The sequence below is a fragment of the Antrihabitans auranticaus genome, from assembly GCF_016481275.1.
Lineage (GTDB): Bacteria > Actinomycetota > Actinomycetes > Mycobacteriales > Mycobacteriaceae > Antrihabitans.
Genome location: NZ_JAEMNW010000004.1, coordinates 1 through 115343, shown reverse-complemented (window position 1 = coordinate 115343; position 115343 = coordinate 1). Strand labels below are relative to the sequence as shown.

Genomic DNA, 115343 nt, shown 5'->3' with positions numbered 1-115343 from the left:
CCAGGGCGACGACCAGCACGACAGCACCCAGCGTCCACCCGAGACGCGACATCGACGACGTACGCATAGTTTGCCCCCTGCTCAGGCGCGCGCTCTACGACCAGCGCATCCCGACCCGACAGCCACAATAGCCGTCGATAGCAAACTCGCCGCAAACTCACACCCTCCGTGCACGAGCAAAGCCACTTGTTAACCCAAAGTTCAGCTCGACGTCAGCGAATACGTATGCGCCCACGGCACAGTGGGTCCCGGAGGAACGCAATTGGCCTCGACACGTTGGGATGTGACATGAACAACGTTCTCGCCCTATGGGCCGCAAGTGCCGCAACGATTCTCGCGGAACCGACTATCTGGGCATCGCTGTCACCGGGCGGCAGAACCTTGCTGGTAGCGCCATCGATGTGGCACGTCGGCCTGGCGTTCATCGGATTACCGCTGCTCTACGGGGTCGCGCTGCTTGCACTGGGAATCGCCTCGACACCAGCAACCAACCGCGGCGGATCGCATCGGCGCGCGGCACACCCGCGCGCGAACCCGCAGCGGAACCGGCACATCGGTCCGAGCCGCGTTGCGCAGCTGAGTCACCGGATCGAGTGATCGCGGACCAGCGCGCCCATCGGACTGTCGACAGAACACGGTCAGGCCTGATGCGCCGAACACTGCCCAGGTAGCCGACAATCGAGCGATGGCCCTATCGCCACTCGCGCGCGCGACTCGATTTCTGACGGTCTCCGATCCCGGGAGACTGCGTTTACGCAGTGCGACATCGGTGACTCTGTCGGTGATCCTCGCAACGGTTGCGCTCCTGACGTTCGTTCACGTTGCGGATCAACCCCTGACCGTTGCGATGCTCGGCACGATCGTCGCAATGCAGTCGGCGACGGCCGTGAAAGACCGCCAGCAGAGCAGCAGAGTGATCACGACGCTTCTGTTGTTCCTGCCCGCCATGGGCGCGGTGACGCTTGCAGCAATCCTTTCCGGTTTCGGAAACGTGGGCGACGTCGGATTCGTCGCGGTACTTTTCGCTGCCGTGTGGGTGCGCCGGTACGGGCCGCGTGGCAATGCGCTCGGCATGATTGCGTTCATCTCGTACTTTTTCGCACTGTTCATTCATGCGAAGCCGCACCAGTTGCCGATTCTCGCCCTGGCCGTGGCGATCGGGCTGGCGGCGACGCTGTTCGTGCGCGCTCTCGTTCTTCCCGACCGGCCGCGGGTCGAGGTGCGCCGGCTCGTCCGGGCACTGCGCGCGGCTTCGCTGTCGGTCTTGGAGACGGCCTCCAACAGGAAAGACCGCGACGTGGAATTGCTGCGACGCAGGCTCGGCCGGCTCGGCCAAACCGGCATGATGATCGACGACTGGCTCGACCGGCACAACGCGGCCCAGTTGCTCAACGTCACCAACGAGGACCTCTCGTTCCGCGTGTTCGATGCCCAGATCGCGACCGAACAGCTCGTCAGCGCATTGTGGGCACTCGATCCGCAGAAGCCGTGGCCGCCGGGACTCGGTCGGGCGACGACCGCGCTCGGGTCGTGCCTTCAGGACCACCCGTCGGAGGAGCAACTCCGGGCAGCGCGCAAGGTCGCTGCCGCTGCGGCGGACAAAGCCGACGCGACGACGCCGACGGGCATCGCGACCATCGCCGCACAGCGCGCCGCGCAGGCGCACATAGCGATTCACCACATCACAACCCACGCCATACGTACCGAAGCGCCACCTCCCGCACCGGTGCAGCCGGGTCCCGAGAAGGAACCGCAGCCTGGCCTCGACCCGAGTACGAAGGCCGCCATTCAGGTCGCTGTTGCGACGAGCGCCGCAACGATTCTGGGCGAACTCATTTCACCGGATCGCTGGTACTGGGCGGTGCTCACGGCATTCATCGTCTTCACCGGCGCGTCGTCTCGCGGCGAGATTCTCACCAGAGCCGGGCACCGGATCGTAGGCACCATCGCAGGTGTGGTGGCGGGCGTCGGTCTCGCGGCGTTGGTCGGCGACAACAGGCCGGTGCAGATCGCGCTGCTCCTGATCTGCGTATTCTGCGCCGCCTACCTTGTCACGGTTGCGTATGCGTTGTTGACGTTCTTCGTCACCGTCTTGCTCGCGATGTTGTACGGCCTGCTCGGCGAATTCAGCATCGATGTGCTCCAGCTCCGTATCGCCGAGACCGTCGCGGGTGGCGCTGTCGGTATGGCTGCGGCGTTCTTCATCTTTTCGACCGGCACTCGTTCGACGCTGATCGACAAGGTCGACGACTACCTCGACCGAATGCTCGCTGTCATCGATGAGGGTGTCGGCTCGGTCCTGGCTCCGGGCGGCCACACCGAACTCGTTGCGCACACCCGCGAACTGGACAAGGCTCTCAGCGCCGTCCTCGTCGCAGGAAAGCCGCTCGAGCTGAGACCCACCAGTCGCGGCAGGCGAGGCGCCAAGCGACTACTGCGAGTCCTCCAGATCAGCAACCGATCTGCTCACGCTCTTGCGAGGGCGGGGGTGAACGCTTCGCGTGCAGATGGCGACGATCCTCCGTCCGCTGAGACCGCCAAGGCTCTGCAGCAAGCGGCGGACACTGCACGCCTGACGGTCGGTGCTGTGCGCAGCGTCGTCCACGGGGACCAGGTCGAGCCACCCGAAAAGATAAGTCAGACAATGATTCTGGACGTCATGCGCACCTCGAGCGGCACACGCGGCCCGGTCCGTGGCGCAGTCCGCTCGCTGAACAACCTCCAGCGTGCGCTCGGTGAAGCGACGACCCGACTATGACCGGCGACCTGATCCTGCGTCCCGCAGCCTCGTCGAGGGCAGTGACGATCGCCTACGGCGTGCTGGTCGCCGCGCCGTGCGGCATAGGCATGATTGCCGGTGTCTTCTTCCTCATGTCATTCGACGTGGACGTCGTGTTCGTCGTCGGCGCCGTTGTCTGCGCACTGGTCGGTCCGCTCCTCGTCGTCCTTCTCCCACTGGGTTTGCAGGGTGCACGCAACATCGAAGTTGTTCTCACACAGTACGAATTACGTCTGCTGGACGAAAGCGGCCAGCCTGTACGCAGCATCCCGCTGCAGTCGATCACCGGCGTCTGGCACGGCTACTTACCACCGGGCGCCGCCGCAAGCAGCGTCCCCAAACTACCGCGGACGGTGTTCGTGGTGGCGGGGACCAAGGAGCGCCCGATCGTGCTGCACGGCGAATGGCGGAAGAAGGATCTCCAGGCGCTGTGGCAACGCCTCGGCCGATTTCCGGTCGAGATCGGCAGCGTCACCGAACGCGAACTCGACGAGCGCTTTCCCGGCGTCACCGAATCGCTCGCCGAATTGCTTGGCAACAGCGGTCTTTGGTGGCGGGTCTACCGCGCATCCGCGGCTTTGCTGCTCGGCTTCATTGCGGTCGCAACGATCTTTCACATCGTCCGATAGCTCAGCTGTCGACGCTCGTCCGGACGAGTTCGCGGAACGTGAGCACCAGCGGCTCCCGCGCGCGGCCACGCCGATAGATCAACGAGAACGGCGCCTGATAGCCGAACGACGCGGGCAGTAATGGCCGCAAGCGACCCTGGTCCACCCAGTGTTGCGCATAGTGCTCGGGTAGATACCCGATGTAGCCGCCGGACAGGACGAGCATGAGCTGCGCCTCCATGTTCTCCACCGTTGCCGACCGCTGGGTGAACCCCTGCCGGGCCAATTCGGCTTCGCTCCAGTATCCGCGTGTGACCATGCGCTGCTGCGTGATGACGTCAGGCGGAATGCGGTTGCTCACGAAGAGCGGATGCTTGTCGCTGCAGTAGAGCCAGTGCTGTTCGCGGTGCAACGCATGAGACAGCAGACCGTTCATCGGCGATGCGAATGCACCGATAGCGAGGTCGATGCGGTCGTCGAGCACGCCGACCTGCAGCTCGTGCGGTGTTTGAATGGTGAGGTCGAGATAGACGCCGGGATGCTCTTTGACGAACTGCCCGATTACACCTGCGAGAGGCAACGTGGTGTCCGTGACCGTGGAATCGAGTACACCGATCGTGAGCGTCCCGCGCAACTCCCCCTGCAGCGCGGCGCCGTAGCGCTCGAATCCTTCGAGTTCACCCAGGATTCGCAGGCATTCCTTGTGGTAGAGCTCGCCTTTCGCGGTAAGACTGAAACCACTGCGGCCGCGATGGCATAACACGATCCCGAGATGACGTTCGAGTTGGCTCATGTATGTACTGATTGCCGATGCCGACAAACCCAACTCCTGCTGCGCGGGCGCGAAGCCTTGATGACGCACGACGCAGGCGAATATCTGCAGAAGCTTGAGGTCGGGCAGGGAAGTGCGCATATATGACCCTTCGCCACGATCACGTGGATACTTCACGAATTTCTGATGTGATTATTTGTATCAAGTGATTTAAAACAAGTCAATGGCCCTCTATGGTCGAAGTCACAGCACACTTACTCGAAGGACTTCCCCGATGGACATTTCGATAATCCTCATTTACCTAGGCGCGATGCTGGCCTTCGGTTGGTGGGGCAAACGCCGCGCCAAGAACTCCAGCGAGTACCTCGTCGCGGGCCGTCGCCTCGGCGGAGTTCTCTACACGAGCACGATGGCAGCTGTGGTCATCGGCGGAGCGTCCACCGTCGGCGGCGTGGGCCTCGGATACAAGTACGGCATCTCCGGCATGTGGCTCGTTGTCGCGATCGCGACCGGCGTACTGCTCTTGAGCGCCCTCTTCGCGTCGCGCATTCAGCGCCTCAAGGTGTACACCGTTTCGGGAATGTTGAAGCTGCGCTACGGAATCGACGCAACGGGCGCGTCCGGCATCGTCATGATGGCGTACACGCTCATGCTCACCGTTACCTCCACCATCGCGTACGCGACGATCTTCAACGTGCTCTTCGGCTTCGACCGCACGCTGTCCGTGGTGCTCGGCGGACTGATCGTCGTCGCCTACTCGGCGATGGGCGGCATGTGGTCGATCACGCTCACCGACGTGGTGCAGTTCGTCATCAAGACCATCGGCATCTTCTTCCTCCTCCTGCCGTTCACCTGGGTCAAGGCCGGCGGCTACGACGGCATCAAGGAACGCGTCGGCGACGCCGCATTCAGCTTCGGCACCATCGGCACCGGCACGATCATCACCTTCTTCGTCGTCTACACGCTCGGACTGCTTATCGGCCAAGACATCTGGCAGCGCGTCTTCACCGCGAAGTCACCCGAGGTTGCACGCTGGGGCGGCATCGCTGCCGGCGTCTACTGCCTGCTCTACGGCGTCGCGGGCGCGCTGATCGGGCTCGCCGCGTCCGCTTTGATCCCTGACATCACCGCCAAGGACGACGTCTACGCCGACGTCGCACTCCACGTGCTGCCCATCGGGTTGAGCGGCGTCGTGCTCGCCGCCGCCGTCGCGGCCATGATGTCGACCGCATCCGGTGCCCTCATCGCGACGGCAACCGTTGCGCGCCAGGACGTTCTGCCCCTGCTTGCACAGCTGTTCGGTCGCACGCGGCCCGAGCTGGACACCGGCGACCCGGAGCACGACGTTCGCGGCAACCGCATCTTCGTCATCGCGATCGGACTGGTCAGCATCGTGATCGCCGCGCTGATCAACGACATCGTTTCCGCACTCACGATTGCCTACGACATCCTCGTCGGCGGGTTGCTGGTCCCCATCATCGGCGGGCTCTTCTGGAAGCGCGCAACCGGCGCGGGTGCGATGGTAGCTATGGCGGTCGGAACCGTCGCAACCCTTGCCACGATGTGGGTCCTCGGCGACGTCCTCGCCAACGAACCCGTGTACGTCGGATTGATCACCGCGCTTGCCGCATTCGTCGCGGTCAGCCTGCTGACGAAGCCGACGCCGGCGAACGTGATGGCCATCTGGACGGCACGCTCATCCGGAAAGCCCGAGCCAGTCGCTGCCCCGGAACCTGCACGGATAGCCTGACAACGTGCCCAAGATCGTCGATCACGAGGAGCGCCGACGCGTGCTGGCAGACGCCGCGTTGGCGCTTCTCGCGCGCGACGGCGTCTCCGCCGTCACCACCAGAGCGGTTGCCGACGAGAGCGGTTGGTCGACTGGAGTCCTGAACCACTACTTCGACTCTCGGCACGATCTCCTCCTCGCGGCTCTGCGGCGAGCGGGCGATATCCAGGGCGAGCAGTACCGCTCAATCCTCGACGCCGCCGATGTACCAGCGCTCGACAAACTGCACAACATCACCGCCAGCGTCCTGCCGCTCGACAAGCGGCGCCTGGCGATGACGCGTATCTACCTGTTCTTCTACGCCGAAGGTGCCGCCGAAGAGGCAGCCCGCACCGAGATCGCGGGCTTCCTCGCCCGGTGGCGAAGCGTCGTGCGTGACACCGTCGTCGCGGCGCAAGAGCAAGGCTCGATCCCCGCCGACCTCGACCCAGATTCCGTCACAATGCAATTGGTCGCACTCACCGACGGACTGGCAATGCAGTCGATCCTGGACCAGGCTGCGATGAAGGCGATCCGCGCGAAGGGCGCGATCCCCCGCTTCGTCGACATCGCCGTGCAGCGGGCGGTTGTCCGAACTGGCTGAGCCCTCCTGAACACGCGGCCCCCCTACCGAAACGACAATCGACCCCGGCCTTCGCGGCCAGGGTCGATTGTTGTTGCGCTGTCAGCTACCGGTGATCGTTCGAATCATCTTCTTGTTCACGAACTCTTCGATTCCGTACTTGCCCAGTTCGCGCCCGAACCCGGACCGCTTGATGCCGCCGAATGGCAGCTCAGCGCCCTCGGCGCCGACTCCGTTGACGAACACCATGCCTGCTTCGATGCGGTCCGCCACGCGGGCAGCCTGATCGGCATCGGTGGTGAACACGTAGGACCCCAGCCCGAAGGGCGTGTCGTTTGCAACGGCGACTGCCTCGTCTTCCGAGCCGACGCGGTAGACAGTCGCGACCGGGCCGAAGAACTCCTGCTGATACGCCGGGTTGTCGGACGTGACTCCGGTCAAGACGGCGGGCGGGTAGTAGGCGCCGCGGCGCTCACCGGCGGACTGGATCGTCGCCCCGTTCGATACCGCGGTGGCCACCTGCTCCTCCAGAGTCTCGGCAGCGCGGACCGACGACAACGGGGCGATGCCGTCGCCCTTCGCGAGCAGCTTTGCCGTGAACTTCTCCACGAAAGAGTCGTAGAGGTCGTCTGCGACGATGAAACGCTTGGCGGCATTGCAGGCCTGACCGGTGTTGTCCAGGCGCGCAGCCGTTGCGGCGTCGACGGTCGCGTCGAGGTCGTCGGAGGAAAGCACGATGAACGGATCCGATCCACCCAGTTCGAGCACGCATTTCTTGAGGTTGCGACCGGCAATCTCGGCGACTGCGGCACCCGCCCGCTCCGAGCCGGTCAGTGAGACCGCCGCGACACGTGGATCGGCGATGATCGTCGCCACCTGATCGTTGGTTGCACGAATATCGACGTAGGCACCCTGTGGGAACCCGGCCTCGAGGAACAGCAACGCGAGCAGCTCCGCCGACTCCGGGCACTGCGGTGCGTGCTTGAGAAGAATCGTGTTGCCTACCACCAGATTCGGTCCCGCAAAGCGCGCGACCTGGTAGTAGGGGAAGTTCCACGGCATGATGCCGAGCAAAACGCCGATCGGACCCCGCTTCACCACGGCGCTGCCGTGGCCGTCGAGCAGCGTGATCGTCTCGTCGGCGAGGAAGGTTTCGGCGTTATCGGCGTAGTACTCGTAGATCGCGACGCAGAAGTCGACCTCGCCGAGGGCCTCGTCGCGCGGCTTACCCATCTCCCGGACGATCACGTCCGCAAGCTGCTCGCGTCGTTCGGCGTGGAGTTCACCGACGCGTCGAATCAGCGCGGCGCGGTCGGCCACCGACGTTTCCCGCGGCCAACGACGTCCCGTTTCCGCGACCGCGGCGATCGCGGCGGAAATCTCCGCATCCGTTGCGGTCGGGTACTCGGCGACGACCTCACCGGTCGCAGGATCGGTGACGGCGTATTCGGTCATTTCTCTCTCCTCGGGTCAGGCGATTGCGGCGTTGAGCGAGTTGGGGGTAACTGCAAGTGCATCTATTTCGACGAGAGCGCCGGGCGCGAGCCCTGACGAGACCGTCACTCGCGCGGGGAACGGCGGGGGAACGATCGCTGCGTATGCCGCGTCGAAGTCGTCGAACAGATCATCGGACGCCAGGTGCACGCGCACCGTCAGCACGTCCGACCAGCTCAGCCCCGCGGAAGTGAGGATGGCTTCGACCTTTTCGAGTGCTTCGGCGGTCTGGCCCGCGATGGTGGTGGCGCCCGCGCTGAGGCCGAGCTGACCGGAAACCTGTGTGAACGGGCCGATTCGGCGCGCGTAACTGAAATTGCCGACCGGAGATGTCGCGTTCAAGTAAGGGTGGTTCAGGTCTGTCATGCGGGCAACTCCAGGTGAGTGGGCGCGAACATCGACAAATGTTCTTGCAGGACAACAACATTAGGCCCGTCCGCGCGCCAGCAGTCCGCAAGCACCGCAGCCAGATCCGCGGGTGTGGCTGTCTGCGCCGGCACGCCGAATGAGTTGGCGAGCGCGACGAAGTCCGGTCGCGAGAGTTCGGTCGCGGTTGCCTTGCCGAATGTTGCGTTCATGTACTCCCGGAGGATTCCGTAACCGCCGTCGTCGACGATGAGCCACGTGACGGGCAGGTTGTGCTGACGCGCCACCGCGAGTTCCGCGATCGAATACATGGCACCACCATCACCGCTGACGGCCAGAACGCGGCCGTTGTTCGCCGCAGCGCCGCCCAGCGCGGCGCCGTAACCCCAACCTATCCCTCCCGCACCTTGCGCGGAATGGAATTGACCGGCACGCACGTCCCAGCACGACCATGCCCAGTACCCGGCAATCGTCATGTCCCAGAAAGTTTCTGCATCGTCGGGAACGCCGTCTCTGATTGCGGCGAGAATTCCGAGCTCTTTCGCGAGGTCCTGGCCCTGCAGTCGCGCTGCGACCTTGGAGAGAAGTTCACGGGTCACCTTCTCGGCGACACCGTCGGATGCTCGCGTCCGCACCCGTGCGACGAGGCCCGCGAGCGCCTCCCGCGCATCGGCGTGGATGGCCATGGCGGGCACATGCGATTCCAGGACCCGATGTTCGGCGTCGATGTGGATCAAGGTTCCCTTCGGCCGCATCGTGAAGTAGTTGCTCGTGACCTCACCCAGGGCTGTGCCGATCGCGACGACAACGTCGGCGTTCTCCAGGATCTCGGTCGTATAGCGGTCCTCGATCCACGACTGCATCGACAACGGATGCGTCCAGGGAAAGGCGCCTTTGCCACCCGGGCTGGTAACGACCGGCGCACGCAGAGTTTCAGCGAGCGCCAACAGTTCCGCTTCGGCGCCGGAGCGCCGTACTCCACCGCCGGCGATGATGACGGGTCGCGTCGCTGAGTCGAGTGCGGCCGCCGCCGCATCGAGTAGTTCTGCACGCGCAGTGACGGGGACGATGTGCGTGTGCACGTCCACCACCGGCGGCACAGTCGTTTCCGCGAGCAGGATGTCTTGCGGGATCTCGATCCACACCGGACCCTGCGGATGCGAGACGGCTTCACCGTGGGCGCGAGCGATCGCCGACGGGATCTCCGCGCTCTGCTGGATGAGCGTGGTGGACTTGACGACGTTACGCGCGGCGAGCCTCTGATCGTCGAGTTGGTGCAGGTGGCCGGTTCGCTTCCCGCCCAAACCGGCGCACGGAACCTGGCTGGAGACGACAACCATCGGCACCGACGTGGCGTACGCCTCCTGCAGACCCGATAGCGCAGTGAGCGCGCCCGGACCCGTCGACACGAAGAGTGCCGCAGGTTGGCCGCTGGTCCGCGCATAACCATCTGCCGCGAACGCGGCGTTGTTCTCGATTCGCGAGCTGACGAATTCCAGCTTACTCCGAGTCAGTGCATCGAACAGGCCGAGCGCGTGCTGGCCCGGGATGCCGAAAACCATTTCGTACCCGAGTCTTTCGAGCGTTTCGACGACGAGGTCGCCACCGTTGCGAGTCATGGGTTCTCCTGCTCAGTTCTTGTAGTCGGGCTGGCTGCGGTCGAGCATGCGCAGCAACGCGGCCCAGGCGAGGTCGTATGCGTCGTCGTCGGCGAAGTCGTCCTTCACTTCGCCTGCGAACTGGCGGGCCGTGTATTCGGCGAGTTCTTCGCTCGGCAGCCGAAGCAGACCCGCCTGCGCGGTCACCTGAATCTCACATGCCTTCTCCAGGTAGAACATTCGCAGGAACGCCTGTGCCGGTGTCTCGCCGACGGTCAGCAGCCCGTGATTGCGCAGGATCAGCGCGGGGTTGGCACCGAGGTCGGCGACCAGGCGTGCACGCTCGGAGTTGTTGAGCGCGATGCCCTCGTAATCGTGGTAGCCGACGCGATTGTGAAACTCCATCGAAATCTGGTTCACCGGAAGGAGTCCGTGCTCCTGCGCAGCAACCGCGCAGCCGGCCTTCGTGTGCGTGTGCAGCACGCAATGCGCATCAGCACGGGACGCGTGGATCGCACCGTGAATCACGAATCCCGCTGGGTTGACGCAGTATTCGGAAGGTTCCACCAGTTCGCCGTCGGGCCCGATCTTGATGAGGTTCGACGCGGTGATCTCCTCGAACAGGAGCCCGTACGGGTTGATCAGGAAGTGCTGTTCCGGGCCGGGAATCCGAACGGAAACGTGCGTGAAGATGAGGTCGGTCATTTTGAAGTGCGCAAGGAGACGGTAAACGGCCGCGAGCTCGCGGCGCAGTTGCGCCTCGGCGGCAGTGGTGCCGATCGCAGTGGAGTCGATAAGAGTTGCGGTCACCCGTGCTCCTTGTTCGGAAAGCGTCGGAAAGGTTTTCGCTGTTAAATATACCACTTGATATAAAACAATGCTAGACTCGTCACATGCAGAAAAGCCTCGCAGCCCTCCAGGTTCCACGCATCACCGAAGGCGGTCGGGTAGGCCCGATCGACTCGTCACTGATGCCCCGCTTCGCCGGTCCGGCGACATTCGCGCGCCTTCCAATGCTCGGTGAAGTCCCCGCCGCCGACGTCGCGGTGCTCGGCGTTCCGTTCGACAGCGGCGTCTCCTACCGCCCCGGCGCCCGGTTCGGTCCGGCGGCGATCCGCGAGGCGAGTCGCCTTCTGCGACCGTACAACCCGGCGGTCGATATCTCCCCCTTCGCAGAACTGCAGGTTGCCGACGCCGGTGATGTCGCACTGAATCCGTTCAACATTCACGAGGCTATCGAGACCCTGGAGGGCGCTTCCACGGCGTTCGCGCAGGACAACACGAAGCTCGTCACGATCGGCGGCGACCACACGATCGCGCTACCGCTGCTGCGCTCCGTGGCGTCGGTCCACGGCCCGGTTGCGTTGCTGCACTTCGATGCTCACCTCGACACCTGGGACACCTACTTCGGTGCCGAATACACCCACGGCACCCCGTTCCGGCGTGCAGTCGAAGAGGGCATCGTCGATACCGAGGCGCTCGCGCACGTCGGCACCCGCGGTCCGCTGTACGGCAAGAAGGATCTCGAGGACGACCGCCGCTTCGGCTTCGGCATCTACACATCCGCCGACGTATTCCGTCGTGGCGTCGACGAAATCGTCGACGCACTGCGTGACCGCATCGGCAACCGTCCGCTGTACGTGTCCATCGACATCGACGTCCTCGATCCGGCCCACGCTCCCGGCACCGGCACCCCCGAGGCCGGCGGCATGACCAGCCGCGAACTGCTCGAAATCCTGCGCGGACTGCGGAAATTGAACCTCGTCGGCGCCGACGTCGTCGAGGTCGCCCCCGCCTTCGACCATGCCGAGATCACCAGTGTCGCAGCCTCCCACCTGGCCTACGAATTCGTGTCCTGGTACGCGGGGTTGGCGGCGAACTGATTCACCCCGCGCCGTCGGCGGTTGGGTCGGCGGCGCGGGTTGCACTCCCCCTCAGCTCCGCCTGTCGCCACGGGACGCGCCGAGTGACTCCGCCGACCAGGCGGATACCTGAACATCACCCCACAACCCCGCCCCGCAACAGCCTGTTCGACATACGAACCCGCCACACCCCTCAGCCGCACCCCTTTTCCGGGGAACCCCGGCGTGTCACCCGGCAAGTCGGAGTGCGGATCCCGAAAAGAGGTGCGGCCGACCGGAGCTCCGGCGTGTCGCCACGGGACACGCCGAGTGACTCCGCCGACCAGGCGGATACCTGAACATCACCCGACAACCTCGCGCCGTCGGCGGCTGGGTCGGCGGCGCGGGTTGCACTCCCCCTCAGCCGCACCCCTTTTCCGGGGAACCCCGGCGTGTCACCCGGCAAGTCGGAGTGCGGATCCCGAAAAGGGGTGCGGCTGACCGGAGCTCCGCGTGTCGCCACGGGACGCGCCGAGCGACTCCGCCGACCAGGCAGATACCTGAACATCACCCGACAACCCCGACCCGCAACAGCCTCTTCGACATACGAACCCGCCACTCCCCCTCAGCCGCACCCCATTTCCGGGGAACCCCGGCGTGTCACCCGGCAAGTCGGAGTGCGGATCCCGAAAAGGGGTGCGGCTGACCGAGCTCCGGCGTGTCGCCACACGACGCACCGGGCGACTCCGCCGACCAGGCGGATACCTGAACATCACCCCACAACCCCGACCCGCACCAGCCTCGTCGACATACGAACCCGCCACTCCCCCTCCGCCGCACCCCTTTTCCGGGGAACCCCGGCGTGTCACCCGGCAAGTCGGAGTGCGGATCCCGAAAAGGGGTGCGGCTGACGGGACAAACTCAGCGCGCACCCGACCCGCTCAGCCAGCGACCGCGTCGTCGACGATCCGCTCAGCCGCCGACCGCGGCACTACGACAACCGGCACCGGCGAATGCCGCACGATCTTTGCGGCTCGCGAGCCCAGGAACACCCGCGCCACCGGACCCGACGAACTCGACCCGATCGTGAGAACGTCGCCCGGTAACCACTCCACGTCGTCGAGCGATTCGGCCCAGTTCCGGCCGTAGCCGATGACGGACTCGGTGGTGTCCGGCACCTCGGGTAACGCGGCAACCCGCTTCAACGCCGCCGCCGTTTCCCGCTCGACCGCCTCGGTCCACTCGGCCTCGACGGGCGAATCGCCCTCTGTCCCGAGCCGCGTCGGATACGGCGCAGGCACGCGAACCGCGAACGCTGCCAGTCGAAGCTGCGCGCCGACCCGTGCGGCGACTGCTGCGGCGGCGAGGACGAGTTCGTCCTGATCGGGTGAGCCGTCGTAGGCCGCGGTCACCCGAGCGACGACCTCGCCACTGCGAGCACGAAAACCTCTTGGCGCCAGAGCGATTGGAATCGGCGAACTATACAACAGCCGTGACGTGACACTGCCGAGGGCGATGTGCCCGAAGACTCCCGCAGACGACGAGCCAAGGACGATCAGACCCGCGTCACACGAATCGGCGACTGCCAGTATCCCTGACGACGTCGAACGTGCTTCGTGCACAACATAAGTCGCGTTCACATCAGCCGGCATCAAACTTCGCGCCGTCGCAAGGGCCTGCTCGGCCTCGTCGCGTGTGAACTCACGGAACTCGTCGTCCACGCGCGCCATACTCGGCAGCGGGGCTGCAGGTACTACCGCGCAGACCACCAAGGGCTCACCCGCCGACCTCGCCAGCAACGCCGCGAGATGAATTGTCGCCTTGCTCTTTCCGTCCGCGGCATAGCCGACGACGTACGTCATGATTCGTCTTTCGCGAGCAGGCCGGCCTTCTCGCCCCTGCCGAGGACGGAGTGCCGGATGCCGTAGGCGAGGTACCACACGATCGCTACACCCACCCAGATGAAGAACACGTAGATCGTCGCCGGGCGCAGGTCTTTGATGATCCAGATGCAGCCCGCGACCGACAGGATAGGTGTCAGCGGGTACAGCGGAACCTTGAAGCTACGCGGCAGGTTCGGCTCGGTACGACGCAGAATCACCACTGCGATCGAGACGACAAGGAACGCGACAAGCGTGCCAATGCTCGTCATGGCAGCGAGGAAATTGATCGGAATGAAACCGGCAAGCACACCGATGACGAGGCAGACGATGATCGTGTTCGGAATCGGCGTCAACGTTCGCGAATTCACCTTGTGGAACACGGGCGGAACCATGCCGTCACGCGACATCGCGAACAGGATTCGAGTCTGGCCATAGATGACCACGAGTGTGACGCTGAAGATCGAGATGACAGCTCCCGCAGCAATCACGGTTCCTGGCCAGGTCGAACCGACGATGTTCTCGAGAATTGCTGCAAGACCTGCCTTTTGGTCCTCGAACTCTTCCGCAGGCTGTGCACCGATGGCGACCGCAACGACCGCGACGTACACACCGGTGACGGTGACCAAGGCGATGAGGATCGCGAGCGGCATGTTTCGGTGCGGATCTTTGACCTCCTCGCCTGCGGTCGATACCGCATCGAGGCCGATGTAGGAGAAGAAGACGATGCCCGCCGCCGACGTGATTCCGGTGAGGCCGAAGGGCGCGAAGTTCTCGAAATGATCGCTGTTCCAACCGAAGACACCGATCACAATGAACATTGCAAGGATGCCGAGCTTGATGGCGACCATTATCGCGTTGGTCTTCGCGGACTCACTGGCGCCACGGATCAGCAGGACGCCACACAGCAAGATGAGGATGATGGCCGGCAGATTCACCACGCCGCCCTCCTCGGGTGCAAGTGAAATCGCATCCGGCAGCTGGAATCCGAACACGTTGTTCAGCAACTGGTTCAGGTACTGCGACCAGCCGACCGACACCGCTGCTGCCGACACACCGTACTCGAGTAGCAGACAGGCACCGACGACGACGGCGGCGAGTTCGCCCAGCGTCGAATATGCGTACGAGTAGGACGATCCTGACACCGGGACCGCGCCCGCCAACTCCGCGTAGCAAAGAGCAGTCAGGCCCGCGACCACACCGGCAATGACAAACGAGATGATGGCGGCGGGTCCGGCGATCGGTACGGCTTCTGACAGGACGAAGAAGATGCCCGTACCGATGGTGGCACCGATGCCGAAGCTCGCCAGCTGAGTCAGCCCGATTGTGCGCTTCAACTCGCTCTTGCCCGTGTCGGCACCGGTCTCGTCTTCCATTTGCCGAACGGGTTTGCGGCGCAGTAATTGCTGGGCGAACGTCATGTCGCGCTCCTCGAGAAGTTGCTGTTATGAGAGATCTGAATAGGAGTGCCGTCCACGAGTCGGACAACATCACGCGCCGCGCCCCACGAAGTGGTGACGCCCGCACCGCCGTGCCCGTAGCAGTGCACGACCAGACGACCGCTGTGCTCGGTCGCGTCCAACCGAACCGATTCTCGACCTGGCCGGAATCCGACCACGTCGGCGAGCACCTCGGCGTCGGCCAAACGCGGCTCCAAACGCCGAGCCCGAGCCAGAATGGCTTCGGCCACAGCCGGATCCGGCACGCTGTCGGCGACGCCCGGTTCGTTCGTTCCCCCACAGATCACGTCGTCGACGCGCGGAATGATGTAGGTGCACCCACCCGCGTTGTCTTCGTCGATGTACCACCGCGTCAAGCCCGGGTTGGCCAACCGAACGATCTGCCCCCGGACCGGAACCAACTGCTCACCGGCGACAAGTTCACCTGCCCGCAGACCTGCGGCCACGACTATCGGAGACGATCCGTGCCCGACCTCCTCGAGCGTCGCGAGCGTGCGCCACTCGAACAACACACCGTTCGCTTCACACGAACGCATGAGCCACTCCAGATACACCGGCATCACGATCACCGGCACGGTGCAGACTTCGCCGGAAACGGCGCCGTCCGGCAACTCCTCGGGACGGGCAGGCCGGGCCTCGACCACACCGCCCGCCCACCACGCCTTCTTGCCGGGCTCGCGTTGCACGGAGACACCTTCACGCAGATGCACTCCGGTGGCCGGATCGGCGGCCAGCTCGGTGAAGGTGGCCAGAGCATCGAGCGACCACTGCAGCACAGCATCGCGCGGAAACGCGTCGTAGGGCTCCCAGATTGCTGCCGCGACGGCCGAAACCGTCTCTGCAGGTTTACGATCGGCAATCACAGTGACCCGTTTGCCCGACCGGGCAAGCTCTAGCGCCGACGACAATCCGATGACGCCCGATCCGACGACGACAACATGTGGTGTGGTCATCAGTCGAGCTCGATCGGTGCAATGTCATCGAACACGTCGCCGGGGCCGGGATTGCCCTCGGCTGTGCTGCCGCCGAAGTGGTTCATGACGCCCCAGACCGCGTTCAGCGCAGTCTGCACAGCACCCTCGGCCCAGCCCGCGGTCCAGGAGACGTCGTCGCCGGCCATGAAGAACCCCCGATATTCGGGCGCGAGATTGTCTTGCTTGAAGTGCGTGAAGAGCCGGCGCTGGTAGCGGTAGTGGCCGGGCAGGTTCGCTTTGAACGCACCCATGAAGTCGCGTTCGGTCTCCCACGACAGCGTCACCGGCGAGGCGATGATGTGACTGCGGATGTCGACGTCGGGATAGATCTCGTGCAACGACTTCAGCATCAGGTCCATCCGCTCGGTTGGGCTGAGCGGCAACAACTTCAGCGAATCGTCGGCCCACGTGTACGAGAGGCAGATGAGGCCGGGACGATCGTCACCGAAATCGAGCAGGTAGGTTCCGCGACTCATCCTGTCGGTCAACGTCATGCTCATGACTTCGCGTCCGGTGGCAGGATCGATGTCCTTCCAGAACGGCCGGTCGACGAGAACGAACACTTTCGACGAACCCATGTAGTGGGTCCGCTCGATGGCCGTCCAGTGATCGATCGGGATCAACCGCTCGTCGGAACGAACCGTGTTGAGCAGCATCCAGCCCTGGCCGGTGAATACGGCAGCCGGGAAGGTGTCGATGCGGCCCGACTGATCGGTGATGGTGAAGTTGCCCGGATGTGTTCGACGCAACTCGGTCACGCGCGGCCGCGGCACTCCACCCTCGTGCAGCGATTGCACCGAACTTCCCGCGGGCCAATGCTTTGCATCATCGACAGGCGTGTTCCACAGTCGTTGCGGGAGCTGCTGCGATCCACCGACGATGCCGCGGTGATGGTCGTCCGCGGCTGTACAGACCACGCGGAGGATCTCGAGAATCGAGTTCGGGAAGTCGGTATCCCAGCCACCGGTGCCGAAGCCGACCTGGCCGAAGATCTCCCGTAACGAGAATCGCGCGAATGCCTCGGACTTGCACAGGAAGCCGTAGAAGGTCTCGTCGTCGTAGCGCCGGACGAGGTCGCCCCAGACTTCCCTGATCTGTGCGACGTCACGTTTGCGGATGGCATCGCCGAGTGCCTGGGCCTCGGCATGATCGTCGAGGGTGCGCGCCCAGGCCTGCGCGACCTCCGCGTAGATGTCGGGGAGGTCGGCGAGCGCGCGGGCAAAGTGCTTTTCGCCCTTGAGGTCTACAACGGTGCTCGCCGTGGCGTCTGCCAAGGGGTTCGGGAACGGACTGGTCTGCAAACCCATCTCGTCGAGGTAGTGGAAGAGCGTCGTCGACGAGGGTGGAAACCGCATCGATCCCATCTCGGCCGTGATGCCGGGATAGCCGTCGAAAGACACCGAACGCATCCGGCCGCCGATCTCGTCGGCTTCGTAAAGAACCGGCTCGAGGCCCATCCGCAGCAGTTCGCGCGCGACGAGCGTTCCGGAGAGTCCGCCGCCGATGACGGCGACGCGCTGCCCATAGGCCTGCGCGGGTACCGAACCGATTCCGCGGGAATCACGGACGTAATCGTCGTACGCGAAGGGGAAGTCCGGACCGAACATGGTCAGGGGCGGCGCGCCCGCTGCGTCGTGAATCCCCTCGGGTCCGATGGGGACGGTCATCTGCTGCTCCTCGAATTCTCTTGTGACACAGTGCTGTACAGGTCGTTTCGACGGTCTGGTAGGTGGGTGTTGATTGCTCGCCCGGTTGCGAGAGCGGCGGGATCGAAGTCGACGACGAGCAGTTCCTCGGCGCCACCCGCCCGAGCGACGTCGGCGCCGTCGGGGCTGATCGCGCAGGTGAGGCCGCAGTACTGCAGCTCGGCTTCGACGTCGCAACGGTTCACATACGCGACGTAGAGCTGGTTCTCGTAAGCGCGTGCCGGTACGAGTATTTTGCTGACGACCTCGAACGGCGCCATGAGCCCGGTCGGCACCAGCAGCACATCGGTGCCGGCGAGGGCGTGCGCGCGGGCGACTTCGGGAAACTCGATGTCGTAACAGATCGCGAGACCGACGGTCAGCCCGCACAACTCGAACTGCGACACGAGCGTGTGCCCTTCGATGAAGAGTCCCCGATCGAGGTCACCGTACAGATGCGTCTTTCGGTGGCTACCGAGGTCTTCACCGCGCGGACCGACCACTTGGACGGTGTTGTAGTTGCCGGCGGCGACGGCTTCCGGATATCCGTAAACGACGGCAATGCCATGGCTTACGGCAATACGGGCGACCGCGTCGAACAGGGCGCCGTGGGCAGGCTCTGCCCGCTGCGCGGACAGCTCGCCGATGTTGTAGCCGGTGGCAGACATCTCAGGCGTGATGAGAATGTCCGCTCCGGCTGCGGCTGCCCGGGCTGCTGCGGCCGCGATTGCGGCGACATTCGCGGAGACATCGCCCGGAGTACCGGGCCCTTGATAGAGAGCCGCGCGCATCACGGCTGTGCCCGTCGTCGGCGGGCGTGTGCTGAACGCACTTCATCCTCGGATTTCGACCCCCGCGAGATCGGAGATCAGTCTGGTTTCGGCGTGTGACCCAGACCATACTGGGAGATAAGAGCCGCGTTGTCAACTCTTGTGTCCTCAGAGGCCACAATGCGGGATACAGACGTGGTCTAAATTGGCAAACTTGCCGTAATGCATTGCTTTCTTCAGGACACACGAGTTGACTAGAGGACAACTTCAGGCTGCGCGCGACCGGCGCGGTGCCGCGGAAGAGAGGTCGCGTCGTGTCGGAAGAGCAGCGAGCAATTGTCGGACCGGTGGATGCCACGCGAATCCCGCGCTACTGCGGACCCGACACTTTCGCCCGACTTCCGCGAGCTGACGAAGTCTCGCGACCGGATGTACTCGTTGTCGGTGTGCCCTTCGACTCTGGCGTCAGCTACCGACCTGGTGCGCGGTTCGGTCCGGGCCACATTCGTGGGTCGTCGAAGTTGTTGCGGCCCTACAACCCCGCCCAGGACGTCCACCCGTTCGGCGTGCAGCAGGTCGCCGACGCCGGCGACATCGCGGTGAATCCCTTCGATCTTTCGGACGCGATCGCGACGATTCAGGCCGAGTCCGAGAAGCTGTGCGAAGACGGCGCCTCCCTGGTGACGTTGGGCGGCGACCACACCATCGCGTTGCCCCTGTTGCGCACGCTGAGCCGGTTGCACGGCCCGATCTCCGTGCTGCACTTCGACGCTCACCTCGACACCTGGGATACCTATTTCGGCGCGCCCTACACCCACGGCACTCCGTTCCGCCGCGCAAGCGAGGAGGGTCTCCTGGACTTGGAGCACTGCCAGCACATGGGGATCCGCGGACCGCTCTATGCCGCCGCCGACCTCGAGGACGACAGAACGCTCGGATTTCAGATCGTCCGCGCCGACGACTACGAGGTCGACGGCGTTCGCGGTGCGGTCGATCGGATGCGCGCGCGACTGGGCGACGGACCCGTCTACGTCTCGATCGACATCGACGTGCTCGACCCCGCCCACGCCCCCGGCACCGGCACGCCGGAAGCGGGTGGTCTCACGAGTCGTGAACTGCTCAACACGTTGCGCGGATTGCAGGGCCTGAACGTCGTCGGTGCAGACATCGTCGAGGTTGCGCCCGTGTACGACCACGCAGAGATCACCGGCGTCGCAGCAGCTCACGTTGCGTACGAATTGATTTCGATCCTCGCGGCCAACCGCACTTAGTCGAGGAGCTCGCACAGCGACCATCGAGTCGAGATCCGAGTGACACTGCCACTACGCTGAAAAGCCATGACGGACCCCGAACGAGCGCTGCCCGACTTCCCGGTGATCGATCCCCATATTCACCAATGGGATCCGTTCACGTCACCGCGTACCGCAACACGCCCCGCACAAATTTTGCGTGTCGTTCCGTTCCTGAAGTGGGCTCTTCTGAAGGCGGTTCCGGCGAGCGACCGGGAATTCATCGGTAACCCCGATATCGCCATCAAGCCATACCTACCTGACGACTACACGAATGACGCAAAGCCTCTGCAGGTGTCGGCGATCGTTCATATCGAAGCCGGTTGGCACGGCAAGAATCACGCCGCGAGTGTGGACGAAACACGGTGGGTCGCAGCTCTACCCTTCGGTGGGAATACGCCGAAACTGGGAGCGATTGTCGTGCACGCGGACCCGACGGAGCCGGACATCGGTCCGGTGCTGGACGCGCACCTCGCGGCGAGCAACTTGGTTCGGGGCGTGCGTTGCACCGCGTCCCACCATCCCGATCCGGGCGTGAAGAGCTGGGCAGCAGACGGCCATCTGCTCACGAGCAAGGCATTCCTGACCGGGTTCGCCGCGCTCGCCGAGCGTCGCCTCAGCTTCGAACTCTGGCTGTATTCGCATCAACTACCCGATGCCGTCATCCTCGCCAGGGAGTACCCCGAGACGACGTTCGTTCTCGATCACTACGCCACTCCGGTCGGCCTGTTCGGACCCCGCGGAAAGCAGACGGGCCATACCGCCGCTGACCGTGCGGACATCTTGAAACAGTGGCGTGACGAGATCGGCGCGTTAGCCGAATTGCCGAACGTGGTCGCCAAGCACTCGGGTTTGGGCATGCCGATCCTCGGCGGTGGTCCGGCGCAGTCAAGATCCGAGCTCACCGACGCATTCGGCCCGCTCGTGACCTACACACAGGAACTCTTCGGCCCGGACCGCACGCTGTGGGCGTCGAACTTCCCGATGGACAAGCCGACCTTACGACTGTCCGACAGTGTCGCGGTACTCCAGAACCTTTTGGCGGACCAGCTCGATCCGCGAAAGATGTTCCGCGACAATGCGGCACGCGTATACGCAATTTCCGTCTGAAAAGGTGACCTATCGCTTGGCGGCTGTGTGCGGAAGTGCGGGGCAGATCATCCAGAGGACAGTGGTTTTCGGTGCGGAGTGAGGCACGAGGAACGCGCGCGGCGACGCCGGATCGAATGTAAGTGCGTCACCTGATTCGAGCGACACGATGCCGTCCGCGAAGTGCACCTCCAGCAGACCGTCGACGACGAAAACGAACTCGACTTCGCCAGGCAGCGGATACGGTTCCGAACCGCTGCCGCCGCCCGGTGCAATCTTGGAGAGCAGCACCTGAATCCGCCGCTCGGATTGCGGAGTCAGCAGATACTCCGAAATAGCGTGGCCGCCGAACGAGATTGCCGGGTACTCCCCCGCGCGAATCACGCTGCGCGTCGCCGTCGTCTCGAACAGATTCGACAGCGGAATGCCGAGCGCTTCACTGACCCGCAGCAGTGCGGCCACAGACGCCGTCGAACGTCCGCGTTCCACTTTCGAGAGAAAGCTCTTCGTGAGACCGCTTGCCTCAGCGAGGGATTCGATCGTCATCCGCTGCGCTTTACGCACCGCACGGATCCGGAGACCGACGGCAGCAGCGGGCTCCGACTCGCCCATATGCGCCGACACAGCCACCTGACCTCCAACGAGACAGTCGATCCGAAACACAGCCGAACTCAGCTGCGCGAAACTTCGATCGTACCTACTTTGCGGACCCGACCGGGCCGTTGTGCCCTGATCGGAACATCAGGGCTGGCGCGCAATGATCGCAAGCAACAACTCCGCGCGCACGCGGGCAATATCGAGATTACAGCCAAGTAGCGACTCCGCCAACGTAATTCGCTTCCGAAGCGTGTGCCGGTGCACGCCGGTTGCCGCCGCGGCGGATTCCCAATGCCCGTTCGCCTCGAGAAAAGCGCGCAGCGATTCGACGAGTTCGGTTCCGTGGGCGCGGTCGTAGTCCATCACCGGCGTAAGCATGGTGTCAGCAACGGCATTGAGAATTTCGCGGCTCGCATCGAACGACAGCAGTGCGCGTCCGGTCAGCGCGGCGAACTCGAGCGGCAGCCCACCACGTTCTGCGGCCGACGACGCCAGCTTCGCGTGGTCGACAGCTTGCAAAAGCTGGTCGACCTGCTGGGCGCCACTCAACCCGACCCGAATGAGCTTGCGGATCGGGCTGCTGATGCCGGTGGCGATCCGGCGCGCGAAGTCAGGCCCCTCGGTGCCGGGCAGCACAACGGTGAGTTGCCGGTCCTGCGTCCGCATGAACAGCGACCGGCCCAACTGGCCGACCGCAGCGGCAACCACATTCTGTGCCTCCTTCGCGGCCGTCGCGGATTCGCACGTAATCACGAGCACGCGGATCCGGCCGCTATTGTCGGCGGCCTGCGAAAGTTGGGTCCATGCCGGCCCGAGGTCGACGTCGGCGCTCATCAGCAAGCCGAGAGCATGACTGTTCAACTCGTTCTGCGCAGCCTCGAGGCGGGCGGGCTTCTCGAAATCCAGAGCGAGAAGCGACGTCGCGTGGCCGAGCAGTATCTGGTCGATCGGGCTCAGCGGTGCTTTGCTGATGACGACGAGATCGCCATGGACCGCGCTGCCCACGCTGATGCGCTGAAAGGTCAGCGCCGCACCCGACCGGTCCATCGAGACGCTCGACGACAGCGCCGACGCACCGTCGGCAACCGCCTCTCGCACTGCTTCGAGCAGCGGCGCGTCCAACGCCTCAGGGTGGCACTCGACGACCTTGCCCGCCGGATTCAGCACGAGCACTTTCGACGTCAACGACCTGGCCAGTTCGCGAACGATCGCGCGCGCACCGCCGTATACGACGGCTCGCGTCATTCTCGGTTGCGCTCGCGATGCGCGAAGGACCGCGTCGTACTCGAGTTCTGCCAAGCGGGCGGTAACTCGCTTCACGACCGCGGCGAACGGCGTTCGCAGCGGGACCTCGAAGAGCGGCAGACCGATGTCGTCGGCACCCGAGACGAGGTCGGCCGGGATCTGCGGATGGGTCAGCCCAGTGCCGAAACCCAGTGCGGCAACGTTGCACTCGGCCAGCCCGCGCAAGTAAGCGACACGCTCGGCCGTATCCGTCGGCAATCGGATACCGGTGGTGAGAACGAGTTCGCCGCCCGACAGCCAGCGGAAGGGCTCGGGCAGTTCGGTCGCGAGCGCGAGCGTGATCTCCCTGTTGGTTCCGGATTTTCCACCGCGAAGTTGCAGGCCCAAGTCGGTCTGCGCCAACACCCAGTTAACAGGGACGCTCACCGCTTGGAGTGTACAAGATGTTGAAGACTGGTTGAAGATTTGTCCAACTTGTCAGGGGTCTCGATTCTGTGGTGCAGCGCACACTAACTCTAGAAAGATTCCAGACAACGAAAAGACGGTTGACCGTGCCTGCACCCTCCTTGCTCGAGAACTACATAGACGGGAAGTTCGTAGCCTCGTCCGCGACCGAGACTCTCGAGCTGATCAATCCCGTCGACGAATCGGTTGTCGGTCGAGCACCGATCTCCAACGAAGCAGATGTGAACGCCGCGGTTGCGGCCGCCGAGCGCGCGTTCCGGACCTGGGGAAAGACCACTCCCAGCGCGCGGCAGTCCGCGCTGCTGAAGCTGGCTGACGCGATCGAAGCGAACATCGACGAACTCGTCGAAGCGCAGTGCCGCAATACCGGCCAGCCGAAGGCGATCATCGCGGCCGAAGAGATCTCCGTCAGCGCAGATCAGCTCCGCTTCTTCGCCGGCGCCGCCCGCATTATGGAGGGCAAGTCGGCCGGCGAGTACATGGAGGGCTTCACCTCCTATGTCCGCCGGGAACCGATCGGCGTTGTGGGGCAGGTGACCCCATGGAACTACCCGTTCATGATGGCGATCTGGAAGATCGGCCCCGCTCTCGCTGCCGGCAACACGATCGTGCTCAAGCCCAGCGACACGACTCCCGAGAGCACCCTCGTTCTCGCCCGCCTGACCAAGGGCATCTTGCCCGACGGCGTGTTCAACGTCGTTCTCGGTAACGGCGAAACGGGCGCAGCCCTGGTCGGACACCCCACGTTGGGCCTGGTGTCGATCACGGGTTCAGTGCGTGCGGGTATCGCGGTGGCAGTCTCGGCGGCCCAGCAACTCAAGCGGGCCCACCTCGAACTGGGCGGTAAGGCACCGGCAGTGGTCTTCGAGGGCGTCGATATCGAGAAGACCGCCAGCGGCATCGCCGAAGCTGCGTTCTTCAACGCGGGTCAGGACTGCACCGCCGCGACGCGCGTACTCGTCCACGAGTCGATCCACGACGACCTGGTCGAGGCCCTCGTCAAGAAAGCCGCAACAATCAAGCCAGGACTGCCCGACGATCCCGACACGTTCTACGGCCCGCTGAACAACGTCAACCACTTCACGACGGTCGCGAAGAAAGTCGCCGATCTGCCCGCGCACGCGACGATAGTCACCGGCGGAAACCGTGTGGGCGACAAGGGTTTCTTCTTCGAACCGACGGTGATCACCGGCGTCGAGCAGCACGACGACATCGTCCCGGAAGAGACGTTCGGACCGATCCTCACGGTCCAGCCGTTCACCGACGAAGCCCAAGCCGTCGAATACGCCAACGACGTTCGATTCGCCCTGGCGTCCAGCGTCTGGACCAAGGACCACAGCACTGTCGAGCGACTCAGCCGCGCACTCGATTTCGGCGCAGTGTGGATCAACTGCCACATACCGCTCGTCGCAGAAATGCCGCACGGCGGATTCAAGTATTCCGGATACGGGAAGGACCTATCGGCCTACGGTGTCGAGGACTACACCCGTATCAAACATGTCATGAGCTCGCACGACTGATCCGATCCGCAAACCGTTCGCTATCCGACGATCCACTCCTGGCAGGAAAGAAACCGTGGCCGACACCTTCCACCCACTCGATCCCCTAGTTGCAGACGAATTCACCAAGGCTGCCGCAATCCTCGGCAGTGCCCACGGCGTCGGCCCCGGCTGGCGTTTCGCGTCGATCGAGCTCGCCGAACCGTCGAAGGCCGAGATTGCTGCCTTCGACGCCGACGGCAGCGCTCCGGACCGGCGCGCACACGTCGTGTGCTTCGAGCGTGCCGAGAACAAGACGTACAAGGCGCTGGTATCGCTGACGTCGGAGTCCGTTGTCTCCTGGGACCACATTCCCGGCGAACAGGCGAACTTCACAGTCGACGAGTGGGTCGAATGCGATGAGGCCCTGCGCAATCACCCGGACGTGATTGCGGCACTGGCCGAACGCGGGATCACCGACATGAGCATGGTGTTCATGGACACCTGGACCTACGGCGACGTCGTGATGCCCGAGAAGTACAAGAATCGCCGAATCGGCTGGTCGGACACGTGGGTCAAGGCCGCGGACGGCGCAAACCCGTATGCCGGTCCGGTCAACGGCTTCCACTGCGTCATCGACGTGAACACCATGGAACTCCTCGAGATCGAGGACACGTTCCGCGTCGACAAGCCCGAGATCATGGGCGAGTATGTGCCGCGGCACGTTCCCGAGCGCATCCGGAACGCGAGCACCCGGGAACCTCTGAAGCCGCTGGACATCACCCAATCGGACGGACCCTCGTTCACCATCGAGGGCAACAAGCTCGAGTGGCAGAACTGGTCGCTGCGAGTGGGCTTCAACTACCGCGAGGGCATGACCCTGCACGCGGTGAAGTACAACGACAACGGCAACGTCCGCTCGATCGCGAACCGCCTGTCCTTCGCCGAAATGATGGTTCCGTACCGGGATCATTGCGACGACCACTATCGCCGCACCGCATTCGATATCGGCGAATGGGGCATAGGTTTCATGACGACGTCGCTCGAACTGGGCTGCGACTGTCTCGGCGAGATCCGCTACCTCGATGCCGTGCTGCACAACAGCAAAGGCGAGCCGTACACGATCAAGAATGCGATCTGCATTCACGAGGAAGACGCTGCTGTCCTGTGGAAGCACGTCGACCACCATGCGGGCGCCGAAACTCGCCGCATGCGCCGGCTGACGGTCTCGTTCCACGTCACCGTCGCGAATTACGAATACCTCACCTACTGGCGCTTCTACCAGGATGGAAACATCGAATGTGAGGTTCGCGCAACGGGAATCATGGTTGTGAGCCACTTTCCCGAGGGCGGTTCGCACCCGCACGGCACTTTGGTCGACAACCGCACCTACGCGCCGTATCACCAGCACTTCCTCGTCGCGCGAATGGACCTCGACGTCGACGGCACGGACAACACCGTCTACCAGACGGAAACCGAGATCGAGCCCATGGGCCCGGACAATCCGTACGGACTTTCGTTGCGGCAGAAGAACACTCCGTTGCGGACCGAGGAAGAAGGCAAGCAGGACTTCAACTGGCAAACGCAGCGGGCGTGGAAGGTCGTCAACGACAACACCAAGAACGGGATCGGCACCTCGCCTGCGTACAAGCTCGTTCCCGGCGCGGCTATTCCTGCGATGTTCGATCCGCAGTCCCCAGTCCTCGCGCGGTGCAAAGCAATCGAGCACACCGTCTGGGTGACGCCGAACTCACCCGACGAACGTTGGCCCGCAGGCGAATTCGTCAACCAGAGCAAGGTCGACCACGGCCTGCCCGAATGGACCGCCGCCAACAGGTCGATCGAGAACACCGACGTCGTCGTCTGGTACGTCTTCGGCATTCACCACATCACGCGACCCGAAGACTGGCCGATCATGCCGGTCGACACGGTCAACTTCTGGCTGAAACCGGTCGGCTTCTTCGACCGCAACCCATCCATCGACGTCGCGCCCAGCCCGCCCAAGGCGTGCCATGCCGACGCCGGCGACCACGACCACCATCACTGACCCGATCGGACCCAACATGAGGCTAGTAGTCGGCTATCTCGCCACCGATGGTGGCGCAGACGCACTCGCGCTCGGAGTTCGGCTCGCCCGAACTCTCGGCGCGGCACTCGACGTTTGTATGATCCTCCCGCCCGACCGAGTGCTGCCCGCACTCGTGCCGACCGGTGGATACGAAGATGTGCTCGCCGAGCAGGCGGGCAAGTGGCTGGCCGAGGCCGCCGCGACCGTGCCCGACGACGTCGAGGTTGCAACCCATGTGGTCTTCGACGAGTCCTTCGCGGAGGGCCTGATCGGCGAGGCACTGCGACTCGAGTCCGAGGCAATCGTCGTCGGCGGTGCCGGCGGCGGGTTGATCGGTAGCCACTCACTCGGGTCCGTAGTGAACGAACTGCTGCACTCGGCGCCGGTTCCGGTCGCATTGGCACCACGGGGAATTCGCCACTCGGCTGTCGAGCGAGTCCGCGAAGTCACCTGCGCAATCGGAGTCCGGCCGGGGGCCGAAGTGCTGTTGCGGACGGCCGTGCGCGCCAGCGAGGCCGCCGGTACCCCGTTGCGTCTGGTGTCCCTGATCGCGCTCGATCCACTGCACACGACACGGCGTCCGGACGACACGCCCGATACCATTCGGGAACGTTCGCTGGCACACGCGGCCGAGACTCTCGAAGTCGCCAAATCCATTCTCCCGGAGAATTTTCCGGTGTCTTCGGAGATCACCCACGGTCCGACGGTCGAGGCTGCCGTCAACAAGTTGGACTGGCATGACGGCGACTTGATCATGGTCGGCTCCAGCCGACTCGCCCAACCCCGCCGACTGTTCCTTGGTTCGACCGCCGCGAAGATGCTTCGCGTCCTTCAGGTCCCCATGGTCGTGGTTCCGAAAGAGGAGATGACCGATCATGACTGATAAGTCTGCGATCGAGGCACTGAAGTCGGTCGAAGAAGCGGAGGGCCTGGTTTCGAAAGGGCTCGCCGCCGGCAAGATCGGCACCATAACCGGTGCCGTACTGGGTATTTCGACGGTCGCACCGGGCTACACGCTCACCGCGAGCATCGGGCTTATCGTCGCGGCGGTCGGGCTCAAGATGCCCGCCATCCTGATCGCCGGATTCGTACCCATGTTCCTCACCGCCTACGCCTACCGCGAGCTCAACTCGCGCGCGCCTGACGCCGGGGCGTCGTTCACGTGGTCCACCAAGGCATTCGGTCCGTATGTCGGCTGGATGTGCGGCTGGGGCATGGTGATGGCGACGATCATCGTGCTGTCGAACCTCGCAGCGATCGCCGTCGAGTTCTTCTACCTGTTCATCTCGGAGATTTTCGATAACCCCGATATCGCAGACTGGGCGACCAACGACGTCATCAATATCGTCTCGACGTTGGCGTTCATCGGTATTGCAACATGGATCTCCATGCGCGGCATCACGACCAGCGAAAAGGTTCAGTACGTCCTCGTCGCGTTCCAGATGGTCGTGCTCATCGGCTTTGCGATCGTTGCGCTGACCAAGGTCGCTTCCGGCGATGCGCCGGCCGACATCGGTTTCGACAGCGACTGGTTCAACCCGTTCACAGGACTGGCGATCAGCGCGTTCGCAATCGGCGTCACCGGATCGATCTTTGCGTTCTGGGGCTGGGACACCTGTCTGACCCTCGGTGAGGAATGCAAGGACCCGACGCGGGTTCCGGGCCGCGCAGGTCTGCTCTGCGTCGTCTCGATCCTGGCCACCTACCTCCTCGTTGCCGTTGCGGTGATGATGTATTCGGGCATCGGCGAGGAGGGCCTGGGACTCGGCAACGAGGACAACTCGTCGAACGTCTTCGGTGCACTTGCCGATCCGGTGCTCGGCAGCTGGTGGGGTCCGGTTCTGTTGCTCGCCGTTTTCGCATCGGCAGTGGCGAGTCTGCAGACCACGTTCCTTCCCGCCGCGAGGACGATGCTCGCGATGGGCGCCTACGGTGCATTCCCGAAGAAGCTCGCCTCTGTGAGTCCGCGATTCCTCGCACCGTCCTACGCCACGGTCGTGGCAGGCGTCATCACGGCGATCTTCTACACGGTCGTCAGCCTGCTGTCGGAGCGCACACTGCTCGACACCATTGCTGCCCTCGGCATCATGATCTGCTGGTACTACGGCATCACGGCCTTCGCCTGCATCTGGTACTTCCGCAAAGAGCTGTTCTCGAGTGTCCGCAACTTCGTGTTCAAGGGCCTCTTCCCGCTGCTCGGCGGTCTCATGCTGGCAACCGTCTTCGTGATCTCGGTCCACGAGAGCATGGACCCGGAGAACGCCAGCGGTGCAGCTATCGGTGGTATCGGGCTCGTGTTCTACATGGGCTTCGGAATCCTGCTGCTCGGCGCAGTCCTGATGGTCGTGATGCGTTTCCGCAATCCGGACTTCTTCCTCGGTCGGACGCTCACGCAGCACGCCGCCCCGGCCGACGCACAGGACGTCCGCATCGAGAAGCCGTCGACGCCGGTCTAGCGACGGGCTCGTGGTCGCCGCTGTCCTTGCCCCGGCCGCGGCGATCACGAGCAAAGGGTTCGGCGAGCGAGGCCGGGCGGCGCGAGACCGAACAATGGGTCAGCGACACACCGACCCCGCGAGCCTTTTACTCGTGATCACCGCCGAACGAGGTGAATTCCACTCTGGTCGATCGTTGTCATCGCGCTCGACGTCGTCGTCATCTGGGCAGTGACGACGTGGGAGACCCCGCGCCGGGCGTAATCACTGCGCCTGCGTCAACCACCCTGCGACGAGGGTTTGCAACCCGAATTCGAAGGCGGTGTCGGCGCGGGCCGGGTTGGGGACCGACGTTGCCAGTGCGGCCCGCATCGCGTCGTTCGCCTCGTCGACCTGCGCCCAGACTTCCTCGGGCGCAGCAAGATCCAGGGCCGAGCCGAGCACGAAGCTGTCCAGTGTCGTGATCGCTGCCAGAACGTCCGCCGGCGTGAATCCGCCGTCCGAAAAGGCTTGCGCGAGCGCGTTGTACATCGCGAAAGCGACCCCGGTGCGAACGGTTTGCGACGTGAGCAACGGGATCAAGCGCGGATGTTTCGCATAACTGCGCCGGTACTCCCGAGCGAGCCTCGTCACGGTCTCGCTCCACCGCTCGTCGCGCTCCCCCGGCACCGAGACTTCGGCCATGACGTGACCACGCATCAGCTCGATGATCTCCGCCCGGCCGCTGACGTGGTTGTACAGCGACGACGGCCGAACGCCCAGCTTTTCCGCGATGCCTGGCATCGTGAAATCACCGGCAGCATCGACTGCCCGCAGCGCGGCAGTCGTGATGATCGCCGTCGACAGGATCGGCTGCGAAGGACGCGGCATCGATTTTTCCTTACCTCTTGATTTGTGAGCTCTCGCACACCATACTTAACGAATCAGATTCGTTTTAGCCCATCGGATCCCCACAAGGAAGCACAATGCAGACCATCACCGCACTCACTCCGCCCGTATCTCTCACCCGCGTGACCGATACCGATCGAGTGCCGTTGCGCGTAGGCGTCGTTCAGCATCTCTGGCATGACGACGCCGCACTCCTGCAGAAGGAGTTGACGGACGCGATCGGCCAGGCCGCCGCGCTCGGCGCACAGGTCGTGTTCCTTTCGGAGATCACGCTGATGCGCTATCCCGCCGACGTCCGCGCGGGCGAGAACCCCGGCGCACTCGCCGAAGACCTCCTGACCGGCCCCACCTTCACCTTCGCCGCCGACGCGGCCGAGCAGCACAACGTGCTCGTCCACGCGTCGCTGTACGAGAAGGCCGAGGCGGAGGACGGCCTCGGCTACAACACGGCAATCCTCGTGTCACCGGAGCGAGAACTGTTGGCGCGCACCCGCAAACTGCACATTCCAGTCACGGCCGGCTACCACGAGGACACCTACTTCCGGCCCGGGCCCGCAGAGGACTCCTACCCCGTGCACACACCCGAAGCTCTGGACGGTGCCCGGATCGCGATGCCGACGTGTTGGGACGAGTGGTTTCCCGAGGTCGCCCGGATGTACTCGCTGGGAGGCGCCGAAATCATCGTGTACCCGACAGCGATCGGTTCCGAGCCCGACCATCCGGAGTTCGACAGCCAGCCGCTGTGGCAGAGCGTCATCGTCGGCAACGGAATTGCCAACGGCACGTTCATGATCGCGCCCAACAGGCACGGCAGCGAAGGTCTCATCACGTTCTACGGATCGTCGTTCATCTCGGATCCGTACGGGCGCATCCTGGTTCAGGCTCCGCGTGACGAGTCTGCCGTTCTGGTCGCCGATCTCGACCTCGCGCAGCGCGAAGACTGGCTCACCCTCTTCCCGTTCCTGATGACGCGACGTCCCGATACGTACGGCGATCTGACCGCACCCGTCGCCACCTCGAAGCCGATCGGACGGCAGTCATGACCTGGCGCATGCCCGCCGAGGGCGAACCGCAGGTCCGGACGTGGATGGCATTTCCCTCTGCCGGTTACTCCCTCGGCGACACCGCCGAAGAGCATCACGAAGCTCGCAGCACCTGGGCCGCCGTCGCACACGCGATTGCCGAGTTCGAGCCGGTGACCGTCGTCGTCGATCCGGAGGAAACCGCGGCGGCGAAGAAGTACCTGTCGAGCATCATCGAGACTGTCGAAGCTCCGCTGAACGACGCCTGGATGCGTGACATCGGGCCGACCTTCGTCCTCGATGAGAACGGTAAGCTGGGCGCCGTCGACTGGGTCTTCAACGGCTGGGGAGCGCAGGAGTGGGCACAGTGGGACCGGGATTCGAAGATCGGCGCACTCGTTGCCGAACTTGCCGGGGCCGAACTGATTTCGTCGCCGATGGTCAACGAGGGCGGCGGCATTCAGGTCGACGGTCAGGGCACCGTGCTGGTGACAGAAACGGTGCAGCTGGATGCCGGACGCAATCCCAACCTCACCAAGGCCGACGTCGAAGCTGAGCTTGCGCGCACGATCGGCGCAACGAACGCAATCTGGTTGTCCTACGGCCTGCATCGCGACGAGGACGAGTTCGGCACCCGTGGCCACGTCGATATCGTCGCGGGATTCGCAGCGCCCGGCGTCGTCCTCGTACACGACCAGCAGGATCCGGAACATCCGGACTTCGCTCGCTGCAAAGTCTTCGCCGATCTGCTCGGCGAGCACTTCGACGTCGTGAAAGTGCCCGCGCCCAAGACAATTCGCGACGACGAAGGTTACGTCGACTACAGCTACATCAATCACCTCGTCGTCAACAACGGCGTGATCGCGTGCAGTTACGACGACCCCAACGACTCCGTTGCCGCCGGCATCCTTGCCGACGCCTATGCCGGTCGCACGGTCGTCACAGTGGACGCGCGACCATTGTTTGCCCGCGGCGGTGGGATCCACTGCATCACGCAGCACCAGCCGTGTTAGGCGCCCCCGGTGCCCGTGCGCGGTTAGCGAGTCCCTGGACTCTCCAACCGCGCACAGGCGCAGCCTTTCTGATGATGCTCGGAGCCGGATCACATCTCGTCCTCGCCGTCCTGCACCTCGGAACATCCACCGCCACAGCGGTTCTGCTCGGCGCAATGTCCGCGTGGTGTCTGCACTGCGCGGTTCACCTGTGGAAATTCGGAACCCCACGGACGTGGTCGCTCGCCGCGGCGGGCGGTTTCGGCATGATCGCGCTCCACGCAGGACTGATGGCCCTTCCCCGTCCCACCGAGTCCCGCGGCCACCACCACGCCGCGGGACCGTCGCAACCGGCCATCGACCTCGACGGGTTGATGTCCGTGTCGATGGCGGTAGGAATCGTCGCCGAAATCGTCGTGATCGGCGGTGCGGCGACAACGCTGATCCGTCGGCGGGCGTTCGCCTGACTCACCTCGACCCCGCCGACTGTGCACCTGCTGTCGCCCGATCTCGGGCGATGCAGCAGCAGGTGCACAGTCGGCGGGAACAGCTTGACTGAATTTTCAGTTAGGTCTACATTTCAACCAACGGATGTGACGGCAGTCACCTCCACGGAAAGCAAATGAGGTTCACTGTGATCACCGACCCCCAACCACCGGAAGTGCGGATGCCCGATCCGGCGGCCGACCGCTTCGGCCAGATCGAAGCCATCGGCGTGGAGTACATCCCCGAGTCCGAGCGCGACTCGCGGCCGCTGAACATGCTTGCGGTGTTCTTCGGCGGCAACCTCGCGTTCTCCGTGATCGTGTTCGGCTGGTTGCCGATCACATTCGGGCTCAGCTGGACGAGCGTGGTGGCCGCCAGCGCGGTCGGCATCGGGCTCGGCACGATTCTCATCGCGCCGATGTCGCTTCTCGGACCGCGGACCGGAACCAACAACACCGTCTCCAGCGGCGCACACTTCGGCGTCACGGGCCGAATGGTCGGGTCCGGGCTCACGCTCCTGTTTGCCCTGGCCTACGCGGCAATTGCGGTGTGGACCTCCGGTGACGCGCTCATCGCGGCATCACATCGCCTGCTGGGCACGCCCGTCAACGACGCGATGCTGGCGATCGGTTACGGCATCATCGCAGCCGAAATCGTCGCGGTCGCTCTGTTCGGCCACGGCACTGTCGTCACGCTGCAGAAGTTCGTGCTGCCGGTTGTCGGCGTCCTTCTGCTGCTGGGCGTCGTCGCCTTCGGCGGCAAGTTCGATCCTGGTGCAGCAGGCGGCGATTACCTCCTCGGCGGGTTCTGGCAGACCTGGATACTCGCGGTCGTCCTCGCTGTCGGCGGACCACTCTCCTACGCTCCGACGCTCGGCGACTACAGCCGGCGCATCTCACGCAACAAGTTCAGCGATCGGTCGGTCGTAGCCGCAACAATGGCCGGCATCTTCTTCGGGCTGTTCTTGACGGCGGCATTCGGTTCTTTCACCGCGTCGACCTTCACCAACCTCAGCGATTCCTACGTCGCCGACCTCGTTGCCGAGGCACCATCCTGGTACGTGCTGCCGATCGTGCTGATCGCGCTGGCTGGCGGCTTGGGACAGGGCGTCCTGAACGTCTACGCCAGCGGTCTCGACCTCGAAGCGCTCATCCCCAAGTTGCGCCGGGTCCATACGACGCTCATCACCTCGGCACTCGCAGTCGCCCTCCTGTACATCGGGGTCTTCTTGGTCGACGCCGTCGATTCGATCACCGCAATGACGCTGGTGCTCAACGGACTTGCCGCACCATGGGTCGCGATCAACGTGGCAGGCTTCCTCGTCGCACGACGGGGCAAATACGACCCCGCCGACCTCCAGGTCTTCAACCAGGGGCGCCGCGGCGGCAAGTACTGGTTCACCGGCGGCTGGAACCTGCGCGCCGTCATCCCCTGGATCGCCGGATCGCTGTTCGGCATTCTCTCGGTCGACACGTCGCTCTATTCGGGTCCGTTTGCCGACCTCGCCGGCGGCATCGATGTGAGTCTTGTGGGATCGGCCGCCATCGCGGTGGTCGGCTACCTGATCGCGTTGCGAGTGCGGCCCGAGCATGTAACCGAAACCGACTGACGAAAGAGGAGTGCACTCCGATGAGCGAGAAGCGTGACGCGATTCTACGAGCAAGTGCGAAAGCCATTGCCGAGCGGGGAATTCGCGGACTTCGGGTCAACGACGTCGCCGAGGTCGCAAGCGTCTCGCCCGGACTGTTGTACTACCACTTCAAAGATCGCGAAGGTCTTCTCGACGCGGCACTGAAATACATCAACGACCGCGCGCGTGCCTATCGAACCGAAGGTGACGAGTCGGCCGATTCGGCCCGCGCCAGGCTGGCGCACGCACTGCTCGGCGAGATCCAGGAGCGTCCCGACGTCGTCGAGAACTCATTGGCCTGGAACGAATTACGAGCATCGGCCGTGTACGAAGTCGCCCTCCGCGAACCCCTTGCCCGCACGACCGCCGCATGGGTTGCCGATATCGCCGAGGCGATCTCACAGGCCCAACTCGAAGGATCGATCGCGACGGGGATCGATCCCCACAGCACAGCGGTCATCATGACTGCTCTCGTCGAAGGCCTCTCCGGCCGCTGGCTCTGTCACGAAGTATCCACCGCGGAAGCGCGATCGTTCGTCCTTGCGGCGATCGACGCGCTGTTCCCCGGCACCGAGACCTAACCACCCCAAAGGATCCGACATGAACATCACCACCGCACTCACACCTCCCCCGTCACCTGCCCGAGCCGCAGCAACTACCCGCGAACCCCTCCGCGTCGGACTCGTCCAGCACGCGTGGACATCCGACCCGGATGCGTTGCGCACCAAACTGACCGACGCGATCGGGACGGCCGCTGAACTCGGCGCGAAGGTCGTGTTCCTGCCCGAGCTCACGTTGTCCCGGTACCCCGGAGACACGCGCGCAACTGGCACTCCCGGCGACAACGCGGAGGACCTCACCACCGGACCGACGTTCACCTTCGCCGCTAATGCCGCACGCGCACACGATATCTGCGTGCACGCATCCCTCTACGAGCGCGCCGACGGACCCGACGGCCTTGGCTTCAACACCGCCATTCTGGTGTCACCGGAAGGTGAGCTCATCGCGCGGACCCGGAAACTGCACATCCCCGTCAGCGTGGGCTACTACGAGGACACCTACTTCCGCGGCGGACCCGCCGAGGACGCGTATCCCGTCTACGCTCCCGCCGAATTGAACGGCGCCGCAATCGGATTGCCGACCTGCTGGGACGAGTGGTTCCCCGAGGCCGCGCGTGCGTACTCACTCGGTGGTGCCGAGATCTTGGTCTACCCCACAGCAATCGGCTCGGAGCCGAGCTTCCCCGACTTCGACACGCAGCCCATCTGGCAGCACGTGATCGTCGGCAACGGCATCACCAACGCGACGTTCATGATCGTGCCGAACCGCTGTGGCGACGAGGGCAGCGTGCACTTCTACGGATCCTCGTTCATCTCCGATCCGTATGGTCGCGTGCTGGTCTCGGCGTCTCGTGACGAAGAAGCCGTCTTGGTTGCCGACCTCGATCTCGACCAGCGAAAAGACTGGCTCGCGCTGTTCCCGTTCCTGACGACGCGCCGCCCGGACACCTACGGCCGGCTCACGGAACCCGTCGATCACGAACATCCGTTCGGCCGCCCCGCACCGGTGATGGTGTCGTCGTGAACTGGCGGATGCCCAGCGAGACCGAGCCGCAGGACCGGGTCTGGATGGCCTTCCCTCCGGCCGGTGCGTCGATGACGGCCGACGACGCGAGCGCGCACGAGGCCCGCACTGCGTGGAGTGGGGTCGCGCATGCGGTCGCCGACTTCGAACCGGTCACGATGGTCGTCGATCCTGCCGATCGCGAGGCCGCCCGGAAGTATCTCGGAGTACACATCGACCTCGTCGAGGCGCGCCTCGACGACGCCTGGATGCGCGACATCGGGCCGACCTTCGTGCTCGGCGAGGACGGCCGACTCGGCGCCGTCGACTGGGTTTTCAACGGTTGGGGCCAGCAAGAGTGGGCGCAGTGGGGCAACGACCAAGAGATCGGCAGGGCGGTATCGACGCGGTCCGGCGCGGACCACGTTCCGTCAGCCCTCGTCAACGAGGGCGGCGGCATCCAGGTCGACGGTCGCGGAACCGTATTGGTCACCGAGACTGTGCAACTCGATCCGCTGCGTAACCCCACGTTCGGCAAGGCCGAGGTCGAAGCCGAACTGGAGCGCACGATCGGCGCAACGCACGCCGTCTGGTTACCGCGTGGGCTGACCAGGGACTCGGCGAAGTTCGGGACGAAGGGCCACGTCGATATCGTCGCCGCGATTCCGTCCCCCGGTGTCGTTCTGGTGCACAGCCAACAGGACTCGTCGCATCCGGACTACGAGGTCAGTGCCGAAATCATCGACGTCCTGCGCAACAGTCGCGATGCGGACGGGCGGCTCTTCCAAATCGTGGAAGTGCCGGCACCCAAGGCCCTGGAGGACGAGGAGGGCTGGGTCGACTACAGCTACATCAATCATCTCGTCGTCAACGGCGGCGTGATCGCGTGCAGCTTCGACGATCCGAACGACTCTGTGGCACAGCAGATTCTGGCGGAAGCGTATCCCGGAAGGACGGTCGTCACCGTCCCTGCCCGGGACATCTTCGCCAGAGGTGGTGGCATTCACTGCATTACGCAACACCAACCGACCCTCACACGAACGCGCCCCGACCGGTCAGGGATCGACCGACGATGAGGGTGTTCACTTCCCGCGTGCCCTCGTAGGAGTAGATCGCCTCGGCATCGGCGACGAAGCGGCCGACGTTGTGTTCCAGGAGAATTCCGTTGCCGCCCATCAATTCCCTTGCCCAGCCGACAGTCTCGCGCATGCGAACCGTGCAGAAGGCCTTGGCGAGCGACGAATGCCGATCCTCGGCATGTCCCTCGTCCTGCAGCGCGGACAGGCGGGCGCACAACGCCAACGAGGAGGTGATGTTGCCCAGCATGCGAACGAGCAGGTCTTGCACGAGTTGGAAACTCCCGATCGGCCGCCCGAATTGTTCACGCTCGCAGGCATACCGCAGCGCGTTTTCATAGGCACCCCGCGCACAGCCGATCGCCATCCACGCCACACCGGCGCGCGTCACACGCAGCACCTCCGCAGTGTCCTTGAACGAGTTTGCGTTCTGCAGCCTGTCCTCTTCCGGCACCTCCACGTTCTCGAGCGTGATGAGGGCGTTCTGGACGATCCGCAGTGCGATCTTGTGGGACTGCTTCTCTGCGGTGAACCCTGGCGAACTGTTCTCCACGACAAAGCCTTTGACTTGACCATCCGCGACATCCTTCGCCCAGATGATCGTCAGGTCGCTGAAGGTCGCATTTCCGATCCACTTCTTCTGACCGTTCAGAATCCACGTGTCGCCGCGACGCTCGGCGGTCGTCGTCAGCCCACCTGAAACACCCGATCCGACATCCGGTTCGGTGAGCCCGAAGGCGCCGATCTTCTCGTAGCGCGCCATCTCGGGCAGAAACCGTTCGCGCTGCTCGTCGGACCCGCACAGGTAGATCGAACCCATCGCCAGACCGCCGTGCACGCCGTTGAAGGTTGCGATCGACGAGTCGGTTCGGGCGAGCTCCATCGCGATCATGCCGTCGAGCAGAAAACTGCTACCGCGGCAGCCGTAGCCCTTGTACGGCACCCCACCCAGGCCGAGTTCGGCGAAACCGGGGATCACCTCGAACGGGAACGTCGCGGCTTCCCAGTGCGAGTTGACGATGGGTGCGACGTCGGCCGTCATCCAGTCGCGTACCGAATGCAGGTACGTCCGGTCGTCCTCGGAAAGAAGGTGTTCGAACGAATAGAAGTCCGACGTGTCGATATCGGGTGCGGTACTCATGGACTTACTCCTGGATTTCGAAGAAACGAGACGATTACCGGGGCTAGTTCGGGGGCATTCGTCACAAGATCGATATGCCCGCCCGAGTGCAGGTGCAAACGCGAATGCGGCAACAGCCGGTTCATGATGCGCGCGTTGACAACTGGAATGATCGGATCATCGGTGCCGGCGACGATGAGGGTCTGCTGCCGGATCATTGGCAGCGCGGGGAGACTGGTCCAGACCGAGCCCGCGAGTAATTGGTGGATATAGCCGACCTTAGACCCGGCGTGGAGCTGAGCGAGGAAGATTCGAGCCACGTCGTCGCCGTGCTCACGGACCTTTCCGCCGTACAGTTCGCCGGCGATCGACGCCGCATAATTCGGATCGCGAAAGCGCCGTGGCGTCAGCATCTTTCCCAGCACCCGCGGATGCCCGGGGACCATCACGGCGCCGGTCCCGGTCGCAACGAGAACCAGACGGCGGCAGCGGCGGGGGTTCTGGAACGCGAACTGCTGGGCCAGCGCACCGCCCCACGACAGCCCGAGCACATCGACCACGCCATAACCGAGCTGCGACAGCGCTCGACCGAGCATCCACGCAAGGTAGGGAAACCCGTACGGCAGAACCGAGGTAGGCGAACCGCCGGTACCCGGGACGTCGAAGCGAATGACCGTGGTCTCCGGATCGACCGCTGCGACCAGCGGCTCGAGGACCTCGAGGCTCGCACCGATGCCGTTGCACAGGACGAGCGGGATACCGGTCCCGCGGCGGACGCTGACCCGGATGCGCTGCCCGGCGACCGCGAGGTAGCGCTCGTCGTAGTCGCTCACCGGTACAGCACCACGACATCGGCAATGCATGCCGGACGTGAGCCGCCGTCGACCTCGTACGTCATGCCGAACACGACCTCGATACCTGCGGGTTTCTGCTGCGCCGACGTGACGTTCACCGTGGCACGCAGCTTGGAGCCCACGGGCACCGGTGCCGGGAAGCGGACCCTGTCGAGGCCGTAGTTCAATGCGGCGGTCACGTTGTCCACCGTCAAGACCTCTTCCAGTATCTGCGGCGCGAGGGACAGCGTCAGGTAGCCGTGGGCAATCGTTCCGCCGAACGGTCCGGCGGCCGCGCGCTCGGGGTCGGTGTGGATCCACTGGTGATCGCCGGTTGCATCGGCGAATCGATTCACCTGGTCTTGGGTGACCTCGTGCCACTCGGTGGTGCCAACGGTCTTTCCGGTGAGTTCGAGCAGACCGGTCGGATGAGCGAGGTGGGTTGTCATGTCGTTTCCTCGAATCACTTGTGATGGACGTAGGTGCCGGGTGCCGGTGCCAGCGGGGGAAGACCGGAGCCGCCGAGGGTCTGGGGCGCGTCGACCTCGGGGCCACTGCGCTCACCGAGCCATTCGACGTAGTTGGGCCACCACGAGTCCTTGGCCCTCTCGGCGGATTCGAGCCACTCCTCCGGAGTGTCCTTGTCGACCGGAGCGATCCGGAACGAGGCCCGCGGGTTGCCAGGCGGATTGACCAGGGACGCGATATGTCCGCTGGACGAGAGCACGAAGCGGTTGTCCTTGCGGCCGAGCAAACGTGCACTGCGGTAGGTGGACTGCCACGGGCAGATGTGGTCAGCGATGCCGCCGATGACGTAGGAATCCGCGGTGACCTTCGAAAGGTCGACCGGAGTACCGAGCATGCTCACTGCGCCAGGCGTGGTGAGGGCGTTTTCCATACCCATCAGCACGAGGTCCTTGTGCAAGGCCGCCGCCATACGCGTCGTGTCGGCGTTCCAGTAGAGGACGTCGAAGGCCGCCGGCGACCGGCCCTGGACGTAGTTGTTGACCCAGTACCGCCACACGAGGTCCGTCGGCCGGAGCCAGGCGAACATCTCTGCCATTGCCCGCCCGTCGAGATAACCCTTCGACGCCGACGACTTGATTGCGGCCTCCGCGGCTCGCTCGCTCATAGCGGCAGAGGCGAATCCGGCCTTCGTCTGGTCGAGCACCGTCACCGCTAGGGTGAGGCCGGCAATCCGGTCGCCCTCGCCGATCTCGGAGAGATGGGCCGCAACCATCGACGCGAGGATTCCGCCGGAACAGGTAGCGAGCAGGTGGGTGCTGTCTGCCCCGCTGATCGTGCGCACCGCCGCCATTGCTTCGATGATGGCGGCACCATAGGTATCGAAACCCCAATCGCGATGCCGCTTCTGCGGATTACGCCAGGAGATCGCGAAGACCTGCTGGCCCTGCTGCAGGAAGTACTCGATCATGCTTCGCCCCGGCGCGATATCCATGATGTAGAACTTGTTGATCACCGGCGGCACCATCAGCAGTGGAATGGACCGGACCTTCTCCGTCTGCGGCGCATAGTGAATCAGTTCGAAGACCCGGTTCTGAAACACGACGGCGCCCTTGGTCGTCGCAACGGTCTCCCCCACTGCGAACGCGTCAGGTTCCACCATCGCGGGCACTCGCGGCTTCGACAGCATGTCGCGCGTGAACGCTTTGAGCCCGCGCACCGCGCTCAGACCGCCGGTGTCGATCAGTGCCTTCCACCCGAGTGGGCTGATCAGCGGGTTGTTCGTCGGTGCAAGGCCTTCGATGATGTTGTCGAGCACGAAGCGCATCTTCTCGGCGTCGCGCCAATCGAGATTCGCATCCGCGAACAGCTTGTCGGCCGTCTCGGCAGCGGACAGGTAAGCCTGCATGGTCCGCTTCAGCAACGGGTTGCCCGACCACGCCGGATCGACAAATCGCTTGTCGCCCTTCGCAGGTGCGCGGTCAGAGTTGCCGGCTGCGATCGTCGCAAGTTCGCGCAGGAGGCTTCCGCCGCGGTCGGCGACCGTGCGCGGCTGCTTGGCCAGGCTCAGGCCGAACCTCGTCCACGCCTGGTTGGGAAGCATTCTGCCGACAAATGGGCGAGTCGAATTCGTCAGCAACAGATCGAGCGGTGCCGCGAGTTCGTCAGGACTCTTGATCGTGGTTGTCATGGCTAGCTGCTTTCGATTGTGGGGACTGTTATTTCGCGACGCAGGATCTTGCCGGTGGGCCCCTTGGGCAGACCGTCGACCAGCCAGATGTGGCGCGGGTACTTGTAGGCCGCGACGCGGGCTTTGACGAAATCGCGCAGTTCGTCGATATCGACTGTGGCGCCTTGCTTTCCGACGATGGCTGCGCCGATATCTTCGCCGAGCGAATCGTGCGGGAGTCCGATCACGGCGGCTTCGGCGACGGCGGGATGCTCGTACAGAACCTCTTCGATCTCACGCGGATAGACGTTGAAGCCACCGCGAATGATCAAGTCCTTCTTACGGTCGACGATGTAGAAGTACCCGTCCTCGTCCACTTTTCCGACGTCGCCGCTGGCGAACCAGCCATCGGCGTCGATGGCGGACACTGTCGCATCCGGGAGATTCCAATAGCCCTTCATGACGTTGTGTCCGCGGATCTGAATCTCCCCCGGCTCACCCTGTGGCACTTCGTTTCCCGCCATGTCGACCACTCGCATCTCGACGCCCTCGATGGGGGTGCCGATCGAACCTGCCTTCCGCGCGATGCCGGGGTGGTTGAACGATGCGACCGGCGACGTCTCCGACAGCCCGTACCCTTCGAGAATGATTGCGCCGAAGGTCTTTTCGAAGTCGTTGAGTACCTGCACAGGTAGCGACGCTCCGCCCGAGACGCACACGCGCAGCGACGTCGTTGCCGCGCCGCCGGCTCCGACACCGAGCAAGGCCGAGTACATCGTCGGAACACCCTCGAAGACGGTGACGCCGTCGCGCTCGATGACTTCGAGCGCGGTTCGGGGGTCGAATCGCGGTATCAATGTGAGGGTCGCGCCGACGGCAACAGCGGTATTGAGTCCGCACGTCATGCCGAAGACGTGGAACAGCGGGAGGCAGCCCATGACGACGTCGTCGGGTCCGACCTCGATGAGGGTTCGGGCGCACACCTCCTGATTGCGGTTCAAGCCGCCGTGGGTCAGCTCCGCGCCCTTCGGCTTACCGGTCGTGCCCGACGTGTGCAGGACCACGGCGGTGTCGGTATCTGCGCGGTCGACCGGCTGTCCCTGTTCGGGGAGGTCGGCAATCAAATCGGTGAGGGCAGCGTCGTCGACCGACCAGTGGATCGCGCCGACCGCAGCCGTCGCTGCAGCGGCCTCGGCGGCGAATGCCGGCGTCGCGAAGAGTGCTTTGGCACCCGTATTCGCGAGGTAGAACTCGATCTCCCGCGCCTTCAGCAATGGGTTCATCGGCACTGCCACGGCGCCCCGGCGAAGGATGCCGTAGAACGCCACAGCGAACGCCGTTGTGTTCGGCAACATCAGCCCGACCCGGTCGCCGGGTTCGACACCGGCTCGCTCGAGCAGGGTTGCGACCCGTGCCGCAGCGGAATCGAACCGTGTGAAAGAGACGTCCAGATCGGCACACCGAAGTGCGGTCTTGGTGGGGTAATTTCGTGCTGATGCAACAAGATTCAGACTCAGATTCGACAATTTCGACCTCCGTTGATTTCGGCTTTTCGCTTACTTCAATGGTGATCCGGACCATGCCGAAGGTCGAGGGTGGCGCGAACAACACGAACGGGATCTCGGTGTGAGCGCTCACATCGGAGGCCTCGCGGGCCTAAGGTGTCGGTATGGGTGGACTACCCGATGCCGACATCGCCGAACTCGGTAAAGCGATGCTCGAGAGCGCAGGCGAACTCGGCGCCGAGCTCGCCGACCGCATCTGCCGTGACATCGACTTCTATCGTTCGAACGCGGTCGTGGCCAAGGAACAGGTTCAGGCGAGTTGCACGGCGAACATGACCTACGTCTTCACGTCGCTGACCGGCCATGCCGAAATGGACGTGTCGGTCGCCGAGGCGACCGGATCGGAGCGAGCTGCGGCGGGCATTCCACTGCCCGCGGTGATGGCGGCCTACCGTGTCGGGTTCAGGTTCATGTGGGAGAAGACCCTCGCCGAAGCCAGAAAGCGCGGCATTCGGGCCGAGTCGATCCTCGATGCGACGTCCAACATTCTCGTTGCACAGGACATGTTCACCCAAGCCATGACGGCCGCATACCGCCAACAGGTGACGATCAAGATTCTCGGGCGCGAGGAAGAGCGGTCCGCACTCGTCGAGGCACTGCTCTTTCACCAGATCACCGATACCCAGAGCTTGTGGGAGGCGGCCGATATCTTACGGCTTCCGGCCAAAGGTCCGTATGTCGTTGTTGCGGCGCAAGTTCCGGGCGTAGGCCGATCGGGTCTGCCGGAAATCGCGAGTCGGCTGGACGTGCACGACATCCGGTCGGCGTGGCGATTGCTGCCGGACCTACAGGTCGGGATCGTGTCGCTGCGCCGCCCGGAAACACTGCGCGTTCTGATCGACACGCTCGAATCCGTCGCGACCGCGAACGTCGGTATCAGCTCGCAGTTCGACGATTTGGCGGACACGAGCGAGGCACTGCGGTTCGCCCGTATGGCCGGCAACGGTAATAACGGCTCGTTCGTGTCGGTCTTCGACGAGTCGCCGTTGGCACTTGCGGCGGTCAGTGCACCCGATGCGATGGCCAGAATCGGGAAGAACATTCTCGGCCAACTCGACGAACTACCACCCGAAGAACGCAAGATCCTGGTCGACACCTTCGAGGCATGGGTGGAAGGTGGCGGTTCCGCGAACGAAACCGCCACCAAGATCTTCTGCCACCCGAACACCGTCCGGCATCGCCTGCACCGCATCGAGGAGAAGACAGGCAGATCGCTGACGCGTCCGCGAGACATCGCCGAGCTGTGCCTGGCGTTCGAAATAGCGAAACGCTCTGTGCCCGTGCGCGGTTAGCGAGTCCCCGGACTCCCTAACCGCGCACGACCAGCTCGGCCGAGACTGCGTCGAACGCGCTGATGGTCGAGAACAGCATCTGCGCGTCCTGTGGCACCGGCCAGCTCGACAACTTCGCGGCGACAACGCCCGCCGACCGGTTTACGTAGATCATCTGGCCGTGAATTCCCAAGCACAGCAATACATTGCTACCCGGGTACGGGAACCAGCATTGATTGCGGTACATACCACCAGGCATCCGGTTGTCGCCCGGGCTCGTGGCAAACGCTTCGCGCGAGTCGACGCCGCCGTTCCAGGTGTCCGCGATCCACGCTGCCGGCACGACCTGCTCGCCCGTCAGCGAAACACCCTCGCGCAGATACAGAGAACCGAAACGGATCAGGTCGACGAGGCGCGCATTGATGCCACCATCGAACATCCCTGTGCCCATCGAGTCGATACCGATGGTCGCATCGCCACGCGCGCCGATTCGGCCCCACAGCAACTGCGACATCAACTCAGGCATACGGACGCCACTTGCGGCTTCGCATACCCAGCCGAGTACATCGGTTTCACACGAACGGTATTCGAACGGACCACCGTGAACCGACTTCTGCCGCAACGAGACCAGGAAGTCGTACATCGTTCCCGGCACGTCGGGACTGACCCGCGGTGCCCAGCCGATTGCCTGCTCCAGTACGCGTACCTCGGCAGCAGGGTCGAGATAGTTCTCCGAAAAGGAAATTCCGGAGCGCATGTCGAGCAGATGCCGAACGGTCGCACCCGCGTAGCCGGAACTGGCCAGCGCTGGAACGTATGCCGTCACCGGCGCATCGACATCGAGCAGTCCCGAGCCGTTCAGTGCGCCGATGACACTCGCGACCAGCGACTTGCTCACCGACATGAGCAGATGCGACGTCTCCGGGACCATCCCGCCGAAGTACTCCTCGACGAGGAGGGTGTCGCCCCGGACGACCGCCCAGCCGTCGGTTGCCGTCGTACCCATGACAGCGCCGACCGTCGTCGGAAACCCATCGGGCCGCACCATCGCAACTTCAGCCAGCGAAGCCGGCGCCGATCGCAGTTTGGCGATCGGGCCGACCCCACGTGAGATCACCGCAGTCGGCAGAAATTCGGCGACATGCTGGAACGTCCAATGCAACTGCGATGACGACTGCCAGTTGTCGAGGGTCACGCCGGACGGGACGCGACCCGGATCACCGCCGATCACCGGATCTCCTATTTGTTTGTGCGGAGCTCTCTTCTTCCGAGCCAGTCGCCCCATCATAGGGACTTGAAGCCGACCGCCGGTTTAGCCGTGGCGGGCTCGGCCAGCGGCCGACCCGAGTAGTTCGCGCGCACCGAATCGATGAAGTGGCGGGCCCGGATTGTCAGCGCCGAACGCCCATCCGGCGAGTCGACCTGCAGCCGTCCCTTGGTCACCAGAACGCCGAGGTCAGCACCCTTCCAGCGGTAGTCACGAGGACCGTAGATCCGCAGGAAGAATGCCTCCGACTCGTTCTGCAGCTGGTGCCAGTCCAGCGCTGCGCGACGGAAGACGAGCGCGCCGTCCGCATCCAGCGAGTACGCCCCGGTCTGCGGCGTCCACTCCAGTTGCTCGACGACGTTCGATGTCTCCTTGATGATCATCTGGCTCCACACATCCGCCGACGCCAACTCTTCCCAACGCTGGTTGATCTCGTCGATGTCGAGTTCGAAATCGACGTCCATGTACTCCAGCAGGTGGAACAGGAACAGCGGCACGTCGGCGTATGCACCGGCGGTCACGTTCGTGATCGCAGACGCACCGCTGATGCGCGGGTTGAGCTCACCGAGGTACACCTCGTCGGTGTCGGTGTCCACGAGAACGTCGACCTCGAAGAAGCCGCGGTAGCCCTCGTCGCTCAATCGGTCGCCCAGCCGTCGAACGAGTTCGTTCGCCTTCGTGCGCCGCTCCGCGGTCAGAACGGTCGGATGCATCTCGTTGCCGCACCAACCACCGCGGTAGGGGGTCAGCTTGGAGTAGCCGGTCAGTTCGGTCATGAACGGTCCGACGACGGTTCCGCAACGCGTGAGCACTGCCTCGACGGCAACCGGCTGGTTGTTGATCCGGCGCATCACCTTGATGTCCTGGCCGACGATGTCCGCGCTGTGCTTACGCCAGTCGGCTTCCGACGAGATGAAGAACGTCGTCTTGCCCGAATCGCCGTACGGCGTCTGGACGACGAGTTCGTTTCCGAGTCCGGCCGCCTCCGCAGCGGCGACGAGCCCGTCCCAATCCGCTACGCGGGTCAGCACATTCGGCACACTCGGCACACCGGCTTCGTTTCCGAGCTTGGTCGTGACGATCTTCGAGTCGAGGTGCTCACGCAGGGCCGCCGACGGCAGGATCAGGTCGTAGCCGAGCTCGGCGCAGATGCCCTCTGTCTCCTCGTCGAAGAAGACCATGGCGATCTTCGGGCGGACGCCGGCCGGAATCATGCGAGCCATGTGCGCGCGGACTTCGGGGTTCGTCAGCAACCAGTTGTTGATCTCTTCGCCGCTCTCGAACTCCTGGTAGGGCTTGTGCCGGGGCGTGAACACGTTCGGGTGCGCGCCGTCCCAGCCGTCGTAGTACGTGATGTAGGAGAAGTTGCGCACCCACCGATCGAGACCCAGCAGGTTGAACGGCGTCGCACCGAAGAAGAACACCGGCACGTCGTTGGTGCGGAAGAAGTGGCGCACCTCGGAGATGTTGCGCAGTGCGCGCTTCTTCGGGGCGGTGGACGGGGTCGATGCGAAAGCCGCATCCGTGCCGACGCTGACTTCGCGAGGATCGAGGCCCTCGGCGAGCGGCGCACTGACGATCTTCTCCGCTGCCAGCTTGGCTGCAACAGACGGCACGGACCTGCCCGTACGCTTCCGCGCCGCGGCGACAGAGCGACGAGTGGCTTCACTCATGATGTGCATCTCCCGTTGTTTCGATCACCGCGGGGCGGTGAGCAAGTGGTTCGATCGCTGGTCATGCGCTGCTTTGCGCTGGTGGTGTGCTGCGATCTGTACATAAGTCTGCTGGTCCGAATCGGACGGAACATCTGCCGAAATGGCGCACGCTACCCTGCCCGGTTGGACAAAACGGCGCTGGTGCGAGATCCCCGTTGGACAAAGACTCAGGACAAGAGAAATCCACGAGACGGGAGCTCCACCAATGACCGATTTCGCCTATCGACTCGCGCAGAAGCGCAACATCGTCACCGCTCTGCCGGGCCCGCGGTCGGCAGCCCTCACAGCCCGCCGTGCGAGCGCCGTTGCAGCCGGCGTTGGATCCTCCGTGCCCGTGTACGCACAGGACGCTGACGGTGGCGTGATCGTCGACGTCGACGGCAACTCGCTTATCGACCTCGGCGCCGGCATCGCGGTCACGAGCGTCGGCGCTTCGCATGCAGCGGTAGCGGCAGCCGTCGCCGAGCAAGCTCGCCACTTCACCCACACCTGCTTCATGGTCACCCCCTACGAGGGCTACGTCCAGGTGGCCGAAGAGCTCAACAGGCTGACCCCCGGCGATCACGAAAAGCGCACGGTGCTCTTCAATTCCGGCGCCGAGGCAGTCGAGAATGCGATCAAGGTCGCGCGCCTGGCAACCGGCAAGATGGCGGTCGTCGCATTCGATCACGCCTACCACGGCCGTACGAACCTCACGATGGCGCTGACCGCCAAGTCGATGCCGTACAAGACGAACTTCGGACCGTTCGCGCCCGAGATCTACCGGATGCCGACGTCCTACCCCTATCGCGACGCCGTCGGCCTCACCGGCGAACAGGCTGCGCGCCAGACGATTTCCCAGATCGAGAAGCAGATCGGCGCGGATTCGCTCGCCGCGATCATCATCGAGCCGATCCAGGGCGAGGGCGGCTTCGTCGTTCCCGCTCCCGGTTTCCTTCCCACACTGGTGAATTGGGCCAAGGAAAACAACGTCGTCTTCATCGCCGACGAGGTGCAGACCGGATTCGCCCGCACCGGAGCCTGGTTCGCCAGCGACGACGAGTCGATCGTGCCCGACATCATCACGATGGCCAAGGGCATCGCCGGCGGCATGCCACTCGCGGCGATCACCGGTCGCGCGGACCTCATGGACGCGGTCCACGCGGGTGGCCTCGGCGGCACCTACGGCGGCAACCCCGTCGCGTGTGCAGCCGCGCTCGCAACGATCGAGGCCATGCGCGAGCTGGATCTGCCTGCCCGTGCGCGCGACATCGAGGCAACCGTGAAGCCTGCACTCCAAGCCCTTGCGGCCGAGGTCGGTATGATCGGCGACGTTCGCGGCCGTGGTGCGATGCTCGCCATCGAGATCGTCAAGCCCGGCACCACGGAGCCCGATCCCGTTCTCACCAAAACCATTGCTGCCGGGGCACTTGCACAGGGCGTCGTGCTGCTGACGTGTGGCACGTACGGCAACGTCATCCGACTCCTGCCCCCGCTGGTCATCAGCGACGAGTTGCTCGACGAGGCCATGACCGTCATCTCCGACACCATCCGCTCCGCCGCTCGCGCCTGATTCGATTCCAAGGAGATTCTCCCCATGCACGACGAAATTGCCGGACTGCTCGCATCGGTTCCGACCAACCTGTGGATCGGTGGCAAGCAGATGCCTGCCGCCACCGGACACACGTTCCCGGTGTACAACCCTGCGACCGGCGAGGTATTGGTCGAGGTTGCCGATGCCGGTGCGATCGAGGGCGCGCGCGCACTCGAGGCAGCGACCGAGGCACAGGCATCGTGGGCCGCGATGCCCGCGCGTGACCGTGCCGAAATACTTCGTCGTGCATGGGGATTGGTCGCGGCTCGACGCGACGACTTCGCGCTTCTCATGACGCTGGAGATGGGCAAGCCGCTCGTCGAGGCGTACGGGGAGGTCACCTACGGAGGTGAGTTCCTGCGCTGGTTCTCCGAAGAGGCCGTGCGAATCAACGGGCGCTACACCCAGTCACCGTCTGGAAACGGCCGAATTCTCGTCACCAAGCAACCGGTCGGGCCGACGCTGGCGATCACGCCGTGGAACTTCCCGCTTGCCATGGGAACTCGTAAGATCGCGCCTGCCCTCGCAGCGGGTTGCACGATGATCGTGAAGCCCGCCGCCGAGACGCCGCTGACGATGCTGCTGCTCGGGCAGGTATTCGCCGACGCCGGTCTGCCGTCCGGTGTCCTGTCGATCCTGCCGACCTCCGATGCTCCGGCGCTCACGGACCCGTTGTTCGCCGACCACCGGCTGCGCAAGGTGACCTTTACCGGCTCCACCGGTGTCGGCAAAAAGCTTCTCGCGCAATCGGCTACACGCGTTCTGCGCACGTCGATGGAACTCGGCGGAAACGCACCGTTCGTCGTGTTCGCGGATGCGGACCTCGATGCGGCTGTCGACGGCGCGATGGCCGCCAAGATGCGCAATACCGGCGAGGCGTGCACGGCGGCAAACCGCATGCACGTGGACAATTCGGTGCGTTCGGAGTTCACCGCGAAGCTGACCGCTCGCATGGCCGCGCTGCAGATCGGGGCGGGCCACATCACGGGAACACAAGTGGGACCGCTCATCACGGAGAAACAGCGCAGCAGCGTCGACGAGCTCGTCCGCGATGCAGTGACGAAGGGCGCCGTTGTCACGACGGGCGGTTCGGCGCCCGCCGGCGCCGGCTACTTCTACGAGCCGACCGTGCTCGCCGACGTTCCCGCCGACGCGCGAATCCTTCGCGAGGAAGTCTTCGGACCCGTCGCGGCCATCACCGGCTTCGACGGTGAAGCCGAAGGCATCGCAGCGGCGAACGACACCGAATTCGGCTTGGCCGCATACATTTACACGCAGGACCTCAACCGCGCGCTCCGCGTGGCAGAGGCACTCGAGTCGGGCATGGTCGGCGTGAACCGCGGCATCATCTCCGACGTCGCCGCTCCTTTCGGTGGCGTCAAAGAATCCGGAATCGGTCGCGAAAGCGGGAGCGAGGGCATCGAGGAATACCTCGAAATCAAGTACATCGCTCTGCCGTGACCGCATCGTCTGAGAATTGAGAACACAGAAAATGACTTCGACCAGCTTCGCCACACAGGAAGGTGCCCGCATCGATGCGGCCATCGAAAGCGGTTCGCCGCGTGTGTGGTTCGAGACCGATGCCACCGGCACCCGGGGAATGACAGTGTGGCCGGGAGAGCCGATGCTCCTCGCTGATGTATGCACGATGTTCGAAAGCTTCGGACTCCGCATGGCCGCCCATCGCGAGGTCGAACTGCCTGTCGGTTCGGCGCACACCTTCGAGTTCGGATTCGTCTCCCACGACGAGACCGTGCTGGCCCTCATCGCCGACGCATGTGTCGCGCATGCGACCGGTAGTTGGCACATCGATCGCTACGCCCGTTTGGTCGCGACCGCTGGATTACCGTGGCGCGAAGTCGTTCTCCTCCGCGCGGCCTGCCGGTTTCTGCGGCAGACGAAGCTCGGCTTGTCCGAGGACTACATCGTCGACTCGCTGGTTCGGCACCCGGAATTCGCGTCGGCAATCGTCGTTTTGTTCAAGGCCCGACTCGATCCGCGGGGTGGCTACGACGACGCCGCCGCCGAGCGCGCAGTTGCTTCGCTCGTCGAGAGCGCAAGCACGCTCGATGAGGACCGCATCCGGCGGGCGCTGCAGTCATTCGTCCTCTCGGTCTTGCGTACCAACTGGTTTCAGCTCGACACGGCCGGACAGCACAAGTCGTACGTCTCGTTCAAGATCGACTCGTCCCAGTTGTCGGTGCGCGACGCGGTCGTACCGTTCCGCGAGATCTTCGTCCACTCCGACGATGTCGAGGGCGTTCACCTGCGTAGTGGCGCCGTCGCGCGCGGCGGCCTGCGCTGGTCGGACCGAACCGAAGACTTCCGAACCGAAGTCCTCGGCTTGATGAAGACCCAGTCCGTCAAGAATGCCCCGATCGTGCCCATGGGAGCCAAGGGTGCATTCGTGCTCCGGTCGGCGAGTACCTCTGCTGCACAGGGTTACCGGACGTTCATCAAGGGGATGCTCGACATCACCGACAACATCGTCGGCGGCGTCGTCGTGTCACCTGCGCGCACGGTCCGCCGTGACGGCGACGACCCGTATCTCGTCGTTGCCGCCGACAAGGGCACGGCGAAGTTCTCCGACCTCGCGAATTCCATTGCAGCCGAATACGGTTTCTGGCTCGGTGACGGGTTCGCGTCCGGCGGCTCCGCCGGGTACGACCACAAGGCCATGGGAATCACAGCCCGCGGCGCGTGGCTCTCGGTGCGCCGCCACTTTGCCGAGTCAGGCCTCGACGTCGACGCGGACGAGTTCACTGTCGTCGGCATCGGCGACATGTCGGGCGACGTGTTCGGCAACGGCATGCTGCTCTCGCGCAAGATCAGGCTTGTCGGCGCATTCGACCACCGGCACATCTTCCTCGACCCGACACCGGATGCGGAGGTCTCGTTCGGCGAACGTCAGCGTCTCTCCATGCTGCCGGGATCGTCCTGGAATGACTATGCGCGCGAGAAGATTTCGGCCGGCGGCGGGGTCTGGCCACGGACGGCGAAGTCGATTGCTCTCTCGACCGAGGTCCGTGCGCTGCTCGCGCTCGACGCAACCGAGTGCACGCCCGACGAATTGGTCCAGGCGCTGCTTCGTGCTCGTGTCGACCTGTTGTGGAACGGCGGCATCGGCACCTACGTCCGAGCCGACGCCGAGTCCGACGTCGATGCGCAGGATCCGGCGAACGACCGCGTCCGCGTCGCGGCACGCGAATTGCGTTGCCGCGTCATCGGTGAGGGTGGCAATCTCGGCCTCACCCAGCAGGCGCGCATCGACTTCGCTCTGCACGGTGGCCGCGTCAACGCGGACTTCATCGACAACGCGGCAGGCGTGGCGACCTCCGACCTCGAGGTGAATCTGAAGATCGCCCTCGACGCCGGTGTCCGGTCGGGCGCGGTCACGTTCGGGCAGCGCAACGCGTTGCTCGCCGACGCGGCCGACGACGTGGCAAGTCGCGTACTGCGCGACAGCGCGAATCAGATCCTCGCGATCAGTCTCGCATCGTCGCAGGCCAGGCATCTGCTCGAGCGGCATGCACGGTTGATAGGCAACCTCGAGGCCGAGGGCGGTATCGATCCGGCGCTCGAAGGCCTGCCGTCACCGGCAGAACTGAAGGACCGAACATCGGGATTGACCCGGCCGGAGATCGCGATCCTGCTCGCGCAGTCGAAAAACCTTGTGTGCCAGGAGCTGCTCGACTCGACCGTGCCCGACGAAGACATGTTCGCGGACCGCCTGATCGCGTACTTCCCCCGCGTCGTGGCGGACACTGCTGCCGAATTGATTGCAGCGCATCCACTTCGGCGGGAGATCATCGCGACGGGCGTTGCCGACGAGCTGATCAACCGAGTCGGTCCCGGAACGATCTTCCGCATGCAAGAGCGGTTGGGCGTCACCACCGCCGATGTCGCGCGGGCATACGCGATCGTTCGAGGCATCCTCCACCTCGACGAGGTGTGGGCCGACTGTCTCGAAGGGCGCATGGACGAGACCCAACGGGTGCAGGCACTTCTCGAGGTCCGCGAACTCGTCGAGCATCTGACGTCCTGGTTGCTGCGAAACCGCCGCGACCAAACCCGCCCGAGCACAGAACTCGATCGCTTCGCCGGATCGGTCCGGCAGCTGATGGAGTTGGCGCGGTCCTGAGCGGAGCTTGTGCGCGGTTGGCGAGTCCCTAGACCCTGTTCAGTTCATAGACTCTGTTCAGTCCATAGACTCGCTGACCGCGCACAGGCGCGCAGGCCTACCGCGCGTCGTGCGCAGGTTCGAGGAATCGAGCCACCTCGGCGTCGATGCTGGTACGCAGGCTCATGAGCTTGCGCGCGTACTGCTCGAGTTCCCGATCGCCCTCGGTGATCGGATCCCAGTGCGGCACCGGCGTCGGCCTGCTGTCCTCGCCCATCGCGACGAAGACGATCACGCAGTGCGTCGTCTTCTCCGCGGCACTTCTGCGCGGATCGTCAGCGCTCACGTCGACCGCGATGTGCATGCTGCTGTTACCGGTGAAGATCACTCGCGCGCGCACTTCGACGAGGTCACCGATGCGGATCGGGCGAATGAAGCGGATTCCGCCGACATAGACCGTGACGCAGTAGCAACCGCTCCAGCCGGCCGCGCAGGCGTAACCGGCCTGGTCGATCCATTTCATCACCATGCCGCCGTGCACTTTGCCACCGAAGTTCACATCCGAGGGTTCCGCGAGAAATCGCAGATTGACTTCGCGCCTGGTTCCGCTGGTCATGCGAACCTCCTATAGCCACCGCTTCACGCGAAATACGACGAACAGCCCCACGCAGACCGTGGCGACGAGAGTCAACAACAGCGGATAACCGACCGTCCACGACAACTCCGGCATGTGCTCGAAATTCATGCCATAGACACCGGCGAACATCGTCGGCACAGCAGCCAGTGCAACGATCGCGGAGATCTTCCGAAGGTCCGAATTTTGTTGCGTCGCAACCTTCGCCAGCGAAGCGCCGATCATCGCGCTCATTGCGTCGTCGAAAACCGCGATTTCGTCCGCAACGTGGGTGTGGTGGTCGGCGACGTCGCGCAGATAGCGGCGTATCTCCTTCGGCACATCGCCGGCCGGAGAGACGAGGATTTGCAACGGCGCCGCAAGCGGATTGACCGACCGGCGGAACTCGAGGATCTCGTGCTTCAGCTGGTAGATCGGCTCGATCTCGATCTTCCGATTCGGCGTGAAGACGGTCTGCTCCATGGCGTCGATGTCCTGCTCCACGCGCTGCGCCACGTCTACGTAGGTGTCGACGACGTGGTCGGCAACGGCGTGCAGCACGGCCATCGGTCCGAGCGCGAGCCGCTCCGTCATGTCCTCGAGCATGTGACGAACTCCGGCTAGCCCGGTGTGTTCGCCGTGCCGGACGGTGATGACGAAGTCGGAACCGACGAGCACCATGATTTCGCCGGTATCGACGATCCGGCTGACCCCCGTGAGCCGCCCGTGCTCGAGGTACTGCACGGTGCGCAGGACCAGAAACACCAGGTCGTCGTAGCGTTCGAGCTTCGGCCGCTGATGAGCGTGGACGACGTCCTCGACCGCCAGCTCGTGCAGGCCGAATGTCGTCGCGATGGACTCCATCTGCCGATCGTTCGGTTCGTACAGGCCGACCCAGCAGAAGCCGGTACCCCGGCGCCGCACCTCCTCGAGCGCGGCCTGGTGCGACAGGTGCCCGACCGTTCGCTCGCCGCCGACATATACCGCGCAATCGACGACGCAGTCGTCCATCGCGACGTCGTTTCTCGGCACAACTCCAGCGAGATCGCGCGGACCGGTCGACACCCTCGAAAATCTACTCGCGCGGTCGCTAGTTCGCTGCCGCCAATTCGCGTTCCGCGACAGCGCGACGATCGGCATTTTCGATTGCACCGACGAGCCGTGCCGCTGCCTCGCGACCCTCGGCCGTGTCGGCGGACCGCAGCGACGCGGTCAGCAACTCGCCCTGCCACACATCGAGATTGGCGAGTATCGGCAGCTTGTCTGCCGACATGACGCGAGCCAACGGCAAGAATTCGGTGAATGCTTCTGCGCGATAAGTGGATTCGACCAGCTGTGCGAGCACTTCTGGCCCGAGATCCGTCGCGGCGTCGGCGATACGGGCAAGCGTGCTGTCGGAGACGTGTCCGAGAACGGTCAGCGTTTCGACGAAAAGATCGTTGTCTACCGCCGCCTGAATGATCCCGCGCAGTCGCGTGACCGGCAGATCGGCAAGCACGACGTCGAACCGGTTCATGTCCTCGGCGTTGAACGCCGCCATCAGGATGTCTTTGCCGGACTCGACGAGGGGAACGATTGCGCGCAACTGCGCTTCGGTCAACGCGCCTATGAACCGTGCCATCGTCACGTAATCCTTGCGGCTGAGCAGGACTTTCATGACGGGTTCCATGACCGACGTGTCGAGAGTGCGAATGATCGGTGTCGCCGCATCGGGATCGATGTAGGGACAGACGTCGGCGAGGAAGTCCACGTCGAGGTGCCCGATCATCGCCTTGGCCTTCTCCGGCGGAAGCTCGGCAGCGACCATCCCGCACAGCATCGGGCCGAAATGGCGAGTCGCAATGGTCGCCGAAATCGAATTCGGGATCAGGCTGCTTGCCTTTGCCAGCGCGCCGAGCATCTTCTTGTGCGGCGCGTCGATCTGACGGCGCACTGAGTTCCGAAATTGCCGCAGGGCCTCCGGCGAGGCGCCTTCGAGGAAGGCTATGTCGTCAGGCTCGATCATCAGCTCGCGGGCGAGCTTCACGATCTCCGCACGGGTGGCAAGGGTGGTCATCGCTTCTTGCCCCCGCCGACCTGGGACGAAATGATCTTCCGCACCGCGGGACGGACCAGCCGGGGAACGACGGACAGGCTGTTTTCGGCGGCCTCCCCCAAGTCCTTGGCACGCTTGCGCCGGGCCGCGTCGTAGGCAACCGCCAGCAACTCGTACTGCGCGTCGTCGAGTGCACCGAGGCCCTCGACATCGCTTCGATCCAATCTCGTTGCGGCACAAAACCGGTCCAGCGCCGTCTCGGACAACTCCGTTGTCATCGAACCTCCTGATCGACAATCATTTCACTACGGCCTGGCACCAAGAGCAATTTTGCTCGACGCGAGGTCGCCCACACTGGCAAGCGCGATCAGCATCCGCAGGCCGTCGGTGATGAACCGGGCGGAGATGGTCGGATCGACGGCGCGCTGGATGCCGAGGCCGATTCCAAGGCTCAGCAAACTGCCTGCGGCATCGTCGATCGGAATGGGAAGGGTGACGCCGAGCGACTCCGCGAACGACTCCAAGATCGACGCGACCATTCGGCGTGCGACGCCGAGGCTCGCGACCAGCGAGGCCTGGAGCTCCGGATCCGCACGGGCGACGACCGCGAACTCGAATTCGAGCATCGTCCAGCCGACGTCGCCGAGCGTGCGCTCTGCCCAGGCCTGGAACCGCTCGAGGCTCTGCTCGACCGTCGCGCCGCCCGCAAGCAACTCCGATACCTCACCGAACTTGCTCACGTGAATCAGCTCGAGGACCTCGAGGCACAGCTCTTTCTTGTTCCGGAAATTCGAGTACACAGCGCCCTTCGAGTAACCCGCCGCGTCCGCGACGCTCTCGAGCGATGTTTTGGCAAAGCCGTCCGCGAGAAAGAGGTCGCGAGCCGCCGCGACAAGGTCGGCGCGGGTGCGCGCTTGGCTTTCGGTCCTGGTCAGGCGGGTCATCGACCACTCCTCGCGCACTCGTGGAAGTTAGACATACCAATGGTATCTGAATTCTGATAGTTTCTGGAGATGCCTGAAAGTAGACAACGACGTCGCGGCTTGGTTATCGGATGTGGTGGCACCCTGGGTGCCGCGTGGACGGTCGCCGCGCTCAAAGCCCTGCAAGAACGCCTCGACTGGGATCCGCGTGAAGCCGACCTCCTCGCGGGCACATCAGCGGGTGCCGAACTGGTGACCATGCTGGGCAGCGGAGTGAGCGTCGACGAGATCCACCGGATGCAACTCGGCACAACGACACATCCGGCCCTCATCGACCACCTGTCGGACGCACCCGGCCGATTCCCACCGATTCCGCGACCCGCACTCGGATCGCTGCGACTCGCGACTACGGGTCTCAGCCTCCGAGCAGCGTCAGGTTTGCTTCCGGTCGGTCGCGGCGACGCCGCCTGGCTCGATCGGCTCGCCACTCGGTTGAATCCCGGTCGCGACTGGGTGCCGCATCCCGCAACCTGGCTCATCGCGATGGATTACGGCAACGGCCATCGTGTCGCTTTCGGTTCACCCGGGGCACCGCGCGCGACAATCTCACAGGCGTTGCGCGCGTCGTGGGGCATCCCAGGATGGTTTCCGCCAGTCGAGATCGCCGGCAACCGGTACGTCGACGGCGGCGTTGCATCGACCGCATCGGTCGATCTCGTCGCCGGTGCGGGCCTCGACGAGGTGATCGTCCTCGCACCGATGGCGTCGACGGGACGCATCCCCGGCGCTGGGCTGGATTTCGTCGAGCGACTCGCTCTCCGCGGCTGGATGAGCAGCGGACTCGATGCGGAAGTCGCCACGCTCGAACAAGCCGGAGCGCGCGTGATCCGAATCGACGCCACGGCTGACGACCTCGCGGTGATGGGACCGAACTTTATGGACCCGTCGCGGCGGATCGCGACCCTCGAACACGCCACCGTGAGTACCCGCAAACAGATCGACGACAAGGTCCGTCACGGCGCCTTCGCCTGACGACACTCCGCCTGACGACACCAACCGACCAAAGGACTGAGCAGACTATGGCATTCTTCGGAAACTCCTATCCCGCAATCTCGTTGCGCGACTCCACCGTCCTGATCACGGGCGCAGGCCGCGGCATCGGCCGTGCCACCGCGGAACTGTTCGCCGAGAAGGGCGCGCGCGTTGCGCTCGCCGACGTCGACTTCCCAGCGGCGAAGGCTGCCGCGGCCGCAATCGGCGGTCGCGCGTCGGCCCATACGCTCGACGTCCGGTCGCGCACCTCGTGGGACGACGTGGTCGGCGAGTTGGGGCGGGTCGACATCCTCGTGAACAACGCTGGCATCATGCCCGTTGCAGCCCTCCTCGACGAACGCGATTCGATCATCGAAGCCACGATGGACATCAACGTGCTCGGCCTGAGCCATGGGATGCGGGCTGTCGTACCGGGCATGATCGAGCGCGGTGCGGGACACGTCGTCAACGTCGCTTCGCTCGCCGGGAAGCTGCCGGTCCCCGGCCTCGTCATCTACAACGCGAGCAAGTTCGCCGCCGTCGGACTGTCCGCCGCCGCTCGCGTCGAATTCGCACCCCACGGAATCAGCGTGAGCACCATCCTCCCGTCCGCGGTTCGCACCGGACTCTCGTCCGGAATCCAACTGGGTCACGGCATGCCGACCGTCGATCCGGAGGACATCGCCGCCGCAATCCTCGCAACGGTCCGTAACCGCGCAGCCGAAACACCGGTCCCCGGTTACCTTTCCGCCCTCGACGTCGGCCTGGCGGTTGCGCCCGAGCGGCTCGTCAACATCGTGCGCAAAGTCCTCGGCGATGACCGCGCACTGAACCACGTCGACCACGCCGGGCGGGCCGACTACGAGAGCCGGGTGCTGGCGGTCAGCGAAAAGGACTAGACGCTCGGGCACCGGCCGCCAATCTCGCTCCGGCCGCCAATCTCGCTCCGCCACCAATCTCGCTCCGCCGCACCCCGACTCGGGAGTCGCACCGAATTTAGGGCCCCATTTCAGGTGCGACTCCCGAGTCGGGGTGCGGCTCAGGGAAATTGGGACGACCATCGCCTATATTTCGATCAACCCGCCGACCACGTCGGCCAGCTGAGTCGCATTGCGGCACTCGTGCATGACGATCTCGCGCTGATACTCGGTGGCCGCAGAATCACCGGTCCCCCACTGTGTCTCGCGTTCCGGATTCAGCCAATGCGCCTGCTTCGCGGTGGCCACCAGCCGACCGACCACGTCGGCGCGTGGGTCGAAATTGTTGCTACGGGCATCGCCGATCACCAGCAGCGACGTTTTCGACGTCACCGCATCGGGATACTCGGCCTCGAACCCCGCGAGCGAACGGCCGTAATCGGATCGCTGGCCGATGCCGATGTCGGCCTCGACGTTGAGTCGCGCAACCGCTGCGTTGAGGTCCGCGCCCGCTTTGAACAGATACGTGACTTCGTCGATGGTGTCGACGAACGCGAAGATCCGAACTCTGGAGAAGGCGGCGCGGAGCGCATCCACGAGAATCAGCGTGAAGTAGCTGAACTCGGATACCGAGCTCGACATATCGCACAGTACAACGAGTTCCGGCCTCGACACTCGAGGTCGGCGGCGCAGCAGGGTGATCGGCACCCCGCCGGTCGACATCGACTTGCGCAGCGTTCGTCGCAGGTCGATCTCCCCCGCCCGCGCTCGGCGGCGTTGGGACGCCTGCCGGACCGCGAGAATCCGCCCCAGCTCGACGACTGCCCGCCGGACGGCTGCCAGCTCAGAGCCGTCGACGGCCCTGTCGAGGTCGACCGGGGTCGTACGCGGCACCGCGTATTCGGCGACTCGTTCGCGCGAACGCCGCTGCGCAACAAGTCTATTCGTTTCGCCGACCACCGCCTGACGCAGTTCGGCGACGCGCTGTCGCGCCGTGCGTTCCGCGACTGCCGAGTTGAACGGCGAGTTCGGCATCGTCATGCCGAGCTGTAGCGCGACCCGGTCGGCCATCGCTTCGGGGTTCAGAGCCCGGACCACCTGCAGCGCCGAGTAGGACTCACCGTCGAGACTCCGATATTCGCCGAACTCCGAAACAAGCTCGGCGGCAAGCGCGTTCATGTCTACGCTGCCTGCGTCGGGGTCGGCGAGCGAGTCGGCGACGTGCTCGAGCGTGCCGGCGTCCGGTACCGGGCGATCGGTCGATCCGCGCGCAGGAAACCACAGGTCGAACAACGCACGGAAGGTCGGCAATTCGACCTCCTTGTGAACGAGTGTGCAACACAACGCTTCCCGAAGCTGTTCGCGATCATCGCGATCGATGTAGCCGACCGCGGCAACGGCGTCGACCAGACCCGAGACACCGCACGAAAGACCGTTGTCTCGCAGTGCGTCGACGAAATCTGCAACGTGCTCGACGAAACTGCCTGGCAGCCGACGCGCTTCGGGAACCCGGCGGTCCAGTATCCGCCGCGTCATACCCTTCGAGGGCGCAGGCAGATGCAGAAAGTGGCACCGCCGGCGCAGCGCGTCGGACAACTCGCGCGTGCCACCCGACGTGATGATTACCAGCGGCCTGCGAGTCGCCGCGACCGTGCCGTACTCGGTGATCGTGATCGCAAAGTCGCTGAGCACTTCGAGCAGCAATGCGTCGAACTCCAAGTGCGCCTTGTCGATTTCGTCGATCAGCAGCACGGTCGGCTCGTCACCGCGTAGCGCGGCGAGAAGCGGTCGATCGAGCAGGAATTCGGCGCCGAAGACATCGGGAGCGGACGTGGTCACCGAATTCTGCAGCCGCAGAATTTGTTTGCAGTGGTTCCACGCATAGAGGGCTTCGTCCTGACCGATGCCGTCGTAGCACTGCAAACGGATCAGGCGGGCGTTCGCAGCGGTCGCCAGCGCTGTACCCAACTGCGTCTTGCCGACGCCGGAACCACCCTCGACCAACAGGGCGCGACCGGTCGCGTCAGCCATGTGCACGGCGAGCGCCGTGTGTGCGCTCGCCTCGTAGGCACAGTCGGAAAGCCGCGACCGGATCACTCTCGCGTTCGGGAAGAGCGGTGTGCAGGCTTCGGGGGTGCGGGCGCGATTCGGCCGACCTCGTTCGGTGAACCTGCGCCACACGTGTGCTCCTGAAGCGGTTGGACTGTTCGGCGTTCAATTGCGGAGCGCCGAAGGCGGACGCCACTTCGGAGTACGGTAGTCCCAGGCGTGGGGTGTGACCCAGATCATGGGAGGACCGGTTCGTGAGTGACCAACTGTTGGATGCGGCGTTGACCATCGTCGGTTCCGACGGTCTGTCGACTCTGTCGCTGACGAGCGTCGAACAACAGACGGGAATCGACGCGACGGAAATGTATCCTTCGCGCGCCGAACTGTTGGCCGCACTCCTTGCACGCGAGCACGAACGTGGCCTGGCCGAGCTATTGGCGACCGTTTCGACGGTACTGCTCGCGGCCGGACCGAACACCGATTTCATCGGCGCCGGAAAGTCTTTCGTCGCGTTGGTGGCCGCCAATCCGGCACGGTGGCGACTCATCCTGGACTCCGGAACCGACGCACCTGACGATCTGCGCGAACAGATCGTCGGTGCCCGCAGCCGCCTCCTGGAGCAGACCACCTCCATGGTTGCTCTCGGTCTGATGCTGAAAGGCACACAGAGCGACCTGGACCCGGGGACAGTCGCGAGTTTCCTGCTCGGCACCGCGGAGTTCGGCTGCAGGCTGGTGGCAGCGGTTTCGACTCAATTCGACCCGAAACCGCTGACCCAGCTGATCACGACTTTCGCAGAACAATTCGCGAACTAGGGATTCATCTCGTAGGTGCCCGCGAGGGCGCGAGCCTCGGTCCACACCTTCTCGAACCGGTCGGCATCTGCCGCCGGCCGACGGATACATGCGAGCGCTGCCGCCTGCTGTGTCGCCGTCGCGGAGGCCTTGCTGTTGAGCGTGACCGCGTGAACCGAGAACTCACGAACGAGAACGTCGAAGATCTGGTCGATGATCGCCGTCGAGGTCCCCTCGATCGCAGCCTGCTGCAGGATGAGCTCCGCGTACGGAACCAGTGAGAACATCTCGGCGATCGAGAGCAGGAAGTCCAGGTCCCGGCGCTGCGCCTTCGACGGCGGCGCCGTTCCGAGCAGTGCCTGCAGCGCGTCGATCTGCTCGACGAAGCGTCCGACGTTCGGGACGTGCGCGAAACCGTCGAACGTCGGTCGCCAATCGTGGAAGCGGACTTTGAAGAGGTCCTTGGTCGGCCCCTGGTCGAAGAGGAACGCGTCGTCCGCATCATCGCGCCGGGTCGGTACGGGCACCAATGCAGCGGGCGTGCGGCGCAGTCGGTCTATCAGCGGTGACGCTGCGCGAATCGCGCGCCGTGACGCCGCAAAGACCGGCCGGAATGCCGATTCGGGAATGCGGCTGTCGTCAGCCCTGTCCGGTCGGCGCAGTGCCAGCAGCGCGAGACTGGGATCGGTCGGGTTGAACAGATAGTTCGGCATGAACTTCAGCGCGAGTCCGAGGTTGATATGCACAGTGCCTTCGAGCTTCGGCAGCCCCCACACGCCCAGGGTCGCCATCTGGAAGACGGTGTCCTTCTCGAAACCCCTGGCGGAGATGACATCCGACATCGCCTCCATCGAGCGCAAACCCTGGCGGGTCACCGTCATCTTTTCGATCGAGTTGTATAGCAGGTAGCGGCGATCGTCCCGAGACGCGGAACGCATGTAGTCGATTGCGCGTTCGCTGAAGAGTTTCATGCCCTGCAGTCGCGCGTAGGTGTCGGTGAACAGCTGGCGCACCTGTGCGAACTCGGTGACCTTCGACTGGAACAGGACACGGTTCTCGGCGTGCGTCAGTGCCTCGTGGAACGCATGCTCGACGAGTCCGACCGCACCGAAGCCAAGATTGAATTTTCCGACGTTCACGGTGTTGATCGCGGCGTCGAAGGCGGCCTGGCCGGTGTGCAGGATGTCCTCTTCGCGCACCGGGTAGTTCTCGAGGTCGAAGGCTGCGACGTACATCTGGCTGGCCACGACGTTGCCACGCAGCTTGTAGGCGCGGTGCTGGCTGTCGACCACGAAGAAGACGTAGCCGTCGGGCCCGTCGATATCGGAGCGGCGGCCGAAGACGGAGACCATGCCGGCCTGGTTGCCGTTGCCGATGTAGTACTTGCCACCGTTAGCTTTGAAGCCGCGCGTGGCATTAGGCGTCAGCACCATGTCGGTGGTGTAGATGTCGGCGCCGTGTTCTTTCTCCGACAGTCCGAACGCAAAGATCCCACCCGACTCGAGGAGGTCCACGGCCCGCTGGCGTGCCTTGTCGTTGTCACTCTGCCAGATCGGTCCGAGTCCGAGGATCGTCACCTGCCAGACGTACCAGTACTGGATGCTGTAGAAGCCGAGGATCTTGCTCATCATCGCGATTCGAGCTGTGTCCCAACGCTTGTCAGGATCGGCGCTTGCGTCCCGCGCAGGGGTGAGCAGCGTCGCGAAGACTCGCTCGCGCTTCACGAAGTCGAGAAAATCCGCGTACCAGACGCGCTCGCGATCCTCTTCGACGAGCACCCGCTTGCCGCGCTGTTCGAAGAATTCGATGGTCGCCTCGAAGATGCGACTCGTTTCGGCGTCGAACTCGGAGAAGTCGGGCGCGTGCGGGTTGAACAATGCAGTCACAGCCGTGAAGTTCCTTTCGGGACGGAGCACGACTGGACCGAACGGGCGGCGTCGACTCCAATTTCTACGTTGGCGTAGCATAAAAGCTACGTCAGAGTAGCAAATTGCCGATGCATTCCGAAACCGCGTCCGTCCGACCCGGTTGACAGCAAAAAGCCTCCGACCCGTGCAGGTCGGAGGCTTCAGGTGCGACGGCTAGCTCAGCGGAAGATCTTCACCAGCAGAAGTAGAACGAACAAGAGTGCGGCGCCGATCAGGCTGTACTTCACGGCAGGCTCGTTGACCTTGGCAACTACCGAAGCCTTGGCGTTGTCCGCGATCCGCTTCGGATTTGCGCGGACACTGAGTTCGTCGAGCGTCGCAGCGAGCTGATTCCGGGCGGCTTCGATCTCACGCTCAATACGCTCGGTGTCCTTTGACACGTGTCCTCCAACTTGTTCGCATGTGTCTTGAAGTCGCGACCGACACTACCGGTGCTCCTGCGTCAACCGTAGAGCAGATGGCCAACCGCCGCAGTATCCCCGCCGTACTTCCCCTACGCTGGCTGCCGTGACCGCGAACAGCAGACTCAGCGTTGGCGACGAGGCACCCGCCTTCACGCTTCCCGACGCAGACGGCAACGACGTATCCCTGAGCGATTACCGCGGACGCAAGGTGATCGTGTACTTCTATCCGGCTGCGTCGACGCCCGGCTGCACCAAGCAGGCGTGCGACTTCCGCGACAGTCTCGCCGAACTGGACGGCGCCGGTCTGGACGTCGTGGGAATTTCCCCGGACAAACCGGCGAAGCTCGCGAAGTTCCGCGATGCCGAGGGGCTGACCTTCCCGCTGCTCTCGGACCCGGAACGCACGACCCTCGAGGCCTACGCCGCCTACGGCGAGAAGACGATGTACGGCAAAACGGTTCAGGGCGTGATCCGTTCGACGTTCGTCGTCGACGAGAACGGCAAGATCGCCGTCGCCCAGTACAACGTCCGGGCGACCGGCCACGTCGCGAAGTTGCGCCGGGACCTTTCGGTCTAACGGCGATCGATCAGGACGGCGACGCCGTCGAGTATCCGGGCCAACCCGAACTCGAAGGCCGTCGCCACGTCGGACGCAGCCTGATGCTGCTCCCCCGACGCAGCCCCGACCCGGCCGGCGACCGGGTAGCGCGTGAAGTCGGCGACCTGAGCCAATACGGGACCACTACGCTCCCACCACTCCACATCGCTGAGCCCCGACTGCCGGACCGCCTCTGCGGCGTCTGCGACGCGGCGCGCCGTCGACTCGGTGTGCCAGAGCACGAGGCTCAGTACCGAATCCATTTCGACGTCGGTAAGCCCGATGCCCTCGATCGCGGCCAACTCGAGCTCGTATTTCATCATTACGTTCGGACCCAGCGGGCCGCGCGCAGTCGACACTCCGAGCAGCCACGGATGGCGTTCGTAGAGGGCCCAATTGGTTGCCGCGATCCGCTCCAAACCCGTCCGCCAGCCGGACGCGTCGCCGTAACCGTCGAGCACCTCACCCAAGACCCGGTCGACCATCAAGTCGATGAGTTCCGCCTTCGACGGGACGTAGGTGTAGAGATTCATCGTCGAAACCCCGAGCCGGTCGGCCAACCTACGAATCGAGAGGCCCGAGAGCCCCTCGGCGTCGGCGTGGTCGACTGCTGCTGAAGTGACTTCGGCCACCGTCAATTTCGGCTTCGGCCCCTTCGACGAGCGGGTGGACACGCCCCACAGCAACTCGATAGTTCGCTGCGGATCGCCCGAACCGCTGTACTCGGTGGCCAAGGCATACCCTTCGTCGCGTTTCCGTACGGCGTATACGATACCTGCCGACAGGGTGACGGTCGCTACACCCGTCACTTCTGCATCGAAAATGCGTTAGTCTTGGACCAACAGTGCGGCACGACTGCGGCACTCAGAGCGGCCAGTGGCCGCAATCGCTGTGCCCGCGATGTCGATTTCGAAGTTGTTCTTTTCGGGCACCCAATGCCCGAAAGGCACCCAAACCCGAATGACACAAACGACTTTTGCTTCCCTCGGCGTGCGCTCATCGCTCGTCAAGACCCTCGAATCGGCCGGAATCCTCGCGCCGTTCCCCATTCAGATCGACACCCTGCCCGACACTCTCGCAGGCAAGGACGTTCTCGGACGCGGCAAGACCGGCAGTGGTAAGACGCTAGCCTTCGCCATCCCGCTCGTCAGTCGCCTCGCGGACGGGGCGAAGAGCCAGCCCAAGCGCCCGGCCGGCCTCGTGCTCGCCCCCACCCGCGAACTGGCAACCCAGATCGCCAATGCGCTCGAACCGCTCGCAAAGACCGCCGGACTGCGCGTCACCACGATCTTCGGCGGCGTGCCGCAGGGCCGTCAGGTTCAGGCTCTGCAGAACGGTGTCGACATCGTCGTCGCCTGCCCCGGTCGTCTCGAAGACTTGATGAAGCAGCGTTTCGTATCGCTCGACGCCGTCCAGGTGACGATCCTCGACGAGGCCGATCACATGGCCGACCTCGGCTTCCTGCCCGTCGTCACCCGTCTCCTCGCGGCAACCCCGCGCGGTGGCCAGCGTCTACTCTTCTCGGCGACCCTGGACAACGGCGTCGACAAATTGGTCGCTCGCTTCATGCAGAACCCGGTCACGCATTCCGTCGACGACGCCAACTCCCCCGTCGCGGCGATGACGCACCACGTATTCGACGTCAACGGCGCAGAGGCCAAGCGCGTGCTCGTGCACAAGCTCGCCTCCGGCACCGGCCGCCGAATCCTGTTCATGCGCACGAAGCATCAGGCCCGCAAGCTGGCCAAGCAGCTGACCGACGCGGGTATCCCGTCCGTCGATCTGCACGGCAACCTCTCGCAGGCCGCACGTGATCGCAACCTCGCTTTGTTCGCCGCAGGCACCGCCAAGGTGCTCGTCGCTACCGACGTCGCGGCCCGTGGCGTGCACGTCGACGACGTCGAACTGGTTGTTCACGTCGACCCGCCGGCCGAGCACAAGGCCTACCTGCACCGTTCCGGCCGCACCGCACGCGCGGGCAGTGCCGGCGACGTCGTGACGGTCGTCCTTCCGGATCAGCGTCGCGACCTAGCGCAGCTCATGCGCAAGGCCTCGATCAAGGTCACACCACAGCAGGTCACTGCCGAGTCCGCGCCGGTTACCGCGCTGGTCGGCGAGGTCGCACCGTACGTGAAGCCGAGCATTCGTATCGAAACGCAGGTCGGCGGCCCCCGTCGCACACCGCCGCGCGCAGGCGGGAGCAGCCGCAACAGCGGTGGCGGTCGCACCGGCGGCCACAGTAGCGGCGCGAGCCGCAGTGCGGGCTCCGGTCGCGGTGGCGGCGTCGGACGCAGCGGCGGGGTCGGCATGAGCGGCGAAGCTACTCGAACCCCTCGACGAACCTCTCGAAGCCGTCCAGCAGCCGGTCGAGACCGAATCTGAAATCGGCCTCTTCCCAGTTGACCTCTTCGGTTTCGAACATCTGGGACGAGAGCGCTCTGGTCAGTGCCGGAAATTTTTCCGGATCGAGAATCCGGCCGAGCATTGCGGGATATGAACCGTCTTCCTCGGGAAGGCTGTTCATCATCTCGCGCATAACGCGCGCGCGACCGATCACGTACAGCGACACATTCGCGACGAGTTGAAACTTGAGTGGTTCAGGCAGGGCTGTGGGCGACAACGCCTGCAGCCCTGCTTCGAGCCATGCCATGTTGTTCGGCCCGGCTGGTGGTGTGGCGAGCGGAATCTCGAGCCACCACGGATGCCTGAATATCGCCGCAAACTCGGCAAACGCCCACTCCTCCAACGCTTTTCGCCAGGGTAGTCCGGCCTCGAAAACGGGCGGCCGACCGATAACACGATCGGAAAGCACCTGAATGAGGGTGTCTTTGCTGTCGACGTAGCGGTAGACCGACATCGTCGTAAACCCGAGCTGACGGGCGAGCCTGCTCATCGACAGCGCCGCCAGACCTTCCGCGTCGGCGACCTCGATTGCCGCGTCCAGCACCTGATCGAGCGTCAGCCCCTTGCGCGGACCCCGCGATCCGGGTTGATCCAGGCCCCACATCAGTTGGACCGACTTCGGGATCGCGAACGCTTCGTCGATCGGCGGATCCTGCGTCATTGGCACCAATCCTCGTAGGGGCTTGTGTCGATCCTAAAACTGTGTACCGTATACATCAGGTGTAGATAGTACACAGTTTTCTGACGGCTTCGCGAGAAGAGGCACCATGACCACCACACGCCAACCCGCAATCTCTGCCACCGGACTCCGGAAATCATTCGGCGACCAGCAGGTGCTGGCCGGCATCGACCTGAATGTCGCCGCGGGAAGCATCTTTTCACTCCTCGGCCCGAACGGTGCCGGGAAGACCACAACCGTCCAGATCTTGTCGACGCTCGTCGCCGCAGACGGCGGAGACGTCCGAGTCGCCGGGCACGATCTTGCGCACGAGCCCGCGGCGGTCCGCGCGGCGATCGGCGTCACCGGGCAATACTCGGCGGTCGACGACGTACTGACCGGCGAAGAGAACCTCGTCCTGATGGGCGACCTGCTACACCTCGGTCGTCACACCGCCCGGCACCGCGCCACCGAACTGCTCGAACGCTTCGACCTCGTCGATGCCGCGAAGAAGCGAGCGGGCGCGTACTCGGGCGGCATGCGACGGCGGCTCGACCTGGCGATGAGTTTGGTCGGGAGTCCATCGGTCGTCTTTCTCGACGAGCCGACGACAGGTCTCGATCCACGCAGCCGGCGCAACATGTGGCAGATCATTCGCGAGCTCGCCGCGGGCGGAGTGACCGTCTTTCTCACGACTCAGTACCTCGAAGAGGCCGACCAACTTTCCGACCTCGTCGCGGTACTGGACCACGGACAGCTTGTCGCAGAGGGCTCACCGGCCGAACTGAAACGCCTTGTCCCGGGCGGTCACGTCCTTCTCGAATTCGCCGATTCCGCGCAGCTGGACGCCGCTGCGCGAGCGCTCGGTCCAGCGCTGCGGGACGACGAAGCATTGTCTCTCCAGGTTCCCTCCGACGGCAGCGTCGGAGCGATCAAGGCCCTCTTCGACCGTTTCGATGACGAAGCGATCACCGTCGACAACTTTGCGGTCCACACTCCCGACCTCGACGACGTCTTCTTCGCACTCACCGGCCAGCCCCACACCGACAAGGTGGCACCACCATGAATGCACTCGGATACGCAATGACCGACTCCGCGACGATGCTGCGCCGCAGCATGCGCCACACCCTCCGCAGTCCCGACACGATGATCATGACAGTGGCACTGCCGGTCATGATCCTGCTGATGTTCGTCTATGTCTTCGGCGGCGCAATGCGGGTCAGCGGCGAGTACATCAACTACGTGGTTCCCGGAATCATCTTGCTGTGCGCGGGTTTCGGGGCCGGCACCACAGCGGTCAGCGTGTCGACCGACATGACCGACGGCATCATCGACCGGTTTCGCACGATGTCGATCTCACGATCAGCGGTACTCACCGGACACGTCGGCGGCAGCCTTGTGCGCAACCTCGTTTCGACCGGCGTCGTCATGATTCTCGCGGTCGCGATCGGCTTCCGGCCCACCGCCGATCCACTGCGCTGGCTCGGCGCGATCCTTCTGATCGCCATGTTCGTGGTCGCGATCTCGTGGCTGTCGGTCGCGCTCGGCCTGCTCGCCAAGAACCCCGAAGCCGCAAACGGATTCACGTTCTTCCTGATGTTCCTGCCGTACGTGAGCAGCGCTTTCGTGCCACCGGAAACCATGCCCACATGGTTGCACTGGGTTGCCCGAAACCAGCCCGTCACGCCGATCATCGAAACACTGCGCGGTCTGCTGATGGGAACCGAGATCGGCAACAACGCCGCTCTCGCCGTGGCGTGGTGCGTGGCAATAGGCGTCGCCGGGTACGTGTGGTCGGCTGTCTTGTTCAAGCAGCGGACCGTTCGCTAACCGCCGTGTAGCCAGCGATTCTTCAAGGCTTCGTGGTTGGCCCACCACTGCGCGATCTCCGCACGGGACGCGTACGGCGGTGGTGGTGGCGACTCACCGGGGAAGAGCCAGAACGCATTCGGTGGGCCGACCCGCGCCGGCGCCGGCGGTGCAGCAGGCGCCTGCTGCGTGACAACTGGCGGCGCTGCGACAACTGGTGGCGCGACAACTGGTGATGGGACGACTGGTGGCGGGACGACTGGTGGCGCCGGGACCTGCTCGACTGGCGCGACGACGTCGACAGATCGATCCTCGACGATCGGCGGCTGCTCAGCCGTCGATAGCGGAACCAGCGCCTGAACGGACGGCTCGCCACCGACCGCGACTTCGGGAGGCGCGGGTGCGGGCGCGTTGGCGACAACCGGAGCTTGCTCCACGGCCGAAGACACCGCGAGAAGGCTTGCGACCGCCAACGCGATGGCTCCGATCAGCGCGGCGCCCGCGAGCATCAGGATCGTCTTCGAACGAGGGGCCTTGGCCGACGGCGGTGGGGCGACAACCTCGGCGGACGCGGGAGGTTCGATCGGGACAACTATCGGTTCCGGTTCAGGTGCAGGTATCGGTGCCGCCTCGGACACATGCAGCACCGGTGCCGAGAACCCCAACTCGAGTACCAGTTCGACTTCGCTGCTTTCGCCCAACGGTCCGAGCACGACGACCGCCTCGGGTTCCGTCGACACGGAGTCGAGCAGCGCCCATGCTTGGGTGACCGAGGATCCCAGTGCGGCGGCGTCGACCGCGCCGTCCCTGATAGAACCCGAGGCGAGGACGTGTGAGTGGTCGGCATCGACAACGGAGAAGGACTTGCGACCCGGCACGAGCTCGTACACCAGCAGTGTGCCGAAGTCGCCGAGGTCCGCAGACCCTTGCACCGCATCGAGGTGCCGCTTACGTAGTGCGCCGGTAATGGCCACGGAACCAGCCCTTCTGTGCAGAGGTCGCGATTACGGGCAGGAATTCGGCGCGGACGGTCCAGCGGATAGGTTTTGCCCGCGCCGAATACCCGAATCGGGGCTGATCTTGGTTTACCGAGACGCGCGGTTACGGTCGCATGCGACGGCGACGCCCCAGGACCGCTAGCCTGACACTGTGGAGTCGCAAACTAGTACCAAACCCAAGCGGCGCCCGGATCCCGCGCTCGAGTTGCAAACGGACCCTCAGGAGCTGTTGCCGCGGCGTCGGCCGACCCAGGAGCGCAGCAAGAAGAAGTTCGACGCACTGCTCGCTGCGTCGCGCGAGCTACTCGTGGACGTCGGGTTCGAGTCGTTCACCTGCGAGGAAGTCGCAGCGCGCGCCGAGGTGCCCATCGGCACCCTGTACCAATTCTTCGCCAACAAGTACGTGATCGTCTGCGAGCTCAATCGCCAGGACCTCGTCGCCGTCTCCGCCGAACTCGACGACTTCCAGGGCGAGATTCCGTCGCTCGACTGGTTGCGGTACATGAACAACTTCGTCGACCATATGGCTGACCTGTGGACCTCGGACCCCTCCCGTCGCGAAGTGTGGCTGGCAATGCAGTCCACGCCGTCCACGCGCGCGACCGGTGCGATCCACGAAAAAGAGTTCGCCGAAGTCGTCACGAAAATGTTGCGTCCATTGACGCCCCGAACGCCGCGCGATCGGCGCAAGATGATGGCTGAGGTGCTCGTGCACGTCGTCTACTCGATGCTCAACTACTCCGTACAGGACAACCAGAGCCACGCAGACGCGGTTGCGGAATTGAAGCGTCTGATGGTCGCTTACCTGCTCGTTGCGGAGAAGGAGTCTCGCACACGGTAGTAGAGAGGGTGGCCACCATCGACAGCGAACTGATCAGGAACGTCGCGCTCGTCGGGCATCAGGGCAACGGGAAGACCTCGCTCGCCGAAGCAATGCTCTTTCGCGCCGGTGTCACCACTCGGCCGGGACGCGTCGAAACCGGGAACACTCTGCTTGACACCTCTGCCGAGGAACGAGACCGGACACAGTCGCTGACGCTGCACCTCGCGACGTTCAACTGGAATGCGTACCGGTTCAACCTCATCGATACCCCCGGATACGCCGACTTCGTCGGCGATGCGCTCACGGCGCTGCGGGTTGCCGATGTTGCCGTGTTCGTGATCGACGGAGTGAGCGGACTGCAGGTCAACGACGAGATCCTGTGGCAGGCCGCCGCCGATCTGGGCAAGCCACGGCTGCTTTTCGTCAACAAGCTCGACAAAGACCGTGCATCTTTCGAACGGACGCTGGACGGCATCCGGGAACACTTCGGAACCGGCGTCGAACCGGTCGAACTTCCGGTCGGCGAAGCGTCGGAGTTCACCGGCGTCGCAGATCTGCTGACCGACCATGTATTTCTGTATGACACCGGCTCCCCGGTCGAGAAGGACGAAATTCCACCCGAGATCGCGGACAAGGAGCACGCCGAGCACGAACACCTCGTCGAGGACGTGGTCGAGATCGAGGACGACCTGCTCGGCAGATACCTCGACGGCGAAGAAATCAGCGTCGGCGAACTCGAGCACGCGCTGCACACCGGATTCGTCGGCGGCACCGTGTGGCCGGTGCTCTGCGGGTCGGCGACCGAGACGATCGCGGTCGACAGACTCCTCGACTTCCTGTGCCGAATCGCTCCTGCACCAACAGAATTGGCGGCGATCGAAGCCCAGTCGGGTGAGCGGACCGTAGTGATCCAGGCACACCCGCAGAGTGAACCGCTCGCCTACGTGTTCAAGACACAGACCGACGACTACGTCGGTCAGGTCGCGATGCTCAAGGTGGTCACGGGCACGCTGCACGCCGACGACATCCTGTACAACCCGCGAACAGGCGGAAAAGAGCGGCTGCACAACCTGCTTCAGGTCGTCGGCGGGAAGTACACGCCGATCGAGTCGGCAGTCGCCGGTGACATCGTCGGTGCGATCAAGCTGACCGATGTCGCAACGGGCGATTCCCTGACGGCGGTCGGCACGAACCTGGTTGTGACGCCCTTGCGCCATCCGGCACCCGTGCATGGCATCGCGATATCCGCACAACGAGCGAGCGACGAGGACAAACTCGCGACAGCGCTTGCCGAACTTGTGAACGACGACCCCACCCTGCACCTGCACCGCGACGCCGAGACCGGGCAGACCGTCCTGCGCGGCGCCGGCGAGGTCCACGTGCAGGTTGCTCTCGCGCGGCTCAAGCGCCGCTACGGCGTCACAGTGGACACAGAACCCGTCAAGGTCGCATACCGCGAGACGCTGCGCGGTGTCGCGGAAACCGAAGGCAGGCACAAGAAACAGAGCGGTGGGCACGGGCAGTTCGGCGTTGCAGTCGTCAAGTTCGAACCGCTACCGCGTGAAGGCGGCTTCGAATTCGTCGACGAAACCCGCGGCGGCGTAGTTCCGAAATCGCTCATCCCCGCGGTCGGCAAGGGCATCAACGAGCAGATGACGCGCGGTGGGCGCGAGGGATTCCCGATCGTCGACGTCAAGGCGACGCTGCTCGACGGCAAGCACCACTCGGTCGACTCCGACGAACACAGCTTCCGGATGGCCGGCGCGCTCGCGCTCAAAGCGGCAATCGACAAGGTCGGCACGATAGTGCTCGAACCGATCGACCATGTCGAGGTGACCGTGCCCACCCAGCTCCAGGGCGACGTGATGGCCGACCTGAGCCGGCGGTCCGGGCAAATAGAAGGGACCGAACCTGCCAGCAATGGTGAAATCACCGTCATAGGTTCGGTCCCCGAAAGCGAGCTGACCGATTACGCCATCGCCTTACGGTCGATGACCCACGGCCGGGGTCGCTTCACTCTGGCGTTCAAGTGCTACCAGGAAAAGGCATAGCCCCTGTCAGTCCTCGGCTTCGCCGTTCACGCCTGGGTCTTCCAGGATCACGACGGCAGCCGCCGTGTCCCCGTCGTGTGTGAGGGACAGGTGAATCTTGGCGCGCGGCAAGAAGTCCTGGGCCAGGCCGTGAAGCTTGATGGTCGGCCTGCCCCACGCGTCGTTGACGACCTCGATCAGCAGATACGGGTTGTCGCCGACCTGCGGGCGGCGGGCGAACCGGGAGGACGCCCAAGCCTTGAGGACCGCCTCCTTCGCCGCCCACCGGACCGCATAGCTACGAGCCGGATCGGTGCCTTTGCCTTGGCAGTAGCGCCGCTCCCCCGCGGTGAAACTCTCGCGGATCATCGTCGTACCGGCACGGTCGAGCTGCTCTGCGAACTCGGACACCGTCACCAGGTCCAGTCCAATTCCTACGATCGTCACTTGCAGCCCTGACCTGCCGCGTAGACGCCATCCGTGCCGAGGCGTGCATCCTCGGACAGCAGCATGTCGGCTTCCAACTGCCGAACAGCGTGGTCGTCGGACCCGAGCCGACGGTCGGCCGGACGCTCGTAGAGCGTGTCGCCACCGCACATTGCCTGGGCGAGCCGCTGGCGACCCTTGCCGAGACGCTCGTTCGCACGCGCCCGGTAATCGGCACGCTGTGCCTCCGGAATCGACTGGACGAATGCCTCGGGGTGCACGATCGCGATCAGCCCGGACACGTGACCGAAGCCGAGGCTGGTCACCAGACCGGCCTTCAGCGGAAGCCCCTCGCCGAAGCGAAGCGGCTCACGCGCCCACACGAGGTGCGGGAATTCGGCCATCTTGTCGTCGAGGCAGTCGAGGCTGCGGTTCGGCGGCACGACACCCTGAGCAAGCACCTGGCACAGGCCGATCATCTGGAACGCTGCCGCGCCACCCTTTGCGTGACCCGTCAGGCTCTTCTGCGAGACGACGAACAGCGGTGCACCCTCGGACCGACCGATCGCGGACGCGAGACGCTCGTGCAACTCGGCCTCGTTCGGATCGTTCGCGTTGGTCGACGTGTCGTGCTTCGAGATGACTGCGACGTCGTCGGCCGTGACGCCGAGCTTGCGCAGCGACGACGCGAGCTGCGATTCGCGGCCACCGCGACCTGCACCCAGCGCGCCGAGACCCGGAGCCGGGATCGACGTGTGGACGCCGTCACCGAACGACTGCGCAAAACCGACCACGCCGAGAACCGGCAAGCCCATTTCGAGCGCGACGTCACCGCGAGCCAGCAGCACCGTGCCACCACCGTGCGATTCGACGAAGCCGCCGCGACGACGATCGTTGGCCCGCGAGAAGCGGCGATCGCTGATGCCCTTGGCGTGCATCGCAGCGGAATCGGCAGTTGCCGACATGTCCGCGAAGCCGACGATCGCTTCGGTACTGACGTCGTCGAAGCCACCGGCGACGACGACCTGCGCCTTGCCGAGTCGAATCTTGTCGACGCCCTCTTCGACCGAAATCGCAGCCGTAGCGCACGCCGCGACGGGGTGAACCATCGCGCCGTAGCTGCCGACGTAGGCCTGCACGACGTGCGCTGCAACGACGTTGCCGAGCGCTTCCTGCAGGATGTCGTTGGCGTGCGGTTCGCCGAGGAGCGAATCGACGTACATCGAACGGATGGACGTCATGCCGCCCATGCCGCTGCCCTGAGTGTTGGCAACGAGGCTCGGGTGCACCCAGCGCATCAGTTCGGTCGGCGAGAAGCCAGCGCCGATGAACGCGTCGACTGTCGTGACGATGTTCCACAACGCGACGCGGTCGATCGAGCTGACCATGTCCGCGGTGATGCCCCACTTGGTCGGATCGAAGCCGGTCGGGATCTGGCCGCCAACCGTCCTGCTCAGCTTCGCCTTGCGCGGCACGCGAATCTCGGTGCCTGCCTTGCGAGTCACCTTCCAGTCGCCGCTGTCCGGGACCGGTGCGATGACCGTGTGCGCCGGATCGGCAGCGTAGAAGGACCGTGCGTCCGCCTCGCCTGTGACCACGAAGGTCAAGTCGCTGTCCAGGAAGATCGAGGTCAGCAACGGCGCCTGGTTGTCGACCATGCCGAAGTCGTCCTCGTAGCGACGGATCCCGCAACGCGCGATGACGGTGTCGTGGTAGCGGTCGGCGATCTCCGACTCGGGTACGAAGTCGCCCGATTCAGCGTCGTACCAACCTGCCTGCGGAGTCGATTCCCAGGTGACCAGTCCTGTCGTCCAGGCCAGCTCGAGCACGCCGGCCGCCGACAGTTCCTCGTCGACCTCGACCTCGAAGCGGGTCCGGGCCGAGCCGTACGGTCCGATCTCGCCCGCACCGACGATGACGACCAGGTCCTCGGGCGAAACATCGAGCTTCGCCCACGCCGGGGCAGCCAGGTCGCGGGTGAGCGTCGGCGGTGCCGGAAGGGCCGGGATGGTCTCTTCGACAACCGCCGCTTCGGTTGCCGCTGCGGGCTTTTCGGCCGCAGCAGCACGCTTGGCGAGTGCGGGGAGGTCGAGATCGGCTTCCGCGAGTCCACCGGTGAGGTCCACCTGGTTGGGCTTGACGGTTGCGGCGTCGCGAGCTTCCGCGGTGCAGAGTTCGAGCAGTGCGGACGCCATGTCCTGCGTCGACCACGTCTTGACGCCTGCCTCCTCGACCGCGTCGACGAGCGGGTCGTTGTGACCCATCAAGCCGGTTCCGCGGACCCAGCCGATGAGGGCGTGGGCAAGCGTGACGCGATCGGCCCAGCTGCGCTCGGCACTCCAGCGGGCGACGACAGCGTCGAGCGCAGCCTTCGACTCGCCGTACGCACCGTCGCCACCGAACAGACCACGGTTCGGCGAGCCCGGCAGCACTACGTGCAGGCGGCTGTCGACGTCGTGGTCGTAACCGATCTTCGAAAGCCCACCGATCAAACGCTCGACCGACCAGAGGAGAACACGCATCTCCATCTCGGCCCGTGCGCCTGCGTCGGCGAGGTCACCGGCAACGCGGGGAGCCGCGAACGGGAACAGCAGCGTCGGGGTCTGCGCCGGCTTCAGCAGCTTCTTGGCCCCACCGGCATTGTCGATCTGCTCGCTGCCGACCCAGTCGATGAGCGCATCGACATCGGCATAGGACGCCATGTTCGCAGGCACGACCCAGAGGGCTGCACCGTTGATCGCGTTGTCGCGGTAGAGCCTGCGGTAGAAGCCGAGTCGATCATCGTCGAGACGCGAGGTCGTGACGACGACGGTCGCACCGCCACCGAGGAGCTTGCCCGCGATTGCCGCCGCGATGGAGCCCTTGCTCGCTCCGGTCACGACCGCGACGTCGTCGGCGTACTCGCCCGTCGTCTGCTGGACCGCAGCGTCGGCGATCTGACCGTAGGCCGCCGCGAGGATGGTCCGGTCCGCAGCAGCGGCCCGTTCCTTCCACCACAGCGCCTGCGCTGCAACATCTTTGCCTGCACCGACGAAGCCGTCGACCGTGATGGTCGAAATATCGTTCGCGTCGATCCACAGCCGCACGAGGTCTTCACGTGCACTTGCCCAGCGGTCGTCGAACAGGACCGCACGCTTGCCGTCGAACGCGGGAGCGACCAGTCGCGGCCAGTCCGAGCCGAGTTCTGCAGACACGAGGTCGATGAGCTCGGCGTCGGTCGACGCCTCGGGAACCGAGACCTCTTCGACGTGGCCCAACTGCTCGAGCACGAGGCGCGCGGCCGAAGCCAGAACGCCTTCGCGACCGGTGATGTTCTCGGTGAACTCACCCAGCGCGGCTGCGTCGATCGTGCCGCCGCCGCCACCACCGGAGGAGGGCAGCGCGACCGAAATGCCACGGCGCGAAGCAACGGCAGCAACCGCAGCGTCGATCACCTTGTCCACTGCGGCACCGTCGCTGACGGCACCGTCGGCGAGCCCGCCGAGGCTACCGCCACGGATGCTCGACCCTTCGCGGGTGCCGAGGGCAACCTCGGCGGTCACGTGGCTGGCCCAGCCGTCGCCCAGTTCCCAGACCTTCTTGACGCGCTCGGCGATCGCGGCGGGACGCTTGCCCGACGGGCCGAACACCTTGCGCAGGTGGTCACCGATCGAGTCGGTCAGCACCGAACCGAACGGCTTGTAGGTACGGGCTAGCTTCTGGACCGTGCCCGCAAGAGCAGCCATGTCGGCATCGGCGGCACCGTCGATGGCACCGAGCGAGAGCTCGGAACCGAGGTCGACGAGCAACTGGTTGCGGCGGGAGGAAACGCCGTCGCACAGCGCCTCGATCGTGTCCACGGGACCGATCTGGTCGAGGCGCAGCTTCGTCCACTGCGCGATCAGAATCTTGGTTGCGTCCGAAGCCGAGAAGGCGATGTCGTCGGGACGGGGACCACCGCTGGGCGCTGCAGCCGGGGCCGCGGGTGCGGCAGCGGGAGCCGCAGGCGCCGAAGCCTGTGCGGCAGGCGCGGTTTCGACGACGTCGTCCTCGGCAGGCGCGGCGTCCACGTCGGTTGCGTAGACAGCAGCAGCGTCACGCTCGATGTTGAAGACCTCGACCTGGTTGCCGATGCGACCCGGCAACTTCAGCGTCTGCGACGCGAGGTTCGCGACCGTCGGGGCGGACCCGAGGCCGACCTCGATGAAGCGCTCGACGCCGAGGCCACCGTGCGCCTCGTCGGTGAAGAGCAGGTCCTGCGTCTCGATCCAGCGCACCGGGCTCGCGAACTGCCATGCGAGCAGCTCGACAAGCACAACGCGGCAGAGGTCGGCAGGCCGGGCAGCCCAGTCGTCGAAGTCCGCGAGGACCTCGTTGAGCGGCTCGGACGGAACGAGGTCCGCGATCTCCTGAACGAACTCACGCTCGAGCGAGAACGGCTTCGGGACCAGGTTCGGAATGTAGCGTCCGACAAGGATTTCGGGGTGCAGGTCGGCAGGCAGCAGCTTCTGCAGCTTGCTCCGGAACTCCGGGACACCGGCACGCAGGACGGTCGAGTGGAACGGCACGTCGATACCCGGAACCAGGATGAATGCGCGCTTGCCACCGAACGCGGCAACTCGCTCTTCGACCTGCGACTCGAGAGCTTTCAGGCCTCGGACCGTGCCGGCGATCGCGTACTGCGAACCGCGCAGGTTCAGGTTTACGACCTGCAGGAACTCACCGGTCTCGGCGGCGATGCCGGACACGAAGCCTTCGACCTCGCTGTCGGGCAGACCCATCTGCGACGGGCGGATGGCAGCCATGCGGTAGTCGCTGCGGCCCTTCGCATCACGCGGGACGAGCTGATGCATCGCAGATCCGCGCTGGAACACGACCTCGAGCACTGCCTCGAGCGGCAGCACACCGGCGGCCGCGGCGAGCGCGTTGTACTCACCGACCGAGTGACCCGCGAACAGTGCGCCTTCGACGAAGGCACCCGATTCGCGCAGCTCGGCGATCTGCGCAACACCGAGCGTCGCCATTGCGACCTGGGTGAACTGCGTCAGGTGCAGGACGCCCGCGGGGTGCCTGTGCTCGCCGTCGCGTGCCTTGATGAAGGTCGGGTTGTCGCGAACGACCGCGAGAATCGAGAAGCCCAGAGCCTTGCGGGTGTGCTTGTCGGCACGCTCCCAGATCTCCTTGGCAGCCTTCGAGCGGGTCCGGGCTTCGAGGCCCATGCCCTGCCGCTGGATGCCCTGGCCGGGGAACGCGTAGATCGTCTTCGGTACTGCGATGCGGCCGGTTGCGACCATGACGAGGTCACCGGCGACGCGGCACGAGACCTCGACGATCTCGGCACCACCGTCGATGCCGGTCCGGTCGACGCGGACATCGATCGTCGCGCCCGGACGGACCATGCCGAGGAACCGAGCCGTCCACGCCGTCAGACGACGCGCAGGAACGGATGCGGTGGCATCGGCAGCGGCGACGACGTGCTGAGCAGCGGCGGAAAGCCACATGCCGTGCACAATCGGGTCGCCGAGGCCGGCGAGTGCCGCCGCAGCCCCGGAGGTGTGGATCGGGTTGTGGTCACCGGAGACCGCCGCGAATGCCGCCATGTTGCGCGGCGCGACGATCGTGGTGTCACGACGACGCTTTCGTGCGGCATCGCCGGCTGCCGCGCTCAGCGAACCGCCGGCCTTTGCCGGGTCCGTCAGCTCGCGCTTTCCGGTGCGACCGCGAATCGCGAAGCGCTCCACAAGCTTTGCGACGGTGGGTGTCTGCAGGCCGTGGTCGAGCATGACGCCGATCTCGACGTGCACCTCGACGACGCGGCCGAGGTCAGTGTCGAACACGTCCTTGCTCTCGGCGCGAACCGCGAAAATCGCTGTCTCGTCCGGCAATTCACCCGTCAACTGCACCTGGTGATCGAGGTGCACCAGATCGAGCATGCCTTCGATGACGCTCTTCGCGTCAGCCGTCTTGGTTCCGCCGAGCACCGCGAAGACCGCGGGCCAGCAGGCGCCGACAACCACGTCGGGCACGGTGTTTCCGGTCGACTCGAGGGCCTCCGGCATCGAGGAACCGGTGACGCCGCCGTGGTCGGCAACGAGGTCGGGTGTCCATGCCACGTTGAGGTGTGCGACGGACCTGCCACCGACTGTCTTGACCGCGGGAAGTTCCTGGCCGGCCGCGACCGAAAGCAGCGCGGACATGGACGCTTCGGCATCCGACTCCGTGACGACCGGAGCGCCGCCGTCGAGCGTGGACTCGCCAACCGTGATGCGGATCGTGACAGCCTTGTCGCTGCGCAGCGGCACCTTCAATTCGACATGGCTTGCGTCGAGTTCGGTGAGCGTTGCGCCTGTCTTCGGGTGGATTGCCTGCGAACCTTCGACGGCCCACTCCGCCAGTCCGCCGAGGCGGCCGACCGGGTTCTGGGTCATGCGGCCCGACCAGAAGACGTCAGGTGCGGAAAGGACGATGTCGATCGGTCCGGCAATAACGCCTGCATGACGACGGCTTGCGACAGCGGTCGTCGCGACGCCTGCGCCGAGCAGCGAGTCGGTGGTGGCCTTCTCGAAGCGGTCGAGGAGGTCGCCGACGGGCTCGTCCAGCTTGGTGATGCCGGCAACAGCGACAGTGCCCGGAATGATGCAGACCTGGTCTGCCGAGTAGCGCGGATCGTGGGCCTGCCACAGCGAATCCGAACGCCACCAGCGCCGAACGTCGCCGTCGACGACCGGGACGAAGTTGACCGGCTTACCCGGTGTCTTGCACAACGCGATGAAGAACGCCACGTCGGCCGGGTGCAGGATCGCTTCTTCTGCCTCGGGGTAGCGCGCCTTCAGGTCGCACAGCGCCGCGACGGGCCGGTTGAGGTCGTCCGCTTCCGGGAACAGGGTGGGGATCGGTCCACGGTCGACGGGGTGCAGACGAGCCTCGGCGCGCTGCAGCATCTCGTGGAAGCGGTTGCGCCACGTGCTGTCGAGCCACGGGTCCGTGGTCGCCTCGGCGATGGCGTCGCCCAGATCGCTGCCGCAGTCGAAGTCCTTGTGCGGGTCGAGCCCGACGCACATCTCGACATAACGCTGCAGCCACTGCGCGTAGGTCATCGTCTCGATGTCGCCGAAGTACGGCTTCGCGGTGCCGTCGAGCGCGGCAATGATCTCGTCGCGACGAGCCGCCACTGCGTCGGCGTCACCGGCCACCTCGTCGAGCAGACGACCGCACCGGGACGCGGTGTTGTCGATTTCGTGGATATCGGCGCCGAGCTGGCTACGCCCGGAGGCCATGCCACCCTCTGCCGTGCCCGCTCCGACCCAATCCGGGGTTCCGGGAGTATCGACCAGCATCTTCTTGACCTGCGGCGACGTGGTCGCCTCCAGGGTTGCCATCGCGGCGGTACCGACGAGGATGCCGTCGAGCGGCATCGTCGGGTAGCCGTGTGCGTTGGCCCAGCTACCGGTCAGGTACTCGGCTGCCCGCTCCGGGGTACCGATGCCACCGCCGACGCAGACGACGACGTTCGGTCGGGTGCGCAGTTCTGCGTAGGTGTCGAGCAGGAGGTCGTCGAGGTCTTCCCACGAGTGGTGACCACCGGCGCGACCGCCTTCGATATGCATGATGACCGGGAAGTCCGGTACTTCGTTCGCGATCCGGATGACCGACCGAATCTGCGCGACGGTGCCCGGCTTGAACGCGATGTGGGTGATTCCGGCGTCGCTGAGTTCTGCGATGAGCGCGACGGCTTCTTCGAGTTCAGGAATACCGGCCGTCACGACGACGCCGTCGATCGGCGCACCGGCCGCGCGAGCGCGCTGCACGAGTCGCTTGCCACCGAGCTGCAGCTTCCACAGGTACGGGTCGAGGAACAGCGAGTTGAACTGGATCGAACGACCCGGCTCGAGCAGCGTCTTCAGTTCGGCGACGCGATCTTCGAAGATCGGTTCGGTGACCTGACCACCACCGGCAAGCTCTGCCCAGTGGCCGGCATTGGCTGCCGCGGCGACGATCTTCGCGTCGACCGTCGTCGGGGTCATGCCTGCGAGCAGGATCGGCGAACGACCCGTCAGCTTGGTGAACGCGGTCTCGACGACCACGCGGCCGTCGGGCAGAGTGACAGGCTTCGGTGCGAACGTGGACCACGGCGCGCGGACCTCAGGGGTTGCACCGGGCGTCAGCAGGTTGCGCTGTCCGCCGCGAGTTGCGACCGGGATGACGCCGATATCGGTCCCGCGCAGTGCAGCGGCCGTCATGCGGGTCAGCAGATCGCCGGGGCCCATGTCGAGAACCCAGCGTGCGCCGGATTCGACGATGCGGTCGACCTCTTCGACCCAGTCGACGGGCTCGTACAAGCAGCGAGACGCGATCTCTTTCGCGCGATCGACGTCAATTCCACATTGCGCCGCCCATTTGCCGACGATCTCGACATGCTCGGCGAGAGTCGGGTGGTGGAATGCCAGCGCAACGGGGATCGACTCGAAAACAGGCGAGAACACGGCTCCGCCGCGCTTCTTCTCTTCGCGCTCCCGGGTCTGCTGTGCAGTGATCTCCTTGCAGCGGTCACGCAGGCGCTCGAGCTGTGCCGGCGCACCGGAAACGACGACGCGGCGGCGGCCGTTGCGGATCGAGAGGAACGGCGCGATCTTCGGGTCGACACCCTCCGCGACCTCCTCGACGACCTTGCGCAATTCGTCGGGATCGACGTTGGCGACCGACATCATCGGGGAACGCGTCGGCGAGCCGATCAGGCCGCGACGGCGACCGACGAGACCCGCTGCTGCGCCGGAGAGCTGCGCGATGGCGAGGAGCTCGGCGTCACGAGTCATTCCGTCCTCGATCGAGTACACGCCGAGCAGTCCCTGTGAATGCCCGACGGAAATTACCGGCGGGGTGACGTTGGGATCGATGCCCTGCATCGTCAGCGCACGGGTGGACGCAAGCTGGGTAAGGAAGATTCCAGGCAGCGAAACGGCGCCGGAAGTCAATACGGCATCGGAGGGAACGGCGGTCGCATCGCCATCACCTTCCGCGAGATCGCGGTCGAGCATCCAGCCAATCGGGTCGAAGCCGACCGGCCGAACGACGACGAGTTCGTCGGCAACGGGCTCGACGAGAGCCGCAGCCTCGTTCACCAGGGCCGTGATCTCGGGCTCGAGTCCGCTGTCACGCGTGATCTCGGCCAGGACATCGAGCCAGGAAGCTCCCTGACCACCGAAAGCCAAAGCGTAGGGCTCACCCGCAAGCAACCGATCGGCAAGGGCAACGCGACTGGGCGTCTGCTTCTTGGATCCGTTGGGGGTCGTGTGCTGAGACGAATGTGCGCCTCGTCCGTTTCCGGGGGCAGCACTCTCATTAACCGTCACGCGACTGTTCCTCTCCTTGGCATCATCGATGCGAGGTATTCGATTCGGGGGGTCGCCATCGACCACGCCCAGGCGCAGCTTCCCTGCCGCGCATTCCTCTTTTGGGACTCCTCAAGGGTGTCACAAAATCATGAGGAAAGCCTCACGTTTGGCCGCCGAGCGACCATACTGATACACAAAAAGTGGTACGAACGAACCAGTAACTTACCCATACGTAGGCGAATCTTCGCAGGCCCGTACCCGTGGACGATTGATCAAAACCTGAGGCACCCTCAGGTTGATCGTTATCGATTCGTTATCTTCGACTCCGTGCCTACTACTCGGTAGACTCACCGGTCGGTTTCGCGGCCCTCACAGAAGTGTCCGTGGTCACAGCCGTTTTTGCGCACTGCCGCCCCTCTCGGAGACGGTCTCGCACGCTCGGCGACGCCACTTCACCGAGTCGTGCCGAGGGGGCTACCCGGGCGGGACTTCATTGCTGTCGCCGCCGCGGGAGCCCGGTCGAGGCAATTTCTGAACAGTACGGCGCCGGTTACACCGCGAGTAGGCGCTCGAAGAATTCGCGATAGCGCATCAACGCAACGCGAAGGTCCTCGGTGGAAGCCTGCTCACCGCGCGACCACTGCGACTCGAGTCGTGAACGTGCGTCTGCGATGCCAGTCGTGAGCTGTTGCACTACGTCGGAAACCAAGCCGTCGGCCCTCTGGATGCATTCCCGGGGATCATCGACGAAGCCCGCCTGAACATCACCCCAGCGCGAGCGAAGTCCCGAGAGCTCGTTCTCGGCGAAAAGTGTTTTGACACTGCCACTTTCGGCCTCACTGCCAACCGCATGCGTGGGGTCGGCGATGTCGGTCCGGCTACTGGTCTCGATTGGTGAATCCAGCCGCTCCTGGTGGCCGCCATTCTCGGCAGAGGGCGCCACATGATCGCCGAAACCGCCGGATTCCGGCGATATCTGGGGCTCAGCAGCCTGGCCGGGTCCTTCCGTCGGCGGCACGACACGTTCAGCCGACTCGGGGAAAGCAGCGGGCTGTTGTCTGTAACCGCCGCCCTCTGGCTGCCCTGCGAACCCGCCGCCCTCCGGCTGTCCCGTGTACCCGCCGCCTTCTGGCTGTCCTGTGTACCCGCCGCCTTCTGGCTGTCCTGTGTACCCGCCGCCTTCTGCCTGTCCTGTGTACCCGCCGCCCTCCGGCTGTCCCGTGTACCCGCCGCCGGCAGGCGACACCCCCGACCGTTCTTCGTAGCCAGGATTCTCCGGGTTGGGGACGGCTCCGCCGTCGTAGCCGCGCGACTCGGTCGGCGCTTCCGTTCGATCGGTCGGGTCGATTCGTGGGTCGCGATTCGGGGTTGTCATGTGCGCGCCTCCTTTGGCGATTCCGTGCCCTGATCCGTCTCGAGCAATCGCTCGAAAAGCGCGCGGTAATGCACGAATGCCGTGCGCTGGTGTTCGGTGCCGACCTCGCCGGCTTCTTGCAACAGGAAGATGTCGTGCGCAGACCGGTAGTTCTCGACGATCTGCGGGTGATCGACAGAGATGTCGGCCGCCCGCTTGTCGAAGTCGTCGACCGGGTAGCCGCGCTCTCGCATCACGTCGTTGACCAGACGGTCGGCATCGACGACCGCCGCGGCGGGGTTATCGACGAAGGCGGTCTGCACTGCGCGCCATTCGTGTGAGTACCTGTCCCGAGCATCGGGGTCGAGCGCGACGATCTCGAGCTTCTGCCGATTTCGTTCGCGCGTCGCCAACTCGTTCTCGGCGGCCTTCTGTTCACCGACCTCGTCCACGGTCCGTTCGTATTCGGGACCGAAACGCTCTCGGAGCCGTTCGGTTCGCTTCCGGCGGCTCACCGAGCCCCCGGCGACAATCGCCAGTGCTGCGAGCACCACTACAACCGCGATCACGATCCATCCCCAAACAGGCATCCGACCCGACCTCCTCGTCTTGAAAGTCGAATACCCCCAACGGCTTCGCCGGAAACTGGTTCAGCCGCGCCAAACCCTTGGAGTGCCCCGGCGCCCGACCGGCAAAGCTTTAATCTTGGGTTGGGGTTCCTCCGACGATTGTCATTCGGAGGTGTAGTCGCGTTCACACGCGTTTGGGAGGGAATTGTGGTTGTAGCGAGACAGTGGAAACACAGTTTGCGCATGAAGCGGTGAGATACACCGTCGAACGACTCCAGGAAGCTGTCGACAACTCGGTCAGCGTGGCAGGCGTCTTACGTTTTCTAGGCGTTCGTGCAACTGGTGGGTCACACGCACACCTCAGCCGGCGCATTCGGAAAGCCGGAATCGATACTTCGCACTTCTCGGGCCAAACGCACAACAGAGGAACGACCGCGAACAACCGGCTCTCGTGGGAGCAAATTCTGATCCTTCGGCCTGTGGGTAGCCCACGCGCAAAGCCTCAACAGCTGCGGCGCGCTCTGATCGAAGCGGGTGTCCCGTACGCCTGTGCGGAATGTGGTCTTGGACCGAACTGGGCGGGGAGACGCCTCACCCTTCATGTCGATCACAGGAACGGCAACTTCAGCGATTGCCGTCTGACCAACGTCCGCTTCCTTTGCCCCAACTGCCACAGTCAGACGGCAAGTTACGCAGGGCGAAACCGTTGGGGCGATAAGACACCGGAAGCGAATGCCGGGGGCGATCAGAGCGGCATAGCGTAGTCTGTTCCTCGCGCGCGAGTGGCGGAATGGCAGACGCGCCACACTTAGGATGTGGTGTCCAACGGACGTGGGGGTTCAAGTCCCCCCTCGCGCACCGGTACCGTCGTAGGCGTGACATCAGCACGCCGACGACGTAATCCAGCATTGATACTGCTGGTTATTGTCGCTGCCGCCGGCTGCCTTGCGCTCGGCTGGTGGCAGTGGACTCGCTTCGAAGCGGTCGGCGGAACCGGCCAAAATCTCGGGTACGCGCTGCAATGGCCGTTGTTCGCGGCGTTCGTGCTGTACGCGTACCGCCGTTTCGTTCAACTCGAGGCCGAGGCCCACGAGCCCGAGAAGAATTCGCAACCGCGTCTGCAACGCGAAATTCCGAGCGGCCTGCTCCCCGAACGACCCATCGCACACCCGTCCGACGACCTGGACACCGCAACAACCGAGTACAACCGCTACCTCGCCGAGCTCGCAGCTCGGGATACGAAAGGGACGAGCACGTGACGACCAGCCAGGACGAGACCACTCCAGCTGAAGTGTCGCCCGCGAACAAAAAGATCGCGGGAGCCCTACTGCGATACCGCGTGCTCGCGTGGACGACGGGCTTGTGGCTCCTCGTGCTCACAGCTGAGGTGATCGCCAAGTACGGGTTCGATATCGATTCTTTCGGCTGGGTTGGCGTCGTTCACGGCTGGGTGTACTTCGCCTACCTGCTGGTGACGATCGATCTTGCTGTCAAGGTTCGCTGGCGCGCGTTGCCCACGATCGGCACGCTGCTGGCCGGCACTGTCCCGCTGCTGTCGTTCTTCGTCGAACACCGCAATTCGACGCAGGTCAAGCGCGATTTCGCCGTCTGATCCGGCTCACATGATGCACATCATGCCCGGAATGATGGCGCAGATGCGCGACAGCAGCCAGGTGATCGGATCGGTCGGAACTACTTGCACCATCGGATGATCCAGTTCGGTCGGAGGTACTCGCCTGACCGTCTTATCGGGATTGCACGCTCCGGCGTTAGTCGCGTGTGAGGTCGATCAGGGCCGGTAGGAGTAATCGCAACGCCCGACCGCGGTGGGAGGCAGCGTCCTTTTCTTGGGGGCTGAGTTCAGCGGAGGATCTGGTTTCGCCTTCGGGCACGAAAACCGGGTCGTAGCCGAATCCACCGGCACCGCGGGGTTCCCGCGCAATCACGCCCGGCCACTCGCCGCGAACCACCGATGCCGAGCCGTCCGGCAGCGCCAACGCGCAGGCCGACACGAACCGCGCTCCGCGCCGATCGTCTGGCACGTCGCCGAGCTGACCGAGCAGCAGCGTTGTGTTGGCGAGGTCGTCGCCGTGCGCACCCGCCCAGCGCGCAGACAGAACACCCGGCATTCCGTTCAAGGCATCGACTTCCAGGCCGGAATCGTCTGCAACACAGGCCATTCCGGTTGCCAGCGCGCCATCTCGCGCCTTCACCAGCGCGTTTTCCTCGAACGTCGCACCGGTCTCGGGCGTTTCGGGGAAGGGCGCAACTTCGTCCAGACCGACGAGTTCGAGTTCCGCCACTCCGCTTTCGTCGAGTACGCGCCGTAATTCGCGGAGCTTCTTGGCATTTCGGCTCGCGACCAGGAGGGTCTTAGGCACCGAACTTCTTCTTGGGTGCTTCGGCCGGCTCGGGGAGTTCGCCCGGATATGGAAGTGCGAGTGCGGCTTTCTGGACTTCGAACAGCTTCTCGCAGCCGAGCAGGGCCGAATCCAGGAGCTTGTCGAGCGTCGAGCGTGGGAAAGTCGCACCTTCGCCGGTGCCTTGAATTTCGACGAGCGTGCCGGTATCGGTCGCGACGACGTTCATATCGACCTCCGCCCGGGAATCCTCTTCGTACGGGAGGTCGAGACGGACCCGTCCATCGACGACGCCGACGCTCACCGCGGCGATCACGCACGAAATCGGTTGTGGGTCATTGAGTCTGTTCGCCGCCCGCAGGTACGTGACCGCGTCGACGAGTGCGACGTAGGCGCCGGTTATCGCGGAGGTCCGGGTGCCGCCGTCTGCCTGGAGGACGTCGCAGTCGATGGCGATGGTGTTCTCGCCGATCGCGGCGAGGTCGATACACGATCGCAGAGATCTGCCGATCAACCTGCTGATCTCCTGCGTGCGCCCGCCGATGCGGCCCTTCACCGATTCGCGATCGCCTCGAGTGTGCGTCGCGGCAGGCAGCATCGCGTACTCAGCTGTGAGCCAGCCGAGTCCAGATCCCTTGCGCCACCGCGGAACGTCCTGCGTCACGCTCGCAGTGCACATCACGCGGGTGTTGCCGAACTCGACGAGCACAGAGCCCGCCGGGTGCGTGGTAAATCCTCGGGTGATCTTCACTTCGCGGAGTTCGTCGTCCGCCCTGCCATCGGCTCGTCTCGACACTCCACGAGCCTAGCCCGTCAGAATTCGAAGACCTCACCCGGCGACACCGCGTGGACCGGACCAGAGAATTCTGCCTTCGCTTCGGCGATCACGTCTTCACGCGAAGTCCACGGCGGGATGTGCGTCAGCAGCAACTCCCCTACACCCGCGTTTGCGGCCAGCTGCCCCGCTTCGGTCCCGGAGAGATGAATTCCGGGCGGACGATTGGCAGGGTCGTGCGTCCACGACGCCTCGGCAAGCAGAATGTCGGCACCCTTGGCCAGGTCGTCGACCATCGTGCACACGGCAGTATCGCCCGTGTACGCGACGACTTTGCCGCTGTCGGTCACGAACCGCAAACCGTACGACTCCGGCGGATGATTCATCCGGAACGCCGCCACGGTGTTGCCGCCACCGAAATCGACAACCTCGCCCTCGATCCAGCGCTGCATTTCGATCACATCGGACCAGTCGTCGGTCTCTCCGCCGACCTCCGCTGACGCGTTGCCGATCCGCAGCGACGTGTCGGTCGGTCCACGAACGATCGCCCGACCGGTCGGCGGGTTCGGGTGGTAGCGCCGCCACACCAGGAGACCGGGAAGATCCAGGCAATGGTCCGCGTGCAGGTGCGTCAAGAAGACCGATACTTCGCCGGGGTCGGCGTAGCGCTGCAAAGCGCCGAGTACTCCCGGGCCGAACTCCAGCACAACCGGAGTCATGCCGGGCGAGGTGATCAGATATCCCGACGCAGGGGAATCCGGGCCGGACACACTGCCCGAACAACCGAGGACGGTAAGACGCATAGGGTCATGCTGCCACGATCCGCGCGCCGCCAAAAAGCTTCCCGAAGATTCGGGCCACAGACCTCACAAAAGCGGCGTTTCTGTGACCAAACGGTGGCCACATCGCAGGAAAAATCGCCGGCGGCCTATGCAGCGACGGCCCGCTGGCGGCGGGCGTCGCGCTCGTCCGACGAGAGCACCCACGCAGCTATCACGCCGCCAACCGCTCCGAAGAGGTGGCCTTGCCACGAAATTCCCGCCGCGCCGGGGAGCACGCCCCACAGCAATCCGCCATATACGAGTAGCACGACCACGCCCAGGAGGATCTGCAACGTACTCCGGGTGAAGATGCCACGCGTCAGGATGTAGGTCAGCCAACCGAATACAAGCACCGACGCTCCGAGGTGCACGCTCCCCGCCGCTCCGGTGAGCCAGGTCCCCACGCCACCAACGAGCCACACAATTCCTGTCGCTGCAATGCCGCGGGCGATGCCGGCGATGAGCGCGAGGAAGCCGAGCACGAGCAGCGGCAGCGTGTTGGCTATCAAATGGCCCCACCCGTAATGCAGCAGCGGCGCCCAGAGAATGCCCCACAGTCCGTCAGCTGATCGCGGCCTGATTCCTTCATCGTCGAGACTGTTGTTGGTCACCACGTCGATAATCTCGATCGCGTACAACATCGCGGTGAAGAGGATGATCACCAGTCCGGCCTGCTGCCAGACCGGCCGACCCGAAGGCTTCACGGGCGGTGTCGGCGAGCGCGTCGGCTCCGCCAGAGACGCTCGCAGTGCCTCGATTCGGGCCGGGTCGAACGAGGGTCCCATGCTTCCCGTCATGTCGCCCCTTCGTTCAGGTGGTCAGAGTCGTCGCGTCAGGCCCACAGCTGGCCTTCCAGCCGGTCTTCCGCTTCTTCCAGCGTACCTTCGTACGCGCCGGTCGAGAGATACTTCCAGCCCCCGTCGGCCACCACGAACGCAATGTCTGCCCTGGTCCCGGCACGTACTGCTTTGCGCGCGACGCCCAGCGCCGCGTGCAGAATCGCTCCGGTCGAGATACCTGCGAAGATGCCTTCTTCGGCGACGAGTTCGCGCGTCCGGCGAACCGCATCCAGCGGGCCGACGGAAAACCGCGATGTCAGGACGGACTCGTCGTAAAGCTCGGGAATGAATCCCTCGTCTATATTGCGCAGCCCGTACACCAGCTCGCCGTAGCGGGGTTCGGCGGCCACGATCTCGATCCCGGGAACGTTCTCCCGCAGGTACCGACCCGCACCCATCAACGTTCCGGTCGTTCCGAGGCCCGCGACGAAGTGCGTGATCTCGGGCAGATCGGCGAGCAGCTCAGGCCCGGTCCCTTCGTAATGCGCCAACGCGTTCGCTGCGTTTCCGTACTGGTACAGCATGACCCAGTCGGGATTCTCGGCCGCGATTTCCTTGGCCATCGCGACGGCCTGGTTCGAGCCGCCGGCGGCCGGCGAGTTCACGATCTCGGCCCCGAACATGGTCAGCAGCTGACGGCGCTCGACCGACGTGTTCTCCGGCATCACGCAGATCAGCTTGTAGCCCTTGAGCTTCGCGGCCATCGCCAGCGAGATCCCGGTGTTTCCGCTGGTCGGTTCGAGAATCGTGGCACCGCGTTTCAGCAGCCCGTCCGCCTCGGCTTGTTCGATCATGCGCAGCGCCGGCCGGTCTTTGATCGAACCGGTCGGGTTGCGGTCCTCGAGCTTCGCCCACAGTCGCACCGGGTTCTCGGCATCCCATGCCGGCGACAGCCGATGCAAACCGACGAGCGGGGTGTTGCCGAGGGTTGCGATCAGCGAGTCGTAACGCGCCACGCCTCAGCCTCCAGCGACGGCGGGCAGGATCGTTACGGTGTCACCGTCGCCGATCTCCGTCTCGAGCCCACCGGAGAAGCGAACGTCTTCGTCGTTGACATACACGTTGACGAACCGGTGCAGCTTCCCGTCAGCGATCAGGCGGCCCTTGAGCCCGGCGAAATTCGAATCGAGATCGTCGATGACCGCACTCAGCGTGGAACCTGTTGCCTGCACACGCTTTTCACCATTGGTGTGCGGTCGAAGAATCGTCGGGACGGACACGGTGACGGACATTGAACTCCAATCAGAGAATTACTTGGTGACGGAATAGCTCGCGACGATCTCGATCGGCTCCTCGGTGACGACGCCGTCGACAATCCGATAGCTACGCAATTCATGGGCTTGCGGGTCGCGGGTCGAGACGAGCACGTAGTGCGCGTCCGGCTCCGATGCATACGAAATGTCTGTTCGGCTCGGGTACGCCTCGGTCGCGGTGTGTGAGTGATAGACCACTATCGGCGCCTCGTCGGCATCGTCCATTTGCCGCCACAATTTGAGCTGCTCGCCCGAGTCGAATCGATAGAAGGTCGGCGAGCGTTCGGCGTTCATCATGGCGACGAACCGCTCCGGCCGATCCGACCCCTCAGGCCCGGCGATGATGCCGCACGCCTCGTCCGGATGGTCGGCACGGGCATGCGCAACCATCGCATCGACGAGGTCTGCTCTGATCACCAGCAACTGCTCACCCTTTCGGTAGGAACGCCGACGACAACAGCTCACGATAAGCGGGTATTCCCGCGACCGAACCAGCGGCAAGGATTGCGCCGACGATCGCGCGCTCCACACAGACCGCAACCGCCTCACAGACGACATCGGTGATCGGCAACTCCGAGGCGAATGCGGCAGGCAGCGGCACAGCCGGTTCGGGGAGCTCGAATTTGCCCGTGGCCAGGGCAAACATCGTGTCGCCGTCGAGTGGCGAATGTGCGGGCCGAATGGCGCGGGCCAGCCCGTCGTGCGCTGCAATGCCCATTCGTTTACAGGCTGACGCACTGAGCGCGGCGTCGGTGGCAACGAGCCCGATCGTCGTATTGAGCGTTGTCTGTTTCGGTCCCAGCGCGTTCGCCGCCTCCAGTTGCTCCCGCGAGGCCGGCCGCAGACCCCAAAATTCCGGACCGTCGCCGGCGACACCCCACGGCAGACCGGTCCGCGGATCGAATATCGAACCGACCGGATTCGCCACGACGATCGCGCCGACCGTCACACCAGGCGCAACAGTGCCCTCTAGGACGACGCTTGCGGTACCGACTCCGCCCTTGAGTTGACCGGCGCGCGCGCCGACCCCGGCGCCGACCGACCCCACCGCGAACGCAGTGCCTGCCGACTGCGCAGCCCGGTAGCCGAACTCGGCGGTCGGGCGGGTCGCCCAGTCGCCGACCGGCAGGTCGAATATCCCCGCGGCCGGGACGATCGGAACGACGTGCCCGAGTTCATCCATCGGAATGCCTTCGCCATGCTCCTCGAGCCAGCGCATCACACCGTCTGCCGCGGCGAGTCCGTACGCGCTGCCCGCGGTCAGGAGGACCGCGTGAATCTGCTGGACCGAGTTGCTCGGGTCGAGCAGATCGGTTTCCCGCGTCGCCGGTCCCCCACCTCGCACATCGACGGAAGCCGTCGCTCCACCGGGAACTCGAATGACGGTGCACCCCGACGCCGCCCCTGATCCGAGAGTCGCATCGTCGTCGAGTACATGATCATGTCCGACGAGCACTCCCGCTACATCGGTGAGCGAATTTTGCCGACCCGGCTTCATGCGGATCCTCTCGATATGTTGCGGCAGAACACGATTCAATTCTCGACGATGCGGCTGTGGATCTCTGATCATCGCGGTCGATACGGCCGCGGATTCGACGTGGACCGCTAGGGCGACAGTGCCTGAATCAGCGAATCCTGCATCCATGTCAGCCAGTGATAGACATCCAGATGCGGACCACGCGGGTCGTCCGGTTCGAGGTGGTCGGGGGTGTCGGCGTCGATTCCAAGGGTCGTCCCCAATGCCAGCCGGACGTCGTTCAGCCCAGCCAGCCACGCGTCGGCCTGCTCCTGCGTGAGCACGATTCGACCACCGCTCTCGGGCAGGGTTCGAAGAATGACCGAGCCGGCTGCCAACTTGGCGTCGATGATCTCCGGCTCGTGCAAGCTCCGTAGCGCGCCGTTGACGTCGGCGCGATCGGCATTCTCGGTCTCGGGTTCGGTTTTGTGGAAGTCGGGCAGCAGGCGCGCCAATGCAGCGTCGTCCGGGGGCGTGTTGTTTCCGACACGAAGACCGGTCAGCGCCGCCAGATCGTCGTCGGGCGCGGAATCTGCGCGCTCTTTCAGCAGCCCCAGCACCGATCCGACGAGCGAGCGGAGTACAGCAGCCTCCCGCGCATCCATTTCCGACCGCAGCTTGAGACCGCCCAGCGAGTTCTTTCGGCTCCACGTCCGCACGTTGGGTACCTGTTGATCCTTACTCTCGACTAGCTGTCGCGTTGCATCGTGGCCCACAGTCCGGCCGCATGCAGCCGTTGCACGTCGTGCTCCATCTTGTCGCGCGAGCCCGACGAAACGACTGCCTTGCCATCCTGGTGCACCTTCAGCATCAGTTCGGTTGCTTTGGCTTTGCTGTAGCCGAACAGCTTCTGAAAGATATAGGTGACGTAGTGCATCAGGTTGACCGGGTCGTCCCACACAACCGTGACCCAGGGACGGTCCTCGGACTCGATGACCTCTTCGACCTCGGCCGTCTCCGGAGTGGCCTGTGGTGCCGCCGAGAGCGTCGCTATCGGGGTTGGTGTCATGCACAGAACCATGTTTCAAGGGTACGTCGGGGCGGGCGAACGACACCAGCAGTACACGATCTACTCGTAAAGTGGTCCCGTGGTAAAGGATTCCGGAGCTAGCACTGCCCTGCTCACTGACCAGTACGAGCTGACGATGCTCGCCGCTGCACTCGCGGACGGGTCGGCACAGCGCCGGTGCACGTTCGAGGTCTTCGCTCGGCGGCTTCCCGACGGCCGCCGGTTCGGTGTCGTGGCGGGAACGGCACGCCTCCTCGACGCCCTCGCGCGGTTCCGATTCGGGGAACCCGAGCTCGCGGTTGTCGGCCGATTTCTCGACGACCGCACCCTCGACTGGTTGCGCAACTATCGATTCTCGGGCGATATTCGGGGGTATCGGGAAGGCGAGCTGTACTTCCCCAATTCGCCCGTCCTGACCGTTCAGGGCACGTTTGCCGAATGTGTGCTGCTCGAAACAATCGCGTTGTCGATCTTCAACCACGACTGCGCGATCGCGTCTGCTGCCGCGCGCATGGTCAGCGCGGCCGACGGCCGCACGATCATCGAGATGGGCTCTCGTCGGACCCACGAAGCCGCGGCGCCGGCAAGTTCGCGTGCCGCGTACCTCGCCGGATTCTCTGCGACCTCGAATCTCGAGGCTGTGCGCGAATACGGGATCCCCGGGACAGGTACGAGCGCACACGCGTTCGTACTTCTCCACGGCGACCAGGACGGACCGAACGAGGCCGCGGCGTTCCGGAGCCAGATCGATGTGCTCGGCGTCGGGACCACACTGCTCGTGGACACCTTCGACATCACCGAGGGAGTGCGGACCGCGATCGGGGTCGCGGGCACCGAATTGGGCGGCGTACGTATCGATTCCGGCGATCTCGGCGTGCTTGCTCGGCAGGTCAGAAAGCAGCTCGACGAACTCGGCGCAACTCGAACGAAGATCGTGTTCTCGGGCGACCTCGACGAGTACGCCATCGCGGCGTTGCGCGGCGAGCCCGTCGATGCGTACGGCGTCGGTACCTCGCTCGTGACCGGTTCCGGCGCTCCGACCGCCGGCATGGTTTACAAGTTGGTGGAGGTCGACGGGCTGCCGGTTGCAAAGCGCAGCACCCACAAGGAGTCGCGGGGCGGAACCAAGCGTGCGATTCGACTGCTTCGCTCGTCCGGCACGGTCGTCGAGGAGGTCATCTACCGCGACGGCCGGCAACGGCCGGACACGGGCGAATACGACGTTCGCGAGCTGCAAATTCCGCTGGTGAACGAGGGCGAGGTTCTGCCCGACTTGCCGAGCTTGACCGACAGCCGTGAACTGGTACGGCAGGGACTCGTCAGCTTGCCCTGGGAAGGGCTCAAACTTTCGCGCGGCGACGCTGCGATCCCGACCACGTTCGTCGATTAGGAGATAACGATGGCGACTGCGCTGATCATCGTCGATGTCCAGAACGATTTCTGCGAAGGCGGCTCGCTGGCTGTCGCAGGAGGCACCGCCGTCGCGAAAGCGATCACGGAGCGACTTGCCGGCGATGTCGACTACGCGGCGATCGTCGCAACCAGGGACTACCACGTCGATCCCGGAGCCCATTTTTCGGAGGATCCCAATTTCGTCGATACCTGGCCTGTGCACTGCAAGGTCGGCACACCGGGAGCAGACTTCCACCCGAACTTCGATACGTCTCGTATCGAGGAAGTCTTCTCCAAGGGCGCGTACTCGGCGGCCTACTCCGGCTTCGAGGGAACATCTACCAGCGGCGACTCGTTGGTTGCGTGGTTGCGTGCCCGCCAGATCGACTCCGTCGACATCGTCGGAATCGCGACCGACCACTGCGTTCGCGCGACTGCCGTGGACGCCGCGGCCTCGGGCTTCGACACGCGAGTACTGCTGGACCTCACTGCAGGTGTGTCGCCGGCAACCACTGCCGTGGCCCTCGAACAGATGCACTCTGCCGGCGTCGGCCTGTCGGGCGAGGTTCTCGGGGGCTGACGCCGCCGAAGGCCCGAACATCGTCGTCCACCGCGCGTGAATCGAAGCCGTTGAGGCGGTAGCAATGTTCCAGAGCGTCTTGTACCTGCGCTTTGGGCCAGACGTTGAGGACCACGCTGTCGCCGTAGGCAGTGCTGTTGCGCAACTCCCACCGTGCACCGTTCGCGAACCGGACCGTGAAGCCACCCCGCGGAACGAATGCCAGAATCCTTGCAGCCATCGCAACTCAGCGCCTTTCGATTCGGGCCCGCTTTCTGCCTGCCGGGCCGTGCGCAGAACATTTGCACGAGGCACCGACAAGTTCTGTCCGCCGTTGCATTTCGGCGGCTACCCGGTGCGGCCGGATGCCTTTGACAGACGGTGGGGCTAACCTGCAGCGGTGTCCGAACTTCCATCAGTCCCCGAACTGCTCGCCGTTGCGGTGCAGTCGCTCGGTGGTGCGGAACGGGCGAACCAGCTCACGATGGCCTCGGCCGTGGCGAATGCAATCGACACGAGCGAACACCTCGCTGTGCAAGCGGGCACGGGCACTGGAAAGTCCCTCGCGTATCTGGTACCCAGCATCCGGCATGCGGTCCAGTCCGGACGTACGGTCGTCGTCTCGACCGCGACCATCGCACTGCAGAGGCAGCTCGTCGAACGCGATCTGCCCCGCCTGTCCGCGGCGCTCGAGCCTTCGCTCGGCCGCAAAACAGAGTTTGCAATCCTCAAGGGCCGCAACAATTATTTGTGCCTGAACAAGATCAATAGTTCGGTGCAGGAACCGCCGGACGATCAGCTCTTCGATGCCTTCGCCGTGTCCCGAATGGGACGCGAAGTGCAGCGCCTCAACAAGTGGGCCTCCGACACGGAAACCGGCGATCGCGACGAGGTCGTTCCCGGCGTGACGGACCGCTCGTGGCGGCAGGTGAGCGTGACGTCGCGTGAGTGCCTCGGCAAGTCGAGGTGCCCGTCCGGTGAGGACTGCTTCGCCGAGAAGGCTCGCATGAAGTCCGCGCAGGCCGACGTCGTCGTGACGAACCACGCGCTGTTGGCGATCGACGCCATCACCGGCATCCAGGTGCTGCCCGAGCACGACGTCGTGGTTATCGACGAGGCGCACGAGCTCGTCGACCGCGTCACGTCGGTCGCGACCGCCGAGCTCAGCGAGGCGGCGATCAGCATCGCCGCCCGCCGCTGCACGAAGTTGATCGAGGAGCAGGACGTCGACCGGCTCGACGGCGCCGCCGAGGCATGGGGCGGGGTGCTCGAGGAACTGAACGCGAGCCGGTGGGACGTCATGCCGAACGGCGCGGCAGCGGCTCTCGCGCTCGTCCGTGACTCGGCGTGGAATGTCCGCACTGCCCTCGCTCCGTCGCGGCCCGGGATGGCGGCGAGCGATCCCGACGCTGCCGCCGCGCGAAATGCGGCGCTGGCAGCGATCGACGAAGTCCACGACAATGCCGTGCGCGCGCTGACCGCATTCGACGAACCGGATCCGTCCAAGCGCCGGGACGTCGTGTGGCTCGCCGTCGAAGACCAGAAGGGCAGCGCGAAGCGAGTGTTGCGCATGGCCCCGCTGTCGGTCGGCGGCCTGTTGCGGGCGCGGTTGTTCGCCGAGTCCACAGTGGTCCTCACGTCGGCGACGCTGCAGGTGGGCGGCTCGTTCGACGGGCTGGCGATCAACTGGGGCCTGCCGCCGCAATCCGCTGCGCGAAGCGATACGGCGATGGCCTCGGGAGCCGAACCACCCACCGACGAGACCAAGATCAGGTGGAGTTCACTCGACGTCGGTTCGCCCTTCGACCATGCACGGTCGGGAATTCTGTACGTCGCCAAACACCTTCCGGCGCCTGGGCGCGACGGTCTGGTCCCGTCGTATCTCGACGAAATCGAGCAGCTGATCACCGCCGCCGGTGGGCGCACCCTCGGCCTCTTCTCGTCGATGCGCGCCGCAAAGGCAGCTTCGGAAGCGCTCCGCGAGCGCTTGGATACGCCAGTGCTCTGCCAGGGCGACGATTCGACTGGCGCCTTGGTCACCAAGTTCGCCGAGGACGAGGCGACGTCACTGTTCGGCACGCTGTCGTTGTGGCAGGGCGTCGATGTGCCCGGCCGGTCGTTGAGCCTGGTGATCCTGGATCGAATTCCCTTCCCCCGTCCCGACGATCCTCTGCTCGTAGCGAGACAACGAGCTATCGAGTCACGCGGTGGAAACGGCTTCATGGCTGTCGCGGCCAACCACGCCGCATTGCTACTGGCGCAGGGCACCGGCCGACTGCTCCGCAGCGTCGACGATCGCGGCGTCGTCGCCATTCTCGACTCACGCCTCGCGACCGCCCGGTACGGCGGATACCTGCGGGCGTCTTTGCCTCCGTATTGGGAAACATCGGATCCCGCAGTGGTACGCAACGCGCTCAAGAGGCTTGCGTCCGCAGGCTGAGCTCGCTTACCGACTTTGGGGGCAGCCGTGTGGTTCTTCGGCCTCACTTACGCGACGTCGTGGTGCCTCGTACCGATCGGAACCTTCATACCGACAGGCACATTGATCGCTGCGTTGATCGGTGGCAGAGGAACCCTCCTTTCGCGGCTTCGCCCAGCCCGCTGGTCCAGACTTAGACCGTGAGTTACGGACAAGAATCCACGAGTGTCGGCGAATATCTCGTCACCGCACGATCGTTCGCCGAGTACCAGGCAATGTTCGCCCTCGACGACGAACTCACCGGGACCATTCTCGACTGTCCCGGTGGCGCTTCGAGTTTCACTGCGGAGGCCACTCGGCGCGGCGCCCGCGTGACGGCTGTCGATCCGGTCTACACAACCCCCGCCACCGAACTGACACGTCACATCCTCGCAGAGACAGAGCGTGGAACAGCATGGACGACAGCGACATCGAGCCGCTACGTGTGGGACTTCTACGGTAGTCCGGACGGTCACAGCGCCATGCGCCGTGCGGCGGCTCACCAGTTCGCGCACGATTTGGTTGGCCATCCGGAGCGTTACGTGGCGGGACAGTTGCCGTCGCTGCCCTTCGAAGCGGGGGAATTCGATATCGTGCTCAGCTCGCACCTCTTGTTCACCTACGCAGATCGGCTCGATTTCGCGTTCCACACGTCCGCGATCGCGGAATTGCTCCGCGTGACGCGCGGCGAGGTTCGCGTGTTCCCGTTGGCAGATCAAGCCGGCGCTCCGCAGCCCGACCTCGTCGACCACGTTCGCCGGGCACTTGCGGCTGCGGGCGCCACGACACAACTCCGCACCGTCAGTTTCGAGTTCCAGCGCGGAGTCTCCGAGATGCTCGTCGTCCGTCATGGCTGAAAACGTCATATAGTCGTCATTGCAGCCACACGCCCGACGCCGGATGATCGATCCATGGATCGCATTCGAACCGTCGTTTTCGTCGTCTACGACGACATACAACTCCTCGACTTCGCCGGTCCTGTCGACGTCCTGACCAGTGTCGACAACCTCCGCGGCAAAATTACCTACCGGAAAGTCATCGCCTCGGCGACCGGTCGGCGGATCCGCGCACTCGGCGGAATCGACATCGGCGTCGACGGTTCCCTCGCGGCAATTGCCCGGGACAACTCGGAAATCGACACACTTGTCGTCGTCGGTGGATTCGGCGCCTTCGCGGCGGCTGCCGACCAGCGCATGGTCGTCGGTGTTCGAGCGCTTGCCAGTCGGGCGCGCCGAATTGCGTCGGTGTGCAGCGGCGCGGAAGTTCTCGCGGCGGCGGGGTTGCTCGACGGCTATCGCGCGACGACGCACTGGAGCTGGTGCGACCAGCTCGCGGATCGCTATCCGGAGGTCGCCGTCGAGCCCGATCAGATCTATGTGCGCGACCGAAATCGCTGGACCTCCGCCGGCGTGACAGCCGGGATCGACCTTGCGCTCGCGTTCGTCGAGGACGACTTCACGATCGAACTCGCGCACGCGATTGCGCGCTGGCTCGTAGTCTTCGCGCGCAGGCCCGGCGGGCAATCGCAGTTCAGTGCGCAGCTGCGCAGCCATCCTGCACGGACCCCTGCCGTTCGTGCTGTCCAGCAGTGGATTCCGGACAACCTGGATGCCGACCTGAACGTTGTTGCGCTTGCTCAGCGGGCCGGAATGAGCGAACGCAACTTTGCCCGTGTCTTCCGCGCCGAAACAGGCGAAACTCCGGCGTATTACGTCGAGAGCCTTCGAGTCGAGGCGGCGCGTCGACTACTAGAAACGACCGAGCTGACAATTGCCGCCATCGCGAAGTCGGTCGGCTTCAAACACGCCGAGACGCTACATCGAGCCATGTCCCGTCGGCTCGCAACAACCCCGGACCGATACCGCCAGCACTTCGCTACCAAAGCGTCGTGACCTACCGAAAGGAATCCCGATGCAAGCCGCCATCGCTCTCTACCCAGGCTTCACGCCGCTCGACGCAATCGGCCCCTACCAGGTGCTGGTGAACGTGCCTGGCGCGGAAGTCGTGTTCTGCGCTGCTCGCCGAGGGACTGTTCCGGACGAGCACAATCTCATCCACTTCGCGGTCGAGCATACTTTCGACGAGGTCCGGACGCCCGACGTCATCGTCGTGCCCGGTGCGCCGAATGCACGCAAACTGGCCCGCGGCGGCGATCCGATCGTCGATTGGATCCGCGCGGTCCATCCGTCGACTACCTACACGACGTCGGTCTGCACGGGATCGTTGTTGCTGGGCGCCGCCGGTTTGCTCGACGGGCTCGGCGCGACAACACATTGGGCGTCCTACGACGAACTTCGTACCTACGGCGCATGTTCCACCGAGCAGAGAGTGGTCACGCAGGGCAAGATCATCACGGCCGCCGGGGTGTCTTCGGGCATCGACATGGCGTTGTCCCTGGTCGCTGCCATGTACGGAGACCTTGTGGCGCAGGCGATTCAGCTCGGTATCGAATACGATCCGCAGCCGCCCTTCGACTCCGGTGCGCCGTCAAAGGCAACGCCGGACGTCCGATCGCTCGTCCTGACGCGAATGGAGTATCTCTGGGAACACGCGACAGTGTGACTCAAAGATTAGGCGCTGCAACCAATCCCAACTCTGCGTCGCTTGCGAGCAGCTCATGCCGGGGCAACACGCGGACCGTGTAACCAACCGCCCCCGAAAGTGGTACGGGCGTTTCCGTTGCGAACACCTCGCCCGTAGGTTCGGAACCCACGTGCTGCATCGCCACGGTCGATACCTCCGACAGGTCGTCGGAGGCGGACACCCGACCCAGGACTGCTTGGACGGTCACGTCCTTCGGCGACAACCCGCCGAGCTGCACGTACGCCCGCAGTGACAGGCTGGCGCCGATCACCGGAGTGTCGGGCAGGCCGGCGGCGTCGACCTGCGTCACCCGCACCGACGGCCACGCGGACTCGACGCGACTTCTGAAGTCCGCCACCGCTCGAGCACCGGAGAAGCCGTCCGCCAACGCCTTTCGCGATGCTTGGGCCGCAGGCGTGTAGTACTCGACCGCATAGTCGCGGACCATCCGGGAGGCCAGCACCTGGGGCCCCAGACTCTGCAGAGTGTGCCGAACCATCTCGACCCAGCGCGCTGGAATCGCGTCGGCGCCACGATCGTAGAAGCGCGGTAACACCGACTTCTCCAGCAAGTCGTACAACGCACTTGCCTCGAGATCGTCGCGCCGCGTCTCGTCCGTGACGCCGTCGGCAGTCGGTATGGCCCAACCATTTTCGCCGTCGTACATCTCGTCCCACCAGCCGTCGCGGATGGAGAGATTGAGCCCGCCGTTGAGCGCGGACTTCATTCCGGAGGTGCCGCAGGCTTCCAACGGACGCAGCGGATTGTTCAGCCAGACATCGCATCCCCAGTAGAGGAACCGTGCCATCGACATGTCGTAGTCCGGCAGGAAGACGATCCGGTGGCGGACGTCCTCGGCGTCCGCGAACCGAACGACCTGCTGTATCAGTCCCTTTCCGCCATCGTCGGCGGGATGACTCTTGCCCGCGACGACGAGTTGCACGGGTCGATCCGGATTCAGCAGCAGTGCGCGGAGTCGCTCCGGATCGCGAAGCATCAGGGTCAACCGCTTGTAAGTAGGAACGCGTCGCGCGAATCCGACTGTCAGCACGTCGGGATCGAAAACGGTCTTCGTCCAACTCAATTCGGCTTCCGACGCGCCTCGTTCCAGCCAAGACGCGTGCACCCGTCGCCGGACCTCTGCAACCAGCTTGCCGCGCAGCAGGTTTCGCGTGGACCAGAGGTCGGCGGCGTCGATATTCTGCAGGCGCTCCCAGCCGCGGGCTTCCTCGACCAGGTCCGGCCCGACCAGTTCGCGAGCCTTCTGCATCCACTCGCGTGCTGCCCACGTCGGCGCGTGCACACCGTTCGTAATCGAGCCGATCGGCACCTCGGCCGAATCGAACCCGGGCCAGAGGGCGGCGAACATGTCGCGGCTGACCTCGCCGTGCAGCTTCGATACGCCGTTGGCTCGCTCGCCCAGCCGAAGTCCCATGTGCGCCATGTTGAATACCGTCGGATCGGCTTCTCGGCCGAGTGCGACAATCCGCTCCACCGAGATCCCCGGCAGCAGAGTCGAGTCGTGCTCGCCGTTGCCGCCGAAGTAGTGGCGGACGAGGTCGGCCGGGAATCTGTCGATGCCGGCGGGTACCGGCGTGTGCGTCGTGAACACGGTTCCGGCGCGCACAGCGGCGAGGGCCGTATCGAAATCCAGGCCCGCACCGGAGATGAACTCGCGGATCCGCTCGACGCCGAGGAAACCGGCGTGACCCTCGTTTGTGTGAAACACGTCGGGATCGGGCAACCCCTGGGCATGAGTAAACGCCCGCACCGCGCGAACTCCTCCGATACCAGCAAGAATTTCCTGCTTGATCCTGTGGTCCTGGTCGCCGCCGTAAAGGCGATCGGTGACGCCCCTCATCTCGGGGTCGTTCTCCGCGATGTCGGAGTCGAGCAGAAGCAGAGGTACGCGACCGACCTGCGCAATCCATACGCGCGCCCGCAACACCCGATTCCCAGGCATAGCAACGTGAATCAACACAGGCGAAGCTTCGTCACCTTCGGTGAACTGGCGCAGCGGCAAACCTTGCGGATCCAGCGCGGGATAGTGCTCGGCCTGCCAGCCGTCGGCCGTCAGCGACTGACGAAAGTATCCGGAGCGGTACAGGAGGCCGACGCCGATCAACGGGAGCCCAAGATCGGAGGCTGCCTTCAGATGATCGCCGGCGAGAATTCCGAGCCCGCCGGAGTAGTTCGGCAACACCTCGGTGACGCCGAACTCCATGGAGAAGTAGCCGATTCCCGCAGGCAGATCGGCACCGCTCTCCAATTGGCGCTGATACCACTGGGGTCGAGTCAGGTAGTTCTCCAGGTCGGCCGCCGCGGCGTCGAGCCTGCCGAGGAACTCGGCATCGCCGGCGAGTTCGTCCAGTCGGCCGGCGCGCACCTCCCCCAGTATTCGAACGGGGTCGTGGCCGAACTTGAGCCACAGCCCAGGGTCGATTTCTTCGAAGAGATCCTGCGTCGGCGGATGCCACGACCAACGCAAATTCGTCGACAAAGGCCCGAGCGCAGCCAAGCGCTGGGGCAAATGAGCACGGACGGTGAACCGACGCAACGCCTTCACCCCGCGAAGACTACCGGTCATCGGCCTTCGCCACATTCTCTCCGCAGTCTGCTCGCCCGGTTCTCCCGACTCGACTACGGTTGGGGAAGGTCGTCATGCGCAACGTCGAACGGAGCAGCCCGGTGACAGGTCGGATCGCCATCGACGATATCGCTCCCGAGATCGCCGGCGGGCGAGCGGCGAAAGCCGTAGTGGGCGAGGTCTTTCCAGTGCGAGCCGTGGTCTGGCGGGAAGGCCATGACGCCGTATCGGCGACACTGGCCGTTCGCGAGCCCGGTGCGACGAAGTCGACTCGGGTTCGCATGAGCCCGGACTACCAGCCCGATGTCTTCAACGGTGTGTTCACTCCGACTACCGAGGGCTCGTGGACCTACCGGGTCGAGGCGTGGAGCGATCCGATCACGACGTGGCGCTCCGGGCTGGAAGCGAAGCTCGCTGTGGGCCAATCGGCCACGGACCTCGCCAACGAACTCGAAATCGGCGCCACACTTTTCGAGCGGGCCGCAAAGGAGACCCCGCCTTCGGAGCGCACGCGCCTGCGCACCGCCGCGACCGCGTTGCGCAGCGAAGGACAGCTGCCCGCTCGCGTGGCCCCGGCGTTCAGCGTCGAGGTCGCAGAGCTACTCCGGATGTATCCGCTTCGAGAACTCGTCACGCGCGGCGGTTGGCGAACCGTGCGGGTCGAGCGTAAGCGTGCGTTGTTCGGGTCCTGGTACGAACTCTTTCCCAGGTCGACCGGAGGCTGGGACGACGCCGGCAAACCGGTGCACGGCACCTTTGCGACGGCTGCGAAAAACCTACCTCGCATCGCCGCAATGGGTTTCGACGTCGTCTACCTTCCGCCGATCCACCCTGTCGGCAAGATCAACCGCAAAGGTCCCAACAACACGCTCACGCCCGGACCCGAGGATGTCGGTTCGCCGTGGGCGATCGGCTCGGACGAGGGCGGCCACGACGCGATCCACCCGCTTCTCGGTACCGAGAAGGATTTCGAGGCGTTCGTTGCACGAGCGCAGGAGCTGAAAATGGAGGTTGCCCTCGATTTGGCGCTGCAGTGCGCGCCGGACCATCCTTGGGCAGCAGCGCACCCGGAGTGGTTCACCGTCTTGCCGGACGGCACCATCGCCTTCGCGGAGAATCCGCCGAAGAAGTATCAGGACATCTATCCGGTGAACTTCGACAACGACCCGGCCGGGATCTACGCGGAGGTCCTTCGCGTCGTGCGGCACTGGATTTCGTTGGGGGTGAGGATCTTTCGTGTCGACAATCCGCACACCAAGCCACCGGACTTCTGGGAATGGCTGATCGCCCAGGTGCACACCACCGACCCGGACGTCATCTTCCTTGCCGAAGCATTCACCCGACCGGCGAGGCTGTACGGCCTGGCCCGCCGCGGTTTCGCGCAGTCCTACACATACTTCACGTGGCGAACGGCAAGCTGGGAGCTGACCGAATTCGGCAACGAGATCGCCGCGAAGGCCGACGAGGCGCGGCCGAACCTCTTCGTCAACACTCCGGACATCCTGCACGAGAGCCTGCAGCACGGCGGTCCGGGAATGTTCGCCCTGCGCGCCGCGCTCGCCGCGACGATGGGTCCGTCGTGGGGCGTCTACTCCGGCTACGAGCTGTACGAGCACGAAGCAGTTCGACCAGGCTCCGAGGAATACCTCGATTCGGAGAAGTACCAGTTGCGACCGCGTGCCTTCAGTGAAGCCAAAGCACGGGGCGAGTCGCTCGAACCGTGGATCACCCGCCTGAACGAAATTCGCCGTGCGCACCCGGCGCTGCAGCAGCTACGCAATATTCATTTTCACCACATCGACAACGAGGCGTTGATCGCGTACTCAAAGGTCGACGCCGGTACCGGCGACGCTGTGCTGACCGTGGTCAACCTCAACCCGCACGGTGCGGAAGAAGGCACGATCTGGCTCGACATGCCCGCAATTGGGCGTGACTGGCACGACCATTTCGCGGTCACTGACGAGGTCAGCGGCGAGCAGTACCAGTGGGGGCAGGCGAATTTCGTCCGGCTCGAGCCATGGCGTTCGGTCGCACACATACTCGCGCTGCCGCTCGTCTCATATCCGGCTCGTATCGACCTCTCGTACCGAAAGTCGTTCTCGTGACCAAGTCAAAGATTGCCGCGCCCAGCAAGAAAGATCTCAAGCAGCTTGCCGAGGGGGTACACAGAAATCCGCATTCGGTCCTGGGTGCACACCCCGACGGGAAGGGCACGATCATTCGGGCGCTGCGTCCGCATGCGATAGAGGTCAAGGCCCGAATCGGCGGCGTCGACTACCCGATGGCGCACGTCGAGAACGGCGTGTTCAGCGTTCGGGTACCGATCGGCGATCTCATGGACTATCGCCTTGTTGCCAGCTACGACGGGGGCAACACGGTCGTCACTGCCGACGGATATCGATTCCTGCCGACACTCGGGGAGATCGACCTGCATCTCTTCGGCGAGGGCAGGCATGAGCGTCTGTGGGAAATTCTCGGTGCGCACGAACGGTCGTACACGACGCCCGACGGCGAAGTCACCGGGACGTCCTTCGCGGTCTGGGCCCCCGGCGCGCGCGGCGTGACGCTGATCGGCGGCTTCGATGGTTGGAGCGGCAATTCGGCGCCGATGCGGGCGTTGAACAACGGAGTATGGGAACTCTTCGTGCCCGGAATCGGCGCCGGCGAGCTGTACAAATACCGCATTCACGGGCGTGACGGCTCCGTCCGCGACAAAGCCGACCCGATGGCAACACAGACCGAACTGCCGCCGGCGACAGGCTCCGTGGTCTCGACCAGCAACTTCGAATGGACCGATGCCGAATGGCTCGAGGCCCGCGCAGGTGTCGAACCGAGCCAAGCTCCGATGAGCGTGTACGAGGTTCACCTCGGTTCCTGGCGACCCGGTCTCGACTATCGCGAGCTGGCGGAACAGCTGACCGCCTACGTTGTCGAAGCGGGCTTCACACACATCGAGCTGCTACCGGTCGCCGAGCATCCCTTCGGCGGATCGTGGGGCTACCAAGTCACGTCGTACTACGCGCCTACCGCACGGTTCGGTACGCCCGACGACTTCCGCGCGTTCGTCGACCGCATGCACGAGAACAACATCGGCGTGATCGTCGACTGGGTTCCCGCGCACTTTCCCAAGGACGAGTGGGCTCTCGCCCGCTTCGACGGCGGACCGCTGTACGAACACAGTGACCCGACGCGCGGTGAGCAGTTGGATTGGGGCACCTACGTCTTCGACTTCGGGCGCAGCGAGGTACGCAACTTCCTGGTCGCAAACGCCCTGTACTGGATCGACGAATTTCACATCGACGGCCTGCGGGTCGATGCGGTTGCCTCGATGCTCTATCTCGACTATTCACGGCCCGTCGGTGGCTGGACCCCGAACATTCACGGTGGCCGGGAAAACCTGGAGGCCGTCGGATTCCTCCAGGAAATGAACGCGACCGTCCACAAGCTGCATCGTGGCGTTGTGACTATCGCTGAGGAGTCGACGGCGTGGCCCGGCGTCACACGGTCGACGAATGTCGGCGGTCTCGGGTTCAACATGAAATGGAACATGGGGTGGATGCACGACACGCTGGGCTTCCTCGGTCACGACCCAGTGCATCGCTCCTATCACCATCACGAGATCACGTTCTCCCTCATGTACGCCTGGAGCGAGAACTACCTGCTGCCGATCAGCCATGACGAAGTCGTGCACGGCAAAGGCACCCTGTGGACCCGAATGCCGGGCGACGACTTCGCCAAGGCAGCCGGCGTCCGAGCGCTCGTTGCGTACATGTGGGCGCATCCCGGCAAGCAGCTGCTGTTCATGGGCCAGGAATTCGGCCAGCGCACCGAATGGTCCGAGGAGCGGGGCCTCGACTGGTACCAACTCGACGAGGACTACACCGGCCCACTCCGCCGGGGTATCTTCCGCGCGGTCTGCGACCTCAACGCGGTCTATCGGGCGGAGCCTGCGCTCTGGACCCAGGACACTTCGCCCGGTGGCTACTCCTGGATCGACGCCAACGACAACGAGAACAACGTCCTCAGCTTCCTGCGTTTCGGATCGGACGGTTCGGTTGTCGCATGCCTCTACAACTTCTCAGGCGCGGTCCACGGCGAATACCGAGTCGGGCTACCCGCTGCGGGTCGATGGAAGGAAATTCTCAACACCGATGCGACGGCATACGGCGGTTCGGGGGTCGGCAACCTCGGAGCCGTGCAGGCGACCGAGCCGGGCTGGCACGGCCGCGCGGCATCTGCGCAGGTTGCCCTCCCCGCGAACAGTGCGATCTGGCTGAAATTCAAGGCCGAGTAGTCAGTACAGCGCGAGCGCCAGCTTGCGGCGCGCCGCCACAACTACTGGCTCCGCGGGATCGAACAGCTCGAAGAGTTCGAGCAGCCGAGTCCGCAAACGGGTCCGGTCGTCACCCGCAGTCCGCTTGATCGCGTCGATCAGCCGTCCGAACGCAGCTTCGGGCTGCTGATCGAACATCTCGGCGTCCGCGGCTTCGAGCTGCAGATCGATGTTCGACCTGTCGGCGTTCGCCTGCTCGACCACGTTAGGGGCGAGCGCCTCGGCCCGCCCGAGGAACGCGACGTGCCGCAGCGCGGTTTTTGCCTCGGTGTTACCCGGCTCCGCGGCAAGAATGGCCTCGTACGCCGCAACGGCGCCTTCGAGATCGCCGTCTTCGAGAGCCTGCTCAGCCGCGGTGAAACGCGGGTCCTCCGCAGCGGGTTGCTCGGCAGCGCCCGATAGCTTGCCCTCGACGGCACGCAGGATCGCGCTGATCCACTCGCGCAGCTGCGGCTCGGGCTGCGGACCCTGCAAGTCGGCAAGCGGCTGCCCCGCAGCGACCGCGACGATGGTCGGAATCGACTGCACGCCGAATGCCTGCGCGATCCGCATGTTCGAATCGACGTCGACCTTCGCGAGGACCCAGGTGCCGTTGTCCTCGGCAGCCAATCGCGCGAAGGTTTCGGTGAGCGCGAGGCTCGGTTCACTACGCGCAGACGCCAAGGCGACGACGACCGGAACCTGCATCGACCGCTGCAGAACCTCTGCTTCGAAGTTCGCTTCGGTGACGACTACGACGTTCGCGGTCGCAGCACCGGACGGTGCCCCGGGCTTTGCTTGCGCACGTTCTTTCAACGCCGAAAGATCCACGGCGCCTGCGAGTGAGGCAGCTAGCGCGGGAGCAGGTCGGCGGGCTCCGGCGCGAGAACTTGGTCGAGTCACGGAATTCAGTTTGTCACGACTCGACGAGGACCGGTTCGGCCGCCGACAGTTCGGCCAATCGACCCGTCCGGACTGCCCAGACTTCGAAAACCAGGGTGCCGAACGGCGGAATGCTCGATACGACCGCCAACGCAGTTGTGCGGAGATCCCAGGACAGCACACGTGCCGTGAGAAGCGAGATCGCGACGAAGGCGATGAAGACCACACCGTGGATCGGGCCGAAAATTTTCACGCCGATCTCGTTGCCGGGATCCGGGATGTACTTGAACGCCATGCCGATGAGCAGTCCGAGCCACGTGAAGGCCTCGAGAACCGCCACGAAGCGGAATCTCTTGGCGGTTGTGCTCAGGTCGAAGATCTGTCCCACGAATCAGCCTTTCGGAACGCGAATGATGAGTGCATCGCCCTGACCGCCGCCGCCGCACAGTGCTGCTGCACCGATGCCGCCGCCGCGACGCTTCAATTCCAGAGCGAGATGAAGTGCAATACGTGCACCCGACATGCCGAGCGGGTGGCCGATCGCGATCGCGCCGCCGTTGACGTTCACCTTTTCCGGATCGATGCCCAGTTCACGGGTGGACGCGATACCCACGGCGGCGAAAGCCTCGTTGATCTCGATGACGTCGAGATCGGTCGGCGAGATGCCCTCGCGGTCGCATGCTTTCGCGATTGCTCGCGCAGGCTGCGATTGGAGGGTCGAATCGGGTCCCGCGACCTGGCCGTGTGCGCCGATCTCGGCGAGCCACTCGAGACCGAGTTCTTCCGCCTTCGCCTTGCTCATGACGACGACAGCGGCGGCGCCGTCGGAGATCTGTGACGCCGACCCTGCGGTGACGGTGCCGTCCTTGCTGAACGCCGGCCGGAGCTTGCCCAGCGACTCGACGGTCGTATCGGCGCGGATGCCCTCGTCTGTGGCGAAAATCACCGGGTCACCCTTGCGCTGCGGGATCGAAACCGGGACGACCTCGTCGTCGAAGACCCCGTTCTTCCACGCGACCGCGGCTCGCTGGTGCGACGCCGCAGCGAACGCATCCTGGTCCGCACGGCTGATCGGTGACGCGTCGGTGGCGTTGCGCTGTTCGGTCAGGTTGCCCATCGCCTGGTCGGTGAAGATGTCGTAGAGGCCGTCGTAGGCCATGTGGTCCTTCATGGTCACGTCGCCGTACTTGAAGCCTGTGCGGCTCTTCTCCAGCATGTGGGGAGCCTGCGACATCGATTCCTGGCCGCCGGCCACGACGATGTCGAACTCACCTGCACGAATCAGCTGGTCAGCGAGCCCGATCGCGTTGACTCCGGACAGGCAGACCTTGTTCACCGTCACTGCAGGCACATCCATCGGGATGCCACCCGCGACCGCCGCCTGCCGCGCGGGGATCTGGCCCGCGCCGGCAGTCAGCACCTGACCCATGATCACGTACTCGACCTGTTCGGGCGCGACACCGGCCTTTTCCAGCGCTGCCTTGATGGCGACTCCACCCAGCTCTGCCCCGGTGAAGTCCTTCAGGCCACCGAGAAGCCTGCCGACCGGTGTGCGTGCACCCGCGACAATGACCGAACTGGACACGATTGCCTCCGAAATCGAACGGTGCCGGGTTACCCTGACAAACCCGGCGAGACCACGCTCCACGTTAGCGCTACCGTCTTGGTATGACGAAACCCGCTTTGACAACGCTGTCGTCAGACTTGGTGACAGCTATCGACCACGTCGGAATCGCAGTCCCCGACCTCGACGCCGCCGTCGCGTGGTACGCAGAAAACCTGGGCATGGTCGAGACGCACCGCGAGGTCAACGAGAAGCAGGGCGTCCACGAAGCGATGCTGTCGGTTCCCGGCAACGAGTCCGGCACCGCGGTCCAGCTGCTCGCACCACTCAACGACGAGTCCACAATCGCCAAATTCATCAGCCGCAGCGGACCGGGCCTGCAGCAACTTGCCTACCGCGTCTCCGATCTCGACGCCGTCTCTGCCGAGCTCCGCGCAAAAGGTGTCCGATTGTTATACGCCGAGGCTGGCCGTGGAACGGCAGGTTCCCGTATTAATTTCATTCATCCCAAGGACGCGGGTGGAGTTCTGATCGAGCTTGTCGAGCCGAGCAGCGATTCACACTGAGCGCCACTAACCTTCGTGGTGAGGCACGTTAGATCCCTCACTGCGCACGTGCGACGCAGGCATACCGAGCAGTCCGGAGAGTAGGTTTACAGGATGGCCAACGAGCACGACAGGCATGGCGCCACTCTTCCTTTCACCGTCACACGCAGGGGATTCGACCGCGACGAGGTGCGGAACTACTTCGAGCGATTCGACGCCGAACTGCGCGTGACCGCAACCGATCGTGACGCCGCCGCGGCGCAGGCGCGCAACCTCGCCAGTCAGCTCGAACGCGCTCGCGACGAGATCGACGAGCTACGTCGCGACATCGATCGGCTGTCGGTCCCGCCGACGACCGCAGAGGGCATGAGCGACCGCATTTCGCGCATGTTGCGCCTCGCATCGGACGAGGCGTCCGAACAACGCGCGAAGGCCGAGGCAGACGCGGCGGAGATTCGCTCGATCGCAGAGCAGGAAGCGTCTCGGCTGCGGGCCAAGCACGAGGGAATGCTCGCCGAACTCGAGGAGCGCAGAAGCGCATTGGAGATCGAGTTCGAGCAGACGATGGCGAGCGCGCGGACGGAATCGGCGAAGATCATCGAAGCGGCCCAGGCCGAAGCGAGCAGGTTGGGCGCAGAGTCCGAGGCCAAGCGCCGCTCGGTCCAGGAAGACTTCGAGATCACGATGAGCGAGCGGCGCACCAAGGTCACTCGTGCAGTCGAGGAGCTCGAGCGTTCGAGCAAGCAGGAGGCTGCGCAGCGCCTCAAGGACGCGACCGAAGAGGCCGCGCGACGGCTGCAATCGGCAACCCAGCAAGCCGAACGCAAGATCGCGCACGCGAAGGAACTCGCCGAGGAGCTACGCGTGCTGCGCGGCCGGGTGCTCGCGCAATTGCTTGGAGTCCGTGGGCAATTGGATTCCGTTCCCGCGATGCTCGCGACGGTCAATCGCGAAAGCGAACTGCTCGACGCCGGAACGGACAAGGCAACGCCCGCCGCTCCTGAGGCCGACGCCGAGACTGCAGAGCTGGAGCAAGAGACCAAAAAAGGCAAAGAGAACGCCAAAGTCGGCAGCTGACCTCAGGACCACCGGCGCGTAACGCCGCGGGTTTGCCGGCCCGACCAGCACCCCGTGTGCCAGTGCCGCCGGTCCTGCACACCGCCGATTTCGTTGACTGGCCAGGCAACGACATGTGCGACGCCCGGTGCGATCTCGTGATCGCAACCGGGGCACCGGTAGGCCTTGGTTGCGCGGGACCCCGGAACCTGCCTCACGATATGGTCGTTGTCGCCGAACCCGCTGGGCCCCAACTCGATACGGGCCGTGGAGTCGCTGCGCAACGGTCGCTCGGCGGGCTGCGCGCGCTGTGGTTTGCGGCGGGGCATCAAACAAGTCTAGACGGTCAGAACAGCCGGAACTCGGTGCTCTCGGTGCCGCGCAGGGCATCGTAATCCAGGGTCAGACAACGAATTCCACGGTCGACCGCCAATGTTCGTGCTTGCGGCTTGATCTGCTGAGCTGCGAATACTCCGCTCACCGGCGCGAGCAGGGGGTCTCGGTTGAGGAGTTCGAGGTATCGGGTGAGCTGCTCGACTCCGTCGATGTCACCACGTCGCTTGATCTCCACAGCCACACTCGCACCGTCCGCGTTCCGGCACAGAATGTCCACCGGTCCGATCGCGGTGGGAAACTCACGCCGGACAAGTGTGTATCCGTCTCCGAGGGTGTTGATGTGTTCGGCGAGCAATTCCTGCAGGTGTGCCTCGACACCGTCCTTGATCAAACCGGGATCCACACCTAGTTCATGCGACGAATCGTGCTCGACGTCGTGCAGCGTGATGCGAAGTTCTTCACCGGCTTTGTTGGTGACGACCCATACTCGCTTGCCGTCCTCGTCTCGCTCCTCGAGCCAACACGGCGGACTCATCCAGTTGAGCGGCTTGTAGGACCCGCCGTCGGAATGCACGAGAACCGATCCGTCGGCCTTGATCAAGAGAAGCCGGCGCGCAGGCGCAAGCCTCGCAGTCAGCCTTCCGACATAGTCAACTTCGCACTGGGCGATCACAAGACGCACCGGCCCACCCTACAGAACCGGCCCCACGACGCCCCGCCGTGGCGTGCGTGCCGAGAAAGCCACCGATACCAACAGATTTCGATACTTCGGCGAAGAATCTGCTTATCCTCGAACGACCATGTGGCAAATGTTGCGAGCGCGACAACGAACTCAGGCCCCACTGGGTTCACCGATATTGGGATCGCACACCCAAGATCCACTCCAGCTGCGCTGGCGCATCCAGATCTTGGGCTCTGCCCTGCTACTCGGTGCCAACATCTTCGCGCTGGCCATCGCGATCGCAGTTGCAGTCGCAATTCCAGGACCAATCCTGATCGACCCGAAATTCAACCGAGTCAACTTCGTTCTCTTTCCCACGTATATCGCGGCCATCGCCCTGGTGTGTCTCGTCGGGGCGACTCTGCTCGGATTGCGCTGGCTCGAATGGGCAATCGAGGGTCGCCGACCGACACTCCGCGAACAGCTCAGCGCGCTCGGCCTGCCGTGGCGCATAACGATGGTGACCGCTGCAGCATGGACTGCGGGCACTGCGATCTATGCGTATTCGATTGGGGAGGTCGACCGATCCGCAACCCCGAAGGCAGCTCTGACCGGGGCATTCGTCGGTTCGGCGGCGACAGCGCTGACGTACTTGCTCGCGGAGTTCATCTTCCGGCCGATCGCGGCACGGGCAATGGAGCACGGTGATCCAAGGCAGATCAGGTACGCGGGTGTCACCCGGCGGATGATCCTCGTGTGGCTGCTGGGAAGCGCTCTACCTGCGACAGCCCTGATCATCATCGCGGTCTTCTACTTCACCCGGCCAGTCGACGCCACGCAGCTCGCGTCCACGATGGTGGTGCTCGGGGGGATCATTCTCGTGTTCGGGGTGCTCCTGACCACTCTCGGCGCGCAGGCGACGGTCTCACCGATCAAATCGGTGATCCAGGGCATGCGCGCCATCGAGAGTGACGAGGAGGACGCTCACGTCGTCGTCTACGACGGCACCGAACTGGGCGAACTACAAGCCGGGTTCAATCGGATGGCCGACGGGCTCAGGGAGAGGGAGCGGATCCGCGAACTGTTCGGTCGGCACGTCGGCCGCGAGGTCGCCGAAGCGGCAATGCGGCAGAACCCTGAACTGGGCGGCGAGGAACGCAGCGTCGCTGTCTTTTTCATCGACATCGTCGGATCGACATCGCTGGCATTCACCCGGCCCCCGAAGGAGGTTGTCGCGCTCCTCAACCGATTCTTCGACGTCGTCGTCGACGAGGTCGACCGGAACGGGGGACTCATCAACAAGTTCGAGGGCGATGCCGCGCTCGCGATCTTCGGTGCGCCGGTCGACCTGGTCGATGCCGCAGGCCAAGCGCTCACAGCAGCCCGAACCATCCGTCGCCGCCTTATCGCCGAATTACCCGAGTGCGAGGCAGCAATAGGCGTTGCGTTCGGCATCGCAGTCGCGGGCAATATCGGCGCGCGCAAGCGCTTCGAATACACCGTCATCGGCGATCCGATCAACGAAGCAGCGCGACTGTGCGAACTGGCCAAGACGGTTCCCAGCATGCTCCTGGCATCTGGCCCGACGCTCGAGGATGCCAACCCAGCAGAAGCGACGTTCTGGCGGCACGGTGACTGCGTGACCTTGCGCGGGCGGGATGCTCCAACTCAGTTGGTTGTCCCCGCTGATTGACACGCGCCGCGCAGGCGCGGCCGATACCCTCGAATGACGATGCCTCGTTCTCGACTTGCGCGACGCAGAGCGGCGACCCCGCTCGGTTCGGCGTTGCTCGGATCACCTGACGATTCGCCAGGAATTCAGCGCGTTCGCGTGCAGATGCTCGCCACAATTCTTCTGCTGGTGACCAATGCCGTCGGTGCTTGTATCGTCGCCGCTCTCGTCTCGGTCGTCATACCGGGGCCGAATATCCTGGCGACAAAGTTCGCGCTCGTAAATTTCATCGTTGCACCTGTCTACGTCGCGACAGCATTTCTCGTCGGCGGCACATGGGCAACGAAAACGGCAGTCCGGAAACTGAATTGGGCAATCGAGGACAGGCAGCCGACCAGAGCGGAACAGCTGGATGCGCTGTTGATGCCGTGGCGCTTGACCGCGATAGAAGCACTGCTGTGGACGGTCGGCGCGATCGTCCTGACCACCGCGGTCGGCTTCGTAGAGACCCGGGCGATTCCAAAGGTCGCCTTCACCATCGCATTCGCCGGTGCGATGGTCTGCGCGTTCAGCTACATACTGTGCGAATTCGCGATGCGCCCGATTGCGGCAAAGGCACTCGAACACGGCGAACCGCCGCGAACCGGGGTAGCCGGCATGACCGGGCGCGCGGTGCTCGCATGGATTCTCGGCACGGCTGTTCCAGTCACTGGTTTGATGACGATCGCGATCTTCAGCTTTCTTCATTACGCGTCGCCGAATCAGCTCGCAGTCTCTATCCTCGCCATCGGCGGTTTGACCATCATCTTCGGATTCATGCTGGCCATGCTCGGAACGCGGGCCACCGTAGATCCGATCAGGTCTGTCATCCACGGGATGGCGAAGATCGAGCGCGACGAGCCGGAATCTCACGTTGTCGTATTCGACGGCACCGAGGTCGGCGAACTCCAGATGGGCTTCAACCGCATGCTGGACGGTCTCGAGGAGCGGGAACGTATTCGGGACCTGTTCGGCCGTCATGTGGGTCAAGACGTCGCTGAAGCGGCACTACGCCGTAATCCCGGGCTTGGCGGTGCCGAGTTGACTGTGGCCGTCTTCTTCATCGACATCATTGGCTCGACAGCAATTGCGTCGTCGCGGCCGCCGCAGGAGGTCGTCACCCTGCTCAATCAATTCTTCGACATCGTTGTCGACGAGGTCGACAAGCATGGCGGATTCATCAACAAGTTCGAGGGCGATGGCGCGCTCGCGATCTTCGGTGCGCCGGCCGAACTGTCCGACCCTGCCGGCAATGCACTCGCCTCGGCTCGGGCGATTCGCCGAAGACTGGAATCCGAGATCGACGACTGCGACGCCGCCGTCGGTGTTGCCTATGGCACCGCGGTCGCTGGAAACATCGGCGCGCGTAGACGTTTCGAATACACGGTCATCGGTGATCCGGTCAACGAGGCTGCCAGACTGTGCGATCTCGCGAAGACCGACGGCTCCCTCGCATTGGCGTCCTACGACGCCGTCAGTGCAGCCGGCCCGGATGAGGCGAAGCACTGGGTAGTCGAAGACGAAGTAACCCTGCGTGGCCGGTCTGCGCCGACGCGGCTCGCACGTCCAAAACACTGACGCCATCAACTCTGAGTCAGCAGAACAATCAGTCCAGAAACGCCGAAAGGCCCCCAACATTGTTGGGGGCCTTCGGTTTATCAAATTATGTTCGGCGGTGTCCTACTCTCCCACACCCTGGCGGGTGCAGTACCATCGGCGCTGGAGGGCTTAGCTTCCGGGTTCGGGATGGGTCCGGGCGTTTCCCCTCCGCTATGGCCGCCGTAACTCTGTGAAACCACACGGTGGATCAACGGGTGGGTTGATCCGATTCAACGTGTGTGTTGTTTCAGATACTGCACAGTGGACGCGTAGCTTCTTTGTTGGTAAGTCCTCGGCCGATTAGTACCAGTCACCTGCACCCATTACTGGGCTTCCAGTTCTGGCCTATCAA

The 115343-nt window shown here is 64.4% G+C and carries 98 protein-coding genes, 1 tRNA gene, 1 rRNA gene and 1 pseudogene (1 of these 101 running past the window's edge); 48 read left to right on the top strand and 53 right to left on the bottom strand.

What is annotated here, in order from left to right:
• On the bottom strand, nt 1-67 hold the start of the coding sequence (locus JGU72_RS18580) for a GGDEF domain-containing protein (protein WP_199685500.1). The gene continues 1475 nt to the left of window position 1, outside the view; the window shows 67 of its 1542 coding nt (coding positions 1-67); its start codon is at nt 65-67; its stop codon lies off the left edge, out of view.
• A 221-nt stretch (nt 68-288) separates the two neighbouring features.
• On the opposite strand from JGU72_RS18580, the gene JGU72_RS18575 reads away from it, so the two are divergent.
• From JGU72_RS18575 to JGU72_RS18565, 3 genes are all read left to right on the top strand, one after another.
• Nucleotides 289-597 (top strand): hypothetical protein, encoded by a 309-nt coding sequence (locus JGU72_RS18575; protein WP_199685499.1) that lies wholly within the window; start codon nt 289-291, stop codon nt 595-597.
• A gap of 88 nt (nt 598-685) precedes the next feature.
• The gene (locus JGU72_RS18570; protein ID WP_199685498.1) at nt 686-2758 is read left to right on the top strand and encodes an FUSC family protein; all 2073 of its coding nucleotides are present in this window, start codon (nt 686-688) and stop codon (nt 2756-2758) included.
• The gene (locus tag JGU72_RS18565) at nt 2755-3408 is read left to right on the top strand and encodes a hypothetical protein (RefSeq protein ID WP_199685497.1); all 654 of its coding nucleotides are present in this window, start codon (nt 2755-2757) and stop codon (nt 3406-3408) included. Before JGU72_RS18570 ends, JGU72_RS18565 begins: the two co-directional genes overlap by 4 nt.
• A gap of 1 nt (nt 3409) precedes the next feature.
• On the opposite strand, the gene JGU72_RS18560 is transcribed toward JGU72_RS18565, so the two are convergent.
• A complete protein-coding gene (locus JGU72_RS18560; protein WP_199685496.1) occupies nt 3410-4300 on the bottom strand; it encodes a LysR family transcriptional regulator in 891 nt (296 codons plus the stop codon).
• Between the two features lie 133 nt (nt 4301-4433).
• Here JGU72_RS18560 and JGU72_RS18555 point away from each other — a divergent pair, with 133 nt between their 5' ends.
• Both JGU72_RS18555 and JGU72_RS18550 read left to right on the top strand, forming a co-directional pair.
• The gene (locus tag JGU72_RS18555; protein WP_199685495.1) at nt 4434-5909 is read left to right on the top strand and encodes a sodium:solute symporter family protein; all 1476 of its coding nucleotides are present in this window, start codon (nt 4434-4436) and stop codon (nt 5907-5909) included.
• A gap of 4 nt (nt 5910-5913) precedes the next feature.
• On the top strand, nt 5914-6531 hold the full coding sequence (locus tag JGU72_RS18550) for a TetR/AcrR family transcriptional regulator (protein ID WP_199685494.1): 618 nt from the start codon (nt 5914-5916) through the stop codon (nt 6529-6531).
• A gap of 81 nt (nt 6532-6612) precedes the next feature.
• Here JGU72_RS18550 and JGU72_RS18545 read toward each other — a convergent pair whose 3' ends face one another.
• From JGU72_RS18545 to JGU72_RS18530, 4 genes are read right to left on the bottom strand one after another with little or no spacing between them, the layout of a single operon-like run.
• Nucleotides 6613-7965, bottom strand: coding sequence for an NAD-dependent succinate-semialdehyde dehydrogenase (locus JGU72_RS18545; RefSeq protein ID WP_199685493.1), 1353 nt, complete (start codon nt 7963-7965; stop codon nt 6613-6615).
• Between the two features lie 15 nt (nt 7966-7980).
• Nucleotides 7981-8370 (bottom strand): RidA family protein, encoded by a 390-nt coding sequence (locus tag JGU72_RS18540; RefSeq protein ID WP_199685492.1) that lies wholly within the window; start codon nt 8368-8370, stop codon nt 7981-7983.
• Entirely contained in the window at nt 8367-9989 is a 1623-nt protein-coding gene (locus tag JGU72_RS18535; RefSeq protein WP_199685491.1) for a thiamine pyrophosphate-binding protein, read from the bottom strand. The genes JGU72_RS18540 and JGU72_RS18535 overlap by 4 nt, the downstream gene beginning before the upstream one ends.
• 12 nt (nt 9990-10001) lie before the next feature.
• Nucleotides 10002-10778 (bottom strand): class II aldolase/adducin family protein, encoded by a 777-nt coding sequence (locus JGU72_RS18530; protein ID WP_199685490.1) that lies wholly within the window; start codon nt 10776-10778, stop codon nt 10002-10004.
• A gap of 83 nt (nt 10779-10861) precedes the next feature.
• On the opposite strand from JGU72_RS18530, the gene speB (JGU72_RS18525) reads away from it, so the two are divergent.
• The gene (speB, locus tag JGU72_RS18525; protein WP_199685489.1) at nt 10862-11851 is read left to right on the top strand and encodes an agmatinase; all 990 of its coding nucleotides are present in this window, start codon (nt 10862-10864) and stop codon (nt 11849-11851) included.
• 899 nt (nt 11852-12750) lie between these two features.
• On the opposite strand, the gene JGU72_RS18520 is transcribed toward speB (JGU72_RS18525), so the two are convergent.
• Genes JGU72_RS18520 through JGU72_RS18500 form a run of 5 tightly spaced genes read right to left on the bottom strand, consistent with a single transcriptional unit; the run spans nt 12751 to nt 18599 of the window.
• Nucleotides 12751-13671: a universal stress protein gene (locus JGU72_RS18520; protein ID WP_199685488.1), complete on the bottom strand. Its 921-nt coding sequence runs from the start codon at nt 13669-13671 to the stop codon at nt 12751-12753.
• Nucleotides 13668-15110: an amino acid permease gene (locus JGU72_RS18515; protein ID WP_199685487.1), complete on the bottom strand. Its 1443-nt coding sequence runs from the start codon at nt 15108-15110 to the stop codon at nt 13668-13670. Before JGU72_RS18515 ends, JGU72_RS18520 begins: the two co-directional genes overlap by 4 nt.
• Nucleotides 15107-16102, bottom strand: a complete 996-nt coding sequence (locus tag JGU72_RS18510; protein WP_199685486.1) for an FAD-dependent oxidoreductase — start codon at nt 16100-16102, stop codon at nt 15107-15109. The genes JGU72_RS18515 and JGU72_RS18510 overlap by 4 nt, the downstream gene beginning before the upstream one ends.
• Complete coding sequence (locus tag JGU72_RS18505) at nt 16102-17790, bottom strand: flavin monoamine oxidase family protein (protein WP_199685485.1); 1689 nt, start codon at nt 17788-17790, stop codon at nt 16102-16104. Before JGU72_RS18505 ends, JGU72_RS18510 begins: the two co-directional genes overlap by 1 nt.
• Complete coding sequence (locus JGU72_RS18500; RefSeq protein WP_199686074.1) at nt 17787-18599, bottom strand: carbon-nitrogen hydrolase family protein; 813 nt, start codon at nt 18597-18599, stop codon at nt 17787-17789. The genes JGU72_RS18505 and JGU72_RS18500 overlap by 4 nt, the downstream gene beginning before the upstream one ends.
• A gap of 293 nt (nt 18600-18892) precedes the next feature.
• Here JGU72_RS18500 and speB (JGU72_RS18495) point away from each other — a divergent pair, with 293 nt between their 5' ends.
• A complete protein-coding gene (gene speB, locus JGU72_RS18495; protein WP_199685484.1) occupies nt 18893-19849 on the top strand; it encodes an agmatinase in 957 nt (318 codons plus the stop codon).
• Nucleotides 19850-19915: 66 nt separating this feature from the next.
• Entirely contained in the window at nt 19916-20977 is a 1062-nt protein-coding gene (locus tag JGU72_RS18490; protein ID WP_199685483.1) for an amidohydrolase family protein, read from the top strand.
• A 9-nt stretch (nt 20978-20986) separates the two neighbouring features.
• Here the strand turns inward: JGU72_RS18490 and JGU72_RS18485 are convergent, their stop codons facing one another.
• Nucleotides 20987-21586, bottom strand: a complete 600-nt coding sequence (locus JGU72_RS18485; protein WP_307828511.1) for a helix-turn-helix domain-containing protein — start codon at nt 21584-21586, stop codon at nt 20987-20989.
• Between the two features lie 111 nt (nt 21587-21697).
• On the bottom strand, nt 21698-23224 hold the full coding sequence (locus tag JGU72_RS18480; protein ID WP_199685482.1) for a PucR family transcriptional regulator: 1527 nt from the start codon (nt 23222-23224) through the stop codon (nt 21698-21700).
• Between the two features lie 125 nt (nt 23225-23349).
• Between JGU72_RS18480 and JGU72_RS18475 the strand changes: the two genes are divergently transcribed.
• The 5 genes and pseudogenes from JGU72_RS18475 to JGU72_RS31495 form a co-directional block, all read left to right on the top strand.
• Nucleotides 23350-24783, top strand: a complete 1434-nt coding sequence (locus JGU72_RS18475) for a gamma-aminobutyraldehyde dehydrogenase (protein WP_374101128.1) — start codon at nt 23350-23352, stop codon at nt 24781-24783.
• A 55-nt stretch (nt 24784-24838) separates the two neighbouring features.
• The gene (locus JGU72_RS18470; protein WP_199685480.1) at nt 24839-26788 is read left to right on the top strand and encodes a primary-amine oxidase; all 1950 of its coding nucleotides are present in this window, start codon (nt 24839-24841) and stop codon (nt 26786-26788) included.
• A gap of 16 nt (nt 26789-26804) precedes the next feature.
• Nucleotides 26805-27692: a universal stress protein gene (locus JGU72_RS18465; RefSeq protein ID WP_199685479.1), complete on the top strand. Its 888-nt coding sequence runs from the start codon at nt 26805-26807 to the stop codon at nt 27690-27692.
• Nucleotides 27685-29265, top strand: coding sequence for an APC family permease (locus tag JGU72_RS18460; RefSeq protein WP_199685478.1), 1581 nt, complete (start codon nt 27685-27687; stop codon nt 29263-29265). Before JGU72_RS18465 ends, JGU72_RS18460 begins: the two co-directional genes overlap by 8 nt.
• 159 nt (nt 29266-29424) lie before the next feature.
• Nucleotides 29425-29508 (top strand): annotated as a pseudogene (locus JGU72_RS31495) (DUF7144 family membrane protein); the annotation flags it as partial.
• Here the strand turns inward: JGU72_RS31495 and JGU72_RS18455 are convergent.
• Nucleotides 29509-30114, bottom strand: a complete 606-nt coding sequence (locus tag JGU72_RS18455) for a TetR/AcrR family transcriptional regulator C-terminal domain-containing protein (RefSeq protein ID WP_199685477.1) — start codon at nt 30112-30114, stop codon at nt 29509-29511. It lies immediately after the preceding pseudogene.
• Nucleotides 30115-30209: 95 nt separating this feature from the next.
• Here JGU72_RS18455 and JGU72_RS18450 point away from each other — a divergent pair, with 95 nt between their 5' ends.
• From JGU72_RS18450 to JGU72_RS18420, 7 genes are all read left to right on the top strand, one after another.
• Nucleotides 30210-31175, top strand: a complete 966-nt coding sequence (locus JGU72_RS18450) for a nitrilase-related carbon-nitrogen hydrolase (RefSeq protein WP_199685476.1) — start codon at nt 30210-30212, stop codon at nt 31173-31175.
• Entirely contained in the window at nt 31172-32167 is a 996-nt protein-coding gene (locus tag JGU72_RS18445) for an agmatine deiminase family protein (RefSeq protein WP_199685475.1), read from the top strand. Before JGU72_RS18450 ends, JGU72_RS18445 begins: the two co-directional genes overlap by 4 nt.
• Nucleotides 32168-32238: 71 nt before the next feature.
• Nucleotides 32239-32613 carry a hypothetical protein gene (locus JGU72_RS18440; protein ID WP_199685474.1) on the top strand — a complete coding sequence of 125 codons (375 nt, stop codon included), beginning with the start codon at nt 32239-32241 and terminating at the stop codon, nt 32611-32613.
• A 155-nt stretch (nt 32614-32768) separates the two neighbouring features.
• Nucleotides 32769-34241 carry a purine-cytosine permease family protein gene (locus tag JGU72_RS18435; RefSeq protein WP_233532686.1) on the top strand — a complete coding sequence of 491 codons (1473 nt, stop codon included), beginning with the start codon at nt 32769-32771 and terminating at the stop codon, nt 34239-34241.
• Between the two features lie 20 nt (nt 34242-34261).
• A complete protein-coding gene (locus JGU72_RS18430) occupies nt 34262-34843 on the top strand; it encodes a TetR/AcrR family transcriptional regulator (RefSeq protein ID WP_199685473.1) in 582 nt (193 codons plus the stop codon).
• A 19-nt stretch (nt 34844-34862) separates the two neighbouring features.
• Nucleotides 34863-35846 carry a nitrilase-related carbon-nitrogen hydrolase gene (locus JGU72_RS18425; protein WP_199685472.1) on the top strand — a complete coding sequence of 328 codons (984 nt, stop codon included), beginning with the start codon at nt 34863-34865 and terminating at the stop codon, nt 35844-35846.
• Nucleotides 35843-36901 carry an agmatine deiminase family protein gene (locus JGU72_RS18420; RefSeq protein ID WP_199685471.1) on the top strand — a complete coding sequence of 353 codons (1059 nt, stop codon included), beginning with the start codon at nt 35843-35845 and terminating at the stop codon, nt 36899-36901. Before JGU72_RS18425 ends, JGU72_RS18420 begins: the two co-directional genes overlap by 4 nt.
• On the opposite strand, the gene JGU72_RS18415 is transcribed toward JGU72_RS18420, so the two are convergent.
• Genes JGU72_RS18415 through JGU72_RS18395 form a run of 5 tightly spaced genes read right to left on the bottom strand, consistent with a single transcriptional unit; the run spans nt 36858 to nt 42514 of the window.
• Nucleotides 36858-38042, bottom strand: a complete 1185-nt coding sequence (locus tag JGU72_RS18415; protein WP_199685470.1) for an acyl-CoA dehydrogenase family protein — start codon at nt 38040-38042, stop codon at nt 36858-36860. The two genes, JGU72_RS18420 and JGU72_RS18415, sit on opposite strands and share 44 nt — an antisense overlap.
• Nucleotides 38039-38884 (bottom strand): poly(3-hydroxyalkanoate) depolymerase, encoded by an 846-nt coding sequence (gene phaZ, locus JGU72_RS18410; RefSeq protein ID WP_199685469.1) that lies wholly within the window; start codon nt 38882-38884, stop codon nt 38039-38041. Before phaZ ends, JGU72_RS18415 begins: the two co-directional genes overlap by 4 nt.
• Nucleotides 38851-39303 (bottom strand): MaoC family dehydratase, encoded by a 453-nt coding sequence (locus JGU72_RS18405; protein WP_199685468.1) that lies wholly within the window; start codon nt 39301-39303, stop codon nt 38851-38853. The genes phaZ and JGU72_RS18405 overlap by 34 nt, the downstream gene beginning before the upstream one ends.
• A gap of 14 nt (nt 39304-39317) precedes the next feature.
• Nucleotides 39318-41009, bottom strand: a complete 1692-nt coding sequence (locus JGU72_RS18400; protein ID WP_199685467.1) for a PHA/PHB synthase family protein — start codon at nt 41007-41009, stop codon at nt 39318-39320.
• 2 nt (nt 41010-41011) lie between these two features.
• A complete protein-coding gene (locus JGU72_RS18395; protein ID WP_199685466.1) occupies nt 41012-42514 on the bottom strand; it encodes a long-chain-fatty-acid--CoA ligase in 1503 nt (500 codons plus the stop codon).
• A gap of 143 nt (nt 42515-42657) precedes the next feature.
• Between JGU72_RS18395 and JGU72_RS18390 the strand changes: the two genes are divergently transcribed.
• Nucleotides 42658-43845 (top strand): PucR family transcriptional regulator, encoded by a 1188-nt coding sequence (locus tag JGU72_RS18390; protein ID WP_199685465.1) that lies wholly within the window; start codon nt 42658-42660, stop codon nt 43843-43845.
• Nucleotides 43846-43861: 16 nt separating this feature from the next.
• Here the strand turns inward: JGU72_RS18390 and JGU72_RS18385 are convergent, their stop codons facing one another.
• The gene (locus JGU72_RS18385; protein WP_307828510.1) at nt 43862-45055 is read right to left on the bottom strand and encodes a serine hydrolase domain-containing protein; all 1194 of its coding nucleotides are present in this window, start codon (nt 45053-45055) and stop codon (nt 43862-43864) included.
• Nucleotides 45056-45108: 53 nt separating this feature from the next.
• A complete protein-coding gene (locus JGU72_RS18380) occupies nt 45109-46764 on the bottom strand; it encodes a biotin carboxylase (protein ID WP_233532685.1) in 1656 nt (551 codons plus the stop codon).
• A 247-nt stretch (nt 46765-47011) separates the two neighbouring features.
• On the opposite strand from JGU72_RS18380, the gene gabT reads away from it, so the two are divergent.
• From gabT to JGU72_RS18365, 3 genes are read left to right on the top strand one after another with little or no spacing between them, the layout of a single operon-like run.
• Nucleotides 47012-48358, top strand: coding sequence for a 4-aminobutyrate--2-oxoglutarate transaminase (gabT, locus tag JGU72_RS18375; protein WP_199685463.1), 1347 nt, complete (start codon nt 47012-47014; stop codon nt 48356-48358).
• Between the two features lie 24 nt (nt 48359-48382).
• Entirely contained in the window at nt 48383-49840 is a 1458-nt protein-coding gene (locus JGU72_RS18370) for an NAD-dependent succinate-semialdehyde dehydrogenase (protein ID WP_199685462.1), read from the top strand.
• A gap of 31 nt (nt 49841-49871) precedes the next feature.
• Nucleotides 49872-52520, top strand: coding sequence for an NAD-glutamate dehydrogenase domain-containing protein (locus tag JGU72_RS18365; RefSeq protein ID WP_199685461.1), 2649 nt, complete (start codon nt 49872-49874; stop codon nt 52518-52520).
• Nucleotides 52521-52617: 97 nt separating this feature from the next.
• Here the strand turns inward: JGU72_RS18365 and JGU72_RS18360 are convergent, their stop codons facing one another.
• From JGU72_RS18360 to JGU72_RS18340, 5 genes are all read right to left on the bottom strand, one after another.
• On the bottom strand, nt 52618-53115 hold the full coding sequence (locus JGU72_RS18360; RefSeq protein WP_199685460.1) for an acyl-CoA thioesterase: 498 nt from the start codon (nt 53113-53115) through the stop codon (nt 52618-52620).
• A gap of 9 nt (nt 53116-53124) precedes the next feature.
• Nucleotides 53125-54123 (bottom strand): magnesium and cobalt transport protein CorA, encoded by a 999-nt coding sequence (locus JGU72_RS18355; protein WP_199686070.1) that lies wholly within the window; start codon nt 54121-54123, stop codon nt 53125-53127.
• 79 nt (nt 54124-54202) lie between these two features.
• Nucleotides 54203-55168, bottom strand: a complete 966-nt coding sequence (locus tag JGU72_RS18350) for a hypothetical protein (RefSeq protein WP_199685459.1) — start codon at nt 55166-55168, stop codon at nt 54203-54205.
• A complete protein-coding gene (locus JGU72_RS18345; RefSeq protein WP_199685458.1) occupies nt 55165-55425 on the bottom strand; it encodes a hypothetical protein in 261 nt (86 codons plus the stop codon). Before JGU72_RS18345 ends, JGU72_RS18350 begins: the two co-directional genes overlap by 4 nt.
• 27 nt (nt 55426-55452) lie before the next feature.
• On the bottom strand, nt 55453-56091 hold the full coding sequence (locus tag JGU72_RS18340) for a TetR/AcrR family transcriptional regulator (protein ID WP_199685457.1): 639 nt from the start codon (nt 56089-56091) through the stop codon (nt 55453-55455).
• Nucleotides 56092-56160: 69 nt separating this feature from the next.
• On the opposite strand from JGU72_RS18340, the gene JGU72_RS18335 reads away from it, so the two are divergent.
• Nucleotides 56161-57102 carry a patatin-like phospholipase family protein gene (locus tag JGU72_RS18335; protein ID WP_199685456.1) on the top strand — a complete coding sequence of 314 codons (942 nt, stop codon included), beginning with the start codon at nt 56161-56163 and terminating at the stop codon, nt 57100-57102.
• A 47-nt stretch (nt 57103-57149) separates the two neighbouring features.
• Nucleotides 57150-58001: an SDR family oxidoreductase gene (locus tag JGU72_RS18330; RefSeq protein ID WP_199685455.1), complete on the top strand. Its 852-nt coding sequence runs from the start codon at nt 57150-57152 to the stop codon at nt 57999-58001.
• Nucleotides 58002-58166: 165 nt separating this feature from the next.
• Here JGU72_RS18330 and JGU72_RS18325 read toward each other — a convergent pair whose 3' ends face one another.
• Nucleotides 58167-60200 carry a VWA domain-containing protein gene (locus tag JGU72_RS18325; protein WP_199685454.1) on the bottom strand — a complete coding sequence of 678 codons (2034 nt, stop codon included), beginning with the start codon at nt 60198-60200 and terminating at the stop codon, nt 58167-58169.
• A gap of 122 nt (nt 60201-60322) precedes the next feature.
• On the opposite strand from JGU72_RS18325, the gene JGU72_RS18320 reads away from it, so the two are divergent.
• The gene (locus JGU72_RS18320) at nt 60323-60883 is read left to right on the top strand and encodes a hypothetical protein (RefSeq protein ID WP_199685453.1); all 561 of its coding nucleotides are present in this window, start codon (nt 60323-60325) and stop codon (nt 60881-60883) included.
• Here the strand turns inward: JGU72_RS18320 and JGU72_RS18315 are convergent.
• Nucleotides 60880-62748: an acyl-CoA dehydrogenase family protein gene (locus JGU72_RS18315; RefSeq protein WP_307828509.1), complete on the bottom strand. Its 1869-nt coding sequence runs from the start codon at nt 62746-62748 to the stop codon at nt 60880-60882. The two genes, JGU72_RS18320 and JGU72_RS18315, sit on opposite strands and share 4 nt — an antisense overlap.
• Before the next feature lie 200 nt (nt 62749-62948).
• The gene (locus tag JGU72_RS18310) at nt 62949-63170 is read right to left on the bottom strand and encodes a DUF3618 domain-containing protein (RefSeq protein ID WP_199685451.1); all 222 of its coding nucleotides are present in this window, start codon (nt 63168-63170) and stop codon (nt 62949-62951) included.
• Between the two features lie 127 nt (nt 63171-63297).
• Between JGU72_RS18310 and bcp the strand changes: the two genes are divergently transcribed.
• The gene (gene bcp, locus JGU72_RS18305) at nt 63298-63771 is read left to right on the top strand and encodes a thioredoxin-dependent thiol peroxidase (protein WP_199685450.1); all 474 of its coding nucleotides are present in this window, start codon (nt 63298-63300) and stop codon (nt 63769-63771) included.
• Here bcp and JGU72_RS18300 read toward each other — a convergent pair.
• Nucleotides 63768-64601: a TetR/AcrR family transcriptional regulator gene (locus tag JGU72_RS18300; RefSeq protein WP_307828508.1), complete on the bottom strand. Its 834-nt coding sequence runs from the start codon at nt 64599-64601 to the stop codon at nt 63768-63770. The two genes, bcp and JGU72_RS18300, sit on opposite strands and share 4 nt — an antisense overlap.
• 151 nt (nt 64602-64752) lie before the next feature.
• On the opposite strand from JGU72_RS18300, the gene JGU72_RS18295 reads away from it, so the two are divergent.
• Nucleotides 64753-66174, top strand: coding sequence for a DEAD/DEAH box helicase (locus JGU72_RS18295; RefSeq protein ID WP_199685449.1), 1422 nt, complete (start codon nt 64753-64755; stop codon nt 66172-66174).
• On the opposite strand, the gene JGU72_RS18290 is transcribed toward JGU72_RS18295, so the two are convergent.
• Nucleotides 66113-66856 (bottom strand): TetR/AcrR family transcriptional regulator, encoded by a 744-nt coding sequence (locus JGU72_RS18290; protein WP_233532684.1) that lies wholly within the window; start codon nt 66854-66856, stop codon nt 66113-66115. The genes JGU72_RS18295 and JGU72_RS18290 overlap by 62 nt on opposite strands.
• Nucleotides 66857-66962: 106 nt before the next feature.
• Between JGU72_RS18290 and JGU72_RS18285 the strand changes: the two genes are divergently transcribed.
• Nucleotides 66963-67919, top strand: a complete 957-nt coding sequence (locus JGU72_RS18285) for an ATP-binding cassette domain-containing protein (RefSeq protein ID WP_199685448.1) — start codon at nt 66963-66965, stop codon at nt 67917-67919.
• A complete protein-coding gene (locus JGU72_RS18280) occupies nt 67916-68683 on the top strand; it encodes an ABC transporter permease (protein WP_233532683.1) in 768 nt (255 codons plus the stop codon). Before JGU72_RS18285 ends, JGU72_RS18280 begins: the two co-directional genes overlap by 4 nt.
• Here JGU72_RS18280 and JGU72_RS18275 read toward each other — a convergent pair.
• Nucleotides 68680-69636 carry a hypothetical protein gene (locus tag JGU72_RS18275; RefSeq protein WP_199685447.1) on the bottom strand — a complete coding sequence of 319 codons (957 nt, stop codon included), beginning with the start codon at nt 69634-69636 and terminating at the stop codon, nt 68680-68682. The genes JGU72_RS18280 and JGU72_RS18275 overlap by 4 nt on opposite strands.
• 175 nt (nt 69637-69811) lie before the next feature.
• Here JGU72_RS18275 and JGU72_RS18270 point away from each other — a divergent pair, with 175 nt between their 5' ends.
• Nucleotides 69812-70501: a TetR/AcrR family transcriptional regulator gene (locus tag JGU72_RS18270; protein WP_199685446.1), complete on the top strand. Its 690-nt coding sequence runs from the start codon at nt 69812-69814 to the stop codon at nt 70499-70501.
• Between the two features lie 8 nt (nt 70502-70509).
• A complete protein-coding gene (gene fusA, locus JGU72_RS18265; RefSeq protein ID WP_307828507.1) occupies nt 70510-72534 on the top strand; it encodes an elongation factor G in 2025 nt (674 codons plus the stop codon).
• Nucleotides 72535-72540: 6 nt separating this feature from the next.
• On the opposite strand, the gene acpS is transcribed toward fusA, so the two are convergent.
• From acpS to JGU72_RS18245, 4 genes are all read right to left on the bottom strand, one after another.
• The gene (gene acpS, locus JGU72_RS18260) at nt 72541-72960 is read right to left on the bottom strand and encodes a holo-ACP synthase AcpS (protein ID WP_199685445.1); all 420 of its coding nucleotides are present in this window, start codon (nt 72958-72960) and stop codon (nt 72541-72543) included.
• A complete protein-coding gene (locus tag JGU72_RS18255; protein ID WP_199685444.1) occupies nt 72957-82268 on the bottom strand; it encodes a type I polyketide synthase in 9312 nt (3103 codons plus the stop codon). The genes acpS and JGU72_RS18255 overlap by 4 nt, the downstream gene beginning before the upstream one ends.
• A gap of 532 nt (nt 82269-82800) precedes the next feature.
• Nucleotides 82801-83268 (bottom strand): hypothetical protein, encoded by a 468-nt coding sequence (locus tag JGU72_RS31275; protein WP_307828535.1) that lies wholly within the window; start codon nt 83266-83268, stop codon nt 82801-82803.
• A 353-nt stretch (nt 83269-83621) separates the two neighbouring features.
• Nucleotides 83622-84194, bottom strand: a complete 573-nt coding sequence (locus JGU72_RS18245; protein ID WP_199685443.1) for a hypothetical protein — start codon at nt 84192-84194, stop codon at nt 83622-83624.
• A gap of 755 nt (nt 84195-84949) precedes the next feature.
• On the opposite strand from JGU72_RS18245, the gene JGU72_RS18240 reads away from it, so the two are divergent.
• From JGU72_RS18240 to JGU72_RS18230, 3 genes are all read left to right on the top strand, one after another.
• Nucleotides 84950-85031 (top strand) — tRNA-Leu (locus JGU72_RS18240).
• Nucleotides 85032-85048: 17 nt separating this feature from the next.
• Nucleotides 85049-85432: a hypothetical protein gene (locus JGU72_RS18235; protein ID WP_199685442.1), complete on the top strand. Its 384-nt coding sequence runs from the start codon at nt 85049-85051 to the stop codon at nt 85430-85432.
• The gene (locus JGU72_RS18230) at nt 85429-85785 is read left to right on the top strand and encodes a DUF3817 domain-containing protein (protein WP_199685441.1); all 357 of its coding nucleotides are present in this window, start codon (nt 85429-85431) and stop codon (nt 85783-85785) included. Before JGU72_RS18235 ends, JGU72_RS18230 begins: the two co-directional genes overlap by 4 nt.
• A 157-nt stretch (nt 85786-85942) precedes the next feature.
• Here the strand turns inward: JGU72_RS18230 and rdgB are convergent, their stop codons facing one another.
• The 10 genes from rdgB to clpS form a co-directional block, all read right to left on the bottom strand.
• Entirely contained in the window at nt 85943-86554 is a 612-nt protein-coding gene (gene rdgB, locus JGU72_RS18225) for an RdgB/HAM1 family non-canonical purine NTP pyrophosphatase (RefSeq protein WP_199685440.1), read from the bottom strand.
• Nucleotides 86547-87329, bottom strand: a complete 783-nt coding sequence (gene rph, locus JGU72_RS18220) for a ribonuclease PH (protein ID WP_199685439.1) — start codon at nt 87327-87329, stop codon at nt 86547-86549. The genes rdgB and rph overlap by 8 nt, the downstream gene beginning before the upstream one ends.
• A 17-nt stretch (nt 87330-87346) precedes the next feature.
• The gene (locus JGU72_RS18215; protein WP_199685438.1) at nt 87347-88111 is read right to left on the bottom strand and encodes a cyclic nucleotide-degrading phosphodiesterase; all 765 of its coding nucleotides are present in this window, start codon (nt 88109-88111) and stop codon (nt 87347-87349) included.
• A 125-nt stretch (nt 88112-88236) separates the two neighbouring features.
• Nucleotides 88237-88926: a rhomboid family intramembrane serine protease gene (locus JGU72_RS18210; protein WP_199685437.1), complete on the bottom strand. Its 690-nt coding sequence runs from the start codon at nt 88924-88926 to the stop codon at nt 88237-88239.
• A gap of 35 nt (nt 88927-88961) precedes the next feature.
• Entirely contained in the window at nt 88962-89924 is a 963-nt protein-coding gene (locus JGU72_RS18205; RefSeq protein ID WP_199685436.1) for a PLP-dependent cysteine synthase family protein, read from the bottom strand.
• Between the two features lie 3 nt (nt 89925-89927).
• Nucleotides 89928-90200: a MoaD/ThiS family protein gene (locus tag JGU72_RS18200; protein WP_199685435.1), complete on the bottom strand. Its 273-nt coding sequence runs from the start codon at nt 90198-90200 to the stop codon at nt 89928-89930.
• A gap of 18 nt (nt 90201-90218) precedes the next feature.
• Nucleotides 90219-90644 (bottom strand): M67 family metallopeptidase, encoded by a 426-nt coding sequence (locus JGU72_RS18195; protein WP_199685434.1) that lies wholly within the window; start codon nt 90642-90644, stop codon nt 90219-90221.
• 4 nt (nt 90645-90648) lie between these two features.
• On the bottom strand, nt 90649-91719 hold the full coding sequence (locus JGU72_RS18190) for a P1 family peptidase (RefSeq protein ID WP_199685433.1): 1071 nt from the start codon (nt 91717-91719) through the stop codon (nt 90649-90651).
• Nucleotides 91720-91826: 107 nt separating this feature from the next.
• The gene (gene aosR, locus JGU72_RS18185; RefSeq protein WP_199685432.1) at nt 91827-92396 is read right to left on the bottom strand and encodes an oxidative stress transcriptional regulator AosR; all 570 of its coding nucleotides are present in this window, start codon (nt 92394-92396) and stop codon (nt 91827-91829) included.
• 29 nt (nt 92397-92425) lie between these two features.
• Entirely contained in the window at nt 92426-92758 is a 333-nt protein-coding gene (gene clpS, locus JGU72_RS18180) for an ATP-dependent Clp protease adapter ClpS (protein ID WP_374101127.1), read from the bottom strand.
• A 67-nt stretch (nt 92759-92825) separates the two neighbouring features.
• Between clpS and JGU72_RS18175 the strand changes: the two genes are divergently transcribed.
• The 6 genes from JGU72_RS18175 (at nt 92826) to JGU72_RS18150 (ending at nt 99717) form a co-directional block, all read left to right on the top strand.
• A complete protein-coding gene (locus JGU72_RS18175; protein WP_307828506.1) occupies nt 92826-94136 on the top strand; it encodes a nicotinate phosphoribosyltransferase in 1311 nt (436 codons plus the stop codon).
• A gap of 9 nt (nt 94137-94145) precedes the next feature.
• Nucleotides 94146-94718 carry an isochorismatase family protein gene (locus JGU72_RS18170; protein ID WP_199685430.1) on the top strand — a complete coding sequence of 191 codons (573 nt, stop codon included), beginning with the start codon at nt 94146-94148 and terminating at the stop codon, nt 94716-94718.
• 379 nt (nt 94719-95097) lie between these two features.
• Nucleotides 95098-97137: an ATP-dependent DNA helicase gene (locus JGU72_RS18165; RefSeq protein ID WP_199685429.1), complete on the top strand. Its 2040-nt coding sequence runs from the start codon at nt 95098-95100 to the stop codon at nt 97135-97137.
• A 179-nt stretch (nt 97138-97316) separates the two neighbouring features.
• Nucleotides 97317-98012 (top strand): methyltransferase domain-containing protein, encoded by a 696-nt coding sequence (locus JGU72_RS18160; RefSeq protein ID WP_307828505.1) that lies wholly within the window; start codon nt 97317-97319, stop codon nt 98010-98012.
• A 54-nt stretch (nt 98013-98066) separates the two neighbouring features.
• A complete protein-coding gene (locus JGU72_RS18155; protein WP_199685428.1) occupies nt 98067-99047 on the top strand; it encodes a GlxA family transcriptional regulator in 981 nt (326 codons plus the stop codon).
• Nucleotides 99048-99066: 19 nt separating this feature from the next.
• Nucleotides 99067-99717 (top strand): DJ-1/PfpI family protein, encoded by a 651-nt coding sequence (locus JGU72_RS18150; protein ID WP_199685427.1) that lies wholly within the window; start codon nt 99067-99069, stop codon nt 99715-99717.
• 1 nt (nt 99718) lies between these two features.
• Here JGU72_RS18150 and glgP read toward each other — a convergent pair whose 3' ends face one another.
• Complete coding sequence (glgP, locus tag JGU72_RS18145; protein ID WP_199686062.1) at nt 99719-102304, bottom strand: alpha-glucan family phosphorylase; 2586 nt, start codon at nt 102302-102304, stop codon at nt 99719-99721.
• A gap of 122 nt (nt 102305-102426) precedes the next feature.
• Between glgP and JGU72_RS18140 the strand changes: the two genes are divergently transcribed.
• Together JGU72_RS18140 and glgB are read left to right on the top strand one after the other, a co-directional pair.
• Nucleotides 102427-104430, top strand: coding sequence for an alpha-1,4-glucan--maltose-1-phosphate maltosyltransferase (locus JGU72_RS18140; protein ID WP_199685426.1), 2004 nt, complete (start codon nt 102427-102429; stop codon nt 104428-104430).
• An 11-nt stretch (nt 104431-104441) separates the two neighbouring features.
• Nucleotides 104442-106619: a 1,4-alpha-glucan branching protein GlgB gene (gene glgB / locus JGU72_RS18135; RefSeq protein ID WP_374101138.1), complete on the top strand. Its 2178-nt coding sequence runs from the start codon at nt 104442-104444 to the stop codon at nt 106617-106619.
• On the opposite strand, the gene JGU72_RS18130 is transcribed toward glgB, so the two are convergent.
• Genes JGU72_RS18130 through JGU72_RS18120 form a run of 3 tightly spaced genes read right to left on the bottom strand, consistent with a single transcriptional unit; the run spans nt 106620 to nt 109104 of the window.
• Entirely contained in the window at nt 106620-107540 is a 921-nt protein-coding gene (locus JGU72_RS18130; RefSeq protein ID WP_199685424.1) for a tetratricopeptide repeat protein, read from the bottom strand. It lies immediately after the preceding gene.
• A gap of 13 nt (nt 107541-107553) precedes the next feature.
• Nucleotides 107554-107907 (bottom strand): DUF3817 domain-containing protein, encoded by a 354-nt coding sequence (locus JGU72_RS18125; protein WP_199685423.1) that lies wholly within the window; start codon nt 107905-107907, stop codon nt 107554-107556.
• A 3-nt stretch (nt 107908-107910) separates the two neighbouring features.
• Nucleotides 107911-109104 carry an acetyl-CoA C-acetyltransferase gene (locus tag JGU72_RS18120; protein WP_199685422.1) on the bottom strand — a complete coding sequence of 398 codons (1194 nt, stop codon included), beginning with the start codon at nt 109102-109104 and terminating at the stop codon, nt 107911-107913.
• An 83-nt stretch (nt 109105-109187) separates the two neighbouring features.
• Between JGU72_RS18120 and mce the strand changes: the two genes are divergently transcribed.
• Both mce and JGU72_RS18110 read left to right on the top strand, forming a co-directional pair.
• Entirely contained in the window at nt 109188-109649 is a 462-nt protein-coding gene (gene mce / locus JGU72_RS18115; protein WP_199685421.1) for a methylmalonyl-CoA epimerase, read from the top strand.
• 93 nt (nt 109650-109742) lie between these two features.
• Nucleotides 109743-110705, top strand: coding sequence for a coiled-coil domain-containing protein (locus tag JGU72_RS18110; RefSeq protein WP_199685420.1), 963 nt, complete (start codon nt 109743-109745; stop codon nt 110703-110705).
• Nucleotides 110706-110707: 2 nt separating this feature from the next.
• Here JGU72_RS18110 and JGU72_RS18105 read toward each other — a convergent pair whose 3' ends face one another.
• Both JGU72_RS18105 and nucS read right to left on the bottom strand, forming a co-directional pair.
• A complete protein-coding gene (locus JGU72_RS18105) occupies nt 110708-111013 on the bottom strand; it encodes an ATP/GTP-binding protein (RefSeq protein WP_199685419.1) in 306 nt (101 codons plus the stop codon).
• 17 nt (nt 111014-111030) lie between these two features.
• Complete coding sequence (gene nucS, locus JGU72_RS18100; protein WP_199685418.1) at nt 111031-111702, bottom strand: endonuclease NucS; 672 nt, start codon at nt 111700-111702, stop codon at nt 111031-111033.
• A gap of 127 nt (nt 111703-111829) precedes the next feature.
• Between nucS and JGU72_RS18095 the strand changes: the two genes are divergently transcribed.
• Both JGU72_RS18095 and JGU72_RS18090 read left to right on the top strand, forming a co-directional pair.
• Nucleotides 111830-113374, top strand: a complete 1545-nt coding sequence (locus JGU72_RS18095) for an adenylate/guanylate cyclase domain-containing protein (protein ID WP_199685417.1) — start codon at nt 111830-111832, stop codon at nt 113372-113374.
• Between the two features lie 33 nt (nt 113375-113407).
• Complete coding sequence (locus JGU72_RS18090) at nt 113408-114970, top strand: adenylate/guanylate cyclase domain-containing protein (protein ID WP_199685416.1); 1563 nt, start codon at nt 113408-113410, stop codon at nt 114968-114970.
• 89 nt (nt 114971-115059) lie between these two features.
• On the opposite strand, the gene rrf is transcribed toward JGU72_RS18090, so the two are convergent.
• A 5S ribosomal RNA gene (gene rrf, locus JGU72_RS18085) occupies nt 115060-115176 on the bottom strand.
• Nucleotides 115177-115343: the final 167 nt, after the last annotated feature.

Coding starts and splice junctions, on each gene's coding strand:
- JGU72_RS18405 (WP_199685468.1), bottom strand. CDS start 39,303: ATGACAACCCACCTCGCTCATCCGACCGGTCTGCTCGAACTCACCGGA.
- JGU72_RS18345 (WP_199685458.1), bottom strand. CDS start 55,425: ATGACAACGGAGTTGTCCGAGACGGCGCTGGACCGGTTTTGTGCCGCA.
- JGU72_RS18155 (WP_199685428.1), top strand. CDS start 98,067: ATGGATCGCATTCGAACCGTCGTTTTCGTCGTCTACGACGACATACAA.
- JGU72_RS18285 (WP_199685448.1), top strand. CDS start 66,963: ATGACCACCACACGCCAACCCGCAATCTCTGCCACCGGACTCCGGAAA.
- phaZ (WP_199685469.1), bottom strand. CDS start 38,884: ATGCATTGCCGATGTCGTGGTGCTGTACCGGTGAGCGACTACGACGAG.
- gabT (WP_199685463.1), top strand. CDS start 47,012: ATGACCGATTTCGCCTATCGACTCGCGCAGAAGCGCAACATCGTCACC.
- JGU72_RS18555 (WP_199685495.1), top strand. CDS start 4,434: ATGGACATTTCGATAATCCTCATTTACCTAGGCGCGATGCTGGCCTTC.
- JGU72_RS18540 (WP_199685492.1), bottom strand. CDS start 8,370: ATGACAGACCTGAACCACCCTTACTTGAACGCGACATCTCCGGTCGGC.
- JGU72_RS18455 (WP_199685477.1), bottom strand. CDS start 30,114: ATGCCGCGTCCTTCGCAGCCGATCCTGTCGACGGCGATCATCACGACT.
- JGU72_RS18360 (WP_199685460.1), bottom strand. CDS start 53,115: ATGACCAGCGGAACCAGGCGCGAAGTCAATCTGCGATTTCTCGCGGAA.
- JGU72_RS18510 (WP_199685486.1), bottom strand. CDS start 16,102: ATGACCACACCACATGTTGTCGTCGTCGGATCGGGCGTCATCGGATTG.
- JGU72_RS18400 (WP_199685467.1), bottom strand. CDS start 41,009: ATGACAACCACGATCAAGAGTCCTGACGAACTCGCGGCACCGCTCGAT.
- clpS (WP_374101127.1), bottom strand. CDS start 92,758: ATGGTTCTGTGCATGACACCAACCCCGATAGCGACGCTCTCGGCGGCA.
- JGU72_RS18170 (WP_199685430.1), top strand. CDS start 94,146: ATGGCGACTGCGCTGATCATCGTCGATGTCCAGAACGATTTCTGCGAA.
- JGU72_RS18340 (WP_199685457.1), bottom strand. CDS start 56,091: ATGACCCGCCTGACCAGGACCGAAAGCCAAGCGCGCACCCGCGCCGAC.
- JGU72_RS18290 (WP_233532684.1), bottom strand. CDS start 66,856: ATGACGCAGGATCCGCCGATCGACGAAGCGTTCGCGATCCCGAAGTCG.
- JGU72_RS18575 (WP_199685499.1), top strand. CDS start 289: ATGAACAACGTTCTCGCCCTATGGGCCGCAAGTGCCGCAACGATTCTC.
- JGU72_RS18440 (WP_199685474.1), top strand. CDS start 32,239: ATGATGCTCGGAGCCGGATCACATCTCGTCCTCGCCGTCCTGCACCTC.
- JGU72_RS18425 (WP_199685472.1), top strand. CDS start 34,863: ATGAACATCACCACCGCACTCACACCTCCCCCGTCACCTGCCCGAGCC.
- JGU72_RS18560 (WP_199685496.1), bottom strand. CDS start 4,300: ATGCGCACTTCCCTGCCCGACCTCAAGCTTCTGCAGATATTCGCCTGC.
- JGU72_RS18370 (WP_199685462.1), top strand. CDS start 48,383: ATGCACGACGAAATTGCCGGACTGCTCGCATCGGTTCCGACCAACCTG.
- JGU72_RS18515 (WP_199685487.1), bottom strand. CDS start 15,110: ATGACGTTCGCCCAGCAATTACTGCGCCGCAAACCCGTTCGGCAAATG.
- JGU72_RS18465 (WP_199685479.1), top strand. CDS start 26,805: ATGAGGCTAGTAGTCGGCTATCTCGCCACCGATGGTGGCGCAGACGCA.
- JGU72_RS18415 (WP_199685470.1), bottom strand. CDS start 38,042: ATGAGTACCGCACCCGATATCGACACGTCGGACTTCTATTCGTTCGAA.
- JGU72_RS18430 (WP_199685473.1), top strand. CDS start 34,262: ATGAGCGAGAAGCGTGACGCGATTCTACGAGCAAGTGCGAAAGCCATT.
- JGU72_RS18280 (WP_233532683.1), top strand. CDS start 67,916: ATGAATGCACTCGGATACGCAATGACCGACTCCGCGACGATGCTGCGC.
- speB (WP_199685489.1), top strand. CDS start 10,862: ATGCAGAAAAGCCTCGCAGCCCTCCAGGTTCCACGCATCACCGAAGGC.
- JGU72_RS18355 (WP_199686070.1), bottom strand. CDS start 54,123: ATGGACGACTGCGTCGTCGATTGCGCGGTATATGTCGGCGGCGAGCGA.
- JGU72_RS18435 (WP_233532686.1), top strand. CDS start 32,769: ATGAGGTTCACTGTGATCACCGACCCCCAACCACCGGAAGTGCGGATG.
- JGU72_RS18295 (WP_199685449.1), top strand. CDS start 64,753: ATGACACAAACGACTTTTGCTTCCCTCGGCGTGCGCTCATCGCTCGTC.
- JGU72_RS18445 (WP_199685475.1), top strand. CDS start 31,172: ATGACCTGGCGCATGCCCGCCGAGGGCGAACCGCAGGTCCGGACGTGG.
- JGU72_RS18105 (WP_199685419.1), bottom strand. CDS start 111,013: ATGCCCCGCCGCAAACCACAGCGCGCGCAGCCCGCCGAGCGACCGTTG.
- JGU72_RS18150 (WP_199685427.1), top strand. CDS start 99,067: ATGCAAGCCGCCATCGCTCTCTACCCAGGCTTCACGCCGCTCGACGCA.
- JGU72_RS18500 (WP_199686074.1), bottom strand. CDS start 18,599: ATGCGCGCGGCTCTCTATCAAGGGCCCGGTACTCCGGGCGATGTCTCC.
- JGU72_RS18535 (WP_199685491.1), bottom strand. CDS start 9,989: ATGACTCGCAACGGTGGCGACCTCGTCGTCGAAACGCTCGAAAGACTC.
- JGU72_RS18570 (WP_199685498.1), top strand. CDS start 686: ATGGCCCTATCGCCACTCGCGCGCGCGACTCGATTTCTGACGGTCTCC.
- JGU72_RS18245 (WP_199685443.1), bottom strand. CDS start 84,194: ATGCCTGTTTGGGGATGGATCGTGATCGCGGTTGTAGTGGTGCTCGCA.
- JGU72_RS18215 (WP_199685438.1), bottom strand. CDS start 88,111: ATGCGTCTTACCGTCCTCGGTTGTTCGGGCAGTGTGTCCGGCCCGGAT.
- JGU72_RS18330 (WP_199685455.1), top strand. CDS start 57,150: ATGGCATTCTTCGGAAACTCCTATCCCGCAATCTCGTTGCGCGACTCC.
- JGU72_RS18520 (WP_199685488.1), bottom strand. CDS start 13,671: ATGACGTACGTCGTCGGCTATGCCGCGGACGGAAAGAGCAAGGCGACA.
- JGU72_RS18390 (WP_199685465.1), top strand. CDS start 42,658: ATGGGTGGACTACCCGATGCCGACATCGCCGAACTCGGTAAAGCGATG.
- JGU72_RS18545 (WP_199685493.1), bottom strand. CDS start 7,965: ATGACCGAATACGCCGTCACCGATCCTGCGACCGGTGAGGTCGTCGCC.
- JGU72_RS18350 (WP_199685459.1), bottom strand. CDS start 55,168: ATGACCACCCTTGCCACCCGTGCGGAGATCGTGAAGCTCGCCCGCGAG.
- JGU72_RS18460 (WP_199685478.1), top strand. CDS start 27,685: ATGACTGATAAGTCTGCGATCGAGGCACTGAAGTCGGTCGAAGAAGCG.
- JGU72_RS18095 (WP_199685417.1), top strand. CDS start 111,830: ATGTTGCGAGCGCGACAACGAACTCAGGCCCCACTGGGTTCACCGATA.
- JGU72_RS18380 (WP_233532685.1), bottom strand. CDS start 46,764: ATGAGTGAAGCCACTCGTCGCTCTGTCGCCGCGGCGCGGAAGCGTACG.
- JGU72_RS18365 (WP_199685461.1), top strand. CDS start 49,872: ATGACTTCGACCAGCTTCGCCACACAGGAAGGTGCCCGCATCGATGCG.
- JGU72_RS18490 (WP_199685483.1), top strand. CDS start 19,916: ATGACGGACCCCGAACGAGCGCTGCCCGACTTCCCGGTGATCGATCCC.
- JGU72_RS18200 (WP_199685435.1), bottom strand. CDS start 90,200: ATGTCCGTCACCGTGTCCGTCCCGACGATTCTTCGACCGCACACCAAT.
- JGU72_RS18210 (WP_199685437.1), bottom strand. CDS start 88,926: ATGACGGGAAGCATGGGACCCTCGTTCGACCCGGCCCGAATCGAGGCA.
- JGU72_RS18565 (WP_199685497.1), top strand. CDS start 2,755: ATGACCGGCGACCTGATCCTGCGTCCCGCAGCCTCGTCGAGGGCAGTG.
- JGU72_RS18335 (WP_199685456.1), top strand. CDS start 56,161: ATGCCTGAAAGTAGACAACGACGTCGCGGCTTGGTTATCGGATGTGGT.
- JGU72_RS18190 (WP_199685433.1), bottom strand. CDS start 91,719: ATGAAGCCGGGTCGGCAAAATTCGCTCACCGATGTAGCGGGAGTGCTC.
- JGU72_RS18090 (WP_199685416.1), top strand. CDS start 113,408: ATGACGATGCCTCGTTCTCGACTTGCGCGACGCAGAGCGGCGACCCCG.
- JGU72_RS18110 (WP_199685420.1), top strand. CDS start 109,743: ATGGCCAACGAGCACGACAGGCATGGCGCCACTCTTCCTTTCACCGTC.
- mce (WP_199685421.1), top strand. CDS start 109,188: ATGACGAAACCCGCTTTGACAACGCTGTCGTCAGACTTGGTGACAGCT.
- JGU72_RS18450 (WP_199685476.1), top strand. CDS start 30,210: ATGCAGACCATCACCGCACTCACTCCGCCCGTATCTCTCACCCGCGTG.
- JGU72_RS18505 (WP_199685485.1), bottom strand. CDS start 17,790: ATGACCGTCCCCATCGGACCCGAGGGGATTCACGACGCAGCGGGCGCG.